97 protein-coding genes and 1 tRNA gene (2 of these 98 cut by a window edge) are annotated in these 115343 nt (G+C 45.6%); 32 read left to right on the top strand and 66 right to left on the bottom strand.

Annotated features, from left to right (window positions below):
- The 18 genes from ABR189_RS23195 to ABR189_RS23110 form a co-directional block, all read right to left on the bottom strand.
- Positions 1-629, bottom strand: partial view of an enolase C-terminal domain-like protein gene (locus ABR189_RS23195; protein WP_354662877.1) — the 5' portion only. The gene continues 745 nt to the left of window position 1, outside the view; only the first 629 of its 1374 coding nucleotides appear in the window; it begins with the start codon at positions 627-629; the stop codon falls past the left edge of the window.
- 7 nt (positions 630-636) lie between these two features.
- A complete protein-coding gene (locus ABR189_RS23190; protein ID WP_354662876.1) occupies positions 637-1998 on the bottom strand; it encodes a hypothetical protein in 1362 nt (453 codons plus the stop codon).
- Positions 1999-2020: 22 nt separating this feature from the next.
- The gene (locus ABR189_RS23185) at positions 2021-2389 is read right to left on the bottom strand and encodes a high-potential iron-sulfur protein (protein ID WP_354662875.1); all 369 of its coding nucleotides are present in this window, start codon (positions 2387-2389) and stop codon (positions 2021-2023) included.
- Between the two features lie 16 nt (positions 2390-2405).
- A complete protein-coding gene (locus ABR189_RS23180) occupies positions 2406-4538 on the bottom strand; it encodes a PVC-type heme-binding CxxCH protein (protein WP_354662874.1) in 2133 nt (710 codons plus the stop codon).
- A gap of 27 nt (positions 4539-4565) precedes the next feature.
- Positions 4566-6701: a glycoside hydrolase family 20 zincin-like fold domain-containing protein gene (locus ABR189_RS23175; protein WP_354662873.1), complete on the bottom strand. Its 2136-nt coding sequence runs from the start codon at positions 6699-6701 to the stop codon at positions 4566-4568.
- Entirely contained in the window at positions 6691-8769 is a 2079-nt protein-coding gene (locus ABR189_RS23170) for a family 20 glycosylhydrolase (protein ID WP_354662872.1), read from the bottom strand. The genes ABR189_RS23175 and ABR189_RS23170 overlap by 11 nt, the downstream gene beginning before the upstream one ends.
- Before the next feature lie 28 nt (positions 8770-8797).
- Positions 8798-9721: a dihydrodipicolinate synthase family protein gene (locus tag ABR189_RS23165; RefSeq protein WP_354662871.1), complete on the bottom strand. Its 924-nt coding sequence runs from the start codon at positions 9719-9721 to the stop codon at positions 8798-8800.
- Positions 9722-9730: 9 nt separating this feature from the next.
- Positions 9731-10654: a DMT family transporter gene (locus ABR189_RS23160; RefSeq protein ID WP_354662870.1), complete on the bottom strand. Its 924-nt coding sequence runs from the start codon at positions 10652-10654 to the stop codon at positions 9731-9733.
- Positions 10654-11640 carry a 3-hydroxyacyl-CoA dehydrogenase family protein gene (locus ABR189_RS23155; protein ID WP_354662869.1) on the bottom strand — a complete coding sequence of 329 codons (987 nt, stop codon included), beginning with the start codon at positions 11638-11640 and terminating at the stop codon, positions 10654-10656. The genes ABR189_RS23160 and ABR189_RS23155 overlap by 1 nt, the downstream gene beginning before the upstream one ends.
- A gap of 13 nt (positions 11641-11653) precedes the next feature.
- Positions 11654-12034, bottom strand: a complete 381-nt coding sequence (locus tag ABR189_RS23150; protein WP_354662868.1) for a RidA family protein — start codon at positions 12032-12034, stop codon at positions 11654-11656.
- A gap of 157 nt (positions 12035-12191) precedes the next feature.
- Positions 12192-13292 (bottom strand): dipeptidase, encoded by a 1101-nt coding sequence (locus ABR189_RS23145; RefSeq protein WP_354662867.1) that lies wholly within the window; start codon positions 13290-13292, stop codon positions 12192-12194.
- Between the two features lie 7 nt (positions 13293-13299).
- Positions 13300-14427, bottom strand: a complete 1128-nt coding sequence (locus tag ABR189_RS23140; RefSeq protein WP_354662866.1) for a D-TA family PLP-dependent enzyme — start codon at positions 14425-14427, stop codon at positions 13300-13302.
- A 14-nt stretch (positions 14428-14441) separates the two neighbouring features.
- The gene (locus ABR189_RS23135) at positions 14442-15605 is read right to left on the bottom strand and encodes a twin-arginine translocation signal domain-containing protein (RefSeq protein WP_354662865.1); all 1164 of its coding nucleotides are present in this window, start codon (positions 15603-15605) and stop codon (positions 14442-14444) included.
- A gap of 49 nt (positions 15606-15654) precedes the next feature.
- Positions 15655-17715 (bottom strand): alpha-galactosidase, encoded by a 2061-nt coding sequence (locus tag ABR189_RS23130; RefSeq protein WP_354662864.1) that lies wholly within the window; start codon positions 17713-17715, stop codon positions 15655-15657.
- Between the two features lie 25 nt (positions 17716-17740).
- Positions 17741-18253 (bottom strand): hypothetical protein, encoded by a 513-nt coding sequence (locus tag ABR189_RS23125; RefSeq protein ID WP_354662863.1) that lies wholly within the window; start codon positions 18251-18253, stop codon positions 17741-17743.
- A gap of 38 nt (positions 18254-18291) precedes the next feature.
- Entirely contained in the window at positions 18292-18837 is a 546-nt protein-coding gene (locus ABR189_RS23120) for a hypothetical protein (RefSeq protein WP_354662862.1), read from the bottom strand.
- A 14-nt stretch (positions 18838-18851) separates the two neighbouring features.
- Positions 18852-20474 (bottom strand): RagB/SusD family nutrient uptake outer membrane protein, encoded by a 1623-nt coding sequence (locus tag ABR189_RS23115; RefSeq protein ID WP_354662861.1) that lies wholly within the window; start codon positions 20472-20474, stop codon positions 18852-18854.
- An 18-nt stretch (positions 20475-20492) separates the two neighbouring features.
- On the bottom strand, positions 20493-23630 hold the full coding sequence (locus tag ABR189_RS23110) for a SusC/RagA family TonB-linked outer membrane protein (RefSeq protein WP_354662860.1): 3138 nt from the start codon (positions 23628-23630) through the stop codon (positions 20493-20495).
- Positions 23631-24262: 632 nt separating this feature from the next.
- Here ABR189_RS23110 and ABR189_RS23105 point away from each other — a divergent pair.
- The 5 genes from ABR189_RS23105 to ABR189_RS23085 are packed head-to-tail and all read left to right on the top strand — an operon-like array spanning position 24263 to position 30612.
- Positions 24263-25018: an SDR family NAD(P)-dependent oxidoreductase gene (locus tag ABR189_RS23105; protein ID WP_354662859.1), complete on the top strand. Its 756-nt coding sequence runs from the start codon at positions 24263-24265 to the stop codon at positions 25016-25018.
- Positions 25019-25060: 42 nt separating this feature from the next.
- Complete coding sequence (locus tag ABR189_RS23100; RefSeq protein WP_354662858.1) at positions 25061-26821, top strand: amidohydrolase family protein; 1761 nt, start codon at positions 25061-25063, stop codon at positions 26819-26821.
- A 60-nt stretch (positions 26822-26881) separates the two neighbouring features.
- Positions 26882-28711, top strand: coding sequence for a hypothetical protein (locus ABR189_RS23095; protein WP_354662857.1), 1830 nt, complete (start codon positions 26882-26884; stop codon positions 28709-28711).
- Between the two features lie 33 nt (positions 28712-28744).
- Positions 28745-30130, top strand: a complete 1386-nt coding sequence (locus tag ABR189_RS23090; protein ID WP_354662856.1) for a DegT/DnrJ/EryC1/StrS family aminotransferase — start codon at positions 28745-28747, stop codon at positions 30128-30130.
- A gap of 29 nt (positions 30131-30159) precedes the next feature.
- On the top strand, positions 30160-30612 hold the full coding sequence (locus ABR189_RS23085) for a hypothetical protein (RefSeq protein WP_354662855.1): 453 nt from the start codon (positions 30160-30162) through the stop codon (positions 30610-30612).
- A 164-nt stretch (positions 30613-30776) separates the two neighbouring features.
- Here ABR189_RS23085 and ABR189_RS23080 read toward each other — a convergent pair.
- Together ABR189_RS23080 and ABR189_RS23075 are read right to left on the bottom strand one after the other, a co-directional pair.
- A tRNA-Met gene (locus ABR189_RS23080) sits at positions 30777-30850 on the bottom strand.
- An 88-nt stretch (positions 30851-30938) separates the two neighbouring features.
- On the bottom strand, positions 30939-33068 hold the full coding sequence (locus ABR189_RS23075) for an alpha-ketoacid dehydrogenase subunit alpha/beta (RefSeq protein WP_354662854.1): 2130 nt from the start codon (positions 33066-33068) through the stop codon (positions 30939-30941).
- 77 nt (positions 33069-33145) lie between these two features.
- Here ABR189_RS23075 and ABR189_RS23070 point away from each other — a divergent pair, with 77 nt between their 5' ends.
- Entirely contained in the window at positions 33146-33580 is a 435-nt protein-coding gene (locus ABR189_RS23070) for a MarR family winged helix-turn-helix transcriptional regulator (protein WP_354662853.1), read from the top strand.
- Positions 33581-33647: 67 nt separating this feature from the next.
- Here ABR189_RS23070 and ABR189_RS23065 read toward each other — a convergent pair whose 3' ends face one another.
- From ABR189_RS23065 to ABR189_RS23045, 5 genes are all read right to left on the bottom strand, one after another.
- Positions 33648-34259, bottom strand: coding sequence for a fumarylacetoacetate hydrolase family protein (locus ABR189_RS23065; RefSeq protein ID WP_354662852.1), 612 nt, complete (start codon positions 34257-34259; stop codon positions 33648-33650).
- 56 nt (positions 34260-34315) lie between these two features.
- On the bottom strand, positions 34316-34897 hold the full coding sequence (gene pth, locus ABR189_RS23060; protein ID WP_354662851.1) for an aminoacyl-tRNA hydrolase: 582 nt from the start codon (positions 34895-34897) through the stop codon (positions 34316-34318).
- A 97-nt stretch (positions 34898-34994) separates the two neighbouring features.
- Positions 34995-35585, bottom strand: coding sequence for a 50S ribosomal protein L25 (locus ABR189_RS23055; protein ID WP_354662850.1), 591 nt, complete (start codon positions 35583-35585; stop codon positions 34995-34997).
- 41 nt (positions 35586-35626) lie between these two features.
- Positions 35627-36580 carry a ribose-phosphate pyrophosphokinase gene (locus ABR189_RS23050; protein WP_354662849.1) on the bottom strand — a complete coding sequence of 318 codons (954 nt, stop codon included), beginning with the start codon at positions 36578-36580 and terminating at the stop codon, positions 35627-35629.
- A 249-nt stretch (positions 36581-36829) separates the two neighbouring features.
- Complete coding sequence (locus ABR189_RS23045) at positions 36830-37069, bottom strand: helix-turn-helix transcriptional regulator (protein WP_354662848.1); 240 nt, start codon at positions 37067-37069, stop codon at positions 36830-36832.
- 235 nt (positions 37070-37304) lie between these two features.
- On the opposite strand from ABR189_RS23045, the gene ABR189_RS23040 reads away from it, so the two are divergent.
- Positions 37305-37574 (top strand): hypothetical protein, encoded by a 270-nt coding sequence (locus ABR189_RS23040; RefSeq protein WP_354662847.1) that lies wholly within the window; start codon positions 37305-37307, stop codon positions 37572-37574.
- A gap of 129 nt (positions 37575-37703) precedes the next feature.
- Positions 37704-38411 (top strand): RadC family protein, encoded by a 708-nt coding sequence (radC, locus tag ABR189_RS23035; RefSeq protein ID WP_354662846.1) that lies wholly within the window; start codon positions 37704-37706, stop codon positions 38409-38411.
- Between the two features lie 51 nt (positions 38412-38462).
- Here radC and ABR189_RS23030 read toward each other — a convergent pair whose 3' ends face one another.
- Complete coding sequence (locus ABR189_RS23030; RefSeq protein ID WP_354662845.1) at positions 38463-39080, bottom strand: COG3650 family protein; 618 nt, start codon at positions 39078-39080, stop codon at positions 38463-38465.
- A gap of 152 nt (positions 39081-39232) precedes the next feature.
- Between ABR189_RS23030 and ABR189_RS23025 the strand changes: the two genes are divergently transcribed.
- Entirely contained in the window at positions 39233-40192 is a 960-nt protein-coding gene (locus tag ABR189_RS23025) for a Gfo/Idh/MocA family protein (RefSeq protein ID WP_354662844.1), read from the top strand.
- Between the two features lie 122 nt (positions 40193-40314).
- Here ABR189_RS23025 and ABR189_RS23020 read toward each other — a convergent pair whose 3' ends face one another.
- On the bottom strand, positions 40315-40989 hold the full coding sequence (locus ABR189_RS23020; protein WP_354662843.1) for a 2-C-methyl-D-erythritol 4-phosphate cytidylyltransferase: 675 nt from the start codon (positions 40987-40989) through the stop codon (positions 40315-40317).
- 161 nt (positions 40990-41150) lie between these two features.
- Here ABR189_RS23020 and ABR189_RS23015 point away from each other — a divergent pair, with 161 nt between their 5' ends.
- Positions 41151-42038, top strand: coding sequence for an AadS family aminoglycoside 6-adenylyltransferase (locus tag ABR189_RS23015; RefSeq protein WP_354662842.1), 888 nt, complete (start codon positions 41151-41153; stop codon positions 42036-42038).
- Positions 42039-42095: 57 nt separating this feature from the next.
- On the opposite strand, the gene queA is transcribed toward ABR189_RS23015, so the two are convergent.
- The 3 genes from queA to ABR189_RS23000 form a co-directional block, all read right to left on the bottom strand.
- Complete coding sequence (gene queA / locus ABR189_RS23010; protein WP_354662841.1) at positions 42096-43145, bottom strand: tRNA preQ1(34) S-adenosylmethionine ribosyltransferase-isomerase QueA; 1050 nt, start codon at positions 43143-43145, stop codon at positions 42096-42098.
- A 95-nt stretch (positions 43146-43240) separates the two neighbouring features.
- Positions 43241-44992: an ABC transporter ATP-binding protein gene (locus ABR189_RS23005; RefSeq protein ID WP_354662840.1), complete on the bottom strand. Its 1752-nt coding sequence runs from the start codon at positions 44990-44992 to the stop codon at positions 43241-43243.
- Between the two features lie 125 nt (positions 44993-45117).
- A complete protein-coding gene (locus ABR189_RS23000) occupies positions 45118-45888 on the bottom strand; it encodes an AMP nucleosidase (protein ID WP_354662839.1) in 771 nt (256 codons plus the stop codon).
- A 48-nt stretch (positions 45889-45936) separates the two neighbouring features.
- On the opposite strand from ABR189_RS23000, the gene ABR189_RS22995 reads away from it, so the two are divergent.
- Positions 45937-46377, top strand: coding sequence for a type I restriction enzyme HsdR N-terminal domain-containing protein (locus tag ABR189_RS22995; RefSeq protein ID WP_354662838.1), 441 nt, complete (start codon positions 45937-45939; stop codon positions 46375-46377).
- Between the two features lie 413 nt (positions 46378-46790).
- Here the strand turns inward: ABR189_RS22995 and ABR189_RS22990 are convergent, their stop codons facing one another.
- From ABR189_RS22990 to ABR189_RS22975, 4 genes are all read right to left on the bottom strand, one after another.
- Positions 46791-48212 (bottom strand): Glu/Leu/Phe/Val family dehydrogenase, encoded by a 1422-nt coding sequence (locus ABR189_RS22990; RefSeq protein WP_354662837.1) that lies wholly within the window; start codon positions 48210-48212, stop codon positions 46791-46793.
- Between the two features lie 36 nt (positions 48213-48248).
- The gene (locus ABR189_RS22985) at positions 48249-48500 is read right to left on the bottom strand and encodes a CcmD family protein (RefSeq protein WP_354662836.1); all 252 of its coding nucleotides are present in this window, start codon (positions 48498-48500) and stop codon (positions 48249-48251) included.
- Positions 48497-49159: a cytochrome c biogenesis protein CcsA gene (gene ccsA, locus ABR189_RS22980; RefSeq protein ID WP_354662835.1), complete on the bottom strand. Its 663-nt coding sequence runs from the start codon at positions 49157-49159 to the stop codon at positions 48497-48499. Before ccsA ends, ABR189_RS22985 begins: the two co-directional genes overlap by 4 nt.
- Before the next feature lie 161 nt (positions 49160-49320).
- Positions 49321-49989: a heme exporter protein CcmB gene (locus tag ABR189_RS22975; protein WP_354662834.1), complete on the bottom strand. Its 669-nt coding sequence runs from the start codon at positions 49987-49989 to the stop codon at positions 49321-49323.
- A 172-nt stretch (positions 49990-50161) separates the two neighbouring features.
- On the opposite strand from ABR189_RS22975, the gene accC reads away from it, so the two are divergent.
- The 5 genes from accC to ABR189_RS22950 all read left to right on the top strand — a co-directional run bounded on the left by accC (position 50162) and on the right by ABR189_RS22950 (position 53681).
- Positions 50162-51664: an acetyl-CoA carboxylase biotin carboxylase subunit gene (gene accC, locus ABR189_RS22970; protein WP_354662833.1), complete on the top strand. Its 1503-nt coding sequence runs from the start codon at positions 50162-50164 to the stop codon at positions 51662-51664.
- A gap of 57 nt (positions 51665-51721) precedes the next feature.
- Positions 51722-52216, top strand: a complete 495-nt coding sequence (locus ABR189_RS22965; protein WP_354662832.1) for a GtrA family protein — start codon at positions 51722-51724, stop codon at positions 52214-52216.
- Positions 52217-52375: 159 nt separating this feature from the next.
- A complete protein-coding gene (locus ABR189_RS22960; protein ID WP_354662831.1) occupies positions 52376-52774 on the top strand; it encodes a hypothetical protein in 399 nt (132 codons plus the stop codon).
- 5 nt (positions 52775-52779) lie between these two features.
- Positions 52780-53232, top strand: a complete 453-nt coding sequence (locus tag ABR189_RS22955) for a helix-turn-helix domain-containing protein (protein WP_354662830.1) — start codon at positions 52780-52782, stop codon at positions 53230-53232.
- Positions 53229-53681, top strand: coding sequence for a hypothetical protein (locus ABR189_RS22950; protein WP_354662829.1), 453 nt, complete (start codon positions 53229-53231; stop codon positions 53679-53681). Before ABR189_RS22955 ends, ABR189_RS22950 begins: the two co-directional genes overlap by 4 nt.
- A gap of 28 nt (positions 53682-53709) precedes the next feature.
- Here ABR189_RS22950 and ABR189_RS22945 read toward each other — a convergent pair whose 3' ends face one another.
- Positions 53710-54279, bottom strand: a complete 570-nt coding sequence (locus ABR189_RS22945) for a thymidine kinase (RefSeq protein ID WP_354662828.1) — start codon at positions 54277-54279, stop codon at positions 53710-53712.
- A gap of 90 nt (positions 54280-54369) precedes the next feature.
- On the opposite strand from ABR189_RS22945, the gene ABR189_RS22940 reads away from it, so the two are divergent.
- Entirely contained in the window at positions 54370-55554 is a 1185-nt protein-coding gene (locus ABR189_RS22940) for a DUF8457 domain-containing protein (protein WP_354662827.1), read from the top strand.
- Here the strand turns inward: ABR189_RS22940 and ABR189_RS22935 are convergent.
- Positions 55524-56789: a 3-deoxy-D-manno-octulosonic acid transferase gene (locus tag ABR189_RS22935; RefSeq protein WP_354662826.1), complete on the bottom strand. Its 1266-nt coding sequence runs from the start codon at positions 56787-56789 to the stop codon at positions 55524-55526. The two genes, ABR189_RS22940 and ABR189_RS22935, sit on opposite strands and share 31 nt — an antisense overlap.
- Positions 56790-56894: 105 nt before the next feature.
- Between ABR189_RS22935 and ABR189_RS22930 the strand changes: the two genes are divergently transcribed.
- The 6 genes from ABR189_RS22930 to rfbD all read left to right on the top strand — a co-directional run bounded on the left by ABR189_RS22930 (position 56895) and on the right by rfbD (position 62925).
- Positions 56895-58022, top strand: coding sequence for a DegT/DnrJ/EryC1/StrS family aminotransferase (locus ABR189_RS22930; protein WP_354662825.1), 1128 nt, complete (start codon positions 56895-56897; stop codon positions 58020-58022).
- Between the two features lie 6 nt (positions 58023-58028).
- On the top strand, positions 58029-59342 hold the full coding sequence (locus ABR189_RS22925) for a UDP-glucose dehydrogenase family protein (protein ID WP_354662824.1): 1314 nt from the start codon (positions 58029-58031) through the stop codon (positions 59340-59342).
- 19 nt (positions 59343-59361) lie between these two features.
- Positions 59362-60306 (top strand): UDP-glucuronic acid decarboxylase family protein, encoded by a 945-nt coding sequence (locus ABR189_RS22920; RefSeq protein ID WP_354662823.1) that lies wholly within the window; start codon positions 59362-59364, stop codon positions 60304-60306.
- A 16-nt stretch (positions 60307-60322) separates the two neighbouring features.
- Positions 60323-61378, top strand: coding sequence for a dTDP-glucose 4,6-dehydratase (rfbB, locus tag ABR189_RS22915; RefSeq protein ID WP_354662822.1), 1056 nt, complete (start codon positions 60323-60325; stop codon positions 61376-61378).
- An 80-nt stretch (positions 61379-61458) separates the two neighbouring features.
- Entirely contained in the window at positions 61459-62013 is a 555-nt protein-coding gene (gene rfbC / locus ABR189_RS22910; protein WP_354662821.1) for a dTDP-4-dehydrorhamnose 3,5-epimerase, read from the top strand.
- Between the two features lie 45 nt (positions 62014-62058).
- The gene (rfbD, locus tag ABR189_RS22905; protein ID WP_354662820.1) at positions 62059-62925 is read left to right on the top strand and encodes a dTDP-4-dehydrorhamnose reductase; all 867 of its coding nucleotides are present in this window, start codon (positions 62059-62061) and stop codon (positions 62923-62925) included.
- On the opposite strand, the gene hscA is transcribed toward rfbD, so the two are convergent.
- Positions 62922-64775: a Fe-S protein assembly chaperone HscA gene (hscA, locus tag ABR189_RS22900; protein ID WP_354662819.1), complete on the bottom strand. Its 1854-nt coding sequence runs from the start codon at positions 64773-64775 to the stop codon at positions 62922-62924. The genes rfbD and hscA overlap by 4 nt on opposite strands.
- A gap of 184 nt (positions 64776-64959) precedes the next feature.
- Between hscA and tyrS the strand changes: the two genes are divergently transcribed.
- A complete protein-coding gene (gene tyrS / locus ABR189_RS22895) occupies positions 64960-66243 on the top strand; it encodes a tyrosine--tRNA ligase (protein ID WP_354662818.1) in 1284 nt (427 codons plus the stop codon).
- Positions 66244-66319: 76 nt separating this feature from the next.
- On the opposite strand, the gene ABR189_RS22890 is transcribed toward tyrS, so the two are convergent.
- The 12 genes from ABR189_RS22890 to ABR189_RS22835 form a co-directional block, all read right to left on the bottom strand.
- The gene (locus tag ABR189_RS22890; RefSeq protein WP_354662817.1) at positions 66320-67237 is read right to left on the bottom strand and encodes a DUF5007 domain-containing protein; all 918 of its coding nucleotides are present in this window, start codon (positions 67235-67237) and stop codon (positions 66320-66322) included.
- Between the two features lie 3 nt (positions 67238-67240).
- On the bottom strand, positions 67241-67879 hold the full coding sequence (locus tag ABR189_RS22885; RefSeq protein ID WP_354662816.1) for a hypothetical protein: 639 nt from the start codon (positions 67877-67879) through the stop codon (positions 67241-67243).
- A gap of 17 nt (positions 67880-67896) precedes the next feature.
- Positions 67897-69321: a RagB/SusD family nutrient uptake outer membrane protein gene (locus tag ABR189_RS22880; protein WP_354662815.1), complete on the bottom strand. Its 1425-nt coding sequence runs from the start codon at positions 69319-69321 to the stop codon at positions 67897-67899.
- Between the two features lie 11 nt (positions 69322-69332).
- The gene (locus ABR189_RS22875; protein ID WP_354662814.1) at positions 69333-72842 is read right to left on the bottom strand and encodes a SusC/RagA family TonB-linked outer membrane protein; all 3510 of its coding nucleotides are present in this window, start codon (positions 72840-72842) and stop codon (positions 69333-69335) included.
- A 76-nt stretch (positions 72843-72918) separates the two neighbouring features.
- Positions 72919-74106, bottom strand: a complete 1188-nt coding sequence (locus tag ABR189_RS22870; protein WP_354662813.1) for a FecR family protein — start codon at positions 74104-74106, stop codon at positions 72919-72921.
- 141 nt (positions 74107-74247) lie between these two features.
- Entirely contained in the window at positions 74248-74865 is a 618-nt protein-coding gene (locus ABR189_RS22865) for an RNA polymerase sigma factor (RefSeq protein WP_354662812.1), read from the bottom strand.
- Between the two features lie 79 nt (positions 74866-74944).
- Entirely contained in the window at positions 74945-75712 is a 768-nt protein-coding gene (locus ABR189_RS22860; protein WP_354662811.1) for a LytR/AlgR family response regulator transcription factor, read from the bottom strand.
- The gene (locus ABR189_RS22855; RefSeq protein WP_354662810.1) at positions 75709-76755 is read right to left on the bottom strand and encodes a sensor histidine kinase; all 1047 of its coding nucleotides are present in this window, start codon (positions 76753-76755) and stop codon (positions 75709-75711) included. Before ABR189_RS22855 ends, ABR189_RS22860 begins: the two co-directional genes overlap by 4 nt.
- A 5-nt stretch (positions 76756-76760) precedes the next feature.
- The gene (locus ABR189_RS22850) at positions 76761-79124 is read right to left on the bottom strand and encodes a TonB-dependent receptor (RefSeq protein ID WP_354662809.1); all 2364 of its coding nucleotides are present in this window, start codon (positions 79122-79124) and stop codon (positions 76761-76763) included.
- A gap of 171 nt (positions 79125-79295) precedes the next feature.
- Positions 79296-80813 (bottom strand): SusD/RagB family nutrient-binding outer membrane lipoprotein, encoded by a 1518-nt coding sequence (locus ABR189_RS22845; RefSeq protein WP_354662808.1) that lies wholly within the window; start codon positions 80811-80813, stop codon positions 79296-79298.
- A gap of 21 nt (positions 80814-80834) precedes the next feature.
- The gene (locus ABR189_RS22840) at positions 80835-84413 is read right to left on the bottom strand and encodes a SusC/RagA family TonB-linked outer membrane protein (protein WP_354662807.1); all 3579 of its coding nucleotides are present in this window, start codon (positions 84411-84413) and stop codon (positions 80835-80837) included.
- Positions 84414-84475: 62 nt separating this feature from the next.
- Positions 84476-85663, bottom strand: coding sequence for a FecR family protein (locus tag ABR189_RS22835; protein WP_354662806.1), 1188 nt, complete (start codon positions 85661-85663; stop codon positions 84476-84478).
- 253 nt (positions 85664-85916) lie between these two features.
- On the opposite strand from ABR189_RS22835, the gene ABR189_RS22830 reads away from it, so the two are divergent.
- Together ABR189_RS22830 and ABR189_RS22825 are read left to right on the top strand one after the other, a co-directional pair.
- Entirely contained in the window at positions 85917-86798 is an 882-nt protein-coding gene (locus tag ABR189_RS22830; protein ID WP_354662805.1) for a nucleotidyltransferase domain-containing protein, read from the top strand.
- A gap of 234 nt (positions 86799-87032) precedes the next feature.
- A complete protein-coding gene (locus ABR189_RS22825; RefSeq protein WP_354662804.1) occupies positions 87033-87863 on the top strand; it encodes an alpha/beta fold hydrolase in 831 nt (276 codons plus the stop codon).
- A gap of 121 nt (positions 87864-87984) precedes the next feature.
- Here the strand turns inward: ABR189_RS22825 and ABR189_RS22820 are convergent, their stop codons facing one another.
- Positions 87985-89454: a glycoside hydrolase family protein gene (locus ABR189_RS22820; protein WP_354662803.1), complete on the bottom strand. Its 1470-nt coding sequence runs from the start codon at positions 89452-89454 to the stop codon at positions 87985-87987.
- 277 nt (positions 89455-89731) lie between these two features.
- Between ABR189_RS22820 and ABR189_RS22815 the strand changes: the two genes are divergently transcribed.
- The gene (locus tag ABR189_RS22815; protein WP_354662802.1) at positions 89732-90430 is read left to right on the top strand and encodes a DUF4397 domain-containing protein; all 699 of its coding nucleotides are present in this window, start codon (positions 89732-89734) and stop codon (positions 90428-90430) included.
- Between the two features lie 101 nt (positions 90431-90531).
- Here the strand turns inward: ABR189_RS22815 and ABR189_RS22810 are convergent, their stop codons facing one another.
- The 15 genes from ABR189_RS22810 to ABR189_RS22740 all read right to left on the bottom strand — a co-directional run bounded on the left by ABR189_RS22810 (position 90532) and on the right by ABR189_RS22740 (position 110863).
- The gene (locus tag ABR189_RS22810) at positions 90532-91146 is read right to left on the bottom strand and encodes a nucleotidyl transferase AbiEii/AbiGii toxin family protein (protein WP_354662801.1); all 615 of its coding nucleotides are present in this window, start codon (positions 91144-91146) and stop codon (positions 90532-90534) included.
- A gap of 8 nt (positions 91147-91154) precedes the next feature.
- The gene (locus tag ABR189_RS22805) at positions 91155-91466 is read right to left on the bottom strand and encodes a DUF6922 domain-containing protein (protein ID WP_354662800.1); all 312 of its coding nucleotides are present in this window, start codon (positions 91464-91466) and stop codon (positions 91155-91157) included.
- Positions 91467-91502: 36 nt separating this feature from the next.
- The gene (locus ABR189_RS22800; protein WP_354662799.1) at positions 91503-92333 is read right to left on the bottom strand and encodes an amidohydrolase family protein; all 831 of its coding nucleotides are present in this window, start codon (positions 92331-92333) and stop codon (positions 91503-91505) included.
- Between the two features lie 11 nt (positions 92334-92344).
- Positions 92345-93553, bottom strand: a complete 1209-nt coding sequence (locus tag ABR189_RS22795) for a UxaA family hydrolase (protein WP_354662798.1) — start codon at positions 93551-93553, stop codon at positions 92345-92347.
- Positions 93531-93830 carry a UxaA family hydrolase gene (locus tag ABR189_RS22790; protein ID WP_354662797.1) on the bottom strand — a complete coding sequence of 100 codons (300 nt, stop codon included), beginning with the start codon at positions 93828-93830 and terminating at the stop codon, positions 93531-93533. Before ABR189_RS22790 ends, ABR189_RS22795 begins: the two co-directional genes overlap by 23 nt.
- A 10-nt stretch (positions 93831-93840) precedes the next feature.
- Positions 93841-95082, bottom strand: coding sequence for a glucose/galactose MFS transporter (gluP, locus tag ABR189_RS22785; RefSeq protein ID WP_354662796.1), 1242 nt, complete (start codon positions 95080-95082; stop codon positions 93841-93843).
- A 49-nt stretch (positions 95083-95131) separates the two neighbouring features.
- Positions 95132-95872, bottom strand: a complete 741-nt coding sequence (locus tag ABR189_RS22780) for a creatininase family protein (protein WP_354662795.1) — start codon at positions 95870-95872, stop codon at positions 95132-95134.
- Positions 95873-95911: 39 nt separating this feature from the next.
- A complete protein-coding gene (locus ABR189_RS22775) occupies positions 95912-98275 on the bottom strand; it encodes a hypothetical protein (RefSeq protein ID WP_354662794.1) in 2364 nt (787 codons plus the stop codon).
- A 34-nt stretch (positions 98276-98309) separates the two neighbouring features.
- Entirely contained in the window at positions 98310-99962 is a 1653-nt protein-coding gene (locus tag ABR189_RS22770) for a RagB/SusD family nutrient uptake outer membrane protein (RefSeq protein WP_354662793.1), read from the bottom strand.
- Between the two features lie 11 nt (positions 99963-99973).
- Positions 99974-103294, bottom strand: coding sequence for a TonB-dependent receptor (locus ABR189_RS22765; protein WP_354662792.1), 3321 nt, complete (start codon positions 103292-103294; stop codon positions 99974-99976).
- 255 nt (positions 103295-103549) lie between these two features.
- The gene (locus ABR189_RS22760) at positions 103550-104749 is read right to left on the bottom strand and encodes a FecR domain-containing protein (protein WP_354662791.1); all 1200 of its coding nucleotides are present in this window, start codon (positions 104747-104749) and stop codon (positions 103550-103552) included.
- Between the two features lie 150 nt (positions 104750-104899).
- Positions 104900-105505 (bottom strand): RNA polymerase sigma factor, encoded by a 606-nt coding sequence (locus ABR189_RS22755; RefSeq protein WP_354662790.1) that lies wholly within the window; start codon positions 105503-105505, stop codon positions 104900-104902.
- A 110-nt stretch (positions 105506-105615) separates the two neighbouring features.
- Positions 105616-106170, bottom strand: a complete 555-nt coding sequence (locus ABR189_RS22750; RefSeq protein ID WP_354662789.1) for an RNA polymerase sigma-70 factor — start codon at positions 106168-106170, stop codon at positions 105616-105618.
- Positions 106171-106319: 149 nt separating this feature from the next.
- Entirely contained in the window at positions 106320-107600 is a 1281-nt protein-coding gene (locus tag ABR189_RS22745; RefSeq protein ID WP_354662788.1) for an amidohydrolase family protein, read from the bottom strand.
- A 233-nt stretch (positions 107601-107833) separates the two neighbouring features.
- The gene (locus ABR189_RS22740) at positions 107834-110863 is read right to left on the bottom strand and encodes an amidohydrolase family protein (protein WP_354662787.1); all 3030 of its coding nucleotides are present in this window, start codon (positions 110861-110863) and stop codon (positions 107834-107836) included.
- Between the two features lie 144 nt (positions 110864-111007).
- Between ABR189_RS22740 and ABR189_RS22735 the strand changes: the two genes are divergently transcribed.
- The 5 genes from ABR189_RS22735 (at position 111008) to ABR189_RS22715 (ending at position 115245) form a co-directional block, all read left to right on the top strand.
- Positions 111008-111451 carry a DUF4890 domain-containing protein gene (locus tag ABR189_RS22735; RefSeq protein WP_354662786.1) on the top strand — a complete coding sequence of 148 codons (444 nt, stop codon included), beginning with the start codon at positions 111008-111010 and terminating at the stop codon, positions 111449-111451.
- Positions 111452-112783, top strand: coding sequence for a glycerate kinase type-2 family protein (locus ABR189_RS22730; RefSeq protein WP_354662785.1), 1332 nt, complete (start codon positions 111452-111454; stop codon positions 112781-112783). It begins immediately after the preceding gene.
- Between the two features lie 296 nt (positions 112784-113079).
- The gene (gene uxuA, locus ABR189_RS22725; protein WP_354662784.1) at positions 113080-114258 is read left to right on the top strand and encodes a mannonate dehydratase; all 1179 of its coding nucleotides are present in this window, start codon (positions 113080-113082) and stop codon (positions 114256-114258) included.
- Between the two features lie 214 nt (positions 114259-114472).
- The gene (locus ABR189_RS22720; RefSeq protein WP_354662783.1) at positions 114473-114754 is read left to right on the top strand and encodes a type II toxin-antitoxin system TacA family antitoxin; all 282 of its coding nucleotides are present in this window, start codon (positions 114473-114475) and stop codon (positions 114752-114754) included.
- Positions 114751-115245: a GNAT family N-acetyltransferase gene (locus ABR189_RS22715; protein WP_354662782.1), complete on the top strand. Its 495-nt coding sequence runs from the start codon at positions 114751-114753 to the stop codon at positions 115243-115245. The genes ABR189_RS22720 and ABR189_RS22715 overlap by 4 nt, the downstream gene beginning before the upstream one ends.
- 79 nt (positions 115246-115324) lie before the next feature.
- Here the strand turns inward: ABR189_RS22715 and ABR189_RS22710 are convergent, their stop codons facing one another.
- Positions 115325-115343: the end of a TolC family protein gene (locus tag ABR189_RS22710; RefSeq protein WP_354662781.1), read on the bottom strand. It continues 1391 nt past the right edge of the window; the window shows 19 of its 1410 coding nt (coding positions 1392-1410); its start codon lies off the right edge, out of view; the stop codon is at positions 115325-115327.

Genomic DNA, 115343 nt, shown 5'->3' with positions numbered 1-115343 from the left:
TCAATATCCTGTATAGGCATATTATAGGATACCTGGAACATCACACCAATTTTGCGATTATGCGTGCTTAGTGCCGGCCTGTATATTTCCGGGATCATCTGCTCATAACCAACACAACTGTTCTCAGCAGCATATATCAGCCAGGCGGCATTATCCAGGCTCACCAATGCATTCAGCACGAAGTTTGGATTGATATCTTTTTTGCCGGTTAATGATACTGCTTCCTGTGTAACAACCGGAAGCAATTTTTCAAATAGGTCCACAGGTGTACTAAAAGGGATACCCTTTGCCAGATGTAACGCTTTTTCAGTCAATGCAAACATTAGTGCGTTAGCAGCCGCTTCTGAATTGGCGGCAAAGAGATTCGCATCTCCGTATAACACACTCTGTGTGGCTAGCCCTACTCCGCTCATACGATCTGTTTTCAGCTGTACAGCAGTTTGCCATAGCTCTGTTAAGTAGCCCCCTTTAAATCCAAATGGTATCCGTAGCTTTTCTCTTTCAAAATTTGAACCTGTGCTGGTTAACCTGATCAATGAAGGCTTCTTCCCTACCATACCTAATGTTTTATGAATATTACCCCCAATAGTAAGGATGACCGAGTTTGACAGAAATCTTCTCCGGTTCATGTTTTCATTATTTTAATACTGCACGAATGGCATTTAATAGTACTGATTCCACGTCCGGAGAAACGCCTGAAACAATATCACTGGTTTCATACCCTCCCTGCTGAAAATAAGATGCTCTTGTTCCAATATAACCAGGGCCATATTCTTCATATGCGGCTGTACATATAATATCTTTCGGCCTCATTCTTTGTGCAGCCAACTGGTATTCTACAAACGCCTCTCCTGGGATGTTCAGCAACCAGATCTTCCCCAGTTTCAAAGAAGATATATTAACCTTATGCCCTGCAACGCTTCGCTGGTACCAGGCCAGCTTTTCTGCCGCTCTGAATTTCTCATGAATATTGAGGCTGGTATCAACCATACGCCGGCGCAGGTCTGTTTCAATCAAATTTTTGCCCAGTGGCAATTCCACTTCCATATTCTTCCAGGTAACGGAACTATTCCGTAGCGGGTATTTTTTTGTACTCTGCCAGGCTTTCATCATACCTTCCTCCACATGACGGGCAAGAACAATACGCTGTGGTTTAGAACCATCATTGTATTTTCCCGCTGTAATATTGCCACTTGCGCCGTTGAAATGAATGGAAGGGATCCTCAGCTGCCTTTCTATTGCATTCCTGGCGATACCTACAAATTCACAGGTAACATCACCTGAACCATAATAACTTTGCGGATGTGTTGTATAATAAGTTAACAGCGCAATGGGTTTATTCCCATTCCAGAAACTGATGCATTTCAGCCAGGGATCTATCAATCCTTCGGGAGCTGCGCGCATAGCAGCATCCGTTGTGCTGCTCCACCGTGTAGTAATGTTGCCTTCCGCGTCCATCAATCTGCGATTGGAGGCAACACTATCCACTTTAGCCTGCCCCCACCCGATTGCCGTTACCAGCGATGCGTTCTTAATGCCGTTTTTTACAGCCACGGATGTTCTTTGGATCACTTCTTCGGTGAAAGCATTATCAATGCTTCGTCCTCCTAATCCGTACTCCTCCATGATCCGTTCAATCGTAAAATCACAACGAGGGGCATCATGCTGATGCAATGTGTGCACAGAAACTCTGTCTATGGTTGTACCTGCAGCTGCTGCAAGTTGCTGGCGCCATTGGTCCTGCCCCTCATTGGAAATACCAATCCAGTCTACCGCACACAATACAACAGGTTTATCCGCCGATAACACTACAATACCGCGTGCGCTTAAGGAGTCTGTTACTGACCGTGTAGATGCATAAGCAACTGGACTGCCAATTGGCGGGGATGCATTTACTTCAAAAAAACCTACACGTATATTTTGTGCTATGCCAATCACCGAAAAGCACATGCACAATAACAGGCATTTGCTGCATTTTAATAAAATATGCTGATTCACATTAGATACTTTATGTTAAAGATCAAACACCTTTCGGGGCCCAGTAGGTACAATATCCTTTAGGCAAAACTGGTCCTTTGAATAAAGGACAGGTGGCACATGCCTTTTTATCTCCTGCAGGTATAAAAAGTTTACAGTTATCGCAACGCTTTTCTTTCATGGGCGTTTTATCTACATATCCCAATGCATTACGGGATTTTAGTTCATTAGCAGACAACGCTGCCATATCACAGGGGTCTTTACCATTCTCCCCTCCTTCCTTCTCTTTTACTTCCTCCCTTCCCTCTTTCTGGCCATTTCCACATCCCAATAAAAGTACCCCTCCTGTTAAAAAGCCAACTGAAAAGATCATCCCCTTTTTGATGAACTGCCTTCTTTCCATTTCATTCATGATGGTTCATTTTAGATTAGTTAGTAGGATTTGCCAGTTGTAATAGGTTCGACACGGTGCTTTTAATAGTAGCATCCGCTATGCTACCTTCATATTTCCTCAATGCGGACAGGGCTTCTGCTGATAATGTTTTTCCCTCAGAAGTAAGCCCATCCAACAATCCCGCAGTAATAGCACCTGCCCATTTAACATCTTTTGCTATCACAGGATCCTGCAAGAACCCTATAAGTGCCGCAATTTCTCCACCTTCATTTCTTGCACCATTCACATAGCCAAATGATCTTACAAACTCTAATTTGCACTTGCCTGTCGTTTCAAAATAGCTACCGCTATTCTTCAACGCCTGCAGGAATTTCAAGGAAGTGCAGGGCTTGGCAGTCAATACGGCAATATGCAATATTGAATCAGTAGTGTGTTTGGTGAGCACAAGGCTTAATGCTTGTATTGCTTTATCTGCCGGTGCATTTCCAACGCTCAGTGCTGCCTGAAATACAACATATGCAACACTATCCTCTGTCAGCTTCAACAGGTCTGGCAACAATGCTGGAAATCTTTCAGATAGTATAGCCCCATGCTCTCTCACACCAGGGTCCACATCATTCATAGCCAGCTTCACATCCGCCATTGTAAGTGCCTGAAGCCCTTCCAATGTGTATAAGGCCCGCAAACGAAACCGGGGATCTGTATTGGATACCAATATCTCTCTTACTGCAGGAATTACAGACAGATCTTTCCGGTCAATTAACAGCCGCTGCGCATTGGTACGCCACCAGGCACCAGGATGTACCAACAGCTGTACCAATTCTGCAGAACTCATAGCATTCATCTTCGGTTTCACTACTTTCTTTTTCCCTTTAGGAAAAATCAGATAGATTCTGCCTTTATCATTACCCGCATGAAAATCCATATCAGCTTTCAGATCGTCAGGAATAGAAACCGGCGTTTCAATATGCTGGCGGTACATATCAACCACATACAAGTTACCATCCGGGCCGGAATAAAATGAAGTGGGGCGAAACCAGGAATCTTTAGATGCCAGGAATTCCCTGCTTTTTTCAAGTGCTCCACGGCTGGCAGTATATAAGGACTTATCTGCTGTACGGGAAACAACGTCTCGATGCACAAGATTCCCGGCTACTTCTCCTGTAAAAATGGAACCGTAATACTCCTTGGGAAAATTCTCTCCACCGTAAAACGTAGCGCCGGAAGCACCAGTGAAATGCCCTGAGATCCATTCCACCTGGTTTAGTTTAAGGGAATCATACTGGTGCTGACGTCTTTCACTCCGTTCCTTCCGCCAGTAAGGGGGCGGCGTTAACTGAAACATTTCTAACTCATGATCAGATGGATTATAATCACCATTATAAGATGGCATATGGTCATGCCTGTGCAGATATCTCCAGGCTATTGGATTTGTTTGTATATGTAGTGTGTTCTGCGTATAAAAACGATGGTTCCAGTCATTGATGGCCAAACCATACTGTCCGGTTCCTGACTCTGCTTCAAATTGCTCTGTATCTAACCTGAATCTGAAATCATGGCCCCCCATTGGTAATACTGCCAGGTCCGGTCTTTTCAAAAACTTCACTTGTCCTGCCTGACCATGGTTATTGGCATAAATCCAGTTATCCACCCCGTAGGTGAGATTAGTGATCTGCGCTTCTGAATTCCCTGTAAAGAACCCAGTGAACAGTGTGTCAATAATATCCGCCGTATGATCACCATCGGTATCTTTCATGAATAGAATATTGGGGGCTGCCGTAACAAGAAGGCCTCTTTTATAGGGAAGCACTGAGGTTGCATCTGGAATCCCCTGTGCAAATACGAAGGTGGAATCAAAATTCCCATCTCCATTCACATCCAGCAGCATCTTAATATTGCCTTTTCCGGCTGCAGCATCCGCCACAAAAGGATAGTCCCCCATTTCTACCACATATGTATTACCATCTTCATCAATGGCCATCGAAACAGGCATAACCACCTGTGGTTCAGCAGCAACATTCTCAATATCAAATCCATCCTGTAAAACAAAATGCTGCATTTCATTTTCCACGGATTTCCCCTCGTCATAACGGTTTTGCTTACATCCGGCAAAAAGCAGACCGGCGGAGAAAATGAGCAGCAATGTACCTGACTTTAATTTATCCATTGTAATAAGACTGTTTTATGTGTATGGCTAAATGTTTCGCATGGTTTTGAGCCATGTCTGAATCTTCATATTCATTTTCAATTCAAAAAGATACATCCAGTCTGAACTTGTTTGCGTGGCATTCGCAATCATTGTATCGTAGTTATCATCCATGATGTACTCAGGTGGCCTTTCAAGAAATCTTGTTTCTGAAAACACCATTTCATATTCCCTTCTAAGATCGGCAAAGCTACACTCCAGCGCTCTGATCTTCAATGCCACTTTTTTCATCCCTTCCGATGTATCTTCCGAAGCATAATCATCCAGCAGGCCAAGTAATTTTGCATTATAAATCTGTAATTCATTCATCCTGTGAAAAAGGCGCAACGCATATTGATTCCGCCTTGCAGATCTTATGCTATTTTCAATAACAACACGTGTTCCTTCATATCTTTTTATTTCCCTTCGGGCAAGATCAACCCTATCCTTATAAACGGTCCGCCAGGCATCTGCAGACAACTCTGATCCAGGTAGCTCAATAAGGTCAATTTTTTTAGGTACGGTAATCCTTCCGCTATTTTTTACAAATGCCGTATCCCAGAAATTGAAGGCAAGTTCCAGGGAATCCTGAAACTCATATCGCTCATTGCTCAACGCAGGTCCGTAAAAACGATGCCGGAATATAGCATGCGCTTCTTTCGCCTGTATATCACTATACTTCCAACTGAGCAAAGCATAATCATAGATCCCCCGCCAGAATGTTTCAAAATGGGGAGATGAATCATCCCAGGCTGTCGCCAGCATACCTTCCAGCCCATGTTTCACCGCCACCCAGCTAAAGTCCTTTATGGGGTTAAAAAGTGACTGATTACGCGGTATCATGGGAGACATTTCCTGTACCGCGCTGGCACCCATTACTTTCAAATGATGGGATTTAAGCCAGGTCACGGCGTTCTGGTTACCCTGCAACCGGGGGTATGTATAATGCCAACGCATGTAAATACAATCTTTAGGAAAAAGGTGTAGGTACTCTGCTATCTTTGGTGCATTCTTCTCCCATATTAAATTGATGGAATCAGCTGGGGTATGGGTATCGTGCATGGACATATAGATGCCTGAAAGGGAAAAGATCATGTCATCCCAAAAAACAGGGATCCTGTTATGTTCCCGTGCATAAGCACAAACCTTGTTCAACCAGTACATTTGCAATTGAAAAGTACTCATCCCCGAATTCCTGCTGGCTGCCGATTGTCCAAGGTTATACACTTCATCTCCCCCTACATGCAGGTATTTTCCATTTGGCGTTGCAGCGATTGCGTCGTCATACAGTTTGAACTGTAATGCATAAGTACCTGTAGCCATTGGATCAAACACCCAGTCCTTCCGCGGATCATCCCTCAAACCTGCATATTCATCATGCTTCAAAATGAAAGCCGCATGGCCTAAGCCCTGTACCAGCGGGCTGATTTCAATGTGCCTGTCCCTGGCATACCTGCTGAGTGCTGCAAACTCATCTATTGAAATGGAATTTTCGGCACCGATTACCTTTGCTGAACGATATCTTAACTTATCTTCAAATTCAAGGATAACTGCATTTATTTTAATGGCCGCCAACCGGTCCATCATTCGGTAGTAATAATCAAGGTTATCCAGATGGTACTTCAGATCCAGATGCACAGCTCTGTAGGCGATTTCCGGAAAATCCGTTATTACACATGCTGGAATGACCAGCGACTGATCACTGGCATCTTCCAGCATCTGCAGTAATGTCTGACAACCGTAAAAGATACCAACCTCGCTTTTCGCTATTATTAAAACCTGCCCGGCAGTAATTTTCAGTATATACCCCTCCTCCGAAGGAGGTAATAGCGGGTCATCATTTATTTGCAACGTAAGCACTCCTTTCCCCGACCCTTCAGCCATCGGCAGCGTTGACAAGGGGGCTCGCAACACAGGCAGCTGCACTATGCCTTTCAGGAACACTCTTTCCAAACCATCACATGCAAGCCCGGCTCCTCCGGTGAATGCTACTTTTTGAGGGAACGGAAACAATCTGAATTGTTTGCGGAAAATTGCCGCATCCTTGCCCGGAGAATCCCCAGGCAAGGATGAAAATGCCTGAATGGGCATTATCAGCAAAACACCTAACCAACAAAATAGTGCTTCAACAATCCTACTTTTCATTCAACCATTTTAATAATTTATCATTAATAGCAAGCTCAAAAACATGCATCCAATCGCTGTTGTTCGTTCCATTTCCCAACATAGGATCGTTGTTCTGATCCAATATATATCCGGGAGGATTTGAAAGGAACCTTTCTTTAGAGAACACATCCTCATATTGCTTTCTGTATGCAGAGAAAGAATTTACCAGCCCGCTGATTTCTTTCTTCACCTTGTCTTTTTCAGTTGCCAGATCATAGGTATGTAACAACACCAATAATCGGGATGAATAGATCTGTAACTCGTTCATTACTGTTAATAGCTCCAATGAATACCTGTTCCTTCGAATCCTTTTCTTATTTTCTTCGATGACAGATCTGATATTGTCATATCGTTTCAGTTCCAGCTTCGCGCGCTCCACTTTAGCTGCATATTTTTCACTCCACACGCCTGTACTATCACTGTGAGGCAATGAAATCAGATCCATTTTATAGGGATAATGCCTTCTATGCCCCTGATTGATCAATGCCACGTCCCAGAAATCAAGCGCCCTTTCCAGGGAGTCCTGAAACTCGAATTGTAGTGCTGCCAATTCCGGCGCATAGAAACGATGACGAAATATCTTATGAGCCGCCGTCGCATCCATATCCTGATAATTCCAGGATAAACCGGCATAGTCATAAAAGCCACGCCAGAAAGTTTCTATATGCGGAGAGGAATCATCCCATGCGGTCAACAACATGCCAGGCAGTTTTTTCTCTACAGCAATTTCACAGAATTCTTTTGTTGGCTGATAAATAGAATTCTGCCTGGGTAGCATAGCCGCCATATCCTGCGCAGCCGGAGCACCCCATACCTGCATACCATTGGCCATAAACCAATCTATTGCTTTGGTGTTTCCCTGTATTTTTGGGAAATTATAATTCCAACGCATGTAAATACAATTCTTAGGGAATAGCGCCACATTCTCATCCAGCAAATGTTGTTTCTCTGCCCATTCTTTTTCTACATATGCAGAATCCAACATTCTGTCATTACGCATCGTGCCATACAGATTGGACAGTGAAAACACCATATCATCCCAGAAAATAGGCGTGCGGCCATGGTCTGTTACATATTTGCACACTTTATTCAGCCAATACATCTGCAATTCAAAGGGCTTCATGCCGGAACGTTTGCTTAATTCTGAAGCCCCAAGATTATACACTTCATCTCCCCCTATATGCAAATATTTACTACCAGGTGTTGCTGCCATGGCATCATCATACATTTTAAAATGCAGATCATATGTTTCTGGATTGAGCGGATCAATCACCCAGTCTATTTTCCGGTCGTCCCGCAAATGTGTATAAATATCATGTTTAAGAATAAATGATACATGCCCAAGGCCCTGTACCAGCGGACTGATCTCAATATGCCTTTCTTTTGCATAACGGCTCAATGCGGCAAACTCATCTATAGATACTGCATTTCCCGATCCTACTTTTTCCGCTTTCCTGTATCTGAGCTTATCTTCAAACTCAATGATCACCGCATTTACCTTGATGCCTGCCAACCGGTCCATCATCCTGTAATAGTATTCCATCTTTTCCAGATGGTATTTCAGATCCAGGTGCACTGCCCGGTAGGGGATATCCGGAAAATCAGTGATTGTGCATGCAGGTATGTCTATACGCTGGTCTGTTGCATCTTCCATCATTTGCAGCAAGGTCTGGCATCCATAAAATACACCTGCCGCATCTTTTCCCGAAACAGTCACTCCGCCGTTCCGTATCTGAAGAATATAAGATTCTTTAGAAGCAGGTAAAGCCCCACTGTTAGAAATTTCCAATGTAAGTATGCCTTTCCCAGGACCGTCTGCCAGTGGCAGATTATCCAATGGGTAAGCCAGTACCGGCAACTTCAGGTTTCCCTTTAAAAATATCGCCTTTAATTCATTCCGCTTTAAGCCAGCTCCTTTATTCCATTCCACTTTTTGTGGCGCCGGTAATAAGCGGAACTTGTCGGCATTTTTATTATCATTTGCCTGCACCGCACACCAACAAAGAACAAATATGCAAACAACCAGGATGGTGAAAATTCTTTTCATTATTCGTAATTATCTGAAGGCAAAAAAATTATTGCATTACTCCTTCCCCTACTAATTCCAGGATATTCTGATTCAGTTCCCTGATGTAACTTGCTGTAGCAGGATCCGGTGTATAAGATGCCTTGCGTACATAACTGTTATTAAGGATACCGCGTGCCATCAGTAATTCTTTTTCCGCATAGTGAAATAACTCCATATTCTGTAGAGAAAAGAATATCTGGGGCATTACTTTTTCAAAAAGCCGCATAGCTTTATCATTATCCCCAGCCTTTCTCAGACAGAAAACCTTCTGAAGTATATCAGACACACCTAATCCGGGCATTACTCCTGTAATACCAGTAGGTATCAGTTCCAGCATATACAAACCGCCCCAGCCTTCAAACAGCCCGATATTTCCTTTTGTAGCATCCATAATCTCTTTGAACTTTGGAGCACAGAGAGGCTCTTCCAGTTTAAGATATTTGAAGTTGGTATGTTTATTCATCAGGTTGCAGATCATTTCAACACTGATAGACTGGCCACCAGGGTTAAAATCCTGCAACAGAACAGGCGTATTGGGAATAGACTGCATAAACTCACCCAGGTATTCCTCTATAGAAGATTCCGGTAAGTTGAAAATACGCGGCACAGCCAATGAAATAACATCCGCGCCAGCTGCTACATTCGCCTGCGCTAAATTAATCGCCAATTTCAGCGATGCGTGATTGGATTGGCCAATGATCTCAATCCTTCCTGCCGCCTGGTCTACAGCAATCTTTACTACCCGCAGCTTTTCTTCATCTGTTAATTTATAGAATTCGCTGGCATAAGCAGGCAAACATGCAGCTTCAACACCCGCACTCACCGCAAAATCTACCAGATTCCGTAAACTTTCTTCATCTATCTCCTCTTCCTTTGTAAAAGGGGTTGGTATAATGGGTACTACTCCCTTCAAGGATCTAAAATTTTTCATTTTTCTTGTTTAATTTTTTATGATGGCTGTATGATGATTCATTCGATAATCCACTATAGTAATGATTAATGTACCCGCCAGTACCAGCAGGCCCCCGGCAATAGCATAACCGCTAAGTGCTTCCCCCAGCCAGATGGCTGCAATAGGTAATCCCATAAAGGTGATCATATAATTGGAAAGGGCCACCTGCATGGCATCCAGTGTTTTGAGCGCTTTGAAAAAGAGTACCATGGAAAGGAAATTATGAAACAGTGTTAGCAGCACTAATCCCGTCCAGGTTTGTGTAGTGAATCTCCCTATCCTTCCAAATACATCAGGTTCATAATATAGAACTAACGGCGTCAGGAAAATGATCATGGCAACATAGGTATAGAATACCATTTCAATTTCGGAATAGCGGGCTGCAATTGCTTTACAACCGGTATTGTAATAGGCATTCCCCACAATAGCCAGGAAAATAAGCAGGTTACCCCAGGTATAACCAGCAGTAAAACTAGCCTGTCTTATATCTCCAAATGTGCATAGCACCACACCAATAATAGCCACTGTAAAACTGATCCATCTCACCGGGTTCATTTTCTCTTTCAACACTAGAAAAGCAAAAAGTGTGGAGATCACCGGCAGACTGAGTGTTAATACAGCAGCATTTGTGGCTGTAGAATATTGCGTCCCCCAGGTCATCAGCACCTGCGCCGGGAAAGCTCCCAACAAACCAAGCCTCGCAAAAACAAGTAGATCTGATACTGATCTTTTCTGCTCGTTACGCTCACGCAGTATAAAAGGCAACAGTAACAATACGGCCATTGTCATAGGCGCCCATACCGTAAAGTAGGGCCCAACCTGATCCTGAACCAGTTTTATACAAGTAAACTGTAGAGACCACATCAAATTGCATAGCAGTAGCAGTCCCCATGATATAATGATCTTTTTCATTATTCTTTTGTAGCGTTATCTGCGTTATCAATCTGATCTCCAATATCCCCTGGATATTTCTCAGCGAGCTTACGGATATCGAAACTGAAGCGGGAAAAACATTTCTCCCACTCTTCCGCAGATGCTTTGGAGTAAGGATAAAAACCTTGTGCATTCCTCACTCCCTGCGCTCCGGCAGTTACTAATTGCTTCATAGATACAGGCACCCCCGCAGAATTGTCCAGTTCTGGAAATAACTCTTCCATGACAGTAGCATACGCCTGTATCCCTGTCAGGTCCATAAACCGGAAAGGCCCTGCAAAAGTGATCCAGGCACCAAGGTCATTGCGAAGAGAGCGGTCCACATCTTCATAAGTAGCATATCCCTTCTCTACTAGGTGAAATGCTTCTCTGATCATAGCATACATAATCCTGTTCGTAATGAAACCCCGGATATCTTTCCGTAGAACCGAAGGTTCTTTACCCCAGCTTTCGGCCAGTACTTTAACTTTCTCTGCATTTGCCAGTTTAGTTTTATCGCCGCAGATAATCTCCATGAAACGTGTAATATGAGCAGGTTCTGCCCAATGTACACCTAACAATCGTTCAGGATGTTTCAAATCTGCCTGCAATATGGAAACAGGTATCGCAGAAGTGTTGCTACCAATGATAGCATCCGGTTGCACATATCTTTCCAGTTCAGCATAAATCTGTTTCTTGGTAATCGGATCTTCATACACAGACTCAATGATCACCGGCATAGTGGATAAATCTTTCAGGGCGTCCGTGATAGTTAGGTCATTAACTAATTCAGCAGGGTCAGAAGATAATAATCCCTCCTCCTGCATTTCTTTCAGATAGCCCAATACCCGCTCTTTTGCCGGAGCCATCTCATCAAGGCTTTTCACAACGGAAGTGACCTTATGCCCTGCTGCAAGGATGCATGTAGCAATACTGCTGCCCATCAACCCCAACCCTATTGTACCTATCTCTATCTTTTCTTCCATTGGAAATATTTATTTAACCAATAAATGCTACAGCATCGATCTCAATCTTTATTCCGTCTGACAAAACGGATTGCACCGTTGTCCTGGCAGGTTTCATTGCCCCAAAAATAGCGGCATATGTTTTATCAAAACGGGCAAAATCGTTTATATCACTGAGATGAACTGTACATTTTACAATATTCTCCATTGTTCCACCCGCAGCTTTCACAATTTCACGTATATGTGACAGTGTTAAAATTGTCTCCTCTTCAATTGAGCCACTTATAACCGCACCACTTTTCAGATCAAGCGGCCCTTGACCACTGATATAAAGCCAGCCATTTACTAAAATGCCGGCAGAATATGCTCCTGTATCTGCTGTTTTTATAGTACTTTTTACTTCCACGAAGCTCATGAAACTTTATTTTGAAGATTGTATACAGAATTATTGGTTGAACTAACAGGGAATGTTACATCTATATACTCGTACATTACCTCTGGAAACAAAAGTAAACAAAATTTTCTTATTTTGTATACAATTTTAAACGTTTTTTGTAGATAATATTTATAACTCAAGGTAGACTTGCTTCCATAAAACGTATCCAATTACCATAAAATATATTATCTATGTCATCCTCACCATATCCACGCCGCTGTAACAAACCGCTTAACTTTTGCATATCAGCAATGGTATCAAGGTCGTACGGACTTTGCTCCGTTCCATACATACCATCCAGATCACTACCTATGGCACAATGCAAACTATTCCCTGCCAACTGACAGATATGATCATAATGATCTATCAATCTCTCCAGTCCAACATTACGCATAAACGGATCATCTACACCACGAATCCAGCTCTCTGCCAGCATCCAGTTATCCAGCGCTCCTCCAATTACAGCCTCTCTGTCTATTAATATCCGTAACTGATCGTCAGACAATTGCCGCTGACCACTGATAACAGTCCTGCAATTGTGATGGCTGGCCCAAATAGGGCCTTTATATAATGTAATAGCCTCTTTGAAACCCAGGTCTGTCAAATGCGTTACGTCAAGGATCATATCCAGATTATCCATTTCACGGAGTAATTCACGGCCTTTGGCTGTAAACCCTGATTCTGTTCCACTTCCACCAGCGTACCTCCCCTGGCCGTAATGAGAAACACCTATTGCGCGAAGGCCATAGGCGTATGCCTTTTCAAGGAAACCGATGTTCACTAAAGAATCTGCCCCTTCCAAGCTAAGGATATACCCCACCGGCTTACTGTTATCATCCGCAGCATCTTCTTTCAACCAGCATTCCACATGTTCCAGCAAATCATTCTTCCCGGTGATCTGTACCATTTCTCCCAGATCTTCCATCACCTTATAATAACTGCGTTGCGCCTGTGTGATACTCCAGCATATTTCAGGAGAATTCCAATAAGGATCTCCATCATCCGGGCGCCCCGAAGCAACATACCTCGCCAATTGAGTGGCTACCACCAACCCTACATTGCCCTCCCGCAAAGCGGGAAGAGATACCGTATTTCTCCCCCTGTCCAGCTTATCAACCATTCCACTTTCACGTTTACGGATCTCCTGCACAGGCAAACGGAGGTCACGATTCCATTCCACGGCATTCATGCCAAGGTCCAGATGCGCATCTACAATTAATTTACGTTTAGATTCCATACCCAGTTTAATAATTGATCATTCTGTCTCTGGCCACCACCTTCCAGGTAGCAACCACTTTTGCAGCGTTCACCACATACACACTTTCATAGAGTGCAAGTGTTGGGCAAATATGCCAGGGCACACCATATAAAGTGTCCCCTATTTCAAATTCATTTGTATCAGGAACAGAAACCACCAGATGTTCCTCACTCTGAGAAACTGCCACCATCTCTGGCATCCATGGAAATGCAACCCGCATATTTAGAGGGTTCTCAGCTGAAACAGCTTTATATCCCAGATCTATACACATCAGGCTACTATTGATAATGGAAACCACCCTGCAAAGCAATATCGCCGCATATTGAAATGGTAATTCCGGCAACAATCTGGCATACCCTGCATCCCATAAAGTAAATGTACCAGGGCTAACCTGTATGGTCTTATCATCTTTCTTCCTTGCTATTTCACTATACACTGAAAAAGTGGGAGAACCACCAATCACCAGTTGCAAAGTTTCCTTTTCTTTCCATTCAATATCCCCTTTCAATGTCATCACTTCTGCGAAGATCGCCTTCGCACGCTTTGCTCTTATTTTTTGATCTTCATCATCTACATGCCCATCATATACATGCAATCCTTCAATCTCAATACCCTGAAGTTTATCGATCTCCATATATAACTCAAAAGCTGCTGATACCAGAACACCAGTTCTGTTCATACCTACATTCAAGTCTATATAAACAGTTAGTTTCTTTTTTCCTGTCAGCGAGGAAAGCATTAATGCCGTCCTTATATTATCCACTATACATGAAAATTTCGTCCCGGGATATTCCTTTATCAATGCAAAAAACCTTTGCGCTTTCATGATAGTTGGCTGATAGGCCAGCAATACATCTTTAACCCCCATCATCCCTAGCATTTCTGCTTCGGCAATAGTTGCGCATTTGTATTTATTAATGCCTGCATTCCTCATTAATTGGACAATCTCAGACATCTTATCTGTCTTCACATGCGGCCGAATCCTATTTACATCTCCTATAAGTTCTATAATTGCTGAAATATTTCTGCTGATATACTCAGGATACACTAATAATGCAGGTGAATCTACCTTCCCTTCGTTTTCAATAACGAACTTCTCCTGTTGATCTTTCATGTCCATTTTACTTTCTAAATAATACATTCACTGATGAAACATGGGGTGTAATTATGTTGTTGTGCCCATTCAATAGCGGCCGTTAATTTCTCCCGATAATCTATTTGATAGTTTTTATAGAATGGATAAAAATACTGTTCGTGCACAAGGAGGTCCACATACGGTGGTGTAATATTATTCTCACCGTAACTATCCAGAAACTCTTTTATCAACGGCAACTTTACTGTATCAATGATAATACTGCTTTTCACAAAAATTATCTTTTCCCGGTTATCCCTCCAGATGAATCTTTTATTGATATGCCGCCTGTGAGGAACATCCAGGTAATAAGAACAGGGCGGCAAATTATTATCTACATTGAAATCACATACCTGTATCTTATATCCTTCATCTCTCAAAGCTCTACAAACCTCAACAGGTACCTGCCCCCAGTGAAGCGTGGTGGTATTGTCCATTACTTCCTTTCCTGCAAAACGCGCTATCTGGGTCCTGATCGCATGACAGTCACGATACATCTCTCCGTAATCTGCATGCATATAAGGATCATCCGGAAATTCAGCTTTTGCATGTACACTCAACCTTATCCAATCCGAATTATCTTTCCATTCCTTTTTGAACTTATCTGTCATTTGAGACAGATTAAAGTTATCCGTTTCATAAAACAGATTGATATGCACCTTTGTCCCGTATGTTTCATGCAGGCTGCGCAACAAGCCCATAAAGGAGTTCTCAAAAATAGATGAATAAACAGCTGCATTGAGATGAATATCCTTCAGGAACCAAATAGCATCATCAATAGACAACCTGTATTGATGATTAAGTTTACGCAGATAGAAAACAGTAATAGTGCTTTTCCGACCGGTAAGTGTATCCTTCACCCTGATCTTATTCTCAAAGTCCTTCAGTGTGATATCGGCGGAATAAACACCGTTTTCCTCTTTAGCGGGTATATTATTAATGGATAAATTCACTTTTTCTGCTGCAACTGGCGCAACTTTCACATTAACCACAACACCATCTCCTGCGTGCAACATATCACCATCGATCGGGGATATAAATTGCACAAAATCGCTACTTTCAGGTGTTTTCCATGAAACCAAAGGCAACATGCCTAATCCAGCTCCCAATATTGCACTTTGTTGGATAAAAGACCGCCTGCTCCAATTTTTGCTACGCATATTTTCATTTTTAATGATCTAAAAATAATCACCTGCTCCTATTATCTCATCACTGAATTTTGTACTCATATAAAGCATAGCTATTCAGCGACGGAAGGGAGAACCTTATCCGCCCATCATCTCCTGCCACTGCAACAAACGGCTTCCCTTTACCAATCAGCGGGCGGAAACTTACTTTTGTACCCATTGCAAAAAAAGTTTTGAGAAAAGCAGCACTACTATTATTATTTTCCCTATACACAATAATATAACCTCTTCCCTGCTGAATGGACTGAAATCCTGTCCAGGATTGCCCATCAGGCTCCTGCCCTATTGGAAAAATACTACCACTGTGAATGTCATGCTGATACTTCCTGTATGTGGTTACTACAGGAGCTATATTTAGCTGTTCAGATGATAGGCGGTGTGCTTCCAGCCAGGCAAGCGGTTGGGCCATCATCGTAATGGCAAAAGTATACTCAAATGGGATGTTCGCAGGCGCAAAAATGTCGCCAGGAGGATACTGATCCCTGTTCCTATCTGTATTCAGGAATTCCACCAATAGTTTCTGCAAGGGGAAATACTTCGAAAGGTTCCAGGTATTCCGCAACGTCTGATAGGGGTAATAATTGCCCCAGTCTGTATACCTGTTTTCAAGAAACAAATTACCGTATTCATTAAAATAATGATACCCATTCCTCCTTCCCGCGGTGATATCAATATTAAAGAACACTTTATTATCAGTGGCGTTTAGAACAGAATCGAGAAACTTCCGGAAATTGACCTCCCCTTCTTTTGAGATGATCTGCACACCATCTATCTTAAAGATCTTAATGCCATATTTATTATATATCCGGGTAAGAATTCCGGCATCTCTTTCCCAGTGAGCATAATCATTTTCCGGATCCGGCTCATACCAAAGGCTGATCTCTACATTGCTTTTACGACCATCGGCTATCAATGGAGCCAACCCATTGGGGAATTTCTCTTTATGAGGAAGCCAGAAAGAATCCATATTTTTTGTCCCTCCCTGGTACCAGCCGGCATCGAGCTGAAATACATTCACGCCCAGCTTTGAAGCAGTGCGGATCTCATTCAATGCAAAAGCCTCATTTAAATTTTCACCTTCTCCTCTTTCTCCCCATGTGTTCATCATCACCATATCATCTCTGGCGGGAATATATTTCCTGATACACTGCTGATACTCCCGTAACGCAATCACCTGACCATTTTCGGAACCATCACTCACACCAATTACAAAGCCATACCCTCTTACCCATCGGAACGGACTGATATCTTTTCTTTCAATACCGGCACCAGTCAATTGAAAGGAGCCGGTTTTTACGGAAAAATCAAACCCCGGATAAGCGTGCTGAACGGAAGGTGAGGGGGCCTCCTTTAACCAGAAGAGCCCTTCCTTACCTATTCCATTGTTTATCAATAAAAGATTGCCGACCAGCTGGTTCCCAAAAATATAGGCCATCTGGTCCGTGAATTTTACAGTAGTTGTATGCCGATCTGTTATATCAAAAAATTGTACTGCCCTTACTTTCCAATGGTTACCGGATAAACCCAGTCTGTCAAGACGCATTACTGGAAGCTGCTCCTTATTCACTTCTGAAATATTCTCAACATTCACCAGGTCTCCGGGGCTGGATATCCGAAGCTGAACAGAACTGTCCATTTCACCTTTGAAATAATAATCACATGCAATAGCAGGTATTCCCGGATAGATCCGGAATACCCTTTTAACTTCAAGAGCATTTACCTTTGTAAGAACTATCACATCTAACCTGCGCTGACTGAAATCTTCTTCCCTTCTGATCTTTGTTTCCAGCACACCTGCCCCTTCTTTAGTATGCATCTTACCTGGCAAAGAAAAATCAGTATTACTGTTCTCCAACACCGTTTTCTTCCCTGTTTGCCGGTTTGTAATGTCAAGGGAGATCAGATTGCCATTATTCCAGAGAAATCTTCTTTCAATCTTTGAATTGCCTATAGTTAATGTATCAGACACCAGCCATACGCCGCAATCTTCGAACTTTACATGATTCTGGGAAAATCCTTTATTCATGATAGGTTTAAAGAAAACAAGCAACAATAATGTCAAACTCTGGGTAATTGCTCTCATTATAAATTATTTTTCCTGGTTCTTTCTAACGCTCCTGCGTTTTGAGCGCACATTTTAAATCACCGGTTGGACTGGTCATCGAAATAATCTTGATGAGCCCCTTCTTTCCCAATCGGGTTTTAAATAACACAACATCATTCAACGCAAACCTGATGGAATCAGTTACCGCCTTTGGCTCCAGGAACCTGAAGTCCTTATCATTCACCATGGCATCAAATTGTGCAGTCGTAAAACTTGTAGGTGCAAACCTTGTTCCTACATCCGGCAATTCACTTCCATCTGCATCGTAACTAAAAAAGGCAGAACGATCGAAGAATATATCCACAAAACGACTCGCTCCCTTTAAAGAGCCATATCCGTACACCTGTCCATTATCCGTATCAAGGCCACTACCATTAGCACCATCCCATCCACCAAGCCATACTTCATCATATGAGTCCAGTAGGATCAGGTCTTCCACTTTATCCTTTTTACATCCCGGGAGTGCAAACCAGGCAAATACGGTAACGATAGCCAGCGTAAATACTTTCCTATTCATAATGAATAAATTAAAATGAAAATGTTTTTTAAAGTTTCTTACAGCACTGCCATCTTATAATCAAAGGTGACACTACCTGATGGCGGAAAGAGCGTTATGATCTTAACCAGGCAATTATATCCCTCTTTTGTACGAACGAATATCACTTTACCTGCTGTTAGCGGAACCGCATCCTCAGTAGCCTTGAACCCATATGCTTCCAATGCGGTTTTTGATTTGACTGCATCAAACTCTGCCGCTGTAAGATTGGTAAGCAAAAACTTACCTCCTGTAAACGCATTACCAGCAATGGGATCTGTATTCCAAAATTTACCCTGATCAAATATGAGATCAATACTGGATGATCCACCCACCAGATACCTGTATGCATAAGATACTGCAGCCGCCAAGCCCCGGCCCCGGCTAAGCAAAACACTATCACTCCCTCCCAGTTTAACATTGGTGTATGTGATGAGGGTAATATTATTAACACTATCCACTTTAGGCTGGATACTGCTGTTAATATCAGCAGACTTTTTACAGCTTGTGATGCATGCTGTGACAAGGATTACTGATGCTGATAATAGAAAACCTAATTTCTTCATCTCTTATAATTTTACTAGTTCCAGTTAGGATTTTGTACAAGATTGGGATTCATACTTAATTCCGTAAGTGGCAATGGCCATAGGTAGTCTCTTTGCGGAATGAAAGTTCGCATATCCCCGGATTCAGGCATGATAAAGTTTCCCGCATTCACATTCGGGTTCCATGCGTATCCTAAAGCCAGGTATTCCTCTTTAAAGAAATAAGCACCCAATACAGGTCTTGGAAGTTCAACCTCAGCCGTTTTCCAGCGTAAAAGATCCCAGTAACGAAAGCCTTCCATAGATAATTCCACTCTGCGCTCTCTTCTGATCTCTTCCCGCAGGTTCAGTGCATTTGCAGTGGCAAATGCATTTGTAAGGTGAGCCACTTCACCACGATCGCGCAACAGGTTGATTGTACGGTTCAGATCTGCATCTGAAATACCTCCGTCCAATTCATATTTAGCCTCAGCATAATTCAGCAACACTTCTGCATAGCGAATGATCGTATAATCTATATAAGATCTGGATTTACCCATATCCTCCTGAATTACAAATTTCCTGTAGGTATATCCTGTAGAATGGGTAGAAACAACAAACTTGGCAGTAAGGCTAAAGTTATCACCTCTTTTCATCACTGTTTCACTCAATCTCTTATCCCTGTTATCAAAAACCTGGATGATTGAATCCGGTGTTTTATAAAGTGGTGATTTATCAATGGGTAATCCATCTTTCATCAAATAAGCATCAACAAGGTATTTGGTTGGATTTATAACACCACCGGAAACCATTGCCATAGGTACATTGTGGTAGCTGATGATATCAGCATCGTTTGAACCATAACGCCTTACCATAACATTCTCCTTATTGTTCATTCCTTCCGCCTGGTATTGATACAGATTAAAATAACCACCGGTATAAAGTGAATGCTCACCAGATTGCATAATTTTTTCAGCTGCATTCTTTGATCGTTCCAGGTGTTTACGCCATTCACCCATGTTGTGAAACTTATTCCATGTTCCTGCAAAGAGCGCCGCCCTCGATTCAACTGCCCATACTGCCGTACGCGAAATCCTCCCATAGTTAGCAGCCCCCATAACAGTAGGCAATTGTAGATTGGTCGCAGCAAAATCAAGGTCTGCGTAGATAGTATCATATACTATTTCACGGTTTGTTCTGGCAGCTGTTAACTCTTTGGCGTCACTGGCAAGGGGTGTCGTAACCAGGATAACATCCCCATATCTTTTAACAAGATTGTAATATGCCCAGGCCCTGAAAAACTTCGCTTCAGCTACATATTTGTTAACAATCCCGGGATCAATACCCGCCGATACTGCCTTGGGCGCTTTGGCAATAATATTGCAGGCAGCCCTGATCAATTTGTAAGAGTTAGTATAATAATCATCCCAATTAGGTACCGTTCTCGTTCCATTACTGATCGAGTTAGGCTCAACCGCAAAACCATCTATAGACATATTGTCTTCATACAAAGGAATGGATGGAAGAAAAGTATACAGATAATTCGCTGCCGAATTCAGATCGTTTTCGCTCAACCAAAAAGTAGCATCACTTAACTGCGTTTCCGGAACACGATCTACTGAACAAGACACTGCGCCAAATAGCACAACTGCAAGGATCAGACATTTAATATATTTCATCTCTTGAATTTTACAGGATTAAAAAGAAACATTCACACCAAAGGAATAAGTACCAAATAAAGGATAATTATGCCCTACACTGTTCATACTTTCAGGGTTGAAAGTATTAGAGAAAATACCCAGCTTATCCCAGGTAAGAATATCCTGTCCGCTGAAAAATAAACGAAGACGATTAACATGTATTTTCTCCAGCAACTGCTTAGGCAGGCTATATCCTAACTGAATGTTCTTTAGACGCATATAAGCCCCGTTCATCATCCATTTATCAGATGTCAGATAACTGGCAGTACCGCCTCTTGGCCGGGGAAATGCTGCATCCCTGTTATCTTCCGTCCAATAATCAAGATGCATTTTCAAAGGGATTATCCAACTGCCGGTAGAAGGATGTATGGCATCAGTTTCAGCAAGGAAAGTATTCTGGAAAACACCTTGCAAAAATAACTGCAGATCAATCCCCTTCCAGGCAACAGAACCAGTCCAGCCAAAAGAATAACGGGGTTGATTAGTACCAAGATAAACCAGGTCTCCTCGTTTAGTAACAATTCCGCTTCCATTATTAAGCATGCCATTACGGTCCTGGTCTACATATTTAACATCCCCTATGCCTATCTGGCTGCTGTAAAAAGGTGAATTATCAAGATCTTTTTGGTTCTGAATATAGCCATCCGTCTTATATCCCCAGATGGTATTCAAAGGATAACCTTCCAATAATGAAACAGTTCCCAGCCAAACACTGTTATTATTGTTATACTTCAACAGCTTATTCTGATTGTCTGATAAATTAAATGAGACACTGTAATCAATACCAATCGCTGTTCTATCTGCATAACTCAATTGTATTTCCCAGCCCCAGGAACGGAGTTTACCTCCATTAACAACAGGCGCATTGATACCTAATATAACCGGCAATTGCTGAGGGATCAGCATGTTGTTATTATGCTTTACATAATAATCAAAGCTGATATTCAATTTATTTTTGAGTAACCCCAAATCTACTCCCAGGTTGGAAGTCTCCAGCGTTTCCCAGGTCAATGTAGCGGAAGGAATTGCACCATTATAGAAGTAAGAGGATTTTGTTTCCGTATTCCCTAAAACTACGTTTGATCCGGACCACAATTTATCAATATAATCATACTCCCCGATAATCCCGCCTTCAGCGCTTCCAAGACGACCCCAGGAACCCCTGATCTTAAATTCGGAGAACACAGGCCTTATCACTTCAAACCAGGGTTCATTCTGTAATTTCCAACCAGCCGACACTGCCGGGAATACTTTTGTTCTTCTTCCGGGAGATAGGCGGGAGCTTTCATCAGCCCGCAATGTAGCTTCCACCAGGTATTTATCTCTAAACACATAATTAAACCTACCAAATACAGACTGGAAAGCAGAAGTACCTACATTATCCCAGTTACCCCGTGTAAGATTATTCCCCAGGGCCAAAGCTCCTAGGTCATTACTCACTAGGCTGCCCACAGAAGCCCCAAGGTATTGATAACGGTTATCATTCCACTGATAGCCTCCCAACAGGTGAAAACTATGATCCTTTCCAAACGACCAATCGTAATCAGCTAAAAACTGTACATTACTGTTCCAGTTAGTAGAAACACTGCGTTCGAATGAATTTGGATCCTGGAGTTTTTCACCCGGCACTGATCTGAACCAGGTTTGTACAGTTCTATAGAAATTGGCATTTTCATTATTGTAATACTGACCACCATACTTTATGGTAAGATCTAACCCTTTTACCAGCAGATCTTTGGATTGCAGAGTGAAAACTCCATCCAGATTTCTGGACATAGATTTAATCTGACCACCTGCATCCAATATCGCATAGGAAGTAATACCAGCAGCAGAATTATCGTTGTAACGGCCTTCAGGTGTTCGTAAAGGATTACGGTTGCGAAACCGGTAAAGCACATTTAACAAGCTGGTACTCCAGGTGCCGTCAGGTGTAATTGTTGGCTGCACCATATCTGTGACATGAAAGCCTACCCTTGCATCAAAAGTTATTTTATCCGTGATCTGTGTACCCATGTTGATACGGGCATTATACCGCTTGTACTTATCGGGCCCTATTTTAAAAATGCCATTTTGATCAAACAAGCCCAGCGACAAGAGGTAATGTGTTTTTTCTGTACCTCCTTTTACGGAAAAATTATGCGTAGACATTGCGCTGTTATTGCGAAGTATCTCGGCTAGCTGGCTTTTTGAATTATAATTGACGTACCTGGTGGTGTCATTAGGATCCACATAATATTGCAGGCCTAAACGCACACGATTAATATCAGTGGCAGAATAGCCCGGATTTCCTCCTGAATTAGCTGCAGAAACATTCACATATAACATTTCTTCCAACAAGCTTAGCTTCTCGGGAACATTCAGTGGTTTTTGCGCAGAAAATAAATTGGAATATTCAAATACAGCCTTACCTGATTTACCCTTCTTTGTAGTAACGATCATCACCCCTCCTGCCGCCTGCGCGCCATATATAGAAGCCGCAGCAGCATCTTTTAGCATCGTAACGTTTTCAACATCGTTAGGATTCAATGTAAGCAATACAGTGGTCGATGCTGCCACACCATCTAATATTACCAGTGGACTAACCGCACCATTTGCCGAAGTAGCACCACGGATCTGAATACCAAAGTTTTCCGCACCAGGCTGACCAGATGTTCTGGTTATAACCAATCCTGCTGCAGCTCCCTGCAATGCACCAGCAAGGGTTGTAATAGGCCTGTCTTCAATAACTTTGGAGTTCACCGTTGATACAGCCCCCGTCATGTTAATCTTTTTCTGTGTGCCATACCCTACCACCACCACATCATTCAAAGTGGATTTGGATATGCCCAATTTAACAGCAATAAAATTCTGCTCCTTAACAGGAATCGTTACAACTTCGTATCCGATGGAGGTAAATTGCAGCACATCCGAAGACACTGCTTCAATAGAGAATAAACCTTCCTGACTGGTAGCAGTACCGGTGTTTTTATGTTGTATCCGAACAGTGGCGCCAATTACTGGCTGACCGGTTTCGGCATCTACAACTTTTCCCCGGATAGTACGTGAAGCATCCTGTGCCATTACATAACCTCCGGAAAATGGAAAGAATACAAGCAACGGCATAAACGCCAATAGGCGGAATAGATATTTTTTCATGATCTATTTATTTGAGTAAGTACCAGGCATCGAAGAAGATCGCTACCTGTAAATTTTGGCTTTTTTTTCTGCCGGGCATACTATTCCCACAGACCTGATTACCAGGTTTTAAAAATCATACATGAGATATTGGTTGTTATTGTACCCTACAAACGGATCGCGATCCTTTTTGCTGTGTATTCACCTATTGTCTACAAATATAATTTACTTTTGAATACATTTTTAGTTTTTTTTTAAATTGGCTACATTATTTTTTAACTAGTCCTTTGAGCCGTCCAGACCATCACCAAAAAACCAGCCAGACAAGCTACAATCCTAAGGTTTCCTTATTTAATAGCCATTCCAGCAAATACTCATATGCCATTAAAATACATTCCCCATTCACAAAAAAAAGGATTACCTCGTGTTTTAATATTAATTACATACATCCTAATGTTATTTTTGTATACATTTATACATAAATTTAGTGTACAATAAATGAATCTAAATTACAATTACAGCAAGCACCCTTAACCTATTAGCCATAATATTTTAATATGAAGCTCATTCGCTTTGGGAAAGCCGGAAATGTTGTTGAACTATAGGTGGAAGGGCTTGGATACCAGTAACAAATTTTAATTCAATCTTAATATATGAACAAACGATTCAACAACCGGGTAGCATTAATTACCGGCGCTGCAGATGGCATCGGCAAAGCAATCGCAGAACGTATAGCATCAGAAGGAGCCACAGTTGTACTGCTGGACATCAACCCTTCTCTGCTGGAAAGAACGGCCACTGAATTTCAGCGGGCTGGTTATGCTATAACTACACAACTCGCTGATATCTCCAACGAAGAAGAAGTGAAAGATGCGATTGACAAGATAATACAGGATCATGGAAAACTGGATATCATGGTGAATTCTGCCGGCATAGTAGGACCAACCTCCACCCCTATCGCAGATTATCCTGTAGATGCATTTGATAAGATCTATAAAATTAATCTCCGCGGCAGTTTCCTCATGACAAAATATGCAGTGCAGGCCATGGAAAAAAATGGATATGGCAGGATATTGTTAATGGCATCCATCGGCGGCAAGGATGGTAATCCTAACATGTGCGGCTATTCTTCCATGAAATCAGGTGTAATTGGCCTCGTAAAAGGCGTGGGGAAAGAATACGCCACCCGTAACATTACAGTGAACGGACTAGCGCCTGCAGTTATCAAAACCGCAATGAATGAAAACACTTCCCCGGAACAACTGGCTTATATGACAGCAAAAATACCGATGAACAGATTAGGTACAGTAGAAGAGGTAGCTGCCATTGCAGCATGGATCATTTCGGAGGAAGCTAGTTTCAACACCGGATTCATTTTCGATATTTCCGGAGGCAGAGCCACCTATTAGTCATATCTCGCTGAAACCGGGTCATCTTCAAAATGGGGAAATATGTCAGAAAAAAATTTATCAAGACGAGACTTTCTGCGGCTTACCTCTCTTGCAGGTATGGGATTAACACTCAGTCAGGCTGCACCATTTTCTGCATTCGCTAATAATCTGGAAATAAATGCAGGGCACAAACCAGTATGTTATTTTGATGCCTTTGCCTGCATTGGCCCACGTAAATATAAGCATCCCGCCGAGCCTTGGAAACTTTCCGAACTTATTTCGGAAATGGAACACTGCTCTGTATCCGGCGCGCTGGTGTCTTATACAATGAGCACTTATTATGATGCCATGTATTCCAATCTGGAACTGAGCAATATGCTGAAGCCATACCCGCATTTATTTGCTGTATGGAATGTTATGCCTGGTCTTACCAGTGAGTTTCCTCCCCCGGAAGAACTGGGACGCAAAATGCAGGCACATCATGTTCGTGCAGTTTCCCTTCACCCTGCAACGAATGGCTGGAACTGGAAAGCTCCATATCAACAGGATATCCTGCGCTGGCTGAATGAAAACCAGGTACTGACCATCATTCAACTATCTGAATTTGGTAACTGGCAAGACCTGGAGGAGCTGCTCACACAATACCCGCAACTACCCATACTGCTAACAAGTGTTTACTGGGACAGTCAGCGGAACCTCATTCCTATGATGGAAAATCATTCCAATCTGCATTGCACATTCGATAATCTTCAGAATATGTATGGCATTGAATACATGTATGGTAAAGGACTGGTAAACCAGATGATATTCGGCACCAATTCTCCAACCATGTCTGCCGGCGCCCATAGAACGTTTATTGATTATGCAGAAATTCCGGAAGATGCGAGAGCCAAAATTGCAGGAGGTAACCTTATTCGGCTACTGAAAGGCCAGCAGCCTCCTGAAGAATATGTGAACAAACACGAAGATGAACTGATGACTGCTGTAAGACATGGGAGACCATTACCGGTACCCATTATAGACATGCATATGCACATGCTTCACGAAGGACTGAATGGTGCGGGATGGAGTTACACGATGGAAAATGGCGGTCCTAAAGGGATCTTTGCCCTCGCTAAAAGACTGGGATATGCCGGAGGAGGATTTATGAGCTGGAATGGCGTAGTAAGCGTTAATACCGCAGCAGGAAACATCACCACCAGCCAGGCATTAGATGTAGCGCCGCCCGGATACTGGGGGCTGGCCAACTTTGATCCCGTTCATTATACACAGGATGAATTAAAAAAGATGATCCCCGGTCTATACGAAAGGGATCAACGTTTCATCGGCATGAAACCATATCACTATATCGGTGTGAGCTACGACGATCCCTCCTGGGAACAATGGTGGAAATATGGCAACGACCACCACTTCTATGCGCTGCTACATTCTCAAAGTGGAAACATGGCAGAATATGAAACCCTGGCTGCCAGATACAAGAACGTCAGGTGGCTGATCGCGCATGCAGGACAAAGTTATGATTACGCAGATAAGGTTATTGCTGTGATCAAAAAGTTCCCAAACATTTATGCAGAGATCACATTAACCGCCGTTCCTTGCGGCATCATCGATTACCTCGTTGCAGGTGCAGGAGAAAACAGAGTATTGTATGGCTCAGACCTCCCCATGAGAGATCCAAGACCGCAACTGGGATGGGTTGTTTTCTCCCGATCCTCAGTTGCCACCAAACGCAGGATCCTTGGCGAAAATGCCATGCAGGTGATCAAGCCCTGTATAGACAGGCTTCCGAAATACAACAGGCCAGTTATACACTACAAATAATCTTTCAATAATATGAATAGAAGAAAATTTTTAAACCAAACTGGAAAAGCAGGCCTATCCATGATGGTCCTATCCATAGCCAGCGAACTTGTATATGCTTCCGTACCAAAGGCTGGCAAACCTGTTTTGTCGGGTCAGCCATGCCGCAACTTCAATATCCTGGCCAGAACTTCTGTGATTGATCCAAAAGATAATCGTGAAAAATTCCTGCTTTCCAACTATGCAGATGGAGAAACAGGTAATATCATTCTCATTGATATTAAAACCGGCAAGGGTGAAAACTTCCCATTGCCTATAGGAGCAGGTGCCTGGGGACTTGTAAACTATCACAACAATAAAATTATTGTTGGTACCTGTACAGACCAGGCTTACCTGCATGTATTTGATCTGAAAAAAAGAAAATGGGCGGAGCCCATTGTTTCAAAAGGAGAATCCTATTTCTGGCAAATGGGGCTGGCCTCTGACAACAAAATATATGGTGGCACCTATCCAGGTTGCATTCTAACACAATATGATCCTGCCACCAATGAGCTCAAAAACCTTGGCAAAGTATCTGACAATCCGGAGAACCAGTACAGCCGGCCAGTGTATTGTCAGGCGCCTGGATATGTATTTGTATGGTATGGCTTCAACACAAAGGGCATAAAAGTGTATCACCTTGATTCCGGAAAACTGGAAGATTTTGGCCAACCGGATGATGTCATCAAAGAAGTGAATACAGAATTCATCGCCGTTCAAACAAAAACTGGCTTGGCATTTTATGATGCTAAAACGCTGAAGCCCTTACCAACAGAAGGGTATGAAGCAAAAATGGAAAAAACACATATCAAGATCCAAAACGGCGAATGGTGCTCTTTTATCACATTGAAAAATGGACAGCTGGCTGGCGTACGCGGGCAGGATTATTTTATTACAGACGCACCTGAAAACTATTCCGCAACAGTTAATGTATCATTAAAACGCATACCAGTAGAAGCCCCTCCTACCACTATCATGTCCATCACACATGATGATGAAGGTAAGATATGGGGCTCCTGTGGTTTTGGTCAAACTATTTTTTCTTTTGACCCTAAAACAAAGGAGTACTGGAATTCAGCCGCCGTATGCAAAAACGGCGGAGAAGTATACGGAATGGTTTTCGTAAATAAACAATTACACCTGTCCGCCTATGTAGGAGGAGACCTGATGATCTACGACCCAAAGAAACCCTGGAATCAGCTGGAAAATAAAAATCCTAAACTGGTTGGAACGGTAGGACCAGACCTGATAAGGCCTGAAGCCAAAAGTGTACTAGGGCCGGATGGAAACGTATGGACCGGATGGTCCGCCAAATATGGTATTTATGGAGGCGGCCTGTCCAGCGTAAATCCGCTTACACAGGAAGTCAAGTCATGGTACGATCCTATTCCGGAACAACAGCTCACCGGCATCACTGCTGATCATGAATATATCTATTTCACTACGAACGGACATGCTAGCGGGTTACCTTATAACAATGACATACAATGCCATTTCGTAGTATGGAAACCAGGTATCGGCGTAGTCAAGGCTATCCCTTTTGAAAAAGGAATAGCCTTAAACAGAGCGCTGCTGGCTATGGATGGATTAGTAATCTTTTCGCATAAAAAGGAACTGAGTATTTATGATCCTATGAAAAAAGAGATCACCCAAACAATTCAGATTAGTGATTATACCAACGTGCTGGTCAGGTTAAAAGAAAATACACTTGGCTTTTTCACAAACGATGTACTGACATCTTTAAATCTGAAGACGGGCAAAATGACTGAAGTATGTAAAGTTCCTGGTGAAATAGGTGCTGCTACTGTATTACCGGATGGAACCGTTTACTATACATGTAAATCAAAGTTGTACTGCCTCAGGCAAGCATAAAGAAATCAATCTGTTTATTCAAAAAAAACTTGTATGAAACATATAACTGGCAGAAGAGATTTTATTAGAAAAGTTTCCGCTGGCACGCTGGCTTACCTGGCAGCATATAATATCCCTTCCTTTGCGCGCACCTCCAACGATCCGGATAAACTGGCCATACTGGGGGGCACACCCGTAAGGGATAAAATGACATGGCCGCAATGGCCATACCGGAACCAGAAAATGATAGATAACCTTTCAGATGCCACCAATAGTGGCATCTGGAGCCGCATTGATGCAGAAAAAACAAAGGTTTCCCAATGGGAATTGGATTTTGCCACTATGACCGGCGCAAAATATGCTGTTGCCACCGGCTCTGGCACTCAATCTCTCAATACCTGTCTGTTTGCATTAGGCATAGGGCCGGGTGATGAGGTGATCACTTCTCCCTATACAGATATGGGTACCGTTTCAGCTATTATAACCTGTCATGCCCTACCTGTATTTGCAGATCTTGATCCATATTCTTATCAGTTGAATGCAGAAGATGTGGAAAGTAAAATAAATATCCGCACCAAAGCAATTATACCGGTACATATGTTAGGCGCTCCCTGTGAAATGGATAGGATCATAGCCATTGCAAAAAAACACAACTTGTACGTAGTGGAAGATGCTGCGCAGGCACATCTTGCGTCCTACAAAGGTACAAAGCTGGGTAACATCGGTAACCTTGGCTGCTTCAGTTTCCAGGGAAGCAAACAGGTGTCCTGCGGTGAAGGCGGAGCAGTTATTGGTAGTGATGAGCAACTGATAGATAAAGTATATTCTGTAATGAACCACGGCACCGCCAGAACACCAATGGTCGACCAGCATGGGAAAATCATCGGTGATCACGTTCGCATTGGTCCAAAGTACAGGATGAATGAATTTCAGGCTGCTATATTGAATGGCCAGCAGGACACTATTCAGCAGCGCTTTGATCTGAGGAATAATAATGCGGCTTACCTCCGTGAGCAGTTGAAAGATTTTCCTGGTTTAAAAGTGCAAAAAATGTATGAAGGCACGGACAGCGCCGCCTATTATCTGTTTGGTATGAGTTACCAGAAAGAACATTTTAATAATGCAGACCGGAGCATCTTTCTGAAAGCCATCCAGGCAGAAGGAGTTGGTCTGTCCGGCTACATTTCACAGGGGCTACACAAAGAACCATGGACAAACTATATCTTAAGCCTTCAGGGATACAAATCCATATTTGGAAAAAACAGGCTACAGCAATGGAAAAAAGATCTTCATAAACCTGAATGCGATAAAGCCTGTGCGCATATGGCAGGTCTTTATGCAGTTGGTACATTACTGGGCACGAAAGAAGATATGGACTCAGTTGTTGAAGCGATCATGAAGGTATATAAAAATCGCGATCAGCTGGCTAAACTCGTTTAATAAATCAAGAAGACACTTAGGTAAAAGCATTGCAAAAAGGGCTGCAGGGCAAGAATGGCAACTGGCGATCGCAGAAAACAGGCTGGCATTTCAGAAAGATTTACTCCGGCAATTCAGTCAGTATGCCTGCCATTTTCATTATCAAAAATTTATTGGAAAAATATTTGAAGGAATCTGCTATCGATGGGAAAACTTTTAAAGTATCATATACACATGCAGTCTTTACAAAGTTCCTTTGTAGCGGGAACGGGCAACCATTTAAAATTTTCGCGGGTATCTACTTATTTAAGCCTTTACGAATGAATATGCCTGCCAAGAAAAATTTAAGACTTACTGAGGAGGAACTACTTAACCTGGCTCCGCAATTTAAAGATCTCACACCTGAAAAGAAGGCTGAACTAATTGAATTTGTCTATCAAATGAGCCTCGTATTTTACAACGGTTCTGTAAATAGTCAGAATTTTAAAGATAACGAAGCATAAACGTTTTACCAGAACAGGAGTTGAACCTTACTATTATTGAAAATTAGCGACCTGTACTTTCCTGTGGGTAAAACTAATCAAAATATCTAACTTATTGATTAGCTCTTAAAGAGTTGATTTAGAATAAAAAAGGCCGCATTTAATGCGACCTTTTTTATTCCTTGTAGCGAGATCGGGAGTTGAACCCGAGACCTTTGGGTTATGAATCCAACGCTCTAACCACCTGAGCTACCTCGCCTTATTGTTCCCATCCTTAAAACGGGAGTGCAAAGATAGCCGCAAATATTTAAAAGTCAAAATAAAATCGGTTAAACTTTTCCGGCATTTTAATAAGCTAATAATTCTTTAATCGCGGCCTGTACTTTTTCCGGGTTGGGCAGCATGGCGCGTTCCAGTTCGGTGTTGAGCGGTACTGCCGGCAGGTCTAATGCACCGAGGGTAAACACCGGTGCATCCAGTAATTGGAAACAGGCGCGTTGAATCCTGCCTGCCAGTGCCTGTGCAAAAGAGTTGTTGAGTTGTTCTTCTGTGAGGATAAGGCATTTACCGTGTTTCTTCACGGTGGTGTAGATCAGTTCTTCATCTAAGGGAAATAAAGAACGGAGGTCAATGATCTCTATGTTGCCCGGGAAAGCTTTGGCGGCGGCCTGTGCCCAGTATACCCCCATGCCGTAGGTGATGATGCAAAGGGTATTCCCGCGTTGGGTGTCTTTGGGATGTGCGGGCAGTACTACCCTACCTTTTCCCAGGGGAAGGATATAATCCGCCGCAGGCTCTATGGTCATGGCATCCTGTGTGCCGGGTACTTTGCTCCAATAGAGGCCTTTATGTTCCAGCATTACTACCGGGTTAGGATCCAGGAAGGCGGCTTTCAGCAGGCCTTTCATATCAGCAGCATTGGAAGGATATACTACTTTAATGCCTTTGATACTGAGCAGGGTGGATTCTATGCTGCCGGAGTGGTAGGGACCACCACCACCGTAGGCGCCTATAGGCACGCGGATGAGGGTTTGCACGGGGAATTTCCCTTCGCTGAGGTAACAGGATTTTGAGATCTCTGTCACCAGCTGATTGAATCCGGGATAGATATAATCGGCAAACTGTACCTCTACGATGGGTTTCACGCCTACTGCCGAAAGTCCGGCGGTAGCGCCGATGATATACGCCTCCTGAATGGCGGTATTATATACCCGGTGATCCCCGAATTTATCCGCCAGGGTAGCGGCTTCGCGAAATACCCCGCCCAGCCTGCGTCCTACGTCCTGACCAAAAAATATCGCTTCCGGATATTGCTGCATAATTTCTTCCACCGCATGCAGGGCAGCATCTACCATCACTACTTTTTTACCATCGGCTGGTGTGCGTGTGCCCTTTTCCGTTACTACGGGTGTAGGTGCAAAAACATGGTCACTTACGGTGGCTACAGATGGCTCTGCCGCACGGGTAGCATTCTCAAAATCTACAGCTACCTCTTCCTGTGTGGCAGCTTCAATAGCCACCAGTGTACTTTCTTCTACTTTGAGCGATAACAACAGCTGCCGTAGTTTAATAATAGGATCATCTTGTGCATGTTTGGCCAGATCTGCTGCAGGCCGGTACCATTCTTTCCGTACACCGGAAGTATGATGCCCCAGCAAAGGTACTTTGGCATGTACCAGGATAGGTTTCCTTTCTGTTCTTACATATTCCATCGCATGGGCCATCGCCTCATAACTCTCTTCAAAGTCGCTGCCATCTACCCGCATCCGCTCCAGCCCTTTAAAGCCGGCTGCATATTCATAGGCATCCATCGTCCTCGCTTCTGCGGCAGTTACCGAGATACCCCAGTCGTTGTCCTGCACCAGGTAAATGATGGGTAACTGTTTAAGTACGGCAAACTGCAGCGCTTCACTCACCTCTCCTTCCGTAACACTACCATCTCCCAGGGAACAAAGCACCACCGGCAGCTCCCCATCCGGTCCATGTGGCAGCAGGTCGGCCTGTATGGTTTCCAGGTACTGGATGCCCTGCGCCATGCCGGTAGTAGGGATCACCTGCATCCCGGTAGCGCTGCTCTGATGCGGAATAACGGGACGGTCTGTACGCCGGCTGTTAGGATGACTGTAGTAAGACCTGCCGCCGGAGAAAGCGTCCTCCCCTTTGGCCAGCAACTGCAACATCAGCTCATAAGGCGTAAATGCCATAGCTAGTAGCATACTGTCATCCCGGTAATAAGGACTTACATAATCCCAGGGATGCAATTGCAGTCCTGTAGCTATTTGTATGGCCTCATGCCCCCGGGCGGTAGAATGTACATACTTACATACGGAGCGGTTGGCTTCGTATATTTCAGACATATTTTTGGCGAGGCACATCAGGCGGTAAGCCTGTAGCAATAAGGTTTTCCTTCCTGCTTTCCGCTCATTATTTGAATCGGCGGCTATAAAATGCGGAGCGCTTACATTATCTTTAAACACGTAAGACTGTTTTGGTGTGATGGTTTCTGATTACAATTAGTTGTATCACCAACTATTGCTACTGCAAATTAAAGAATATGACTGATACTTTCGTCAGCAATCCATCTTTTTTTAAACTGGATGCTACCCTGAAAAAACTGCGTAATTACTGGCAAAAGACCTTTGATGCCCAACAGAAGGACATCACCGTGGACCAATGGCTGCTAATTGAAAATCTGCACAAACACAAGAAAACCACCCATAACGAGCTGGCTAAGAATACTTCCAAGGATATTACCACCATCTCCCGGATTATAGAATTATTGGTAAAAAAGGGGCTGGTAAAACGGGAAACCGATACCATCGACCGTAGAAAAGTATTCCTGCAACTAACCCCCAAAGGGGTGGAAAAGTATAAGGATGTAAGGCCCCTGGTCATGGAAATGCGGAAAACAGGCTGGCACAACCTGACTGAAACGGATTATAACGAGCTTACCCGCATTCTGGATGAGATCTATAACAATATCCCCTAAAAAAATTACGAATTACCAAGGCGGATCATCCGCTCAGTAATTCGTAATACACTATTTTATCAATCTTTTATTTTATATCAAACTCCAGCAAACTGTCGTCTTCAATAAATGCTTCCATCTTATCCCCAATTTCAACCGGCCCCACTCCTGCAGGTGTACCCGTAAATATCAGATCCCCAATATTCAGCGTAAAGAACTTCGAGATATAAGACACCAGGAAATCAAAGGAAAACAACAAATCCTTGGTATTCCCGGCCTGCGCCAGCTGCTTGTTTTTATACAGGCAGAAGTTAATATCAGCTTTGTCCATCTCCGGGGTGATCGGGATAAATTTTCCCACTACGGCAGAGTTGTCAAATGCCTTGGCGATCTCCCAGGGCAGCCCTTTGGCTTTCTGCTTTTCCTGCAGATCACGGGCCGTAAAATCTATCCCCACAGAAATATGATCATAGTATTTGTCGGCAAACTTCTCCTGGATATGTTTCCCGTTTTTACACACCCTTAATACCAGCTCACATTCAAAATGCAGGTTGGTCGTAAACTCCGGGTGATAAAAAGGATGATTATTCTGCAGCAATGCATTTTTGGGTTTCATAAAAAGCACTGGCTCTGAGGGCACTTCATTCTGTAGTTCTTTCGCATGGTCGGCGTAATTCCTTCCTACGCAAATTATTTTCATAATGCGTTCGTTTTTTAATAGGTTAAATAAAACGGATAGTAGTTAGATTCACAAATTTACTTGACAGGTGGAAACGTAAGACTATTATAGGTATTCATGGCACGTGCCATCCCCACAGTGGCTACCGCTTCAATGAGTTCTGTACATTTTTCTATTTTCATCAGCACAATCTTCCATTCTTCAGCCTCCCATTTGCCCAATACAAAATCTACCTGCCGGCCTTTGGGATAATTATTACCGATACCAAAACGTAAACGGGGATATTGGTTGGTACCCAGCAGCTCCTGGATGCTCTTTAATCCATTATGACCGGCATCACTACCCCCGGCTCTCAGCCGGATCACGTCCAATGGCAATGCCAGCTCATCCACTATGACCAGTACATTTTCCAGCGCGATCTTCTCTTTGTCCATCCAGTATTTCACCGCCTTGCCACTCAGGTTCATATAAGTGGTGGGCTTGATAATAATAAACGTTCTTCCCTTCCACTTACATTCCGCCACATCCGCCAGGCGATCGCTCTTAAACACCGCGTTATGTTTGGCAACAAAAGCATCTGCTACATCAAAACCTATGTTATGACGGGTATGCGCATATTCTGCACCAATATTTCCCAGACCTACAATTAAATATTTCATGATGTTGTTACTGTCTTAACCTTGCAAGACTCCAAAAATACAAAAAAAGCCCCGCCGTAGTGGCAGGGCTTCCGTTGAAAATATACTTTCAAAAAGATTATTTCTTTTTAGCATCTTTTTCAGCACTTGCTTCTTCCTGACGCAGCTGACGGGTCATTACCACAGATGCAATCGGAATACGCGGAGAGTTCATGATCTCCAGGTTACCAGCTTGTACATCTTCTACGCGGATGTTGCCGTTCAGTTCCAAGTTTTCTACACTCACTTCAATGTTTTCAACCAGGTCTTTAGGGAATGCTTTTACTTTTAATGCTTTCAGCTTTACTACCAGCTTACCACCAGCTTTTACACCTACTGACTGACCTACCAGTTTAATAGGAATAGTTACCAGTACTTTTTTGTCTTCTACCAGTTCCAGAAGATCGATGTGAGCCAGTTCATCGGTCACTACATCAAACTGCATATCTTTCAATACGCAACGGTAAACTTTTCCGTCCAGTTTAATTTCGGCCAACTGAAAATCAGGTGTGTACACCAGGTTTTTGAAGGCTTTAATTGGCGCTGAAAAACTTACGGTTTCTGCACCCCCGTAAATAACGCAAGGCACTTGCTCCTCAGAACGGATTTGGCGGGTGGCTTTTTTGCCGTATTCGCTCCTGAGTTGTCCTTCGATGGTTATTGTTTTCATTGTTTAAACATTTATATAATTACAAAAAATACACTTGTTAATTATGCTTTGCGATGGCTGTGTACAAACAAGCTGGTAATAGACTTGTTTTCATGCATATTGCGGATAGCCACTGCAAAAAGTTCTGCTACACTGATCACCTTTATCTTAGATGCTCCCTCTGCTTTCCTGATGGGAATGGTATCACATACCACCATCTCTTCCAACACAGAATTTTCAATATTTTCATATGCCGCACCACTGAAAACAGGGTGTGTACAAAATGCCCTTACGCTTCTTGCTCCTTTCTCCAACAACAGGTTGGCAGCTTTGGTAAGTGTACCGGCAGTATCACAGATATCATCTATTAATACGATGTTTCTGTCTGTTACGTCACCTATTACCACCATGGAAGCTATTTCATTGGCACGCTTACGGTGTTTATCACAAATCACCATTTCGGCATTAAAATAGGCTGCCACCTCACGTACCCTATTGGTACTTCCTACGTCAGGGGACGCAAAGGTAAGGTTTTCCAGCTTTAAATTCTCTATATAAGGGATGAAAATTGCGGAACTATCCAGATGATCTACCGGGATATCAAAGAATCCCTGGATCTGTGGCGCGTGTAAGTCCATGGTTATTACCCTGTTAGCTCCTGCAGAAGTAAGCAGATTAGCTACCAGTTTAGACGCAATAGCCACACGGGGCTTATCTTTCCTGTCCTGCCGTGCAAATCCGAAATACGGGATCACGGCAGTAATATATCCTGCGGAAGCACGTTTTGCCGCATCTATCATCATCAATAATTCCATCAGATTATCTGACGGCGCATTGGTGCTCTGGATGAGAAAAACATAATCTCCACGGATACTTTCAAGAAAAATAGGCTGAAACTCGCCATCACTGAACTTTTGAATAGTCACTTTTCCCAGGCCATTGCCATACTTCTTTGCAATTTTGCTGGCCAACTCGGGATTGCTGTTACCGGTAAAGATTTTAACTGCTGGTTGCATGTGTATATTGAATAGAAAGAGGTGGCAAAACTATGATTTTTTGTTGCGCCGTCCGCCATTTTTTTCCGCACTTTCTTCCCCATTACCCACTTATAAAATATTAACAATAAGTAACTCACTAATAATTAATAGATTCTGGCAACAGTATTCCTATAAAAACTTTCGTGCTAAACGTGGAATGTTTTAGCAACCTCTATTGTTTCATAACGAGTCAACTAATATAATTCAATTTCTATTCAATAATTACCATCAAATTTTAGAGGATGATTCATCTGCTCCAGGTTGTTCCGGCTCTAGTAATTCGCGGGGAGGAATATTTAAATAAGCTGCGATTTGATACAGTTGTACTATCGAAGGTTGTCGGGTATTTGTACACCACTTTGAAATTGTAAATGTAGAAACTTCTAAATGTTTAGCAAGCTCGCCATTTTCTTTGCCCTTTAATGCAAGCATTGCTTTGATTCTATTATATTTTGTTCTATTTCTCACTCGAACAAATATAATAAAGGGCATTATAACATTAAACGGGTCAAAATAGGCGTATTATGTCAATTTAATGTCAAAATACGACTCATACTAGGCGATATATGACCATATTGATTATATTTACATTGAGCTTATTTTTACATTAAATAGACATAATATGACACTTTATATACGTAATACGTCAATGAATTAGCATTTTATAAAACACTCTTTTATTAACCTCTAAACCCTAAACACGATGCATACCATTGAAAAACCACTTTTATTCTCCGACTTGCATATGAGAATGCGTGAACTATCTCAAAACTTCAAAGGCTTTGTCCAAAGTGAATGCAATATGACGACCACCCGGTATTATTTTTTGGTACGAAATCCTGAGTATTGTAGCGCGGAAGAATTGGAGATCATCACAAAAGTGGCCATTGATTTATCAGAAGATCTACAAGCATTATTAAAACGATATCCAACACCTTCAATTGGAAACAGATCAGTGAATGAAGAAGAATGAGTGAAGCTGAAATATCCACCACTGCACACCATATCAACTTTTAATCATATCAGACAGGAAAAATGTTGACAAAAATATTTCCAGGACTGCAAAGAAATCTTTAACTTAATTTAAAGATCAAATAGAATTATGTCTGTGAACGTTAACCCCACCCCGCACACGGCCATTAAAGATTGGGCCGTCGATGATAAGCCCCGCGAAAAGCTCATGCACAAAGGCGCTACCACCCTTAGCACAGCAGAGTTGCTGGCTATTTTATTAAACAATGGACATAAAAACAAATCTGCCCTGGATCTGGCCCAGGAAGTACTCCGCAAAGCCAAAGACAACCTGGGAGAACTGGGTAAGCTCAATGTAAATCAGCTTAAGAAAATACGTGGTATTGGCGATGCTAAAGCAGTCGCTATTGTAGCCGCCCTCGAGCTGGCCCGGCGTAAACAGGCCGGATACATGGAAAAAAAACAACTCATCCGGAAAGGCTCCGATGCGGCCCTCTTCTTCAAGCCCTTATTAGGTGATCAAAGCCATGAAACCTTTCATGTGCTATACCTCACCCGCGCCAGCAGGGTTATCAACTATCGCTGCGTAAGCTCCGGCGGGGTAGCCTTTACCATTGCAGATCCTAAAATCATATTCCGGGAGGCCCTGGAGCTAAATGCCGGCAGGCTGCTGCTGTGCCATAATCATCCCTCCGGTACCCTCCATCCCAGCCACTCCGATATCCGGCTCACCCAAAAGCTAAAAGAAGCAGGCAGCCTGTTTGATATCGATGTAATGGATCATATCATCGTATCCGAAGGTGGCTACTACAGTATGGTGGAAGAAGGCATCATGTAATACCCACCAAGCGGGCTGCCCCCATCTGCAACCAACGCCCCCACTGCCACATTAAAACGCATATTCCGGCCCTCCATCTGGCAATAATGCCGGTGCAGCAGGATCAGGCGTTTGCACATACTCCGGCTCCACAGATGGATTGGAAGGATAGGCCGTGCCATTAAAAATAATATGATGCCATTTACCGGCACTGGTGATCAACAAATCATTATATCCCTTGGTGGTAGTTTTTTGCACCATCACCGGTGTATCAGATACTGTAAACTCATTGATACGCTGCCCGTCATTACTCAACAACAAAAAAGTACATCCGCCCGAACCACAGAAATAAGTATTCTGAAACCCTACCAGGTACTCATCCTTGCCATCATTGTTCAGATCATATGCACTATACCTGAACTTCCGGTCTGCCTTTTTCAAAGAGGCCAGGTCATCTTTCAATACCACTTTCAGATACTTTGCAATCACCGCGGCCGTTTTACTGTCGGATGGCTTTACGGCCTTATATTCCACCGTAGTAGCTATCTCATCCACAACATCATTCGATTTTACCATCAGACTTTCTTCTACACTAGGCATGCTGTCCTTAGCTACCTCTTTTTTTGTTCCGCTGTTACAGGCAGTGAACCCTCCGATTACTACCACAGCGGTAAATATGATATGTTTCATAAGTAATATGTTTATTTCAATTTGGTATAACTATCTGCTAATTATTGCCTTAACGCTCACAACAACTGTACCGTAAACACTTTTCAAATTATATAACTTTTCGATATAAATGTGAATTTCATTACTTTCGCACCTAATTTATTCATTTTCATATGTTGAAAATAGGAATCTTCGGGGTAGGACATTTAGGAAAGATTCATCTTTCACAGCTGGCCAGCATGAAAGATGTAGAGGTGGTAGGCTTTTATGACCCCAGCAATGCCAACGCAGCAGGGGTGACCGAACAATACCAGATTCCGAGGTTTACCATGGCGGAAGAGCTGATACAATCGGTAGATGCAATAGATATCGTTGCACCTACTACCATGCACTTCAAACTATGTGAACTGGCCATCAGAAATGGCAAACATATTTTTGTGGAAAAACCCATGACCAACACCATCGAAGAAGGCAAAACCCTCGTAAAACTCGTGGATGAAGCCAATATCAAATTCCAGGTGGGGCATGTGGAACGCTTTAACCCCGCCTTCCTGGCGCTGAAAGGCTATGATCTCAAACCCATGTTCATTGAAGTACACCGCCTGGCAGAATTTAATCCCAGAGGTACCGACGTAAGCGTGATCCTGGACCTGATGATCCATGATATTGATATCGTACTCAGTATTGTAAAATCAAGTATCAGCCGTATCTCCGCCAGTGGCGTAGCCGTGATGAGCGATACCCCCGATATTGCCAACGTGCGGATAGAATTTCATAATGGCTGCGTAGCTAACCTTACCTCCAGCCGTATCTCCTTAAAAAAGATGCGCAAAATGCGCCTCTTCCAGAAAGATGCCTACATCGGTATCGATTTCCTCGACAAAAAAACAGAAATCATCAAGCTCAAAACACCTGCTGATGAAGGGCTGTTTACCCTTGATATCGATACCAACAGCGGCAAAAAAACCATCGCCATCGACAACCCGGAAATCAAACAGGTAAATGCCATCCGCATGGAACTGGAACTCTTCCGGGATAGCATCCTCCACAATAAACCCGTAGCCGTCAACGTCATCGATGGCTTCCAGGCGCTGGAAGTTGCCCATCAGATATTGCAGAAGATAGCTAAATAAGCTGTTAGCTGTTGGCTATTAGCTTTTAGCTACGCTGACCTTGAGGCTATTACTAACAGCTAATAACACTACCAACAATATACAATCACCGCTGCATTGAGCTAAAAGCTAATAGCCAACAGCTAACAGCTTAAAAGCGCTCCCGCTATCACCAGATCCAGCGGTTTCGTAATCTTAATATTGGCTTCGTCGCCGGGTACCAGGTGTATCTGATGCCCCAGCCGCTCTACTACCGTAGCTTCGTCGGTAAATAGTGGGTCGTGTGGTAAATCAAATGCGGGTAAGATCAGTTCAGAGAGAAAGGTCTGGGGAGTTTGGATGATCTTAAAGTGTTCCCGGTTCACAGCAGTATTACTTGTAGCACTCACCTCACGGATACTGTCTTTCATATCTATTACAGGAATCGCACTACCGTGCACTAAGGCCGCTTCATAACAGCGGTGGATCAACGCAGGTGATACCAGCGGACGCACCCCATCGTGTACAAATACCACCGCATCACCGGATACTGCCTGCAAACCGTTCTTTACGGAATGAAAGCGGGTTTCCCCTCCGGTTACCAGGGTTATTTTGTGCAGGGTATCAAAGGCTTGCAGGATCATTTCTGCATAACTGAAATGCGCCTCCGGCAATACCAGCACAATTTCCATATCCGCATACGCCTCCGCAAAAGCAGCAATGCTGTGATGCAAAACAGGCTTGCCCTGCAAATCCAGGAACTGCTTGGGAGTGGCATTTCCCATTCTCAGGCCCGATCCTCCTGCTACAATGATGGCTACTTTTTTCCGTTGGTGCATATATTATTAATTCCCTGATGCAGGGCAAAAGTAGAAATAAATCGGAATAAGCGGATTTAAAGCTCAAAACTACCAGCCCCAAAAGAAACCAAATTGTTCAATCAGCCTTTTTTACTTATACTTGACAGGAAGCAATCTCCTTTTCCTAAAACGAATTACCCATGCAGGCAAGAGATGAAAAACTCCAGCAGATAATCAACTGGGCTACAAACAATAACGATATCCGGCTAGTGATGCTCACCAGCTCATTGGTAAATCCGCTGGCGCCCGTAGATGATTTCAGCGACCTGGACGTAGAACTGGTTTTTGAAAACATGGATGCCTATCAGTACGATCATCAATGGACCTCTCTTTTTGGAAAAGCCATTGCCATGGTAGAAGAAGATGAAACTTTTTTTGATCATAAACACGCCATGAAAATGGTGCTGTATGACGACCACGTAAAAGTTGACTTCAAACTATACCAAAAAGCAGCGTTTATCAACGAGGCGGAGAAAGATACCCTGCCGGAAGATTGGGATATTGGCTATAAAGTACTGGTCGATAAAGATCATATCGCCACAAAACTTAAAACGCCCACCTATCAGTCCATCATCATCGGACGACCTTCGGAAAAGAAATTCAGCCAGGTGTTGAATGATTGCTGGTGGGATATGACCTACGTGGCTAAATGCCTGGCACGTGATAATATCTTCTATGCCAAATTTATGACGGAGAACGTGATCCGGACCGATTACCTGGTGCCAATCATAGAATGGTATATCGCCAGTGAAAATAACTGGAACATAACGACCAACAAACACGGTAGGCTTTTTAAAAAGTATCTATCTCCCGGTATGTGGCAACAGATCGAAACCACCTTTTCCGGCAGCGATATAACAGACAACTGGAACGCATTATTTGCATATGCCGATGTCGTTCATCAACTAGGCACAACACTGTCTGAAAAACTGGGATATAGTTATCCCACCGAACTGGAACATAACGTCAGAAAGTATCTCAGCGACATCAGATCCACGCCGGTATCCCGGATACCCACGGGTGGATAACCATAAAAAAAGTCCTGCCAGCTGGCAGGACTTTTTTATTCATCGATATCAATATCATTATACAATCAGCATGGCATCACCATAACTGAAGAAACGGTATTTTTCTTTGATGGCCTGTTGGTATGCTTCCATGATCAGATCGTAACCGGCAAAGGCGCAGGTCATGATCAGCAGGCTGGTCTTAGGCAGGTGGAAGTTAGTTACCAATGCATTGGGAATAGCAAAATCATAAGGTGGGTGGATGAAGGTGTTTGTCCATCCTTCAGCAGCCTTCAGATGATTTTGTGCAGTTACGGAAGATTCTACCGCTCTAACGGTAGTAGTACCGATCGCACAGATCTTGCGATTCTCTTCTTTTGCCTTGTTCACTATTTTCACCGCATATTCATCGATGTGGAAATATTCCGCATCCATTTTATGCTTGCTCAGGTCTTCCACTTCAATAGGGCGGAAAGTACCTAAACCGGTGTGCAAAGTAACTTCTGCAAACTTGATACCTTTAATTTCCAAACGCTTGATCAGCTCACGGCTAAAGTGCAAACCAGCAGTAGGTGCTGCTACAGCGCCTTCAAACTTGGCATACACAGTCTGATAACGCTCCTTATCTTCATCTTCCGGCTTACGTTTGATGTATTTAGGCAGTGGCGTTTCTCCTAATTGGTCCAACACCTGCTTAAACTCCTCTTCGTTGCCTTCAAACAAAAAGCGGATCGTACGGCCACGGGAAGTAGTATTGTCTATTACTTCTGCTACCAGCGACTCATCATCACCAAAATACAGTTTGTTACCTACCCTGATTTTACGTGCAGGGTCCACAATTACATCCCATAAGCGGTTTTGCTTATTCAGTTCGCGCAGCAGGAACACTTCAATTTTTGCGCCCGTTTTTTCCTTACGGCCATACAGTCTTGCAGGGAAAACTTTGGTGTTGTTCACCATCATCACATCCTTATCGCCGAAGTAATTAATTACATCTTTGAAAACTTTGTGCTCTATTTTTCCGGTAGCGCGGTGTACAACCATTAAACGGGACTCATCTCTTGACTTGGACGGGTGCTGTGCAATCAGATTTAAGGGAAGATCGAATTTGAACTGAGATAGTTTCATATTACGGTATGAATGAATGATTTTTAAGCTCGCGAAGGTATTGAAAATAATCAACTTAATCAAAAAATGATTATTACCAGCTATTTATCAACCAATTACACATACATACCTTTAGGTATAGCAGCAATCAGCTTTTGGGTATAGGCACTTTGGGGATGATTGTATACCTGGTCGGCCGGTCCCATTTCTACGATCTCTCCCTTGCTCATTACCATCATCCGGTCGCTCATAAACCGCACTACCGACAAGTCGTGCGAAATAAAAATACAGGTAAATCCCATCTCCTCCCGCAGCTGCATCAGCAGGTTGAGCACCTGAGCCTGTATACTTACATCCAGTGCGGCCACTGACTCGTCGCAGATAATAAAGGAAGGAGCTACTGCCAATGCCCGTGCTATCACAATGCGCTGGCGCTGCCCACCGGAAAACTCATGGGGATAACGATGGTAATGTTCCGGCCGCAGGTTTACCTTTTCCAGCAGCTCCAATACCTTTTCCCTGCGCTGGCGCTCATTACCGTTCAAACCATGCACCTGCATCGGCTCTGCTATCGCTGAGCCAATGGTGAGCCTTGGGTTAAGTGAGGAATATGGGTCCTGGAAAATGAGCTGCAGCTCTTTTCGTATATGCCGCATGGCAGTGGGCGATAAGTCGGCCAGGTCCTGCCCTTTATATAAAACCGTGCCCGAAGTGGGTGGTATCAGCCGGAGCAGCGTACGGCCCAGCGTACTTTTGCCACAGCCCGATTCTCCTACCAGCCCCAGCGTTTCGCCGGTTATAACGTTAAAGCTTACATTATTTACCGCCTTCACCCAGCTTTGTACTTTGCCTAAAAAGCTGCGTTTGGCAGGAAACCAGGTACACAGGTTGTGTACTTCCAGCAAAGGCGGATTGGCGGCCAATACCTGCTCCCGCGCTGCTTGTGCGGCGGCAGTTACCACCAGGCTGTCTACCAGCGCTTTTACCGCTGCCGGCTTTTCCTGTATCCGGCCCTGTTCATCCACTTCCATAAAGTCGCGGGTAACGGGCAGCCGGTACAAACGCTTATCCAGCGGTGGGCGGCAGGCCAGCAGCCCTTTGGTATACGGATGCTGCGGTGCCAGCAATACTTCCTTTACCGGCCCCTGCTCTACAATATTCCCCTTATACATCACGATCACACGGTCGGCAATTTCTGCTACCACACCCAGGTCATGGGTAATAAATATGACGCTCATATCCATTTGCTGCTGCAATTCCCGCAACAGTTGCAGGATGGCCTGCTGTACGGTCACGTCCAGCGCAGTAGTAGGCTCATCGGCGATCAGTAAACGCGGGTTGCACGAAATCGCCATCGCGATCATCACCCGCTGCTTCTGCCCACCGGATAATTCATGTGGATAACGTTGCAGGAGCTGTTCCGGATCGGGCAGCTTTACTTTTTGAAAGAGGGCGATGGTTTGCTGCCGGGCTTCGGCGGAAGATACCCTTTTGTGGAGCCGTATGGCTTCCATTACCTGGCTACCGCAGGTGTGCAGGGGATTGAGAGAGGTCATCGGTTCCTGGAAGATCATGGCAATATCATTGCCACGGTAGGCCCGCATATCTCCGGGAGATAATGCCAGCAGGTTCACAGCGTCCTGGCCGGATGTATAGAGGATCTTTCCTCCCGAAATGGTACCCGGTGACTGGATCAGCTGCATCAGCGCCAGGGCCGTAACAGATTTCCCTGAACCGGATTCTCCTACTACCCCCAGGATCTCCCCCTTCTTAATATCGAGGGAAACGCCATTTACCGCTTTGATTGTTTCGTGTTCTGCCCGGAAAGTTACTTCCAGTTGATCGATTGCTACCAGCATGGATCCCATTCCTACCTGCTTTTGCCAGTAAGATACAAAAGATTGCGGAGCCCCGGGCTGAAGATGGCCGCAGGATGTTTTCAGCCAATGGCACACATCGGCTCATTAAATAGGAAGTTGTACAAACAGCCGCTTTAAAACCGCAGGTGTTTCACGGTCTGGTGACTGTTGATCAGGTTTTTCAGGGAGTCTATCCCTATTTTCAGGTGACGGTCTACAAACTGGTTGGTTACTTTTTTGTCACTCTCTGCCGTTTTCACTCCTTCAGGCACCATCGGCTGATCGGACACCAGCAGCAGGGCACCGGTAGGTATTTTGTTGTAAAAGCCTACGGAAAAAATGGTGGCCGTTTCCATATCTACTGCCATGGCACGGATCCGTTCCAGGTATTTCTTAAACTCCACATCATGTTCCCATACCCGGCGGTTGGTGCTGTAGCAGGTGCCTGTCCAGTAATCACAGCCATATTCGCGTATACTGGTGGAGATGGCTTTCTGCAAGGCAAAGGCCGGCAACGCGGGTACTTCGGGCGGGAAATAATCGTTGGAAGTTCCCTCTCCCCGGATGGCAGCAATAGGCAGGATCAGATCACCAATACTATTCTTCTTTTTAAGCCCGCCACATTTTCCCAGGAACAACACCGCCTTCGGAGAAATGGCGCTCAGCAGGTCCATCACGGTAGCGGCGCTGGGGCTGCCCATACCAAAATTGATAATGCTGATCTCTCCGGCTGTAACACATTGCATAGGTTTGCCTACGCCTACAATTTTGACTTTGTGCCATTCTGCAAAGGAGGTCAGGTAATTACTGAAATTGGTGAGGAGGATATGGGTTCCAAAGTTTTCCAGCTTTTCGCCAGTATAGCGGGGGAGCCAGTTAGCTACTATCTCTTCTTTTGTCTTCATAGCTTTTTGACAAACGAATATAAGGTTTTTTGGCGAGCTTTGCCCCCTATGATCGCCATCACCTTCCCCGATCCGGATTTTAAAATCGTTCAGGACGCCGGCAAAGACCTCATCTTTGACCGGTTCCGCAAAAGGTATGTGGTACTCACACCGGAAGAGTGGGTAAGGCAGAATTTTATGAACTACCTGGTAAAAAACCTGGATTATCCACCTTCCCTTATCGGGATAGAAAAGGAAATATACCTGGGAGAGTTAAAAAAGCGCTGTGATATTGTGGTATACAACCGGAATACCCAGCCCTGGATGATCGTGGAATGCAAAGAAATGGGCGTACCACTTACACAAAGTACCCTGGAACAGATCACCCGGTACCACATGGTACTCCCCACCGATTACCTGGTTATCACCAATGGCCTCCATACTTATTGCTGTGTATACCGGCCGGAACAACAGCAATGGCAGTTCTTACCCGCTTTGCCAGCCTACTAGCCTGTTTAAAACATCTTAATTATCAACTACTTAGGAGATAATTTATAGGTAATCCTGCCATAGCAGCAGGTTTCCTTATAGATATCCTACCTATATCCTACCCTTTACCTACCTATAAGCTACCTATATCCTACCCTAAAAGAGGGGTAGGATATAGGTAGGATATCTACAGCTCACGGATAGGTAACCCCTGCCATGAGTCAGGGTTTCCATAGGGATGTTCCATATATGTCCCACTGTTGTCCCACTGTTGTCCCACTGTTGTTCCACCCTAAAGCGCAGTGGAACAACTATAGGATCACCATGGCTAAAGGCACTAAGAAAGGCTGTTTTAACCAGGGGCATAAAGCAGTCAGCCCCGGCATAATACCGGGGCTGACTGCCACTTGATTGATTACGTGATATAGATTAGATTATGGGAATATGCCCAGTTGTTCGTAAGCAGCGCCTACTTTATTGATGGCACATACATAGGCCGCAGTGCGCATATCATGTACATCGCTGCTGGCTACCATTACATCGCGCACTTCGTGCAGGGCCGCGTGCATGGTTTCTTCCAGGCCGGAATATACCAGGTCTACTTCATCCGCACCATGAGCAATGAACTTTCTTTCTTTTTCAGATACCTTTTTGCCGGTCAGGTCTTCGATCACGCTCATGATATGGATATTCATGTTTTCGTCGAAGCGTTTGCCCAGGCGGCCATAACGCACATGGCTGAGATTTTTCAGCCATTCGAAGTAAGACACGGTCACCCCGCCGGCGTTCAGGAACATATCCGGTACAATGATGACACCTTTTTTATTCAGGATCTCATCTGCATCCGGTGTTAACGGGCCATTGGCCGCTTCACCAATGATCTTGGCTTTTACGTTGGGAGCATTTCCTTTATGGATCACACTTTCCAGCGCGGCAGGGATAAGGATATCACATGCCAGTTCCAGTCCATCGGTATTTTTCTTCAGGTTTTGTGCACCCGGGAAGTTGACGATAGAACCGGTTTCTTTTTTGAATTTCAGCACTTCATCCGGATTGAATCCTTTTTCGTTGTAGATGGCGCCGTCCCACTCGATCAGGCAAATTACCTTAGCACCTGCTTCGTGGAAATATTTTGCAGCATGGTAACCTACGTTACCCATACCCTGAACAATCACAGTTTTGCCTTCAATACCAGGTTCCAGGCCAACGCGGGCCATGTCTTCCTTGATATTGCACAGTTCACGCAGGCCATAGAATACACCTAAGCCGGTAGCTTCTGTACGGCCTCGCACCCCACCCTGGGAAACGGGCTTACCGGTTACACAACCGTAGCCATCCACTTCTCCCGGACGGAGGCTCATATAGGTATCCAGGATCCAGCTCATTTCTCTTTCACCGGTACCATAATCCGGCGCAGGTACATCCACACCTGGTCCTATAAAATTCTTTTTCACCAGTTCCGCAGTATAACGGCGGGTAATATTCTCTAACTGGTAAGGGGTATAATTGCGGGGATTGATTTTGATACCGCCTTTAGCGCCACCAAACGGAACGTTTACGATGGCACATTTGTAGGTCATGAGGGAAGCCAGCGCCATTACTTCGTCCTGGTTTACCTCATCGCTGAAGCGGATACCACCTTTACAAGGCAGTTTGTGGTGGGAATGCTGTACGCGGTAAGCTTCAATTACTTCAATGGTATCGCCTACACGTACGGGGAATTTAATGCGGTAAACAGCGTTACAGGCTTTGATCTGCTCCAGGATACCTTTATCCCATTTTGTAAACACTGCGGCTTTGTCAAAGCTTCTTTCAACACTCTGAAAGAAGCTGTAATTCTCTTGTTCTTGCGACATAATAAACTGTTTTGGTATAATTGTTTTGGTACGATGCTATGAATTGGAATGATCCCGTTGTTCCAACTTGCTGATCTTTCGGTCCAGCCGGATGAGGTAGCCCACGATGCCGATAAAGATGATCACCAGTACCGTTACTACCACATATATTTTGTCGTTACTACGGAGAAATTCATTGATGGGTCCTTTTTCAGTATTCTGCTGCTGCGCCTGTTCCTGCGCATGGGCCAGCACTGATAAAAACATAAAAGCCAGTGTGATAAAAAAAGAATATGCCCTGTTGATCATTTAATAATATTTTTTAACTCCAGTTTTTTATACCGCACCCGCAGGTCTAAGATCCACAGGCTCAAAAGTATCCATCCTATAAAAGCAGGCCGCAGCACATTTTTGATGTTATCATCAGCATCAGCCGACTGAAAACCGGCGGTAGTAGCACTACCCGGATGCAAGGAGTCGATCATTCTGGGGATGATATAAGTAAATGGAATTAACAGTGCAAAAGCAAAAATGTTGAACACGGCCGACAATCTCGCCCGCTTATCAATATCTGAAACAGACATCCGCAATACCAGGTAAGCCAGGTAAATCAGTAATGCCACTGCTGTTAATATCTGCTTGGGATCTTCTGTAAACGTACTGCCCCAGGTATAGGTAGCCCAGGTAGTACCGGTAATAAAGCCTAATATGCCAAACAGCACGCCTACATTGGCAGCAGCGCTGGCAATGATATCTTTTTTAAGGTCGTATTTGGAAAGGTACATCAGAGAGTATACCAGGGAAATAGTAAAGAGAGTATACATGCACATCCACATAGGTACGTGGAAAAATATGCCCCGGCTAGATTGCCCATTTGTTCCTATGATAGGAATCTTCGTTGTAAATCCGGCTATAATTGTATATAAAATAATCAATACCGCTAATGCCTTCCACCAATGTTTTGCCATTTTTTAACAGCTATATATTGTGAGCAAACCTACAGGTTTTATCCCTAATCACAAAGCTTTTTAGGGATTTTAACTTTATTCAATGATAGCAAATTACATTAAAGATCCTATACATAAAAGGGCTTTTTGTTGGATGAACCGGGCAGGTAAGGGGCCGTGTTTTAATCCTTCCAGAGAAAAGGAAACAGGATCATTGCCAGGGCAATGATCAATAAGTCCAGCCCTCCCAGGAGGAAGAACATTTTGGGCAGTCCGGGCTGATACACCGTAATAAAGGCCGAACGGGAGATATTGGCCAGCAGCATCAGCAGGGGCATGATCAGCGGAAATCCCATGATAGCCATCAATGCCGCATTCTGGTTGGCCTGGGCGGCGATGGCCGCCAGCATGGTAAACAGGATAGACAAACTCACGCCTCCCAGCAACACTACACCAAAGAAATACCCCATACTGATAATAGGGTTTCCCAGGAATATCACACTGCACACCAATGCAATCACACTCATGAGCGACATGAGCAGGATATTATAAATCAGCTTGGCTGCTATGAAGCAACGCGGATGTACCAACGAATAAAAATTGAGCAACCGCCCCCTGTTTTCCTGCAAAAAACTCTTGGCTACCGCATTTACGCACACAAAAAGCAGGATCACCCAGAACATGGCATTCCACATCTTCTCCTCCGGCCGGTCAATCATCAGGTTAATCACAAATACCGTGGAAACAATGTACAGCAATACCCCATAAAATGCATATTTCTGGCGTAATTCCAGTACCAGGTCTTTCTTCACCAGGGTCAGTGTTTGCTGTATCGGATTGAATTGTTTCATATTGCGGGGGCAAGATACGGAAATTAGCGGTTAGCTATTAGCCATCGAAGCGGAACATAAATGCATTAAACAACAAAACATAATAGCCAAGCACTAACAGCTAAAAGAATAAACAACAAAACACAATAGCTAAAAGCTAACTGCTAAAAGCTAAAAGCTTATCTTAGCTCCCATGAAAAAAATCCTGGTTGCCAATCGTGGTGAAATAGCCTTACGGGTGATGCGTTCTGCCCGCGAAATGGGTATTCAAACAGTAGCTGTTTATTCTGAAGCCGACCGTACGATGCCTTTTGTACAATATGCCGATGAAGCCGTTTGTATAGGGCCTGCACCTTCTAATCAGTCTTATTTGCTGGGCGACAAGATCATCGCGACTGCCCTGCAAATGGGTGCTGATGCGATTCATCCGGGATATGGTTTTTTAAGTGAAAACGCCGGTTTTGCCCGGCAGGTAGCTGCGGCAGGACTTACCTTTATCGGCCCTGATGCCAATTCCATCGAAGTAATGGGTAGCAAGCTGGCCGCCAAACAGGCAGCCCAGCAATTTGGCGTACCGATGGTGCCCGGCACGGAAACGCCCTTACGCAGTGTGGAAGAGGCCCGGGAAGTGGTTAAAAAAACAGGCTTCCCTATTCTCATCAAAGCCTCTGCCGGTGGTGGTGGTAAAGGGATGCGGATCGTTAATTCCGAAAGTGAACTGGACGAACAGATAGGCATGGCTAAACGCGAAGCCATGAGCGCCTTTGGAGATGATGCCGTATTTATCGAAAAATATGTGACCGCCCCCCGCCATATTGAAATACAGATCCTGGGCGACCAGCACGGTAATTATGTATATCTTTTTGAACGGGAATGCTCTATTCAACGCCGTCACCAGAAGCTGATAGAAGAAGCGCCCTCCTCCGTGCTCACCCCCAATATCCGGGAAGCGATGGGCAAATGTGCACTGGATGTGGCACGGGCCTGCAACTACTACGGTGCTGGTACCGTTGAGTTCCTGGTAGATGAACAACTGAACTTCTATTTCCTCGAAATGAATACCCGCCTGCAGGTAGAACATCCCGTAACGGAAATGATCACCGGGCTGGATCTGGTGAAGGAACAGATCAAAATTGCCCGGGGCGAAACCCTTTCTTTTACACAGGAAAGCCTGCATATCAACGGGCATGCCATCGAACTGAGAGTCTGTACAGAAGATCCTACCAATAATTTCCTGCCCGATACCGGCAAACTGGAAACCTACATCCGCCCGCAAGGATATGGTATCCGGGTAGACGACGGCTACGAACAAGGTATGGATATTCCTATCTATTATGATCCGATGATCGCCAAACTGATTGCCTGGGGCAATAACCGGGAAGAAGCACGGGAAAGATTACTGCGGGCGATTGCAGAATACCAGGTGAAAGGCATCCATACCACCCTCGCCTTTGGCGCATGGGCTTTACAACAACCGGCTTTCATTGAAGGGAAATTTGACACTAACTTTATAGCCAGATACTTTACGCCCCAATCCTTACAGGAATACCGGGAAGACGCTACACAGCTGGCGGCTATTCTGGCCACTCAGATATGGCAGGCCAATGCAAAGGCTACACAAAATGCACAGCATAACGGCGCCGGTACCACTGCATCCGCTCCTTCTAAATGGCAAAAACGTAAAACGTTAAGATAAAGCAAAGACAACGGAAGGGAAACATAAAACGGCTACCTTTGCGGACGATTTTTTAGCATGAGGACTTTCATTCTTCAGATTATTGATTTCTTTTATAAACCGTTTGCCAGGGTAATGCCCCTGCAAACCTTCCGCTACCTGGCTTGCGGAGGCGGTAATACCATGCTGGATATCTTCCTCTATTTTATATGCTATAATTTCATTCTGCAAAAACAAATGGTACACCTGCCTTTTGTAGAAATGACCCCGCATATTGCCGCCCTGTTCATGTCATTAGCAGTCACCTTCCCTACCGGCTTTCTGCTCAGCAAATACATCGTTTTTTCAGAATCCAACCTCCGCGGAAGGATTCAGCTGATCCGGTATTTTCTGCTCGTAGGGGTATGTATTATACTCAATTACGTGTTTATGAAGCTGTTTGTAGATCATTTCCACTTCTATCCTACCATTGGCAAAATATGTACTACCGCCATTGTAGTATGCTTCAGCTACCTCACCCAAAAGAAATTCACCTTCAAAGTTAAGCAGGTAGAAACGTTGAAGAAAAACTGAGTTTTTTTAGTAGAAAAACTGTAAGTTTGTGCTTAACTTATAAGTTAAGTGAAGGCTACGTTTGTTGTAATAAGCTCTTTAAGCACCCCACTAGTCCGGTTTTATAGTATAAAGCTGGGAAGTCGTACGGTGTCCGAGTTTTACAATTTTCAGGAAAGCATGAGCCTTGAGGATAAAAATAAGCAGGAATTAGGTGAAATAAACAGTTATATTAAAGAGATTGCCACAAAATATGGTGCACAGGAATGGTGTTTCCGTTCTGAAGATAGTGCCGAAGCCTTGCCACCAAAGACACCAAGATTTATTGAAGTAAATGTACAGGATGATTATGGGATACGGCTGTATTGCATTCGTTTAGGACCAGGAATTGTTGTATTGTTAAATGGCAACAGAAAAACAACTCAAAAAGTAAATGATTGTCCTTTATGTAGCCCTCACTTTAAAATAGCCAGGCGTCTCTCAACAAAAATCAATTATGCAATAGCTGAACAACAAATTGCACTTAATCATATCTCTAACGAGATAACAATAGAAGATGATTTTGAACTTTCTATATAAATAACATGGCTAAGAAACGTATTACAGCAACAGAAGAGGTTCCCGTATTTCATGAAATACTGGCAGGCACTCCTGATGAAAGTAAGCTTTTTGTATCATTGGCAATGGCTATACAGGCACGTATACATGAGATGCTTGCACAAAGAGGTTGGCAACAGAAAGATCTTGCAGAGAAAATGCATAAAAGTGAAGCAGAGATTTCCAAGCTCCTGTCCGGAACTCATAATCACACCATCCGCTCCCTGGCTAAACTACATGCTGCATTTGGAGCACCTGTTATAAACACTAGCTCAAACGGGCAAAAAAATGAGCAACAAACTACCGTAACTTATATACAAAAGCATCCTGCTTACTCAACAAAAATATATAAACCTGTCGCAGCTTTATCAAAAGCACGTACTTCTCCTAAAGTCATTTATATGAATAATGATCCGGGAGACAAAATAACAGCAGTATGAACAAGCATTCAAAAGTAGATGCAGCCAAGATATCACTGCTTGATATTATCACTTTAAAAGGAAGTATTGATCTTGCTGATGAAACTATGGCAATTGTCAAACCAGCAGGATATAGTTTTGAATTTAAAACGGATAGTCATATCCAACCTGATGATAAATTAATCCGGTTCTACCTGCATTCCAGCATTAAGTGCTTTAACGAGACGGAACAACTAAACGGTGTTACCGCGGATTATACCCTTGAATTTATCTTCGAAGTCAGTAATCTATTAGAATTCATTATGTTAGACGATGTAAAACAAACTATCAAAGTAGATAACCAATTAGGGGTTACCATTGCAAGCATTGCCTATTCCACTGCCCGGGGAGTTATTTTTGACAAAACACAAGGCACGCCTTTAGATGGGGTAATACTCCCTGTTATCAATCCATTGAATCTGATTAAATAATCCACTCCCTGAAGAAAACTAACCACCATCACGGTTCTTCATAATAACAGTGCCTGCACCTGGGTTCATACACATCCCTTTCGCCCAGCAGTACGGTATCTTGTGCCGCTGATTTCCGGAAAGAGTAATTGGCGATATTCCCGCATTTTACGCAAATGGCATGTAGTTTTGTGATATAGTCGGCTTTAGCCAGCAAAAAGGGCATCTGCCCAAAGGGCTTGCCCTGGAAGTCCATATCCAGCCCTGCTATAATGACCCTTATCCCTCTTAACGCCAGCTGATCGCATACATTGGGTAATTCTGCATCAAAAAACTGGGCCTCATCAATCCCCACTACATCCACCTCCTGTGCCAGCAACAAGATTTGCTGGGAGTTTTCCAATGGGGTGGATATAATCCTGTTTTCGTCATGTGAAACAATATTATGCTCATCATACCGGGTGTCTACCCCGGGTTTGAAGATCTCCACTTTCAGGTTGGCAATCCTCGCACGCTTTAGTCTGCGGATCAGTTCTTCTGTTTTACCAGAGAACATAGCACCACAGATCACCTCTATCCAGCCCCGCCGTCCTCCTGCAAGAGAAGGTTCAATAAACATATTATAGTATTTTGATTATTAAATGGTTAAAAAAGTCTTACTTTTATGCAAGTAAAATAATTTCTCTCACAAAGCGTTAACAATTAAGGCATGGAGAAAATAAATGCATTAATTGAAAAATTACAGGAATTAAAGAATTCCAACGCCGGGCTGCAAACCATATCGTACTATGTACAGTTATTGCAGGCCGAGGTGTTACATACCCGTAACGCACAGCTTCAGCAGAAAAATACACAAACAAATATAGCGGTAATTCTGCCGTCCGACAGGATGGCGGCTCATAATACTTTACCTCCATCTGAAGTACCGGCTCCTGTAGCGCAAGCTGCGGCCCCTGCACCTCCTGTGGCAGAACATGTACCCGCACCGGCTGCGCCTGTTGCGCCGGAAAATATCCCGGCGCCAGCCATGCCCGCTCCGGCGGCAAGCGCGGACAATATTCCCGCTCCTCCTCCGGCCGCTCAACAGCCTAAAGAGGAAGCAAAGCCGGTTATACTACATATACCCAAACTGGTAGCGGCATATACCCCACCAGTTATAAAACATCCGCCTCCGCCAGCACCGGAAGCACCTGTACATACAACACCAACGCCTGCCGCGGAAGCAGCTGTGCCTACACCTGAGCCCCCGGCACCGGAAGCGCCTGTACATACAGCACCGGCGCCAGCAGCAGCTGTGCCCACACCTGCCCAGGTACCTCCGCCAGCGGAACACATACCGGCGGCTACTTATACACCACCTGCGGCAGCAGTGCCTGCAGCTAACCATACAGTGCCAACGGCTCCTCCAGTGGCGGTACCAGCACCGGCGGCCACCGCCCAGCCAGCACCTCAGGTACCCAAACCTACGCCTGCTACCCTTTTTGATACTACCGCTGCTCCTGCCCATCACAATGGACATCGCCAGGAACAACCTGCCGAAAACCACAATATCCGTAAAGAGTTAAACGAACTGGTAGGACAAACCCAATCCGGTACCTCCCTGAACGAACGCCTGAGAACTGCAAATGTGGAAGTAGCGGAAAAACTGCGGGAAATGGGAGTAAAAGACCTGCGCGACGCGATCGGTATTAATGACAAGTTCCAGTTTATCCAGGAACTGTTCCGTGGCGACCGCGACATGTACGACCGCTCCGTTAAAACCATCAATGAATGTACTTCTCTGCAGGAAGCTGAATATTGGATACAGCGGGAACTAAAGATCTACCAGGGCTGGCAGGATGAGGATACTCTGGTTAAACATTTCTATTCCCTGGTTAAAAAACGCTTTTCCTGAATAAAGGCCAGTATTTTACTGGTAGCCCCTTTATTATCCATCACATATTTACCAGCAATATCGCCGGCCTCCCGGCATACGTCCGCTTCATGCAGCAACCGTTGCAACTGCTGCTCCAGCTCCGCTTCCGTATGTACGGTAAAGGCACCGCCCAGATCCAATAGTTCCTGTGCTTCCGGAAATTTATCGAAGATAGGCCCGAATACCACCGGCTTGCTATAGGTAGCCGGTTCGAGAATATTATGGATCCCTTCCCGGTCAAACCCACCGCCTACATAAGTTACGGTAGCATACCGGTACAGCGCTGAAAGCATCCCCACATTATCCACAATCAATACCGCTTTATCGGCGGCTGGCAATATACCAGCGGCCAGTTCCGTATATCTTACAGCGCCGGGAAACAGCGTCATGATCGTCTGAATATGTGCCTCATGTATTTCATGGGGGGCAATGATCAACCGGCAGTTCCGCTGTTGCTGCTGCCACCAGGCGGCCAGCAGCTTTTCATCTGCTTCCCAGGTACTGCCGGCTACCAATACCTGCTGATGGCCGCAGAAGGTAGTTACCAGCGGGATATCCACAATTTCCTGCTGTAAGGCCCATACCCGGTCAAAACGGGTATCCCCCGCCATCGTTACCTGCCGGATATTGATCTCCTCCAGGTATTGCCGGGATACCTGATTCTGCACAAAAATGTGGGTCAGCTGCTGCAGCAGTTGCCGGAACATCCCTCCCCATGGCTTAAAGAAAGGCTGGCTTTTCCGGAAAATCCCTGAAATAAGTAAAGTAGGTATCTGACGCGCATGTAATGCTGTCAGAAAATGATACCAGAACTCATATTTGATAAAGATGGCCAGTTGCGGGCGCACAATATTTAAGAATTCCTGTGCATTCCGGCGGGTATCCAACGGTAAATAATAAACGTAATCGGCATTTTTATAGCCCTTTCTCACCTCGTAGCCGGAGGGGGAAAAGAAAGTTAACAAAATTTTATAATGGGGATATTGCTGGCGGATAGCTTCCAATACGGGCCTTCCCTGCTCAAATTCGCCCAGAGAAGCAGCATGGATCCATACTACCGGCGCGTTCCCCAGGTTGGCCGCACGCAGGTGGTCCAACAGGCCTTTACGCCCTGCCAGCCAGCGTCTGGCTTTCTCATTACCAGTCCCTGCCGCGAGCAGTACGGCCGCTTTGTACAACTGTATCACGCCATTATAAATCCCTGTAGCTATCATCCGGTTACGTACTTTTACTCAATTTTCGTTGTGGAGCAAAGATAATCCACACCCAACGTCATTTTTTGTAAATTTGCACACTTTTAATCAAAATATTGATCCTACATGGTGCCTATTCAAATGGTGGATTTAAAACGCCAGTATGCCAAGATAAAACCGCAGGTAGACGCTGCTATTCTGGATGTGCTTGAGAGTACTGCTTTTATCAATGGCGGCCCGGTGCAGTCATTTGCACAAGAGCTGCAACAATATCTGGGTGTGAAGCATGTAATTCCATGTGCCAATGGTACCGATGCCCTGCAAATAGCGCTGATGGCATTAGGCCTGCAACCCGGAGATGAAATCATTACCCCTTCCTTTACTTTTATAGCTACTGCCGAAGTAATTGCCATGCTGCAATTAAAACCGGTATTTGTGGATGTAAACCCGCAAACGTTTTGTCTGGATGTGGCACAGGTAGAAAAAGCGATCACCTCCAGGACCAAAGCTATCGTACCCGTACATCTGTACGGCCACAGCACTGATATGGAACCCCTGATGGCTATCGCAGCGCAGCACGGTATCTATGTGATAGAAGATAATGCACAGGCAATAGGAGGCACTTACACCTATAAAGACGGCACGGTGAAAAAAAACGGGGCCATGGGGCATATTGGCTGTACCTCCTTTTTCCCGTCCAAAAACCTGGGATGCTATGGTGATGGTGGGGCTATCTTCACCAATGATGATGCGCTGGCCAATCAGCTCAAAATGGTAGCTAATCATGGCCAGTCGGCCCGTTACTACCATGATGTGGTAGGTTGTAACTCCCGGCTGGATACGGTGCAGGCAGCGATATTACGTATCAAGCTTCCGCTGCTGGATGAATATATCAAGGCCCGCCGTGCGGTAGCAGATGCCTATGATGCCGGATTTGCCGGTATCCCGCAGATCACCACGCCGTACCGTGCTCCTTACAGTTATCATGTATTTCACCAATATACCCTGCAATTAAATGGTATTGACAGAAATGCCTTGCAACAATACCTGCAGGAAAAACAGGTGCCCGCCATGATCTATTATCCTGTGCCGGCGCACCAGCAAAAAATGTTTGCCAACTTTGGAGGGGCCGCATTCCATTTACCGAATACGGATGCACTCACGACTAAAGTCATCTCTTTACCAATACACACTGAAATGGATCGTGATCAGCTGGATCACATTATTGCTTCTGTTAAATCTTTTATAAAATAATCCCCCATGAAAATTACAGTTGTAGGCACCGGTTACGTAGGACTGGTTACCGGCACTTGCTTTGCCGAAACAGGTAATGAAGTTACCTGTGTAGATATTGATGTAAATAAAGTCAATAAACTATCCAATGGCCAGGTCACTATTTACGAACCGGGTCTGGAAAAATTATTTGAACGGAACCTCAAAGAAGGTCGTTTGCATTTTACCACCAATCTGGCAGAAGGTATCAAAGATGCCCAGGTGATCTTCCTGGCACTGCCTACACCTCCTGGTGCCGATGGCGCTGCTGACCTCTCTTTTGTACTGAAAGTGGCGGAACAGCTGGGTAAAATAATGACGGATTACAAAGTAATTGTAGATAAAAGCACCGTTCCCGTAGGCACTGCCGATAAGGTACGGGCCGCCATTGCGCAAAACTGCAAAACTGAATTTGATGTGGTATCTAACCCCGAGTTCCTCAGGGAAGGGGTGGCCGTAGATGATTTCATGAAGCCCGACCGCGTAGTGATTGGTACAGGCTCTGAAAGGGCGCGTAAAGTAATGGGAGAATTATATGCACCCTATGTAAGGCAGGGTAACCCTATTCTTTACATGGATGAAAAATCAGCAGAGCTGACCAAGTATGCGGCCAACTCTTTCCTGGCTACCAAAATTTCGTTCATGAATGAGATCGCCATTTTATGTGAGAAATTAGGCGCCGATGTGGATATGGTACGCCGGGGTATTGGTAGTGATGACCGTATTGGAAAAAGGTTCCTGTTCCCGGGCATTGGTTATGGTGGCAGCTGTTTTCCTAAAGATGTACAGGCATTGGTGAAATCTTCTGCGGATGCAGCCTATGATTTTAAGATCCTGAATGCAGTAATGGATGTGAATGAAAAACAGAAACTGTTCCTGCTGCCTAAAATAAAATCGTACTTTAAAGATGGATTAAAAGGCAAACACTTCGCCCTGTGGGGACTGGCCTTTAAACCTAATACAGATGATATCCGCGAAGCACCGGCGTTGTATATCATCGATGCTTTAGTTGCAGAAGGGGCTACCGTAAGTGTTTTTGATCCGGAAGCCATGGCGCCCGTTCGCCAGGTAGTAGGCGATAAAGTAACTTATGCAGAGCATCAGTATACCTGCCTGGATAATGCAGACGCGCTGATCATCGCTACAGAATGGAGCGTGTTCAGAACACCTGATTTCGATAAAATTGCCCATACGTTAAAGAACAAAGCTATTTTTGATGGCAGAAACCTCTTTGAAGTAGAACGTATGCAGGAACTAGGATTTCATTACGAAAGCGTAGGCCGTACTGCATCTAAATTATAAACCCTTCACCTTACAGATTATGGAAAAGAAACGCGTTTTAATAGCTGGTGCAGCCGGGTTCCTGGGATCCCACCTTTGCGACCGCTTTATAAAAGAAGGTTATCATGTAATTGGTATGGATAACCTGCTTACCGGCAATATCAAGAATATAGAACACCTGTTCCCGTCGCCCGACTTTGAATACTATCATCATGATGTAACCAAGTTTGTGCACGTACCAGGCAAACTGGATTATATCCTGCACTTTGCCTCTCCTGCAAGTCCGATCGACTACCTGAAGATGCCTATTCAAACCTTAAAAGTAGGCTCACTGGGTACACACAATCTGCTGGGACTGGCCAAAGAAAAGAATGCACGCATCCTGGTAGCTTCTACCTCTGAAGTATATGGTGATCCTAACGTACATCCGCAACCGGAAGAATATTGGGGTAATGTGAACCCTGTAGGGCCACGTGGCGTGTATGATGAAGCCAAACGCTTTATGGAATCCATAACGATGGCTTACCACAATTTCCATGGAGTAGAAACCCGTATCATCCGCATATTCAACACCTATGGTCCACGTATGCGCCTGGATGATGGCCGTGCACTGCCTGCGTTTATGGGTCAGGCATTAACCGGTCAGGATCTCACCGTTTTTGGTGACGGCTCTCAAACCCGGTCCTTTTGCTATGTAGATGACCTGGTAGAAGGTATCTACCGTCTGTTACTCAGCGATTACCACCTGCCTGTAAATATTGGTAACCCGGCAGAAATTACCCTCCTGCAGTTTGCAGAAGAGATCATTGCACTGACCGGTACCAAACAAAAAATTATTTACCAGCCTTTGCCTAAGGACGATCCGAAACAAAGGAAGCCAGATATTACCAAGGCTAAACAGCTATTAGGCTGGGAGCCAAAAGTAGGCAGGGCCGAAGGTTTGAAGATCACTTATGAATATTTCAAACAGGCTTTACATAAATAAAATACTATCCGCTATTATGAAACGTAAAATACTGATTACCGGTGGTGCAGGCTTTATAGGCTCTCATGTGGTGCGGTTATTTGTAAATAAATATCCGGAATACCAGGTGATTAACCTGGATGCACTTACCTATGCCGGTAATCTTGAAAACCTGCTGGATGTAAAAGATAAACCTAACTATACCTTTGAAAAAGGAGATATTACGGATGAAGCTTTTATAGACCAGCTGTTTGAACAATATCAGTTCGACGGTGTGATCCACCTGGCGGCAGAAAGCCATGTAGACCGCTCTATCATGGACCCGCTGGCATTTATCAAAACCAATGTGCTGGGCACAGCGGTGTTACTGAATGCCTGCAAAAGACTATGGAAGGATAATACAGAAGGGAAACGGTTCTATCATGTATCTACGGATGAAGTGTATGGATCATTGGGAGAAGAAGGTTTATTTACGGAAAAAACAGCGTATGATCCCCGCTCTCCTTACTCTGCTTCCAAAGCCAGTTCTGATCATTTTGTAATGGCGTACTATCATACGTACCATCTGCCAGTGGTCATGTCTAATTGCTCCAACAATTATGGCTCCCATCACTTCCCTGAAAAACTGATACCACTCGCGATTTATAATATCAGGAATAATAAACCCGTACCGGTATACGGCAAAGGGGAAAACATACGCGACTGGCTATGGGTAGACGATCATGCCCGGGCTATCGATACCATATTTCACCAGGGACGCACCGGAGAAACCTACAATATCGGTGGCATCAATGAATGGAAAAACATTGACCTGATCCGGTTGTTATGTACCATCATGGATAAAAAACTGGGCCGTACACCAGGCACCTCCGCACAACTGATCACCTTCGTGAAAGACCGTGCCGGACACGACCTCCGCTATGCTATTGATGCTACCAAACTCAATCAGGAACTGGGCTGGCAACCTTCCCTTCAATTTGAAGAAGGACTGGAAAAAACAGTAGACTGGTACCTGGCCAATGAAGAATGGCTGCAACATGTTACCAGCGGAGCTTATCAGCATTATTACGAACAACAATATCAAACAAGATAGCTATTTTAAGCTGTTAGCTTTTAGCCGTTAGCTGAATGCAGCGGATAAAAGCTAATAGCTAATAGCTAAAAGCTAGAAAGATGCCTTTTACACCTACAGGAATTGCAGGATTATTGATTTATGAGCCAAAGGTCTTAACGGATGCCCGTGGATACTTTTTTGAAAGTTATAATGCACAAACTTTTCAACAGGAAGGATTAAGTTTTCCTTTTGTACAGGACAACCAGGCAAGGTCTACTTATGGCGTATTACGTGGGCTGCATTATCAGTTGGAGCCTTATGCGCAAACCAAACTGATCAGGGTACTCGAAGGCAGCATTATAGATGTAGTGGTAGATATCCGCAAAGGCTCTCCTACCTATGGCCAGTCTTATGAAATTGAGCTGAGTGCTGCCAATAAGTTGCAGTTGCTTGTGCCCAAAGGATTTGCACATGGCTATGCCGTGATCAGTGAAACCGCCGAAGTAATGTATAAATGTGATGCTTTTTATAATAAAGCCTGCGAAGGAGGTATCATTTATAATGATCCTGCCTTGCAGATCAACTGGGGTATTGACCTCAAAGATGCTATTATCTCTGAAAAAGATCAGACATTGCCTACTTTGGAAAATGCTGCAAATAATTTTACCTACTAAAAGACAGGCAGCCGTCAATGCGGATAGCTGATTAAAACATTTCTTATGAAGAATATTCTTGTTACAGGCGCAAAAGGACAACTGGGACAGGCACTGAAAACAGTAGCTGCCCCATATAGCCAATACAATTTTATTTATGCAGGTACCCAGGACCTGGATATTACCAATGCGGAGGTGCTAGCTAACTACTTCGGGTTGCAGCATATAGATGCCTGTATTAACTGTGCAGCCTATACGGCGGTAGACAACGCTGAAACGGATGAAGATGCTGCTTTCCTGCTCAATTTCCAGGCCGTATTAAACCTGTCCGAAATATGCCAGCAGCACGGCACCCAACTTATTCATATTTCTACGGATTATGTGTTTGACGGTAAACAGAACCGCCCGTATTCAGAAGAAGATGAACCCAACCCGCAAAGTATTTATGGCAGCTCTAAACTGAGAGGGGAAGCTTCCGCATTAGGATATAATCCTGATACTATTGTTATCCGTACTTCCTGGTTATATTCCAATACCGGTGTCAACTTTCTGAAACGGATGCAGGAGCTCATGAAAGAAAAATCCAGCCTGAACGTAGTATTTGATCAAACGGGTACGCCTACCTACGCCAATGATCTGGCGCAGGTGATCCTGGATATTCTTACGCACAAGTTTGAGCATGCCGGTACCATTGCAGGTGGTGTATATCATTACAGTAATGAAGGTGTAGCCAGCTGGTATGATTTTGCCATAGCTATCAAAGCGATTACCGGTACTGCCTGCGAAGTGCTGCCGGTTACTTCAGATCAATATCCTACTGCAGCCCAAAGGCCTGCTTACAGTGTACTGAACAAACAAAAAATCAAGGATACTTTCCAGGTAAAAATACCTTACTGGAAGGATAGCCTGGCTGCTTGTATAGCTAGTATTTAGTCCTTTTTTCTCGTAACGGCATCTTTTATAGCATTGCTCATCAGCCTTTCCGCATAAGGGCGGGACATGTCATTCAGGGCTACAATACCGCTGCGGATCGCATCTTTATCATTCGTCATCACGGCAGCCTGCAATGTTTCCATGGCTGCTTTCACAGCTTCCTGTTCTGTTGGAGTCAGGAGGCTGCTATTTTTTTCCAGAAATGCCGTCGTTGCATCAAGTAGTTGCTGAGCTTCCGTTTGCGCTTCCAGGACTCCCCTTGCCTGCATATCTTCCTGTGCATGCATTACAGATTGTGCCAGCATATGGGATACCTCTTCTTCCGTAAGTCCGTATTGCGGTTTTACTTCAATATGCTGCTCCACGCCACTGCGCATTTCTTTGGCACGCACTACCAGGATACCATCTGCATCGAGTAAAAAAGATACCTGTACCTTAGGCATGCCTGCCGGCATACCCGGAATACCTGTCAGGTTAAAAGCAGCCAGTTTGCGGTTGTCTTTTACGAGGTCCCGCTCTCCCTGGAATACCGCTATTTTCATCCCGCTCTGGCTATCTTTCTGGGTAGTATAATTACGCCCTACACTGGCCGGTATTTTTGTATTGCGGGGAATCAGTACATCCATTAATCCGCCCATGGTCTCTATCCCTAAAGACAAAGGAGTTACGTCCAGCAGCAACAGCTCCCGGTTATTGCCTGCCAGTATATCTGCCTGAATGGCTGCACCCAATGCTACTACTTCATCCGGATGCAGGGTATCATTAACCGGCTTTCCAAAGAATGCCCCTACTAATGCTTTTACCAACGGCACCCGGGTAGCACCTCCTACCATTACCACGGCTTCAATATCTGAGATGGCCAGCTGTGCATCTCCCAACGCATTGCGGCAGCATTGAATGGTACGCTCCAGGAGTGGCTGTACCAGCTCTTCAAATTGTTCCCGGGTAAGCTGTAATTCGTAGTTATTGAGCCGCGTATGAAAATAAGGAGCCTCCGACAGGTGTTTCTTGGCTGCTTCCGCCTTCAGGCGTAATGCCTGTGCCAGGGATTTATTACTGCCAAGCGCTTCTTCTGAGATTTCATGCAATTCGGTCCAGTGTGCTACAATAGCCCGGTCCATATCATCTCCGCCCAGGTAGGTATCCCCATTGGTGGCCAACACCTCAAAGATCCCATTGGAGATCCGCAGGAGGGAAATATCAAAGGTGCCACCGCCCAGATCGTAAACGGCTATTGTGCGTTCTTCCTCCCGGTTCAGCCCCAGCCCATAAGCCAGGCTGGCTGCCGTAGGTTCATTGACAATACGTAATACATCCAGCCCTGCCAGTTTGCCGGCATCCCGGGTAGCCTGGCGCTGGGCATCATTGAAATAAGCAGGCACCGTAATCACCGCTTTACTTACTTCACTGCCTAAAATCTGCTCTGCCCTGGCCTTCAGTTCCCGCAGGATATAGGAAGAAAGCTCGATAGGTGAATAAAACCGTTGGCCTACCTGTACCTTTACCAGGCTATCTGTATCATCGTCCAGTATCTTGTAGGAAAACAGGCCCGCCTTATCCTTCACATCCTTGTAAGACTTGCCCATCAAGCGTTTGGCCGAATAAATCGTTTGATAAGGATGGGTGATCAACGCTTCCAGCGCGGCATCTCCTATTACTACTTCCTCACTGCCTGTAAAATGTACCACAGAAGGTACCAACGCGCTGGTATGATCCACTTTTAAAGTAACAGGCTGCCTGGTTAAAGGGTCAATAACAGCTACCAGGCTATTGGTAGTACCCAGGTCAATCCCTACAATGGTCCCTGATTGCCGGGCTGCTTTCTCCAGATGGTTACCGGTCTTTGCCATAAGCAATATTTTGAGTAGTAAAGGTAGCTATTAGCTGTTAGCTTTTAGCTAAATGCAGCGAATGATGATGCTTTGATTAAAGCACAAGGATAATGCCAGCGTGGCGGAGGGCAAGGCTAAAAGCTAATGGCTAACAGCTAATAGCTCTTTTTTTACTAGCTTTGCACAAATTTTTAAATAGATCATGAACCTGATAGAAGAACTACGCTGGCGTGGGATGGTGCAGGATATGATGCCTGGAACGGAAGAGCAGTTATTGAAAGAAATGACTACAGCCTATGTAGGATTTGATCCTACTGCAGACTCACTGCATATAGGACACCTGGTACCGGTATTACTGTTGGTACACCTGCAAAAAGCCGGGCACAAGCCATTGGCGCTGGTAGGTGGTGCTACCGGTATGGTAGGCGATCCTTCCTTTAAGGCAGATGAAAGAAAAATGCTGGACCTCGACACCATACAACGCAACCTGGATGGGATGAAAGCACAGCTGCAACGTTTCCTGGACTTTGACACCACCAAACCCAATGCGGCAGAAATGGTGAACAATATCGACTGGTTCCGCAACATTTCTTTCCTGGACTTCATCCGCGAAACCGGCAAACATATTACCGTTAACTACATGATGTCGAAAGACTCTGTACGCAAACGTCTGGAAGGGGATAACGGTATGTCTTTTACAGAATTTACCTATCAGCTGATTCAGGGATACGATTTCTTCCATTTATATACTGCCAAAAACTGTAAGCTGCAAATGGGTGGCTCCGACCAGTGGGGCAATATTGTAACTGGTACCGAATTGATCCGCCGTAAAGCCGGTGGAGAAGCATTTGCCTTTACCTGCCCGCTGATCAAAAAAGCGGATGGTACCAAATTTGGTAAAACAGAAGCCGGTGCAGTATGGCTGGATCCTAAACGTACTTCGCCTTACGCATTCTACCAGTTCTGGCTCAACACTTCCGATATCGATGCAGAGAGTTATATCAAGATCTTCACCTTCCTGGAGGAGACTACGATCAGCGAACTGATTACACAACACCGTGCTGCACCGGAACAACGCCTATTGCAGAAACGCCTGGCTAAAGAATTAACCTGCTTTATCCACAGCGAAAAAGATTACGAGTTTGCAGTGAAAGCTTCTGAACTGCTGTTCAGAAATGATACGGCAGAAGTATTACAATCGCTTACAGAAGCACAGCTGCTGGACGTTATGGAAGGAGTGCCACAGGTAGAAATTTCTATGAGTGAGCTGGAAACCGGCAAAGATGTAGTGAGCTTCCTGGCAGAACACGGGATTTTCCCCAGCAAAAGTGAAGCCCGCAAAAATGTACAGGGTGGTGGTGTAAGTATCAATAAGAACAAAGTTGGCAGCATTGAACAACTGGTGGATACCAGCCTGCTGCTGAATGGTAAATACATCCTGTTCCAGAAAGGAAAAAAGAATTACTACCTGGTAAAAACCATCTGAGCCAGCGTAAACTGATATAAAAAAGGTGTACCCTCAACCGGTACACCTTTTTTCATCTGTATTACTGATAAAGCCGTTATTTTTTATCAATAATATATTTTATCTCCCAGGTTCCACCTACGTAGATGCCCCAACGCATTCCTATTTCCAGGTACTTGCCGTCGATTTCTCCTGCCATGATGGAAGTAATACGATATACATCCCGTTTATTACCCGAAGCAGGTATAGGATAATACACGTCCATTTCCACCCGGTCGTTCAGCTGTTCTTTCTTTAAAGGATTACCACCAGGCAGCTTATACAAGGAAGGGAATGGCTCATATTGCGTGGGAGGAACCGGCTGAAAAATGGCAGGGTCATAAGGTTCATCCTTGCTGTTTACATAGCGTACAATCAGCTTATTGCCATCTCCCAGGCGTTTAAATTTCGCCTCCAGCTTAAAGTCGGCATCTCCTTCGTTCAAATAGGCCTGACTGATAAACGATTCTTTATTATCCGTAAAGGTAAGCGCAGCAGCATTTTTCACGATCCTTTGTCCTCCCCCGTTCGTTACAGCTACATCCACATAAAAGGTTTTGCCGGTGGGGATATTCAGGCCAGCTGCTTCGGGGTATACTACCAGACTGCCGCTGAGCGTATCAATATCCAGTACCCGTCTTTTCACCGCTATGGTTTTAGCCTGCATTTCTGCCAGGGTTTCTTCTGTGCCAGTATAAGGCAGTGCCCATATTTTGGTGTCTACTTCTTTGGATAGAAGCGCCACCGGATTCCTGTCGGCATCATATATCCCGGCAATCGAAAATTCCAGCGGCCGGGTAGAGCCGTCTACCTGCATAGGATCGCTGACAAATGTTTCGCCCAGGTTGGCCGTAAGATTGATAGACGGGTATTCTACCAGATCGCTGAGATAACCATCATTTCCCTTGTATTTATAACAGGCAGACAATAAAAAGCCGGCGCACAGTACAATCATGATATATTTCCTATTCCGCATGTCTTATTTTTTTATGCCGTTAAAGAAAGAAGCGCTGGTATGCAATACATGAATCATCGCATTGCGGGTTACCAGGTTGTGTGTTTGCATTTGGATCCGGTAGGCTACCGTGTCCCGTACGGTTTTAGGATGTTCATAAAACAGCAGTGGCGCCCCCATGCCCTGTACCCCTTCAAAAGCCTGTTTTTCGGCCGACAGGAATACACTGTCGCCCCCCAGGCTGAAATAGGATTTTTCACCTTCTTTGAGTGCCTGTTCCAGGGAGATCTTATTGGCCGGGATGATGAGGCGCTGCACCAACCAGCGCAGGGTATCCTTACTGATCTCTTCCAGTGGTTTCGGATTACTGAGGGAAGTGCTGATCCTTCCTGTTCTTACATAGGTTTGATAGCGCATCACGGCAGCATTGGTAACAGCAAAGAGCGTAATCCCATCTTTCTCTACTTCTGCTTTCATCCCGGTGAGGTCAATGATCTTTACCAAGGAGTCAAACAGTTTGTCGCCGTTGCCCTGCATAAATTCATAAGCGCTTTGTTTTGTTTGCCATTCAGGTTGTCCGCTGTGGCCGCCGTCCACATAATATTCCTTACGACAGCAGATGCAGCCAAGTGCCAGCAGGCATATAATGAGTATCTTTTTCATACCAGGTTGTTTTAAGTTTATTTCCAGAATTCGTTCTGCACAATGGTACCATTGCTGTTGGCCACTATTTCGGGTTTTATAGGCAGCAGCCAGGCGCCTTTTTGAAAATCAGCCGCACTGATATTAGGCTGGAACTTAGGCAACTGTCCGGTGCGTACCAGGTCAAAGAAACGATGTCCTTCTCCAGTCAGTTCTATCCTCCGCTCTGCCAGGATCGTATCTTTAATACTGCCATTACCGTTATACAGTGGCGCAGCCGCACGCTTGCGTACCTTATTCACTTCCACTACAGCATCTGCATTCCTGCCCAGGGCTGCCAATGCTTCTGCATGCAGCAGCACCACATCTGCCAGGCGGGTAATGATGATATTGGATTCATTGATCTTGCCGCTGGCAGTATCCTGCCCTGCTGCCAGGGTACGGTACTTACCCAGGGAAGTATTAGTAGTATTCCAGGTAGATGCTACAAACCAGTAGTCTTTGCGTCTGTCGGGTTTACCTTCGGGAAACAAGGCCGCTTTTACGCCCTCAGGCGGGCAAGCCAGCATATAACCATAATTGTTACGGTAATACGGATCTGGCAGGGTGATCTTTCCGATAGAGCCCAGTGGGTCCAGTTCTTTTTCAGCAAAGCTGTAGTTCAGCTCAAAGATACCTTCTTCTGATTTGCCGATAAAGATGCTCATGAATTTGGCAGTGTCCTGCACCAGCTTGTAGGGACCTTCATTGATCACTTTGGCACAGGCGGCTTCACAGGCAGCATAATCTTTAAACCAGGCTTTTGCATGCGCAGTGATCGTGAGCGCAGCGCCTTTGGTAGCACGGATACCCCGCTCTGCCACACTATATTCCCATTGCAGGTGTTCTGCTGCATACTGCAGATCTTCAAAGATCACGGTGGCTACTTTTTCTACTTTTTCCCCGGAAATAAACTCCGTATTAAAAGCCTGCAACTGTAAGGGAACATCTCCCCACAGCCGTATCATCAGGAAATAAGAGAAGGCCCGGATAAAATGGGTTTCCCCTGCATACCGATCCTTTAAATTACCTGACCATTTACTTTGATCAATCCCTTCTATCTTTTCAAGGATCAGGTTGCATTGGCTGATCACTTTATAGAAGTTAGACCAGTCGGACATGGCAGAAGAATACAATAAAAGACTTTTGTCATTATAATAAGCCCACAAGCTGCCAAAGGAGCCATTCAGGTAATCATAGGCACGGATATCGCCTGCTTTAAAAAGCAGGTAATCATTAGATACAGCCGTACGCAGCAGATCATATGCCGCAGCTACTTCTTTCTCTGCATCAGCAGGATTTTCCCAGGCATTTATGGATACCGGGTTCTGGATGATCTCCTGATCCAGGATCTTACTACAGGAATAACTGATCATGCATATCCCTGCGAGTATCCCTATTTTGATTTGTTTTAGTAAGCGCATTTTCCAGTTTTTTAAAATTCAACATTAAAACCAGCACTAAAATTCCGGGGTGTAGGATAACCGCTACCACGGTCAAAACCCAGTGCATCCACAATCTCCGCGTCTACTCCGGAATACTTCTGCAGCATAAACACATTTTCCAGGGTTATATAAGCACGGATACGGCGCATTTTAATTTTGCGGAGCCAGTCATTATTGAAGTCGTACGAAAGGGTAACTGTTTTGAGGCGTAAAAAACTGCCATCTTCCAGAAACAGGTCCGAATCCGCAGCGCCATAGTTGCCGGGAGAGGCGCCATTAATATCGTAATCAAAATTATTGGAGCGGCGGGGGTTCAGGATGGGATAAGTACCATTGGGATTCTCCGGGCTCCAGAAATCTATATTATTGACAATAGGTGTATTCCGCGGTGCTGTGCCGGTAGCTGTTTTCCAGTCTATGCTGGCAATACGGTTCCGCAATACATCATTATACACTTTACGGTTAAGCATATACGTGAAGAAAGTATAAAAGGTAAACCCGCCATAACGGAATGTATTGGAAAACCCACCATACAGTTGAGGATAAGGATTGCCTTTGTATACCCGGTCGTACAATGGGTCCAGTACATAGTCGTGATCCTGGTCTACCAGCCAGATATCTCCTGTCTGGTACAAGGCGCTGTTGGCCAATTGTTCGAGTGCTTCCCCGTTAAAAGGATTTACCGGCACATCGCCAGGCTTACGGTATACTCCTCTTGATTCATACAGGTAAAAACCATTTAAGGGGCGGCCCACCTGCAATACGTTCCCATTGGCAAAGCGCATGTTATCAGGTGTTTTGGTACGCACAATATTGCGGCCATTATCAGGTAGCCGGAGTAGGACATTTTTATTGAAGGAAGCATTGGCGCTGATGTTCCACTGGAACTTACGCTCTGCAGGCATCAGGAAAAGGTTGACGGCCCATTCCATACCATAGTTCAGTAAACTGCCGCCATTGATTTTCGTCATGGCATAGCCGGCAGAAGCTGGCAAAGGATTATCGAAGAGGAAGTTGTCTGAACGTTTCCAGTAATAATCATAGCTGAAAGTAGCCCTGCCGTTAAACAACTCTAAGTCCAGCCCAAGGTTGTAATCTGTAGTCTGTTCCCAGCCCAGGTTGGGCAGTGGGATACCATTAGCCCCTTCGTAATTGGGGCGGATAATAGGAACGCCACCATAAGTAGTACCTGTGGGAGAACTACCCACATTATACTGGCCTACTGCCAGGTAATAATCATCATATTGCTTACCTGCTTTACCCCATCCTGCCCGCAGCTTACCAAAGTTGAGCCACTTGCCGAAGGCATGTTCCATAAAATGTTCCTTGGTAAACAGCCAGGCACCGGATATTGCAGGAAAATACCCCCAGCGGTTCTGTGCACCGAATTTGGAAGAACCATCTGCACGCCAGGAAAGGTTCATGATATATTTAGCATCGTAATCATAGGTAAGACGGCTGTAGTAGGAAAGCAGTCCAAAAGAATTGTAGGTGCCCTTTAAGGAGATATTATTTTGCGGATATCCATCGATCACCTGTACTACATCGGAAGGACCGTTTTTCCCCATTCCATTCAGTGCTTCCGTCTTTTCAGTATTCACGGTATTACCTGCTACCAGGTTAAAGGTATGTTGCCCGCCAAAGGTGTGATGCAAACGGATAAAGTTTTCATTCAGCAGATTCAGCCTTTCTTCAAAATAGGAAGATGCGGATGCCCCTTTGTTATTGTTCAGTGCAGAAGGCGTAAAAGTGCGGCGTTTCGCCATGAGATAATTGACGGACACCTGAGAATTAAGGGTCAGAAAGGAAGTTATATCATAGGCACCTCCCAGCATTACCTGTGCAGAACGTTTCAGGTTCTGATCGGTGCGGTTTTTATACGTATCGGTAAATGGGGTAAAGAAAGAGGAAGAAGGGGATGGCAGCAGGGAAGAATAATAATCTTTCCCTACACCCAGATCATCGATAGCACTCCCCTTTCCCCGGCTTTGATCGGTTTGGCTTAACAGGATATTGGAATTGATATTTAGTCCGCGTATGGGCAAGTAGCTGCCGGTAAAGTTGAGGGAATAACGTTTAAAACCGGTTCCCACAATAATACCTTGTGAATTGGAATAACCTGCCCCCAGGCGGTAGGTATTTTTATCATTACCACCGCTTACAGACATATTCACTTCATTGGTGATCCCGTTACGATACAACAGTTTCTGCCAGTCGGTAGAATTATTATAAAAGCTGTTCAGGCTGTCTGACAATTCCATTGGCAGGCCCTGCGCATTTCTATTGGCTTCAGATTCATACTTGCGCCACAGATCTATCTTCATCCGGCGTTCTGCTGCCCCACCCAATGTTTCTATCAGGGAAGGGTAGGTAGAGATATATGTTTTAGCATCAATGCTTACGATAGGTTTTCCTACCCGTCCTCTTTTGGTGTTGATAAAGATCACGCCATTGGCTGCACGGGAACCATAAATAGCACCGGCGGATGCATCTTTCATGATATCGATGGATTCAATATCATACGGGTTTAATCCGGCCAGGAGGCTGTTCAATGGGCCTGGTACTTCTCCGGAAGGGTATACTTCCTGGATCATAGGCACCCCGTCTATTACAAACAGCGGCGGACTTACCACGTTGCTGTTCACTTCCCTCGCCACTGCTGCAATCCCTCTCACCATAAACATATTGGCCACACCGGTGGCACCGGTATTATTGATGATCATCAGCCCCGGCACCTTGCCCTGCAGCATGGTTTCAATACTAACCGCAGCACGGTTCTGCAGCTCTTTACCGGAAACAGTACTGATCGCTGAGGTGATCTTCTCTCTTTTTTCTGTACCGTATCCTACTACCACTACATCTTTCAGGGAGGTTTTGGAGCCTTCCAGGATAATGTCCATGCGTGTATCGACAGTACCTGCACGGAGCATTTTTCTTTCGTAGCCCAGGTAGCTGAATTCCAATGCTGCATCAGGTGCAACATGGAGATGATAAGCCCCTTTAGCATCCGTAATGGCGCCATTTCTGGTACCTTTTTCCCCTACAGACACCCCTATCAGCGGCGTACCATCGCTGCCTGTAACAATGCCGGCTACTGTAATTGTGACTGCTTCTCCATCAGCGATATGGGTATTATCTCCCCTGCTTTTTTTACGTTGTAGGATCACCTGTTTGCCCATGATGGAAAAGGTATCTGCCGACTGGCTGAACAGTTGCTGCAATATCTCCCGGATATTCGTGGCAGTTGTTTCCAAAGACACTTTCCTGCCCAGGTCTACTCTGGAATCGGAATAGATAAAAACATAACCGGAACGTTCTTCAATGGCGGCTATTACTTTTTTCAACGGTGCGTTGCGGAAGGAGAGGGCAGGCTGTTTTACCTGTGCCCAGGCGCTCATCAAGAGCAACATCAAAAAACTGGTGAGTGCTGCTTTTTTAAAAATGGTTGGTTTTGATTCCCTTCTACGCAGAAGGGCGAGCACGAAAATTCTTTCGTCCATAGATCGCGTTTTAAATTTTGGTTTTTGTTGCTACTGGTATGCTGATGTTAAAATGTTCCTGCTGATAAAAGTGTGATTAATAAATACGGATGACGTCGTCGGCTATAGTAAATTGGACCTCTGCTACAGTTGCTACTACTTTCATTACTTCCTGAATATCTGTGGTGAGTGTCAGTTTCCCGGAGATAGGCAATGCTGCCAGTGCCGGGTCCTGAATATCAAATCTTACGTGATAATAATCCCGCAGGTCTTCCATTACTTCCTGCAGACTTTTATGTTCAAACAACAATAATCCGGAACGCCAAGAGGTGTACAACGCAGTATTTACAGCTGTAATTTCCAGGGCAGTACCTGCGGGATTCAATGCGGCCCGTTGTCCGGGTTTCAGTATGATGGGGGTACTGTTTTCCTGCAATCCGGTAATGGCAATCTTTCCGGTTTCGAGAATGGCTTCAAAGGCTGTTTTTGATTTGGCAGTGGCTACATTGAAACCTGTGCCCAGTACATCTATACGGTAGTTGTTGGTACTTACCGCAAAAGGTTGTGTGCTGTTTTGCGCTACTTCAAAATAGGCTTCTCCCTGCAGGCTCACCTCCCGCTTGCCGGCAGCAAATGTTTCCGGCCAGCGGAGCCGGCTGCGGGCTTTTACCCAAACGGAAGTACCATCTGGCAGTTCCAGTTGCTGGATCCTGCCATCCGGCACTATCAGTTCATTCATTGCCATCGCAGCCGTGCTGGCTGTTGTGCCTACTTTAATGGTATCCTGGTTTATAACTACTTTATTACCGAGGTAATGGATGATATGGTCGGTGCTATCCAGGGCAATTTTCTTTCCATTGCCCAGCACCAGGAAAGCACTGTCTTGCTTCCCGGCTTTCCAGGCGGCTGCCCCGGTGGGTATTTTACCAGGACCCAGAAAATAATAACAAACGCCTGTTGCAGCTATCAATAATAATACGGCTGCAGCATACTTACGGATGAAAGGCACTATTAACGGCTGCTTGCGGGCACTTTCCCATATGCGGGCGCTCAGGGCTGCTACGGCAGTGTCTGACAGGAAACGGTCCTGTATCCGCAGCTGCATTAAAAAATGACGGGCAGCACGGAAATTGGGTTCCTGGGCAGGATACAGGTGCATCACCTGCTGCCAATACGCCTCCCCTGCTTCATCGGGCATAATAACCCATTGAATGAATCTGTCATCTTCCAGATAACTTTCCACACTGTAGCTGGCATACTTATCCATACTGGTTGGTTGCTCCATATTCATACACCGTTAATGGCTGGCTGGTTGACCGGGTACTTTCCCGCTTTCTCCTTAATAAGGATGCCATCGCCTTTTTGTAGACAACAATTACAAAGAATTTTAAAAAAAAGTTTTGACAGGATGGATAACAAAGAGAGATCAGGTATTCCTGATAATATATAACAAGTTGAATATAAATAGAGAAACAGGCAGTATACGGTTTCCATCCGCCTCTTCCCTCATTTTTTTGATGGTCCGGGATACCAGGGCACGGGCCGACTGATTGTCGATTTCCATTAAAGCCGAAATCTCCTCATATCCCAGCCCCTTATTAAATCGCAGGTAAATTGCCTCCAGCTGCCGGGCAGAAAGCCTTTGCAGCAACTGTTGTAGCACCGCCGCCTGTTGGTGATAATGTTCTGCATCTTCCGGTCCTTGTCCGGCTGGCAACACCGGTACGGTAGTAGTGGTGAAATCAATAGAGAACTCCGCTGCTGTTTTCTTTTCTTTCTTTACTGCCCTGAATATTTCATGCCGGAGCATTTTGAAGAGATACAGCTTTACGTTATTGGTGGCTGAGAGATGTCGGTGTCTTCTGATTAAAATGACAAACACATCATGAATACAATCTTTCAGTAATGCGTCATCTTTGGTATAATGACTCCCGTAAGAAAAAAGCTCCTGTACATATTGCGCGTAGAGTCTTTCAAGGGCTTCCATATCCCCCGCCCTCATCTGATTCCACCAATGGACATCCTCCTGATGGACTTCCGTCATAAATGGTATTTTAAAGCCTGCAGGAAATAATTTCCACCACAATATAATATACTTCCCCTAAATCCTGCTGTTACTTCCTTTATGCCCCCAGCCATTCCTTGAATTTACTTACCCGGTCCCGGCTTACCTCCGCTTCTACCATCGTTTGCGGCGAAATCTCCAGCTTCAGGCGCCCGCTAAACCAGGGTATCACACTTTTTATGCTGCGGATATTAACGATCAGGTGACGATTCACCCGGTAAAAATCTTTGGCCGACAACTGCGGTTCCAGCTCTGTAAGACTCCCATCCAGCATATGTTTCTTTCCCTCAAAATCTGTGGCATAGATCAGCTTCCCTTCTACATACAGGTTGGCAATATCCGTGGCATTCAGGTAATAGATCTGCTGTCCCTTCTTCACCATAAAACGTTCTTTGAAGGTAGTACGGGCAAAGGATTCCAGGATAGCCGCTACTTTTTGATGCAGCACCTCTCCCGACTGCGGATGATGACAGAACATCTTAAACTTTTCCATAGCAGCACTCAACACAGACAGGTTAAACGGTTTGAGAAGATATTCTATTCCGTTGTGCTTGAATGCTTTCAACATATACTGATCATAAGCCGTGGTAAAGATCACCGGCGATTGCAGCGATAGCTGTTGAAAAATCTCAAAGCTCACGCCATCAGCCAGCTGTATATCCATAAACACCAGATCCGGATGAGGAAAGGTGTTAAACCATTTTACACTTTCTTCCACACTGTCCAGCGTAGCTTGTACTACCACCTCCATCTTTAATTCTTCCAGCAAGCTTTTCAGCTTTCTGGCAGCAGGCAACTCATCTTCTATGATAACCACTTTAATCATATGGCAGCAGGTATTAAAGGTACCGTTACAATAAACTGATCCGTAGTAGTAATATACTGTATATCCTGGTTTTGCAGCAATCTGGAACGGATACTGATATTGCGTAATCCCATTTTGGTAGATGGAATATGTGTTTGCTTCTTTTGCAGGTTATTGCTTACTACTATTTTATCATCCTGCACGCCAATGTTTATGGTTAATGGTTTGGCGGTAGAGGCAACGTTGTGCTTGATGGCATTTTCAATCAGGATCTGCAGCGCAAAAGGGACAATCTTCTTTTCCAGGTAATGAGTTGGTATCGTAATATTGATATGAAAATTATCTCCGAAACGTGTTTTCAGTAAAAATGTATAGGCCGATAGCAGGTCCAGCTCCGCTCTTAAATCTACCAGGGTAGATTCCGGCATTTCAAGGATATACCGGTATAACTTGGACAACTGCTGGATAAAGGCTTCTGCTTGTGCGGGATCATCTCTGACAATGGCGCTTAACGTATTTAAATTGTTAAACAGAAAATGAGGATCCACCTGATTTTTCAGGGCAGCGATCTGTGCCAGCAAACTTTCCTGTTTCAGCTTTTCCTGTTCATGCACGGATATACGGAATTGCCCCATGTAATAAATTACCTCATAGATCACCACGATGATCAGGGTGTTCATGATAGACATGAGATTGGTATCAATAGCATCAAAGTGCAGGACAGGCCGGTATTCGTGAGGTGGTGCCGTGATTTCCAGGATATTGGACAGGAAAAGGTTATACCCAAACATGACCATTGCCGTAATAAAGATTCTTTTGCGTGACTGCGAAAAGGCAGGAAATTTTTTACGGAAAAGGATCAATACCCACCGGTTGCCAAACCAGAACAGCGTAGTGAACAGCAGACACCAAAAAAAGGCGTCTGCCGGATAATAAGGTGCTTTCCAGAACCGGAAATGTAAATAGATGATGGGGGATAGAAAGGCCACCAGTGGAATACCCACGATCATCAGCCGCGTATCATCAAACCCCAGGGTATCCTTTATGGCCTTTTTAGCAAGCATCTTTATCAGAATGTAATTTGATAATTAAAATTGGGGAAGAAGCCTATTTGATTTACGTTCTTGATTTCTCCCGTTTTCACATTGATATCTTTCATGTACAGGTTCTTACGGAATGTGAGATTTTGTAAATCTACAAAGAATTTCTGTGTCATTCTGGGCTGGTCCCACTTGAAAGACAATTTGAGATCCCACCGGAAATATGCTGGGTTACGCTGTGCAAAGGCATCCTGGTTTTGATACACGATATAACCTTTGTCAATGGTCGCAGGCACATCATACGCCGTATACCATTGTCCGCCGGCATAAGATAATTTACTATCTGCTCCTATGCTGAAAGTGCTGCTGAGGGGCCATTCCTTTCCGATCAGAAAATTGGTAACATACTGTGTATTAAAAGCGGTATTGCGCCAGATAAGATCACTGCCCCGGTATTCGGAATTAAAAACCGATTGTGTGAAGAGGAAATAAAAACCCTGCTGTAAATATTTCTCCAATGTTAATTCCACACCATAGTTCCGGCCAATACCTTTGTTCACAAAATCGGATTGTTCGGAGAATCCAAATACAGCACCGGTGTTCAGCATACTGAAAGAAGAAGGTGTTATTTCCACCGGCACATCATACAAATGCTGGTAGTACGTTTCCAGTTTCAGGTGCAGGTGGCGGCCCAGCATCGCATCATATCCCAGCACAGTGTGAATGCTGCGTGTAAAGTCCAGGGCCTTATTGGGCAACCAGGATTTATTATTGGCATCTTTCCCTTCATAAAAATAAACCACCAATGGTTGCAGCTGGCTATGCATCCCCGCACCTGCTGTCAACGCATGACCATTGCCCAGGCGGAATTTCATGTTCCACCGTGGTTCTACGGCATAAGTATTATTCAATCCGAAATATTGTGCATATACCCCTGTATTCATGGTGATGTCATCATTAAAAAAATGTTGCCAGTTGGCCGATGCTTTATAGAGGATGGCCTTTTGATCCGTGTTCACCAGTTCGCTGATCAATGCATCTCCTTTTTTGATTGTGCGCTGGTGCAGATTCAGCTGGAGCAGGTCGGCACTGACACTGGTAGTGAGTTGATTACTGGCAGAAAACTTATGGTTCAGCAAATAACCTGCGCTATACTTCAACTGTTTAAAATCCAGATCTGCTGCCTGTTGGGGCTCCTTACCTTCCGCGATGATCTTTTCATCCGCCGTATTTTGTGCCAGTGAAAAGGCAGCAAATGCGCGGCCATAGGTAGCGGCATTAAAAGTATACGTATGGGTTAGTCCAAGGATACCGGTATTGGATCTGTACTTTCTATCCCGGTCATTTGCACCGTACAGGATATCCGTATTATCCGGGTCTGCCTTGAAATTGATGCTGCTTAATCCTCCCAGCCCGATTATACTAAACGTACCACTGCGTTGGGTGGGCAGGTCCAGCTTAAAATTCAGGTCCTGGTAGTTGGGGATATTACTGCCTGTACCTACTTTCAGCCCCAGGGCCTGCACTACGGCAATGAGGGAAAAACGGTAATCAATCAGAAAAGAAGAGCCGTTCTTTTTGCTGATGGGGCCTTCTGCAGCACCTTCAAAACCATTAAAGCCCACCTGTGCAAGGTATTCATACTTATCCCGGTTGCCATTACGCAGGCGCAGGTCAAATACGCCTGCCAGGGCATTCCCATAGGTAGCCGGAAAAGCGCTGGTCAGGAAGTCGGAGTTCTTCAGGGTATTGGAATTGAGCATACTTACGGGGCCACCTGTAGCACTCAGGCTACTGAAGTGGTTAGGGTTAGGAATATCTATACCTTCCAGCCGCCATAATACGCCATAGGGCGAGTTGCCACGGATAATGATATCATTGGAAGCATCATTACTGCCTACTACGCCTGCGAAGTTCTGTGCCATCCTGGACGGATCATTCCGGGTGCCGGCATAGCGTACACCCTCTTCTATATTCATCTGGCGGGCACTCACCTGTGCCAGTTCGTTGATGGGGTCATTTTTACTGGGGGCCGCAACCACTACCGTATTCAGTTTTTGCACATTTTCTTTCAGGGTAATATCCAGCACCACTTCCTTACCGGCGGTTACTTCAAAATTGCTGATCAGCACCGGTTCATAACCCAGGAGGGTGGCTTTCAGGGTATGCCTGCCCACCGGGATATCTGTAAGAATGAATCGGCCGTTATGATCAGCCGCAGTACCTTTTTGAGGGGTCATACTGGTAATGACAATAGTAACGCCGGACAGTGGGGCATTACTTTGCACATCGGTTACACTTCCCTTTACGGTTTGTCCGGGTGGGGCATTCTTTTGGGCGTTGACATCATGATAACACCAAAATGCCAACAGGCAACATACAATTGCTTTCATCTTTTTAGCACAAAAATCAGGACTACGCTACGTACAAGTAAGTCAATCGGCGTGACTGGTAATAAAACCTGCCTGACTTGTAAAAAACGGGGCTTTATCTGCTTTGCGGCAAAATAACAACGGCCACCCGGATAGGGCAGCCGCTGTAATGGTGTCTATATGGTTTAACAATTATGGTTTCTTATCCCACCATACTTTGGACACATAAGCATCTCCCTGCGATAGTCCATCTACCGCCACTTTGTAATTGGCGGCATTCAGCAATGCTTCCTGAGAAGAGTACACCGCCCTGCGGGGAATAGTACCATTGGTAGCCCCCTTATTGGGTCCGGGTGTAAGCACCGGATAGCCAGTACGGCGCCATTCAGCAAAGGCCTCATAATTACGGCCAAAGAGCTGGATCCATTTCTGGGTCATGATCTTTTCCAGTTGCTTTTCCTGCGGCAGTCCGGCTAAAGCAAACTCCGCATCAATATATGCCTGCGGAATAGTGGTAATGTTATAAGGGGCCATGGCCATAGCAGCCCGGATACCATCCTGGTAGAAGGTTTCTGCCGCCGCCGGAGCAGCGCCCCATCCCAGCAATGCTGCTTCTGCTTTAAAGAAACATACATCTGCATAGGTAAAGACATAACAAGGAATTGGAGTGGAAAGTGATTTATTAAAATACGTGCTCATGGATGCCGTAGAATAATTGTCTTTTATGATCCCTGCCAGCAGGTCGTCCGTCAGGGCCACGCCCATACCCACATAAGCAGGAGTCCCTGCATTTTTAGATGTTACAGTGGCTTCCGCAATCAACGGCAGCCGGGGATCCTTTTTTGCATTGAGGGTGCCCACAAATGCAGCTGCCAGATAACGCAGGTCGGGGCTGCCATTGGTAAACTGATTCAGGATAGGATGAAAGCTGGAGGCCTGTGCATCATTAAAAGTAGGGATGGCCGCATTGTCCTGATTGCTGGCAAAAAGTGGCTGGGCCATCGCTTCCCGCACTGTTTTCTCTGCCAGTTGCGGATTGGCATAACGGATACGCATACCTAAACGCAGCTTCAGTGAATTGGCAAACTTTATCCAGCTGGCAGTGGCTCCCTTGTAATAAAAATCCGCATTGCCATAAGAGTCATCCGTAGCCGTGATGCGTGTCATCGCGGTATCCAGGTCTTCTATCAAACGGGTATAAATAGCTTCCTGCTTATCAAATACCGGTTTGTTATTGACCTGGCTGGCATCCTCCGTAGTAGATGTAAAAGGAACATCGCCAAACAGGTCTGTGAGCCGCTGCCATACAAATACTTCCTGGATACGGGCAATGGCCAGCTTGGTTCTGCCGGCTGGGTCCTGCTCCTTCCCTTTCAATACCTGGTTGCGGATCTGCCCCAGGTTCCGGAGCAAGGTATAGTGGGCATCCCAGGCGCCATTGTCCGGCTGCTGAATATAACGGGAAGTAGGTACTACCAGGCCGCCAGACCAATATTGCACCCACGACCCAAACTGGATATTAGCCCGCTCATTCCCTTCTGTAAAGGCGGCATCTTTCTGCACTTTGGATAATAACAATCCCGGATCGATATTCGTCACCGAGGTAGGCGGCGTATTCAGCTCGGTAAAATTTTTGGTACACCCGGCAAATAGCATGCTGGCTGTAAGGAGCAGGGCGGCGGCGTATATGGTACTTTTATTTTGTTGCATGTTGATTCGTTTTTATAAGCACTAAAACTCCAGGTTAAGGTTGACGCCAAAATTCCTCATCATAGGAAGCGCGGTAGATTCCAGCCCTAAAGAGGAATTATTCACGTTAAATGCCGAGGCTTCCGGCGAGAAGCCATCTGTTTTGCGCTGGAAATAAAACAGGTTCCTGCCGTATATGCCAACGCCCATACGCCGGATCATTTTTCCGGTGAACAGCCGGGAGGGCAGCTGATAACTGAGGCTGATTTCCCGCATGGCTACATAACTGGCATCATTCATCATCTCTTCAGATACCACATTTTCCTTATCGCTGGCTACCACATTCCAGTAGTCCTGCGCTTTTACTGCTTTCGTATTGGCCTTGCCGGTACTTACCCAGTTTCCGTTATTATCCTTTTCAGCAATCATTCCGCTGGCTACATAAGTACCATCCCTGCCGGCCAGCGTTTTTTTGGTAGTGCCATAGATCAGCTCTTCCCGGTTGCTTTGTGAGTATACCAGTCCACCCTGGCGGATATCTACCAATGCAGACAGAACCAGTCCTTTGTATTTAAAGCTGTTGAAAAAACCGCCTGTCCAATCCGGCATTGCATTGCCCAGCTCTGTCAGTTCACGGCCCAGCGTGCGAAGCGGTAAGCCGGTAGCAGGATCAATCAAACGGTTACCTTCCGCATCCTTGAGCCAGGCAAAGCCTGTACCGATCAAGGTGCCAAAGGGTTTGCCCGGTGCTGCAATCACATTAATACCCCGGTCGCTGCCCAGCAAAAATGTTTCCACCCCTTCGGTCAGCGATACCACCTCATTCCTGTTGCGTGATACATTAAAGGAACTTTCCCAGGTAAAACCATTATCCAGCTGTATAGGTGTACCCGTTAGTGCCAGCTCAATTCCCTTGTTGCGGATCTCTCCGGCATTGATGCGGCGGGCAGCAAATTTGCTGGAAGGTGGCAACGGCACATCCAGGATCTGGTTTTTGGTAGAGGCATTGTACCAGGTAAAGCTCACCCCTAAACGATTTTTGAACATCCGGATATCTGTACCAAATTCTATGGAAGTGGTCAGCTCATTCTTCAGGTTAGGGTCCGGGATAACGGAGGTAAAAGAAGCCATTGGCCTGCCTCCGTGAGTAAATTCATCCAGGCTGTAAGAACCGGTGAGCTGATAAGGATTACCTGAACTCCCGGCTTGTGCCAGCGATCCTCTCAGCTTCACATAATCCAGCACATCACTCTGTAAGCCCAGCATTTCTGTCAGGATCAAACTGGTACTCACAGAAGGGTAAAAGAAGGAATTGTTTTCGGGCGACAAAGTAGAAGACCAGTCATTCCTGGCAGAGAAATCGACGAACCAGTAATTGCGAAAGGCGATTTGTCCGGAAGCATATACTGAGTTGATCTCGGATTCCTGCAGGTCAAACAGGTAGGAATTGGTCAGGGTATTATTGATGACATGCAAATTAGGAACGATAAATTCTTTTCCGGTGTTCCCTGTCAGGCGATAGAATTTTTTCTGGTGGCTGGTACCTGCATTATATCCCAGGGAAAAATCCTTGTTCAGGTCTACCATACCGTTGAGCAACAGGTCGTAGTTATCTTCCCTTACACGGATCACCTGCTCTTCAATATCTCCGTTCCTGTTCTGGCTCTGGTAAGTCCCTTTAGCGCGGAAGCGCAGCCTTTGTTCTGTATAAAAATCAGTACCACCGCGGGCGGTCAGTTTAAGCCAGGGAGCAAAGTCGTACGACAGGCGCAGCATGCCCAGTACGCGGTCGCGCTGGTCTTTATTGGTGGTATTATTAATCGTCCAGTAGGGGTTAGCGGTGGAGCTATTGGTGGCATATGTTTTTTCCAGGCCAGGGAACACACCGCTATACCCAAATTGTTTTGCCACATCGGCGGCAGTCCAGGCGTAGTTGGCCAGGATATCCAGTGGCATACTCCTGGGCTGGCTGATAAACAGGTAGGCCGGATTATCAGAAGCATCCGACAAGGTAGGCCGGTTCTTGCCTTTCTGTGAAATGTAGTTCACTTTGGCATCCAGTTGCAGCTTAGACGTGATATTGGCCTGTGTACGCAGGTTAAAGGTGTTCCTGTCCAGCGTATTGGAAGGCACATAACCATCCACATGTGTGTTGGAATATGAAAAGCGGTAGTTTACCTTATCATTACCTCCATCTGCACTGATATTATTTACAAATTGTTTTTCGGTGTTAAAAAACTTTTTGTAGGTATCCGGTTGCGGGTTAAGGCGGAGTATATTTCCCCATTGGTCTTCATATTCCTGTCCTTCCATTTTAGGTCCCCAGCTGCTGCGGGCAATCCTGTCGCGGCCGGCGCTCATCTTGGGCATTCCCTGCAATCCCTGTGCTTTGGCATCTGCCATGGTATATACTTTACCATCGGTAGCGCGGAAGTGGGTAAAATCGCCATTCAATCCCTGCCCGTACACATCCTGAAAGTCCGGTGTTACCAATGCAGTTCCGATAGAATAGTCACTGCTAAACTTAACGCCTATACCCTTACGGGCACTACCAGATTTTGTGGTGATCAGGATGACCCCGTTACTACCACGCTGCCCGTATAAGGCGGCAGCATTGGGACCTTTCAGTACAGAAATGCTCTCTATATCATCCTGGTTGATGTTAGAAATCCCATCTCCATAATCCATGCCACCAGTGCTGGAAGCAGCGCGGATATTCTGGTTGTCCAGCGGCACCCCATCTACTACATACAGCGGCTGACTATTACCCTGCAGGGAGTTATTACCACGGATAAGGATTTTGGAAGCACCTCCCGCACCGGAAGCAGGGCGGCTTACCTGCACCCCTGCTACTTTACCGGATAAGGCATTGGCCACATTCACTTCCTTTCCTTCCGACAAATCAGCCCCTTTCAGCTCTGCTACCGTATAGCCCAGTGCTTTTTTGTCCCGCTTGATACCCAATGCGGTAACCACCACTTCTGAAAGCCCTTTGGAGGCTTCTTCCAGTTTAATATTTACCTGGGTATTACCCGCTATTTCCACCCGTTGTTTGGTATAACCGATAAAGGAATATACCAGGGCTTTCCCACCAGCAGGCAGTTTAAGACTATAATTACCCTCCCCATCCGTCACTGTTCCACGGGAAGAGCCTTCTACAGTAACGCTTACACCCGGTATGCCATTACCTTTATCATCGGTCACTTTCCCGGTGATGACAGTATCAGCCACTATCTGGGGAGCGGCCTGTTTTACGGGTACTTCTTTCAGCGTCACGGTTTTATCAATGATCTTGTAGGCAATATGCTGTCCTGCCATACATAATTTCAGGACGGTTTCAATATCGGCGTCTTTCACGTTCAGCGTCACTCTGGCTGCCCGGCTCATCATATCTTCATTATATAAAAAGAAATAACCGGTTTGTTTTTTAATAGCAGCAAACACTTCTTCCAGTGGTGCATGCTGTACCGACAGGGTAATTTTCTGTGCATATCCGGATGCCGTAACACTGAGTGTTGCAAACAACAGGAGCACAGTAGTAAGCCGTAGTACCGTTTTACACTTTGACAACAAAGGAATGACCGAGTTCCGCCCCGGAGCGGAAATAGCGTTTTTCATCATTGTTTAATTTTTAAGTGAAGAGCAATTTGGTTGACCTTTCGGGTATAGATATTGGTTGATGATTAAAATACGGCTGTTACTTTTTTGCCATCGATGCTGAAGGTGGCGCCACTTACAAAATTGAGCATCTCTAATACCTGCGACAATCGCGCTTCCCGGTTGATGTTTCCGCTGATCCGTTTACCGGGTATTTTTCCTTTTATTTGAATATCCAGATCATACCAGCGCGCTATCTGTTCCATGATATCCTCAAAATCATCGTCTTTGAAATAGAACACGCCTTCTTTCCAGGCAATCGCTTTTTCAACATCAGCATAAGCCACCTGTACGGCATCCTGCTTCACTACTGCCTGTTGGCCAGGCGCCAGCTGCCAGCTGCGCTTGTCGGCCAGCCTGATCTTCACCGCTCCTTCTGTAAGCGTGGTTTTTGTCACGCCGTTATAAGCAGTGATGTTGAAGTGTGTACCCAATACGGCTACTTCCATTCCATTGACCATTACCCGGAATGGAGCACTATTTTTAGCTACTTCGAAATAGCCTTCGCCGGTTAGTTCCACCAACCGCTCCTTACTACTGAAACGTAAGGGAAACCTGATCGCGGAAGAAGCATTGAGCCATACCTTTGTGCCATCCGGTAAAGTAAGCTGGTACTGCCCTGCCCGCGGGGTAGACAACGTATTGAACAGCATTTCCTCTCCATCCTTATCTGCTGCACCGTTGTTGTATACCAGCTGCCCGGTTTGCTGGGCTATTTTGGTTCCATCTTCTTCTGTAATAGGATTTGTACTGCTATCGTTCAAACTCATCGTTTGCCCGTTGGCCAGCTGTAAAACCGCTTTATTACTGCCTGGCAGTACATCATTTTTAAACTTCGCTGTGCCGGATACCACCATCTCTGGGGTTACTTCCTTACTGCCCTGCTGCCAACGGTACAGCAGCACGATCCCTGCCAGCAATGCTGCTGCCACACTCCATCTGGCAATACGTTTCCAGGCCACCACCCTTGCAGCTGGCTTAAACCGAGTACGGGCTGCCACAGCCTCCCAGTCGGCTGCCACGTCTATCCCGTCAAAGAAAGCAATCTCCTTGCTGATCACCTCCTTGTTGTGCAATGATGCCAGCAACTCCTGGTTGCGGATATCCTCCTCCAGCCAGCTATCCAGCTCCTGCTGCTCTTCAGCAGTGATGGCTCCCTTCAGCTGTTTAAAAATTAAAGCAGCATAATATTGTGCGTCTTTTTCCTGTTCCATAAGCGTATTACTCAATAAAGAAACGCGAGCGGAAAAAAGGGGTGAAAGGAGGGGGAAAATTTTTTTTGAGCTGTTAGCTATGAGCTTCGAGCCACGAGCTGATGGTGTTATGCTAAAGAATTGTATGTCATCGATTAATCAGCAAATATCCAAACAAAACATAAGTAGCTCGAAGCTCATGGCTCACAGCTCGCAGCTATTTACGTAAATTTGCTTCCAACTAAGACAGGTATTGACCCAAATACAAAAGGAAATGGAAATGCATTTACAGGAAAAGCATGCCATGCTGAACGATCTCACATCAGCATTCAAAGAAGTACCCGGGATAGCTGCTATTGTGCTGGGCGGCTCTCATGCAGCAGGATATGCGAATGAACAATCCGACCTGGATATCGGGCTATACTACTTTGAGAAAACCCCTTTTGATATTGAACGTATCCGGGACATAGCCAACCGTTTTTCCAAAGACGGATTACCACTGGTAACAGGCTACTACGAGTGGGGACCCTGGGTAAATGGCGGCGCCTGGATCCATACCGCAATAGGGAAAGTAGACTTTATCTATCGCAATATTGACCAGGTACAACAAACCATTACGGATGCCCTCAATGGTAGCTGGCATCACCATTTTGATCAGCAACCTCCATATGGGTTCAGGTCAGTGATTTATTTAGGAGAAACACAGGTATGTAAACCACTATTTGATCCGGTCAACGTTATACAACAACTTAAAGCACAGGTTACGCCCTATCCGGCTAAATTAAAGGCCACCATTCTATCCGACTGCCTGTGGCTGTCAGAATTTACATTTATGCAATGCTATGCTTTTGCCAATGTTGCGGATACTTATAATACGCTTGGTTGTTTTACCAGGATCGCACATTATCTGACCCATGCGTTGTTTGCCATCAATGAAGCCTATCCCTTAGGTGATAAAAGAGCGATGCAACACATTGCTGCATTTAAACAGGCACCCCTTCATATGACAACCAGGCTAAACAACATATTAGGGCATGCCGGCACACAAGCGCATGAATTAATTGCAAGCACAGATTTGCTGAAAACAATATGGCAGGAAATAGTGGCTTTAACCGAAGGCCGGTATCAACCAAGATTCCAACCTGGCACCGTATAAATTACGCTGCCACAAACAACAAAACACAAAAGCTGAGAGCTCACAACACTTAACAACACCACACAATAGCTCGTGGCTAGCAGCTAGTAGCTCGCAGCTTTGTTCACAATTGAACATCCACTGTATTATAAACGGTCAATAAACACTTGACAACTTCCCACAAATAGCTGATTATCATATAAATGCAAACATGGCATTGCCTTGGCATCTTCCTGTTCATTAAATACAAATCATATGAACACGATCATTAAAACAATGTGCAGTTGCCTGATGCTGTTATTAAGTATCACTACCTCCGCCCAAAAAGTATCTTATGGCAACAACCCCGAAGCGGGTCATTATATCAATGTTGGAGACGCTAAGCTCTATTACGAGGTTTATGGCAAGGGCGAGCCAATTGTACTTTTACATGGAGGTGTATTTGGCTACATCGACGAATTTGAAAATCTTATTCCCAAGCTGGCGGATAAATACCAGGTGATCTGTATTGCCACCCGTGGTCACGGAAAATCTGAAATCGGCCATTCCCCTTTTACATATAAACAACGTGCGGAAGATGCTTACAAAGTGATCCGCAGTATTACGCAGGACAGCGTAACCGTGATTGGCTTCAGCGACGGGGGATTTAGTGGACTTAAACTGGCGGCACTTTATCCTAACCTGGTAAAAAAGCTCGTAGCGATGGGAGTAACCGATCGTTCCAGAGCGGTTGTTGAGAGCAGCTTTAACTATAGTGCTGCCGGATTAGTGAGAGATGATCCGGATTTCTTAACCAAGCGCCTGCAACTCATGCCGGATGCAGAACGCTGGAACGAATGCCAGGCCAAACTTACCAAGTTGTATAATACTGATTATATGAGCACAGAAACTTTCCGCAAGATCAAATGCCCGGTACTGATTGTGAGCGGTGATAAAGACACCAGGAACCCGATGGAAGGTGTGATGAAATGTGCACAAGCTATCCCGGATCATCAGCTGTCTATCATTCCTGATGCCGGACACACGGTATTGAATGATAACTTTCCTTTGGTATGGGAAACAGTTGCTCCTTTCCTGAATAAATAAAAACAGCTAAGCAAAGGCTGGCTAAAAAATAATAGCCTGCCCTTGCTTAGCCTGGTATTTAATAGCTATCCGTTTTTATTCCAGGTAAAGTACAACGCTTTTGTGCCGTTTTTAGCCAGTATCATGGCGTAAAGTCCAATGGGTGCCAGCGTGTATTCCAGGCTCCCCAATTGGGTCCGTAAGCATAAGAAATATATTGCGGGGTAGACGGATCCAGATGTCCTGATGCATTGCCACTCCAGCCACAATTATGCAGATATGGCCGCAGGGTGCTGTCGCGCAGCTCCGCAATCTTCTGGAAAGTAATGCCATCAGCAGATTCCCACAGCACCATATAACTATTGGGCGACAAACGCGAAGCGGTATGTACCGCCTGAAACATTTGCAGATCATCCCGGTATTTTACATCACTGTGATCTGCGCCGCCAATGCTGGTTTTATTCATTGCCGTGCCCCGGAGAGTAAGACTGCCGGGCCAGTTGGCATCTGTAGCACTGGCAGTAGCCACCCGCGTGGTCACATCTTCTGTTCCACCGGCATTCCAGGAATAATAAAAGAACACCGTATCATTTTTTACTACCATTGAAGGCTCTCCTGCTCCAAAATAATCCGGACTGCCTGTATAGGTGATCACCGGTTGCGGCGCACCTCCCCAGCCTGTTCCGTTCCATTTCTCCCAGGGTCCGGTAGGCGACAGGGAGCGGCAAACATATACATGATTATCCGTACCACGGGTGTCTTCGGTAGACGTATAACCCAGATAATAATAACTACCCCACTTAGCTACACCCGGATCACAGATAGACAACTCATCACGGGTATGTGCAGTAGGTTTCAGCACCATCTGGTCTGCTGTCCAGGTAACACCGCCATCGGTAGAATGCCGGTAGGCTACCTGATCCCAATAACCACTCACTGTAGCAGAGGGATAAATAGCTGCTTCATAGCTGCCACTTACCACGGCGCCATTGAAATAGTTGGTAACCCCGCTTACGGCAGCAGGATATTTCCATACCCCCGGTGTGCCGGAAGGACTGCTTAATACCCACAGATAATTGCCGGCAGGAAGCCCAACGGTACTGGTTAAACTAAGCCGTGCATTGTCCGAAAAATGAACAAACGCCTGCGAAAGCAAAGGCGTTCCGGCTACCGTAGTACTATAACTGCTATTCCATTTGTACAGGCTCAGGGTGAGGTTGCTGGTAGTAGAGCCCCAGTTGGGACATACTACCCCCAGTAAACGGAAGGTGTCTGTGGCAGTGAATTTCTGCGCTGCCGTATTAGTACCGGAAAGCGCTATTGGTGCGTGGCTGTTCGGATCCCCGCCATCATTATATTGCAGGATACCATAAGCACCGCCAGGTGCGGCAAACCAGGCATCTATCGAACCATCGCCGTTAATGATAATTGAAGGGCCATAACGGTAAGCACCCGCCAGGTAAATATCCCAGCCGGATGGTATGGCAGGAACCGTATCATAACTACTGGTCCCTGTCTTTTTTTTCAGCTGTTCAACAGCAGGTTTCAAAACAATGGGCGCTGTACAGGCACACAGCAGCCAAACTAATAATACCATTGATCCATTTTTCATAATAGTTCATTTTACGGTGTTATTTAATGAATGACTACCATTCCGGATGCGGCTTCCTCAGGGTACAAACAGGTAGCGAGTATCTTAATTTATGCTAAAATAACAGCATGCGTGTCCTACGCTCTCCTATTGCTGCTGGTTATAAACAAGTTGCCGTACCAACTATTCTTGTACAATAAAAATATTCCTTCCATAGGGGACTCCCCGGTTGCCATGCGTCATTAGGTCAAACTACCGCCCGGCGGTATGATTTTTTTATTAAACCATGATTGCTTACATGAGCTCCATTCAACGTACCCTGGTTATTGTGATGGCCGCCTGCAGTCTCTTTGCCTGCAGAAAAAAGAAAGACGAAATTGACCCGAATGCATTATCCCAGATCACGGTCATGCAAGGCATCACCGGTGTCGGAAAATTTGATGTATACCTGTCCGATAGTATCCTCCTGGCAGAGAACCTGGCCTACGGACAATCTATCAACTACCGCGCGGTAAAAACAGCCAACTATAAAATACAATTATATCCTGCGGGCAATAAACAAACCCGCCTGATAGAAACCGCTATTTCTCTCTACCCGAACCGCTCTTACAGCGTTTTCCTGACCGTAGATGATAAAAAGAATGCGGTGATCCTCAGTACATCAGATAACCTGGCTGTTCCAGCTCCCGGAAAGAGCAAGGTAAGACTGGCCATATTATCCGACCTCCGTAAAAATGCGACCTCCAATCCTTTTGCAGTAGATGTGGTAATAGATAAGAAAACGGTATACAGTAATGTAAAATACCGGGACCTCCTTTCTTTTATTGAAGTGGAAGCAGGAGAGCGTATCGTGGATATACAACTGGCGGGTACCGGGGTGAGCTTGCTGAACGGAAACCCTTACAAATTAGATGCCCGTAACGGACAGATCATTACCATCGGCTTAAGTGGGGCGGTAGATAATATCGGATTTACCATCTACCAAAATAAACTATAACGGGAACCATGCGACCATGAGCAAAGACAAGGAAACACTTTGCTTAAGTACAAACAGCGCGCCGGCTAAAAACATCTTTCCTATGCTCTCAGGAAACTGCTTTAGCCGGCACTGTTTTTAGCTGCTACCTGCTCCATCTCTGCTTTTATCTCCTCCCAATTTTTATTCTTGAAGCATACAGGATCGGGCATCATATCAGCTACAGAAAAGTCCGTTAATCCCGCAATAACATCTTTTATTTCAAACCAAGGGTATTTCTTCTCATAGACATTTAGCAATGCCGCCATTGTATGTGTCTCCAGTATCTCTGACAAATCCCAAAAGTCCTTTTTTCGTCCACCACGTGAAATGGTGTCGAGTTTCATCGCTGCTATATCTTCAATAGTTGCCAGCCTGATACCCAATTCCTCAATTGCCGGATATAAAAACGGAGCGTCCCAATAAAGGATATCTGTTTTGATACTTTGTACCTCATCTTTTCCGAGAAAGAGGTAAAGTCCCTGGTTATTGATTTGATTAGCAGGGCCGGTGATAGCATTGATCTCTTCTACATAAGGAAAATTTAACCTGATCACCTCTAAAATATGATCAAATGGGATTTGCCCATAAGGGCCATCGCAAAACATGTCGATATCAACAGATTCCCGATGTCCTCTCAACAAGCTTAATGCAGTACCTCCGACCAACCTAAAGTCGGACAGATCCACTATACCCATTAATTTGGTTAAAACTTCGAAAAGTTCATCGCTCGTAGTTTCCCGGTAGAGCATTTGAAATCACTATTGCGAAGATGAAAAAGTCGGCGAGAGATGACCTGTGCTCTTGGCAGCAAACGCTCAGAGTTAGTTACAATATTACGTATCCTGTCTTTTCCATAATAACGAAATATCTCTCTGATATCATTGGATGTACCCCTCTCCATAGCTCTGATAACAGTAAACTCCGGATAACGGTCAAAATCCAGCTTTCGCAGGTCAATATCCCAGAATGCACGACGGGATAATGCAGGTTTCGTTATGTCAGGATTCGTTTGCACTTACCAAATATACGAAAAAGATGGGGTTAATCTGCCCTACTGGCAATTATACACCCGGGCGCAATTGCCGCCCCATAACTTTTCCTTTTCCTCCCCACTCAGATGTGTGGTATTTTTTTCCAGGATTTCACATGTTTGTGTATAAGATGCTCCGGTGAGGCATACCGGCCAGTCGCTCCCAAAGATCACCCGGTCGGTTCCAAAAATATCCAGTACGGCATTCACATAAGGTTTAAAGTCCGTCATCTTCCAGTTGGCCCAGTCCCCTTCTGTTACCAGCCCCGCCATCTTACAGCTCACCTGTTCCAGCTTTGCAAATGGGCGGATATCCTCCAGCCACCTGCTGATATGCTGTGCTTTGATCAACGGCTTTGCCAGGTGATCGATAATAAACTGCTGCTCTGGAAAACGTTTTACAAATGTGAGCGCATGTGGCAGATGTTTAGGATAAATCAGGATATCGTAGGTAAACCCATACTTTGATAACAGGGCGATGCCCTGGCAAAAATCTTCTCTCAGCAAAAAATCATCCTGCGGTTCTGCCTGTACAATATGCCGGAACCCTTTCAATGTTTTCCACTGTGAAAAGTAAGCGAGCCTTTCGGCGATATTCGCTGCGCGAAAATCTACCCAGCCCACTACACCACGGATAAAATCATGTTGCTCCGCCAGCTCCAGTAAAAAATGGGTTTCTGCCTCACTTTGATCTGCCTGTACAGCAATGCAGCCGGTTATGCCATTGGTCTGCATCAGCGGATATACATCTTCCGGCATAAAATCATTTTTTATGACCGCCATCTCATCTGTGATCCAGGCATCTTTAACAGGATCATACTTCCAGAAATGCTGGTGACTATCTATTCTCATCGTTCAGATTATTAAGGTAAACAAGCTGGGCCTACCGGCTCAAAGGTTTTATATCCCAGCACAAATTCCTGGTGCCCCAGTTTTTCGGAGCAGGTCCGCCCGCCTGCTGCCAGACTGACGATCTTATCAAAGATTTCCTTTCCTACCTCATCCAGGGAAGCCTCGTTGTATAATATTTTACCGGCGTTGATGTCCATATCTTCTTCCATCCGCTGGAAGGTTTCCGGGTTGGCACATACTTTTATCACCGGCGAAATAGCAGATCCTACTACAGAACCTCTGCCAGTGGTAAACAATACACAATGCGCTCCGGAGGCAATCAGCTCGGCAATTTCTGAGCTGTCGTTCGGATTGGGGAATCCAAAACGGGGATCTCCGTCCGGCACAATATCCATTAAGATCAGCCCTCGCCGGTGAGGTAGGTCGGCAGGTTTGATCATGCCCGAAATAGGGGCAGATCCTGTTTTGCAATACGCCCCCATCGACTTTTCTTCCAGTGTCGTTAATCCTCCGGCAGCATTGCCTGGCGCAAAACTACCATGCCCCATGATGGTATAATATCTCGCTGCTTTGTCTACCGCCCGCTTCAGCTCCACCGCCAGCTCCGGCGTAATGGCCCTGCGGCTCATAATCGCTTCCAGACCGATCATCTCGCCTGTATTTTCAAAAATGGCGGTGCCTCCACTTTCCACAATCATATCAAATGCTTTTCCTACGGCAGGGTTGGCGGTAATACCACTGGTGGCATCACTGCCTCCGCACACTACGCCTACTACCAACTCTGAAGGATCAAAGTCCACCACAGGTACTGCCTGAAGGGTTTCCAGTGCGGTGGTCACAAAAGCAATACCATCGTCGATGGATTTTTTTGTGCCGCCGGTTGTTTGTATGCCTATCAGTTTCACCGGGCGGCCACTGGCAGCTACATGCGCTTCCAGCCTTACCCGGTTAAAGCTCTCACATCCCAGCGATACCAGCAACACTGCTCCTACATTGGGATGGGTGCACAATGCGCTCATCATCTTATCAGCATAAGCGTTGGGATAACAGCCGCCAAAACCGATCAGCTGCACGGGCTGGTCCCGGAAACGGGTAGTGATCTCACGTGCCACATGATGCGCACACTCTACCAGGTAGGCCACTACCACTACATTGCGGATCCCTTTCCGCCCATCAGGGCGCAGGTAGGCCTGCAATTTATTTGGATGTAATGAATTCATGATCTAACGTATAAGTGGATATGTAATCACTTTTCACATTATGCAGATGCACATGGGCTCCCACCGGAATATCTTCCGTGGCAGCACCTATAGGCACACCGAACTTGATGATCTTCTCTCCCTTGCCAATATCGCGGAGGGCAATTTTATGCCCTAACCCCAACGGCTGTTCAAAAACGATCGTTTGTCCGGCGATTACTTCTTGATCTCCCGGGAGGATACTGCTGCAAATCACCAGTACATTATCTGCCGGATTGATCTGGATCAGTTTTTTCATGCAGAAAAATTTATAGTGGTGTAATAATTTCCGGTGATGCTACCTCCGTTCTGGTCCTGATCTTACTGCCGGATGCAGCAAACCACAGGATAAACAGATACGATGGTAAACATACCAGGTAAGCCATCTGGTGAGAAGTAAGTCCGGCTACATACCCGAATAAAAGCGGTAAGATAGCCCCCCCAACAATGCCCATTACCAGAATAGAAGAACCTGTTTTGGTAAACTTCCCCAGGTCGGCCAGCGCGAGCGGAAAGATTGCCGGCCACAATAATGAATTGGACAATCCCAGCACGGCCACAAAATAGATGGACGTGGCGGGTGGCAAAAACACGATGGCAACCGTAATCAGGATCCCCAGCGAAGTACAGGCGATCAACGCGGTATGCTGACTTAACACCCGCGGAATAAAAGTAACGCCCAGCAGATATCCTACTACCATGCCGCCGGAGGTATACCACACGTAATGTTCCGGAGAGGGCAGGTTCAGGATCGTTGCATAGTCGTTGATAGACCCTAATGCAATGATCTCCACCCCTACATCAAAAAAGATGGCAATCACGCCCAGCAACAAATGCGGAAACTGCAGGATACTGGTTTTAGAATTGGCATATGCGGAAACAACGGAATCTTCATCCAGATCATCTTCTCCAATGGCTTTAATCTCAGGAAGCGGGGAGAAAAAGGCCAGTACGCCAATCAATACCAGCAATCCTGTAATTACATAAAACGGGATGATCACATCCTGCAACCTGATGTTGGTCAGGTCCATGAACACAGCCAGGATAAAGGAAGCACCGGCAAAAGCCAGCTTATCAGAAATGCCCATGATACAAATCCTGCTGGCAGCACTCTCCGGCGGCCCCAGGATAGTTACATAGGAATTGATCGCGCCGGTGAGCAATGTTTGTCCGATCCCTACGATAAACAAAGCGATCAGAAACAAGGCAAAACTCACGATCTCCGCGGCATAGCCGATGATAAAAAATCCGGCGGCAATGAGCAGAAAGGCGACGGTAATCCCTCCTTTATAACCTATCTTTTTAATGATCGCACCTGATGGTACACCAAATACCACATAGGCGGAAAAGGTGGCCGTCATAATCAGATAGGACATCGCCGTGGAAATATTAAACGCCCCCTGCACAAAAGGAATAAAAAAGGCGTTGATCCCGATAGAGAAGCCCAGCACAGCATACATGGCGCCAATGATAAACATGGGGATCACCAAAGTCTTTTGATTATTATTCATAACAGACCTGTCTAAATTTTAGGTAAACCGTTTGATCTAACGGGAATGCTTATTGGCCGAGGGCCTTTCTCATATCCTGGAGGATGATATCCCTGGCGCGGTTGCCATAATCTACAGAGGCGGTTTTAGCGCCCTGCGCATACCAGTTATCCGTTGTAAAACGGCTCATATCCACTCCCTCCGGACAGAACGTCATCATCAGGGAAGTTTCCTGTTCTCCGGCATGGTCAATCGGGAATTGTTCCTGTGCCACCGTGCTCACCAACGGATGGATACGGATCCAGTTGAAGGGATTATCTCCTGCCGCGTGACTGTCATAATAATCCGCGGAGGTATTGTTTCCCCACCAGCCTTCTCCCCGTTGTTTTTCCAGGAAGGCAAATGTTTCCTGGCGGGCGGCCAGCTTAAAGGCCAGATCGGTAGGCATACCTGCGGTAAAGTTTTCCGACTGGTGATGTACAAACACGTTGATATTGCGAAAGCCTATACGCAGTAAATTGTAAAACAGCTGGCGGGCAAAAGGCTGCAATACCTGCGCATCTACATGTACGGTACCATTGCGCTCCGGTTGCTCTACCGCAAAGCTGCTGGCGCCATAATAAAATGGCGGCATGATCACCAGCGGCATTTCTTTTTCCAGCATTTCAAAAGCACGCACTATCAGGAGGGTATCCACACCGGTACACAGGTGTTCACTGTGGTATTCCAATACGCCCAGCGCCATTACTACCGGGGTATTATTATCTATTGCTTCCCTGATCTGGTCAGGGAACATCATTTCATAACGCATTACTGAAGTATTTTATGATCACGGAATAATACACCGGTGTTATGCCAGTGATTTTTTCATAGCAGGCAGCCAGCGGTCCAGCAAATCCCGGCAATTGATTACCTTTTCTACCAGGTCTGCCGGCACATAGAAATAGTGGTTGGTCGCTTCAAAGCCTAATCTTGCATCCCTGCCCTGTAATACGCACATGCGTTTGGCCAGCGTAATCTCTTCCCGCAATACCTGCTCCAGCTTGCCTACTGCTGCCAGTGCTTCCGCTTTGTCTGGCTTTGCCAGCAGCTGATCACGCAGGGTGATAAATTGTATCTGATGTACAATACTGCTGTAATGAATCGCAATTGCTTCTGCGATATTACATTCGTCTGCCAGCGCTTTCCGTTCGGCCTTGGAGAGCTTCATAGCCCTCGTTTGCTTACGCAGGGTAGCGAGTGCGGCATTAAATCCATCTACGATCTTATTCAGCTGGCTGGAGAATACCGGTACCGGGTAATTACTCACCCAACTCCTTACGTCATCATATGGAATACCTACCATGGTAGCAGTGTAGCCGGTAGGTTTTTCCCACAGCAGATTGGAAGGACCTGTTTGTAACGGCGCCATATATACGACACTGCCATTATACGGGAATTCGCTGAAGGCGGTACTGAATTGCCTCCAGGCTGCTACTACTGCCGGGCCTGCCGGGCCATAACGGCGTTTGGCTACCAGCTCCATAGCTTGCAGTGCCGAGAGGGAAGGATTACTGCCAATGGCAGCTACCACTTCCAGGTTGGGCGACGGATGCCCGCCCAATGTCCAGCCCAGCATCAGCCCATCCACCTTGGCCTCCCGGAGGTTGGCCGCATGGGTAGCTACATTTTCCAAAGCGGGGATATAAGGTACGGCACCAATTTCCCAGGTGGTACCTGCCTGTATCTTGGCAATGATTTTAAGTCCGTGCTGGCGGGCAATCCCCCAATGACGTAATGCTCTTGGCCCTGGCCCTACCGCGGAAATAGAATATTCACCCACCGTGTTTTTAACACCTCCCCTGTTCAGCGGAAGGTCCCACTCGCTTACACTCATCAATGCCAGTTCCGGCGGTAGGGCGGGTACGATCTCCTCTGCCCAGCCATTTGCCCAGCCCCAGTCCCACGCAATCAACTGCGGCGTGGTAGCGGCTTTTTTGCCGGATTGCTGCTCATATTGACGGATCCCCTGCTGGATGCCTTTCAGGTAAAGGCCATTCAGTTCTGCGATAACGGCAGCGGGTCCACGTTTTCCACAACGCGGACAATTACCACCCAGCCCGTGCGACCAGCAATTGGTATGATTCTCTGAGGCGGTGATAGAAAAGAATCCTGCCAGGTCCGGTACCCGGGAGGTAATGGTGGCTAATGCGTCTACCAGGTACTCCTGTACTTCCGGATGACTGGTACACAGCGCTGCCTGGTCTCCTATCGTCACGCCTTTCAGGTCAGGATATTTTTCGAAAAAGGACAAAGGCAGGAACCTCGGTTCATTCAGATAGAGGTAAATGCCGATGCCATGTTTTCTGGCCCGCACTACCAGCTTGTTCAGGTTTTCCAGGCGCTGTTCCCAATGCTCGCTCAAAGCCGGATCCCAGGGAAACGGGGTGAGCTTGCTGAGTACAATATGCATCCAGGTGCCTCCCATGCCCGATGCAGCCATCCTATCCAGGTAACCATCCGGATAAGGATCTATTTCAGGCTCCAGTAAAGGATCCCCAAAGAGGGCGAAGTAAGCATATCCAAAGCGGGGAGAAAAACCCGATTCCACGGGAGCTACTTTGGCCGGAGGAGTAGATAACTCCTTTACGAAATGAAATAAAGGTTGCTCCGGTTTAGGAAAACCACCGGGAAATTCTTCTTTCATCACCCTGGCCATCCAGGCTTCCCGTGCCTTCGTAGTCGCATCAGAAGGTTGATACCGGATGGGATCACAATCGGGTTTTATACTGCCCAGTTTTATATAGAAGAAATCATCTTCCTGTAAAGTAAACGTAAGTTTTTCGTCGGTCCATTCCAGTAATTCCAGCAGTTGCTGCCGGGGTAGCAGGTGCCAGTTACGCCGTATCACGGAAAGGTAGCTACGTTGCTGCAACTCTGCCGTAACGGGTATGATAGCAGGCAGGCCTATTTCCTTACCCAGGCGCAGCAGCTCCGCAGCAGAAGTACCGGCTACTTTGGCCATCCGGTCCAGCGGTACCAGGTTCCAGTTGCGCCATAAAAAGGCATGCATCTTATCCGGAAAATGAGGTAAAGCAACCGCCGGTTTCCCGGCGGTTTTCTTTGTAATAGCTGCAATACCGGGATATCTTGCCAATAGCAATCCGGCAGTAAAAAGGGTGCCCGAAACCAGAAATCTCCGGCGGGATAGCGCATTCATAACGTTGTTCTCCATAAATTCAGCTAGTTGCGAAACAGATTAATTATTGCTAATTCCAACCCGGATTCTGGGTCAGGTTTTTATTCTTTGATCGCTCTCCCTGTGGAATGGGCATCCAGTACATGCGCTCTGTAAATACGTTAGGCTGCGGATCTATCGGCAAATATTCATAGGTAAACGTATTATTAGCATGCTTGGTGATATAGGCGCCATGACCATACTTTCCATTTAATACCGTGGTGGCCAGCTTCCATCTTCTCAGATCCCAATATCTTTTCTGCTCAAAGCAAAGCTCAATATAACGTTCATTCCTTATTAATTCACGCATTTTTTGCTTGTCCAGGCTACCTGCTACCAGATCAGTAGTGATACCTGCTCTCTTCCGCACCAGATTCAACGCACTGTAAATACTTGCATCCGGTGTGCTCAGGAATTCATTCTGCGCTTCTGCATAGTTCAGCAATACTTCTGCATACCGGAATTCTATCCACGGCTGTGAGCTGCCGGCATTACCTGCATAGATGGTATTTTCAGGGTCGGTGGCTTTTCGTGTATAGTAGCTCGTTTTAGTATTGTAGATAATATTTTCCGGCGCGGCATCGTAATCCCGGCCACCTTTGTAGGTTTCCAGGGTGATTTCCTTTACCGGAGGACCACTGCTGGTGCCTTTTACCTTAGAGCCGTTGAAGGCGATAAAGGCATAGAAACGATCGTCCCGGCCCACATAAGGATTGTTTTCATCATAGCCGGAAGTAGGATCGGTAATGGCTTTTCCGTTTTTCATCGGAAAGGCGTCTACCAGCTCCTGCAACGGAGAGAGCTGTCCGGCATTGTTATTGGCCAGGATCAATGGTCGCAGTCCTGCATCCCAGCTATGTTGCTTTTCGGGCAACCGGTACTGTATTTCAAACAGTGCTTCGGGATTAGCGCCCTTTTCCAGCCATAAGGTGTTGAGGTTGCTGAACAAACTGTACTTATTCAGGTCAATGATGGCCTTGTTGGCTTTGGCGGCATCTTCCCAACGACTGGCTGTACCGCCTGCATTATATAGCGGGCTGGCAAAATAAAGTAAAGCCCTTCCTTTCAAAGCCATCGCAGCAACTTTACCGGCGCGGCCTCTTGGCGCATTATCCGGCAGCTCGCCTATGGCGATATCCAGCTCTTTCACAATAAAATCAAAACACTCTTCCAGGCTATTACGCTTTACCAGCAGGTCATCATCCAGGGTCTGGGGTTTGTCAATGATAGGTACGCCACCATATCTTTTCACCATATCAAAGTAAAGAAAAGCACGCAGAAAACGGACTTCTCCTTTCAGGCGGGTCCTGGTTTCTTCCGTTACATTGGCTTTGTCTGCATTGGCCATGAACTCATTTGTTTTCCGCACTGCATCATATTTCCAGAATTCAATAGGATTATAACTTTCATCCCATTGCCCTGCCAGCATCTGGTTGGGCCGGTCGCCAGGATAATTACACCTGCCCTCATCTGTAATATTGTCCTGTGTATTGGAATAATCATACCCTGGCCGGTCATTATACAACCCGTTTACAAACATTTCCACCAGGTTAGGATCTTTCCATACCTCATCAGCAGTGATGCCGGTAGGGTTGGCAGGATCCAGGAAGTTGCCGCTGCAGGATGCCAGGCAAAAGGCCACCAGCATCCAGGTATATCTCTTGATAATATTATAGTTCATCATTGTTTTTCAATTTAGAATGACACGTTAACGCCTACATTAATAGTCCGCTGCTGAGGGTAATAATTACCGTTCGGACTTTCTATCTCGGGATCAAATTCTTTCAGCTGGCTCCAGGTAAGCAGGTTGTATCCGGCTACGTATACCCGTAACTGCTGAATATTTTTCCGCTTCAACCATTCCTTGTTGATATTATATCCTATGTCTACTGATTTCAAACGGGCGTAACCCGCTTTTCTCATCCAGAAGTCGGATGCCCGGTTGTTGGTCAGCCTTTGGTCTACCCAGGCAATCGGATATTTTGCATCCGGATTTTCGGGCGACCAGGAGTCTGTGAGGTACGCGAAGTTGTTGCTGGAACCACCATTCTGGTACATGATCCTGGCTGCGCCGTCCATCATAATATTCCGCTGTGCAGCGCCCTGGATCAGGAAATTGAAATCAATATTTTTCCAGTTAAATCCGCCGGAGATACCATACATAATCCTGGGCGTTTGTCCATAGTTGGCCAATACTTTCTGGTCATTCAAGGTGATTTCCCCATTACCATCTACATCCGCATATTTGATATCTCCTGCCATATTTTTCTGTCCAAACTGTGTGCCACCATACCACTTATCTGCTTCATCCTGGCTTCTGAACAAGCCCAGGGCTTCATATCCGTAACGGTATCCCATCGGGCGGCCCAGCTGTTTCTGAAAGTCCAGTGCACTGGAAGGATCATCGATCTGTGTTACCTCATTAACCGCATAACTTCCGATGAGGCGCAGGTTATAACTGAAGTCATTGAGCTGCTGCTGGTGGCTGAGTGTAAATTCAAATCCTTTACTCTTTACCTGTGCGTAGTTTTCATTCGGCAGCACTCTTCCAAAAGTACCAGGCACGGAACGTTCGCGCGACCACAGGATATCTCTTGTCGTGCGGAAGAAATAATCAAACTCCAATCCGAACAGGGAATTAAAGAAATAAGCGTCCAGTCCCAAGTTGGTATTATCCTGCTTTTCCCAGGTAATATTCGGATTGGGATATACCCCATACTGTACATAGGGCAATGCCTGTCCGTTCACTACCGGACCAGATCCTGCCACAATGGTGTATGAATCGGTAAACTGGAAGGCTCTCACCTTTTCACTACCGATACGGTCGTTACCGATCAACCCTTTGGATGCCCTGAGTTTTAAGCTATTCATAAACCGCATCGCGGATGAATTTTTATAGAAGTTTTCCTCCGAGATTCTCCATCCGGCAGAGAATGCCGGGAAAAGGCCAAAACGGGAAGCTTTGGGGAAGAGGAAAGAACCATCATACCGGAAGGTAGCTTCCAGCAGATACCGGCTGTCATAGGCATAGTTAAACCTGCCCACCAGGCTTCTTCTGGCATCATTCAGGATACCACTTCCATCCAGGGTTTGATTGGCAGGTCCGCTGGCAAAAAATTCATCTTTTACATTCGTCGCAAAGTCTTCTTTCCGGCCGTTAAAGGTACCTCCCTTAGCACTGAACTGTTCAAACAGTAACAGGCCACTTACCTCATGCAGGTTGAACTTTCTGTTATAGTTCAGGGAAGCATTCAGTGTAATGTTCTCAATACCTTCATACTTCTGTGATAAAGAAGTTCTGCCACCTACCACTTTGGTATTAGTAACATTTCCGTTGGCATCTTCATCATACATGGTGTAAGGTGTGATAAAGGATTTGTTGGTCAGATGCTGTTTATAGTAAGAACCTGTTCCACGTACAGAAAGCCCTTTCAGGAAAGTGAGCTGCTGTTCAAAAAACAGGGTACCCTGAAATACATCATACTGGTTCCTGCCATAGCCGGAATTGTAGATCATTTCAATGGGATGAGAGCCGGTAGTATTATAAGGTTTTCCATCGGGATGATATGCCGGACGAACCGGGTTTACATTGATCACCCTGTTGAAAATATCATTGGCATCCCATCCAGGTGTGTTGGACCTTTCCTGGCGTCCTTCCAGGTTCAGTCCTACCGTAAGCGTTTGTGTTACCTTGGCATCTATATTGGCACGCAGGTTATATCTTTTGAAATTGATATTGTCATACATCCCGTTCTGGTCCAGGTATCCCAAAGACATAAAGTAACGGATGCTTTCGGTACCCCCATTCACAGAAAGGTTATGCTGTGTTTGTGTGCTGTTGCTCTTGAAGGTTTCTTTGTACCAGTCGGTACCGCCGGTACGGAATTTTTCCAGATCGCCATCGGAAAAGAATAACCCGGTATGTGCCGGATTAGTTGGATCATATCCCTGGTTCTTTAATGCCTGATTCCTCACAGAAGCATATTCAAAAGCAGACATCAGCTTAGGATATTGGGTAGCATTCTGGATGCCCACCATACCAGTATACGTAATAGTAGGTTTTCCTGTTTTCCCTCTTTTGGTAGTGATCAGGAATACCCCGTTAGCAGCCCTGGCACCATACACGGCAGCAGCAGAAGCATCCTTCAGGATGGAAATACTTTCCACTTCATTCGGATCAATCTGCCCGAAGCCATCGGTACGTACAATACCATCCACTACGATCAGCGGATCATTGACATTCAAGGTACTCTGTCCACGGATCAGCATGGAAGAACCGCTACCCGGACGGCCGTTGCCGTTAGTAGCAATTACACCTGGTAATCTTCCTGCAATAGCATTGGTCAGGTTACCGGTGGGTGTTTTCTTTATTTCTGCACCGGAAATAGTGGCAACGGACCCGGTGAGGTTTACTTTCTTTTGGGTACCATATCCTACTACCACTACAGCTTCCTGGTATTTTACTTCAATGTCCAGCACCACTTTCAGCACCGTTTCATTACCGACAGGTACTTCTTTTGTCACATATCCTACAGAGCTGAATACCAGTATATCTTTGGTAGAGGTAACGTTTAAACTGAACTTACCGTTAGCATCCGTGCTGGTACCATAGGTATGTCCTTTTCCCCGGATGGTAACACCGGGTATGGGGTTGCCCTTGTCATCCGTTACGGTACCGGAGATAGCAATCTGTGGCGCCGCAGCAGCTGGCATGGATGCTGCTGCTTTGGGTTTTATCACCACCGTTTTGTCAATAATCGTATAGGTAACAGGCTGGTCCTTCAGGCAATACGCCAGTGCTTCCTCCAGCGTAGCATCTTTTAAATCCACATCGATTTTAAATGTCCGCTGCAGGGTTTCGTTGGTGTACAGGAACTCATATCCCTGTTGTTTTTTCAGTTCGTTGAACACTTCCTTCAACGACACATTTTTCTGTGACAGATGGATCTTCTGGGAGAATCCTGCCGCACTTACCTGCAAAAAAGTTACGGTTAATAAAATAGCAGTCAATTTCATGACAAGCATCATTTTGGTTGACAAAACCCCTCGCCTGGGAGAGATTTTTACATGATAGTCCAATTGCATAGATTTGCAGTGTTTGGGTTTGCGTGATCAATAGTTTTTTACCAGAACGTGTTGATTGACGAATAGGCCCGGATATCTTTCCAGGAGCGTTTCGACCCGCTCCTGGTTTTTTTATGGGCACCAGAGATCTGACTATGGTCCTTTTTTCATAACGAGGTATTAGGTTTTAGTAGGTTGATATTATAATTATGGCTGCACAATCACCTGCCCGTTTTCTACCGAGCAATGTACTGCCCCGGTAGCTTCCAGCATTTTAAATACCTTAGACAATGGCACATCCCTGGAGATGCCTCCGTTAAAATGTTGCTGTATCGTAGCCCCGCGGTATACCACATCTACATTATACCAGCGGGAGATCTGCCGCATTACCTGTGCGATAGGCGTGCCGTCAAACTGGAAGCGGCCATTTTTCCAGGCCAGTATCGCATCCATATCTGTTCTGTCAGACACCTCCCAATCCCCCTGTGCGGTAAGCTGCGCCTGCTGTCCGGGGCGTAACATCCGGGTAGCCGCTCCTTTGATCACATTTACACTGCCCGATACCAGCGTAGTGTTAATGGTGGCTTCATCATCATAGGCGTTTACATTAAACTGCGTGCCCAATACCGCTATTTTCATGTCTTTTACCTTTACCTGGAAAGGCTGTTGGACGGCCTGTGCTACTTCAAAATAGGCTTCCCCCGTCAGCTCCACTTCCCGCAACTTGCCTGTAAAAGCAGACGGAAAACGCAGAGAAGAAGCGGCATTCAGCCATACTTTGGTACCGTCCGGCAAGGTAATCTGGTACTGGCCCCCACGGGGAATGCTGATCTTATTATATACCACCTCTTTAGTGGCCGTATGGCCACCTGTATAAGCCAGCTGCCCATTGGCCAGCTTGGCCACCTGGGTGCCGCCCTGCAGGGCAAGGGCGCCATTTTGCGCACTGTCCAGCGTAATAGCAGTACCATCCGCCAGGGTAAGCACTGCTTTATTGCCGCCGGGCAATAATTCCTGCTGCACCTGCGCCATATTTTTACCAGGTACTTTTACCGGCAACTGGGAAAGCCAGAAATAGATCCCGCCACCAGCCAGCAACAGGATCACCGCTGCGGCCCTCCACAGGGGCCAGCGATTCATTTTTCGCACCGGTGCAGCGGGTGTTACCACCGGTGCTGCTTCTTCCCCGGCGGCAGTCTGAAACACCCTGGCCAGCACCGCTGCGCTGGTGGCGTCAGGCATCACCGTATCCGGCTCATATTGCTCCCACGCCCGCTCCAGCACCTCCCGGAGTGCGGCATCACTGGCCGACTGATCTATCCACCTGGCCAGCTCCGCTTTTTCCTCCTCCGTGCAGGATTGGTGGAAAAATCTTTCCACCAGATAATGTATTCTTTCTTCAGGCATAACTTTCATGGGTTTAAAAACAGGACAAACAACAACAGCTGCGTTTTTTTACTAAAAACAAACCGGCAGACCATCGCGGAGGACGCTTTCCTCTATAGGTAGACAACCGGCAGAAAAAACATGTCTAGTCTCCGGCAAAAAAAATTTCAACTATTTTTCAAAAGTGCTCACCACGGCCAGCAGGATATAAAATCCGGTGAGCGTATCAGGGTGGTTCCGGAATTGTTCCCGGATAGTGCGGAGTGCCTGGATCATGTGTTTGTTGACCGTAGAAAGGGAGATATTCAGGTGTTGGGCTATTTCTTCATGTTTCAGCCCCTGTTCCCGGCTCAGGGTATATACCAGCTTTTGCTGGGGAGGTAATTTAGAGACTGCCTGACTCAGTACCTGCTGCACCTCTTTCAGCTCCAGTACGGCTTCCACCTCTGTAGCGACGGCTTCAGGATGCAGGGTATTATTGGCTACCAGCAGGGCTTCCCTGGCCATACGTTTAAAAGCATTAATAGCGTGGTGCTGTGCCATCCTGAATACATATCCACGTAAATGCGCAATCTCCGTGAGCCCGCTCCGGTGCTTCCACAATTTCAGAAAAACATCCTGCACCACATCTTCAGCCATTTCCGGAGAACCGGTCAGCCGTAAAATATAACTATACAATCTGTCCTTATACAAATAGAAAAGTGTGGTAAAAGCAGCTTCACTTCCCCCTGCGGCCAGTTGCAACAGTTCATGTTCATTATGTAAATGGCTACTCATCCCCATATGCTTACCCCCTTCTGAAGAATTTTGTGTTTAACAGCGATCCGGCAGCCCTGATTACCGGTGGTGTATCCATAACGTGTAAAATAATAAATTATACGCCCCTTTCAGAGTAACATGGTAAACAGCGTATAAATTTCAGGATCCAGCCGCAACCGCAGCAATTGTAATCCCCGCTTCTTATGTGTTTTCACTGTATTGACGCTCACCCCAAGTTGTTCGGCGATCTTTTGGTTTTTAAGTCCGTCTACATACCCCATTCTTATAATACGCTGGCATACTTCCGGTAGTGTTTGCAAAGCACGGTGTATCTCTCCCAATACTTCCGACCGGATCATCGCCAGGATCACACTTCCCTCATCAGTCACTTCTCCTGTTTGTGCGGCGGCAAATTTTTCCACTACCTTTTCATGACGTAGTTTATTCAAACAGGCATTCCGTACCGTGGTATACAAAAAGTTCTTTACTGCTACCGGATGCGTACTCACCTCCTGCTGTTGCTGGAGATAGGTCACAAATGCTTCCTGCGCAATATCCCTGGCCTGGTCTTTATCGCCCGTAAACCGGAAGGCAAAATAACACAGCCTGGCATAATGCGCTTCAAAAAGCGATGCTGCCAGTGCCCTGTCTGGTTGTATAAAATGGTTTGCCTGCCCTTTCATAATTCACATTCGTGAGATACCGTGCTTATATAAGGATGCTTTATTACAATAAATGTAAGCGAAAAAGCAGGTAAAACAAACTCTCCCGCTAAAAAGGGCTGCCTTCCTGACGGATAAACAGCCCTGGTTATTTTCAAGGAAAAGCAAACCTACTTTAACCCATACTTGTATTTATACCGCTCATACAGCTGGTGCTGCTTATTGTCCAGATTGATCGTACGCCCCTGAATAAAGGCATGTGTGATAATACTGGATTTCATGTCCATGATATCGCCGGTGCTCACCACGATATTGGCATCTTTTCCGGTTTCCAGTGATCCGGTGGTTTTATCAATCCCTAATATTTTAGCCGCATTCAGGGTCACCGCACGCAGGGCTTCTTCTTTTGTCATCCCGTAAGCAGCGGCAGTACCTGCTTCAAACATCAGATTCCGCTGCTGCCAGAAACCTTCATTGCTCAAACAAAATAATACACCAGCCTGCTGCAGCTGAGCGGCTGTTTTATAAGGCTGGGCCACATCATCATCCTGTATCATCGGCAAGCTATGCGGCTGGGCCAGCACAACGGCGATATTATTTTGCTGCAACTGATCTGCTATCCGCCACGCATCTGTGCCGCCTACAATCACCACCCCGATGTTAAACTCCCGGGCAAAATCTATTGCCAGCAACAGTTCCTTCACCAGGTTACAATGCACAAACAATTTTTGCTCCTTATTAAATAAGGGACGCAATGCTTCAAATTTAAGATTCGTATTGGCATGCTGATCTTCCTGCAGATATGCTTTCGCTTCTCTGAAAAAAGAACGTACCTGCTCAATACGCTCCATCGCCGCTTTTAACCGGTTACTACCCGCTGCAGCATTACTGCCTGCGGGCAACAGGCTGGGCATGTAAAAATGCTGGGCATTATCTGTTTTATACGCAGCATCTTCCCAATTCCAGGCATCCAGCTGTACTATGGAAGAAGTGCCGGACAACAACCCTCCCTCCGGCGTAACACCCGCCAGCAAAATACCATTGGAACGCAGGGTATTGATCACTTTGGAATCCGTATTATACGACACGATCGACCGCACCGATGGATTCAACTCCCCTACCTCCCGCACATCATTGGTGGCGCGTACACTGGCCACTTCTGTCAGCCCCAGTGAAGTTTCCGGTGCTATAATCCCCGGATAGATATGCTGCCCTTTCATATCCATTACCGTCACATCCCCGGCAGGTACCGTTACATTTCCCACTGCGGTAATCTTCCCCTGCGCAAATGCCAGCGTACCATTTTCAATCACCTGCCCATTACCAGTATGAATAACCGCATTGGTGAGATAAACAGCTTTTTCCTGCGCCGGTGCAGGATACACGTTCTCCTGTGCCCATAACTGGCTACAGCAGATCAAAGCGGCGGCGAGACAAAAGAATGATTTCATGATTGTTTTTTATTTAAGAGCTGTTAGCTTTTAGCCTTTAGCTTTTAGCTCAATGCAGCGGGTAAATTGTGTTATGTTTAAGAGCTATTAGCTGTTGGCTGTTAGCTTTTAGCTCAATGCAGCGGTTGAAAAGAACTGTGAGCTGTTAGCATTATGTTTTGTTGTTTAACTTTTTGCCTTTCATCGCAACAATTGCATTACGCAAAAAAGCTAAAAGCTAAAAGATGACGGCCCTACAGGCCGTCATCACAGTGCCAAAGTACTTCCGGTACATAGGCTGCTTTTTGTGTGGGCTTACCGCCTTTTTTTTCTGCCAGCATTTTTTGGATGAGCCGGTTGCGCTCTGCGGCAATACGCTGATGCAGGGCAGCATCCCTTTCCCGGTCAAAGTAGACGATTCCGTCTACGATCGTTTTCTCCGCTTTGGCATAGATGCTGAGGGGATGATCACTCCACAGCACCAGATCTGCATCCTTACCTACTTTTATACTGCCGGTTTTATCTCCCACATGTAATAAGGTAGCGGGGTTGATTGTCACCATTTTCAAGGCATCCTCTTCTTTCATGCCGCCATATTTTACGCTTTTGGCCGCTTCCTGGTTCAGGCGGCGTGCCATTTCCGCATCGTCGGAGTTGATCGCTACCGTAAGTCCTACATCCTGCATAATACTGGCATTATAGGGAATAGCATCCTGCACCTCCATTTTATAAGCCCACCAGTCGGCAAAGGTGGAAGCGCCGGCGCCATGCTTTTTCATTTTATCCGCTACCTTATAACCTTCCAGTATATGCGTAAACGTATTTACCCGAAAGCCATAACGCTCCGCTACTTTCATCAGCATATTGATTTCACTCTGCACATAAGAATGACAGGTAATAAAACGTTTGCTGTGCATAATTTCTACCAGCGCATCCAGTTTCAGATCACGGCGCTTGCCTGCTCCTGCCTTTTCATAATCCCGCGCCCGGGTAAAAGCATCATCCAGCACCTGCTCTACGCCCATACGTGTTTGTGGAAAACGTACAGTTTGCGAAGCGCCCCAGTTGGATTGTTTTACATTCTCTCCCAAAGCAAACTTGATAAAGGGAGGCGCCCCTGAAAATTTCAGGTCTTCCGCATTGGCGCCGTAGCGCAGCTTGATCAGCTGGCTCTGCCCGCCAATAGTATTGGCACTGCCGTGCAGCAAATGAGAGGCAGTGACACCCCCGCTCAGCTGACGGTAGATATTGATATCATCCGGATTCAGCACATCGGCGATACGCACTTCAGAAGTGGCCGACTGTGTGCCTTCATTGACCCCTCTGGAAATAGCGATATGGGAGTGCTCATCAATAATACCGGCAGAAAGATGTTTGCCCGTACCATCAATCACCTTTGCATTGCCCGCAGCTAAGTTTTTACCTATCCGGGCGATTTTTCCGTTGTGCAGTAATACATCCGTATTTTCCAGCTTACCTTCTTTTTCGCTGGTCCACACCGTCGCATTTTTTATCAGCAGGTCTTCCTGCACCGGCTTACTTTCCCAGCCATAGGCATTAAAAGGATAGTACACTTTCCCTACGCTTTCACCAGCTTCTTTAGCAGCCGTATCCGGTTTGGGAACAAAGGCACTGACCAGGGAGGCCTTCCACTTTACTGTATTACCACTGGTATCCAGTCCGGTACCATCCCAGTGCTGTTCTCCTATTACCCCACTCAGGCGTATCGTTTTGGTATTGTTTTTAACCGGGGAGAATTGTAAGGTCACCAGTTTATCATCCACCTCCATCTTGCCGGCAATCGTATCTTTTTGCAGCAAGGATAATGCAGGCGCTACCGGTGTGCCCTTTACCGCAATCTGATAAGTAATATTGCCAGGCTGCAGGGTAAGCTGGTAAGTACCACGCACATCCCGCCATCCATTTTCTTTCAGCAGGTAACGGCCACCTTGTACCCAGTTCTGGTAAAAAATAGTGTTATCATCAAACAACGGTCCGGAAGTAATGAGGAAGTTGGCAATTTTTCCTGCTTCCAGGCTCCCTACCTGGTCGTATACTTTCAACGTGGTAGCCGGTGTTTGGGTCAATGCTTCCAGTGCTTTCCGCTCGCTCAGCCCTGCCTGTATGGCTTTGCGCACTTTGGCCAGGAACTGTTTGGGATCTTTCAGATTCGCTGCGGTAAGACAAAAAGGAATATTTGCTTTTTCAAAAGCAGCAGGTTCTGTAGGGGCCAGCTCCCAGTGTTTCATCTCACTTACCGAAACAAAGCGGGCATCATCCGGATCTTCCACATCTATTGCATCCGGGAAGTTGACCGACAATATAAATGTAGCCTTGGTAGCAGCCATTTCAGGAATACGCTGGTACTCATCTCCACCCGCTTTAATGATATACTGCCCCCCAAATTCATGGGCGATGCCGGTAGCCCGCAGGGCATCCCATTTATCGATCGTTTCAAATATCTGGGGAAGCTGTTGCAGATTATTCCAGGCGGCCAGACTTACATTGATCCCTTCCCTGGCAGGCTGTGTTTTATACCATTGTGCATCCAGGTAAGTTTGTCGTAACAGCGCTACCGCTCCCATGAGAGAGCTGGGATAATTCTGGGTAGAGCTGCCTTTGTCAAAAGAATAATGTGCCGAAGCTTTCTCTTTCAGGATCACTTTATTTTCCCTTTCGTTGGCCAGCGTTACCAGTGCGCCGGTACCCCGTGCAATCCCGTCGGCCTGATGCGTGAGTACCGTACCAAAGCCCAGCTCCCGCAGGGTCTGTGCCTTCGCATCATCTGTTACAAACAGGGAGGCAGCATTCACTTCACTTTTAATAGCCTGGTTCCAGCCCGTAGCTCCTTTGGTATTGGAAAGAAACTGGGGAGGCGCCGCAAAGCTATTGCCCGCGCTTCTCACGGCCGGCACACCATAGTTGCTGTAAATATCCACGAAGGATGGGTAGATATATTTCCCCTTGCAATCTACGATCACCGCATCTTTGGGAATGGCTATCCCTGTTCCTGCACCGATGATCTTTCCTGCCCGGATCACCAGGGTGGCATTTTGAATGGTAGTGCGCGCATCTTTTACCAGGGTGGCCTGTGTAAAGGCAAAACATCCTTCCCGGGGGCTGGCCACCCCATTTTCAGGGAAAGTGACCTGGGCCTGCGCATAAAAACCAGGTATCAGCAAACAAAACAACCAACTTAATTTAAGGCAGGCGCTGGCAGCTTTACCAACCCACCTGGCAGGCAAAAGGGCTGCCCGCTCCGGGTGCGGCAATACTTTATTCATTTTAACTAATTTGCGGTTTAGATGGTGTTGAAGTCTTAAATTTAACAAATGATTGATGTGTCATACCATAAATTAGTATAATTTTTATGAATGGTACTAAACTTGCAGTAATACCATCGATCATATACCAGAACACCTAACTTTATGATGATGAAAACAATGCTGAAACAAACCCATTTATGGTTGTTATGCCTGCTGATAGGATTTACGATCTCCGGTCATGCACAGGCAAAAGACAGTACAGACAAAAGAGCCCGCTGGAGTGCTGCCGACCGTGCTGATAAAATGGGGGATAAACTCAACCGCCAGCTGAGCCTCAACCAACAGCAAAACCAGGACATCTATAAAATCAATAAAGATATCATCGAACGCATGGATGCGGCCAGAAATAACAAAAGCCTGGACAACAAAGGTCGCATGCGCCAGATCAAACAACTCAATGAAGAACGCAGCCAGCGGTTCAAAAGTGTATTAACCGCCTCCCAGTATAAGAAATGGAACGACTGGGAAATGAAAAAGAAAGAACACCTGGAACAGAAGATGGACAAAAAACATGAGCGGAAGGAAGCTAAAAAGAATGCCGAATAAATGTCTGATGTAACAGGTGCCGCTACCGCCCATGCCACTGCCATTTTCCTGGAAGGAGTGTCAGCCGTTCACCCGGCTGCGCTGATGCATAAAAATGTACAGCCTGTTCCGGGAGGCATTCAGATAGCCGGTACCTTCTTCCCCCTGGCTCCCGGTGCCAAAATAGGTATTATCGGTGCCGGCAAAGCCGTGGCTGCCATGGCACAAGCACTCGAAAATATCCTGTCGGATTATCCGTTATATGGCCTGGTTATCACCAAATATGACCATACTTTACCTTTACAACATATTGAGATCATCGCTGCAGCCCACCCGGTACCGGATGCCCAGGGAGTAGCTGCTACCCGGCGATTGCTCCACCTGGCAGATAACCGTGCTCCGCAGGACCTGCTGCTCTTCCTCTTATCCGGCGGTGCTTCGGCCCTGCTGGCAGACTATCCGGAAGGCTCCAGCCTGGAAGAAGTACAACGCCTGTTTGAACTGCTGCTGAAAAGTGGTGCAGACATCCACGAGATGAATACCGTACGCAAGCATGTATCAGGTATCAAAGGTGGCCAGCTGGCAAAAAAAATCTATCCGGCTACACTATGTACCCTGATATTAAGCGACGTACCTGGGAATGACCCGCATGTGATCGGCTCCGGCCCTACTGTTCCCGACCCATCCACCTTTGCAGATACCCTGACGATACTGGAACGCTATGCACTGGTACCACAAATCCCCCCGGCTTTGCTGGAACATCTCCGGAAAGGACTGGCAGGCGCCATCCCCGAAACACCTAAACCCGGAGATCCGCATTTTTCCCATACACATAATTACCTTACCGGCACCAATACCCTGTCCCTGGAAGCTGCGGCCCATAAAGCCCGCCAACTGGGCTATCATACCGAAATACTCACGGATACGGCTACCGGCGATGCCGCCACACTGGGGCGACAGCTGGCACAACAGGCGATTGACTGGCAAGGCCCTACACCGGCCTGCCTGCTTATTGGCGGGGAAAGTACCGTGCAGGTAACCGGCACCGGCCTGGGTGGTCGCAACCAGCAACTGGCCCTGGCAGCAGGCCCTCTGTTACAGGCCTACCCTCATATTACCCTGCTAAGCGGAGGCACAGATGGTACCGACGGCCCCACAGATGCTGCCGGCGCCGTGGTAAATGCTGCTATCATGCAACAGGCAACTGCCCTACACCTCGATGCGCAAGCTTATCTCCGGAACAATGATGCCTACCACTTCTTCGAAGCTGCCGGCGGCCTGCTGAAAACCGGTCCCACCCAAACAAATGTGATGGATATTGTGGTGGTAATAATAGAAGCTGTTAGCTTTTAGCTTTTAGCTCAATGCAGCGGGTAAAAAAAGCTGCTGGCTTCGAGCTATCATGTTTTCTTGTTTTGACCAGTGATGGGTTTCCATCTGCTTATACACTACTATATTCCCCTTCTTATAACAAAACACAATGGCTAACTGCTAACTGCTAATAGCCAATAGCTCTCAAACAAAACACAATGGCTAAAAGCTAATAGCTAATAGCTAATAGCTCAAAAATATTATTTGTATATGTGAGAAGAGATTCTATTTTTGGGGTTTGGAAGCAGACAAAATTCAGATCTAAAAGCAATCAGAGTATGTTGAGAATGGAACAAACATGGCGTTGGTTTGGCCCCAAGGATCCGGTAAGCCTGCAGGATATCAGACAAGCAGGTGCCACGGGTATTGTAACGGCACTACACCATATAGCCAATGGCGTGGTATGGACGAAAGAAGAGATTTTAAAACGCAAGGCTGTCATTGAAGCAGCCGGACTTACCTGGTCAGTCGTAGAAAGCGTACCCGTACACGAAGATATCAAAACACAAAGCGGCCGCTTTAAAGAATATATCCAGCATTACCAGCAAAGTATCCGCAACCTGGGCGCCTGTGGTATCCGTACGGTTACATACAACTTTATGCCGGTGCTCGACTGGACCCGTACCGACCTGGCCTATACCCTGGAAGATGGTTCCAAAGCGCTGCGATTTGAAAAAGCAGCTTTCATGGCATTTGACCTCTTTATGCTGGAAAGACCCGGTGCCGAAAATGATTACGATCCTATCGATATTGCGAGGGCAAAAGAGCATTTTGACAGCATGACGGCGGCTGAGAAAATGCAACTCCAGCAAAATATCATTGCCGGCCTGCCCGGCTCCGAAGAAAGCTTTACCCTGCAACAATTCCAGGCTGCCCTGGATAAATATAAAGGCATTGATGCTACCCAGCTCAAATTACACCTGTTCTATTTCCTCCAGCAGATAGCTCCGGTAGCGGAAGAGGCAGGTGTTAAACTGGCGATCCATCCGGATGATCCTCCGTTTCCTATCCTGGGCCTGCCCAGGGTGGTGAGTACAGAACAGGATGCACGCGAACTGCTTGCAGCTGCACCCTATGCGTCCAATGGCCTGTGCTTTTGCACCGGCTCCTATGGCGCACGTGCGGATAACGACCTGCCCGGCATGATTGAACGCCTGGGTGATCATATTCATTTTTTGCACCTGCGCAGCACACAACGCGACAACCTCGGCAATTTCCATGAGGCGGCGCACCTGGAAGGTGATGTAGATATGTATGCAGTAGTCAAAAATATCCTGGGCGTAATGGCTAAACGCGGTGCGTCCATTCCTATGCGGCCGGATCATGGCCACCAGATGCTGGACGACCTCCACAAAAAAACAAACCCCGGATACAGTGCTATCGGACGCCTGCGCGGACTGGCAGAATTACGCGGACTCGAAATGGGGATTGTGAGGGCCTCCCATACCGGTAAATGAAAGTCAAGCTTTAAAGCTACTCCTTCGAGAGTCTTTAAGGTGGGAATCAGAAACACGCGCTTACTGGAAAGCAAAGTCCAGCACTTTTCCGAAAAATAAATTAACAACGGGCTGACCATACGGTCAGCCCGTTTTGTTCTCAAAAGTGCCTCATTATTATATTTGTACGGAAAATTTCCGTACATTTGCAGTATCACTTTAAAACTTTAATACTATGAAAGCAGCAACCATGACAAGGTTTGATACCAGGTTGTCGGCTGAAATGAAAGGATTCCTGGAGCAGGCAGCCGCATTAGGTGGATTTAAAACCTTATCCGAATTTGTTATCTATTCCGCAAAGCTCCAGGCTGAAAAAATTGTCGATAAACATAATGCCATCATTGCTTCAACAAAAGATCAGGAAATTTTCTTTGATGCAATTACCAATCCGGGCAAACCTAATAAGAAATTAAAAAGTGCCGCAGAACGCTATAACAAAATGATTAAAGGGGCATGAGTTATTTAACCGTTCAGCTAAACACCAACCATAAAAAGAAAGATTTTGATTGTGGGAAACCCCTTCTCAATAGTTATTTATACTATCAGGCCAAACAGGATGTAAAGAAAAGATTATCTGCCTGTTTCATTCTGGAAGATAAGGACAACTATATTAAAGGGTACTACACCTTATCCAGCTCATCCATAAATAAAGCATTAGTTCCCGGGGATATTCTGAAAAAAATGCCCCCTGCCTACCACCATCTTCCTGTTACCTTATTGGGCCGGCTGGCGGTTGACAACTCTTATAAAGGGCAGGGGCTGGGCGAATTGATATTATTAGACGCCCTTAAAAGAAGCTTTGAAAATTCATTAACTATTGGCTCAATTGCAGTAGTCGTTAATCCATTAGATGAGGATGCCATAAAATTCTATGCAAAGTATGGCTTCATTCTTTTACCAGATAGCGGTAAAATGTTTATCCCAATGGAAACTATTGCTGCTTTATAATATTTCAGCTCATAAAAAAATGATCCCCGGCTATACACACTTGCCGGGGATCTCCACACACACTACGAAAACAAAAAGCCTATTTCCAAAACTGGTTG

Source organism: Chitinophaga sp. H8 (genome assembly GCF_040567655.1).
GTDB lineage: Bacteria > Bacteroidota > Bacteroidia > Chitinophagales > Chitinophagaceae > Chitinophaga > Chitinophaga defluvii.
This window is presented reverse-complemented; position numbering and strand designations above follow the sequence as displayed.

Excerpts from the sequence above, each read along its gene's own strand:
- ABR189_RS22955 (WP_354662830.1), top strand. The coding sequence starts at position 52,780 with ATGGCTAAGAAACGTATTACAGCAACAGAAGAGGTTCCCGTATTTCAT.
- ABR189_RS23090 (WP_354662856.1), top strand. The coding sequence starts at position 28,745 with ATGAAACATATAACTGGCAGAAGAGATTTTATTAGAAAAGTTTCCGCT.
- ABR189_RS22750 (WP_354662789.1), bottom strand. The coding sequence starts at position 106,170 with ATGAAAGGGCAGGCAAACCATTTTATACAACCAGACAGGGCACTGGCA.
- hscA (WP_354662819.1), bottom strand. The coding sequence starts at position 64,775 with ATGGCAAAGACCGGTAACCATCTGGAGAAAGCAGCCCGGCAATCAGGG.
- ABR189_RS22945 (WP_354662828.1), bottom strand. The coding sequence starts at position 54,279 with ATGTTTATTGAACCTTCTCTTGCAGGAGGACGGCGGGGCTGGATAGAG.
- ABR189_RS23030 (WP_354662845.1), bottom strand. The coding sequence starts at position 39,080 with ATGAAACATATCATATTTACCGCTGTGGTAGTAATCGGAGGGTTCACT.
- ABR189_RS23170 (WP_354662872.1), bottom strand. The coding sequence starts at position 8,769 with ATGAAAAGAATTTTCACCATCCTGGTTGTTTGCATATTTGTTCTTTGT.
- ABR189_RS22925 (WP_354662824.1), top strand. The coding sequence starts at position 58,029 with ATGAAAATTACAGTTGTAGGCACCGGTTACGTAGGACTGGTTACCGGC.
- ABR189_RS22960 (WP_354662831.1), top strand. The coding sequence starts at position 52,376 with ATGAGCCTTGAGGATAAAAATAAGCAGGAATTAGGTGAAATAAACAGT.
- ABR189_RS22835 (WP_354662806.1), bottom strand. The coding sequence starts at position 85,663 with ATGGAACAGGAAAAAGACGCACAATATTATGCTGCTTTAATTTTTAAA.
- ABR189_RS23105 (WP_354662859.1), top strand. The coding sequence starts at position 24,263 with ATGAACAAACGATTCAACAACCGGGTAGCATTAATTACCGGCGCTGCA.
- ABR189_RS22985 (WP_354662836.1), bottom strand. The coding sequence starts at position 48,500 with ATGATCAACAGGGCATATTCTTTTTTTATCACACTGGCTTTTATGTTT.
- ABR189_RS22820 (WP_354662803.1), bottom strand. The coding sequence starts at position 89,454 with ATGAAAAATGGATCAATGGTATTATTAGTTTGGCTGCTGTGTGCCTGT.
- ABR189_RS23040 (WP_354662847.1), top strand. The coding sequence starts at position 37,305 with ATGCATACCATTGAAAAACCACTTTTATTCTCCGACTTGCATATGAGA.
- ABR189_RS22890 (WP_354662817.1), bottom strand. The coding sequence starts at position 67,237 with ATGCGGAATAGGAAATATATCATGATTGTACTGTGCGCCGGCTTTTTA.
- ABR189_RS22840 (WP_354662807.1), bottom strand. The coding sequence starts at position 84,413 with ATGATGAAAAACGCTATTTCCGCTCCGGGGCGGAACTCGGTCATTCCT.
- ABR189_RS23165 (WP_354662871.1), bottom strand. The coding sequence starts at position 9,721 with ATGAAAAATTTTAGATCCTTGAAGGGAGTAGTACCCATTATACCAACC.
- ABR189_RS23110 (WP_354662860.1), bottom strand. The coding sequence starts at position 23,630 with ATGAAAAAATATCTATTCCGCCTATTGGCGTTTATGCCGTTGCTTGTA.
- rfbC (WP_354662821.1), top strand. The coding sequence starts at position 61,459 with ATGCCTTTTACACCTACAGGAATTGCAGGATTATTGATTTATGAGCCA.
- ABR189_RS22870 (WP_354662813.1), bottom strand. The coding sequence starts at position 74,106 with ATGGAGCAACCAACCAGTATGGATAAGTATGCCAGCTACAGTGTGGAA.
- ABR189_RS22920 (WP_354662823.1), top strand. The coding sequence starts at position 59,362 with ATGGAAAAGAAACGCGTTTTAATAGCTGGTGCAGCCGGGTTCCTGGGA.
- ABR189_RS22995 (WP_354662838.1), top strand. The coding sequence starts at position 45,937 with ATGATCGCCATCACCTTCCCCGATCCGGATTTTAAAATCGTTCAGGAC.
- ABR189_RS23025 (WP_354662844.1), top strand. The coding sequence starts at position 39,233 with ATGTTGAAAATAGGAATCTTCGGGGTAGGACATTTAGGAAAGATTCAT.
- ABR189_RS22795 (WP_354662798.1), bottom strand. The coding sequence starts at position 93,553 with ATGAATTCATTACATCCAAATAAATTGCAGGCCTACCTGCGCCCTGAT.
- ABR189_RS23130 (WP_354662864.1), bottom strand. The coding sequence starts at position 17,715 with ATGAGAGCAATTACCCAGAGTTTGACATTATTGTTGCTTGTTTTCTTT.
- ABR189_RS22940 (WP_354662827.1), top strand. The coding sequence starts at position 54,370 with ATGGAGAAAATAAATGCATTAATTGAAAAATTACAGGAATTAAAGAAT.
- gluP (WP_354662796.1), bottom strand. The coding sequence starts at position 95,082 with ATGAATAATAATCAAAAGACTTTGGTGATCCCCATGTTTATCATTGGC.
- ABR189_RS22880 (WP_354662815.1), bottom strand. The coding sequence starts at position 69,321 with ATGCGCTTACTAAAACAAATCAAAATAGGGATACTCGCAGGGATATGC.
- ABR189_RS23185 (WP_354662875.1), bottom strand. The coding sequence starts at position 2,389 with ATGAATGAAATGGAAAGAAGGCAGTTCATCAAAAAGGGGATGATCTTT.
- ABR189_RS23175 (WP_354662873.1), bottom strand. The coding sequence starts at position 6,701 with ATGAAAAGTAGGATTGTTGAAGCACTATTTTGTTGGTTAGGTGTTTTG.
- ABR189_RS22720 (WP_354662783.1), top strand. The coding sequence starts at position 114,473 with ATGAAAGCAGCAACCATGACAAGGTTTGATACCAGGTTGTCGGCTGAA.
- ABR189_RS22790 (WP_354662797.1), bottom strand. The coding sequence starts at position 93,830 with ATGAAAAAACTGATCCAGATCAATCCGGCAGATAATGTACTGGTGATT.
- ABR189_RS22845 (WP_354662808.1), bottom strand. The coding sequence starts at position 80,813 with ATGCAACAAAATAAAAGTACCATATACGCCGCCGCCCTGCTCCTTACA.
- ABR189_RS23100 (WP_354662858.1), top strand. The coding sequence starts at position 25,061 with ATGTCAGAAAAAAATTTATCAAGACGAGACTTTCTGCGGCTTACCTCT.
- ABR189_RS22745 (WP_354662788.1), bottom strand. The coding sequence starts at position 107,600 with ATGAAATCATTCTTTTGTCTCGCCGCCGCTTTGATCTGCTGTAGCCAG.
- ABR189_RS22935 (WP_354662826.1), bottom strand. The coding sequence starts at position 56,789 with ATGATAGCTACAGGGATTTATAATGGCGTGATACAGTTGTACAAAGCG.
- ABR189_RS22760 (WP_354662791.1), bottom strand. The coding sequence starts at position 104,749 with ATGCCTGAAGAAAGAATACATTATCTGGTGGAAAGATTTTTCCACCAA.
- ABR189_RS22850 (WP_354662809.1), bottom strand. The coding sequence starts at position 79,124 with ATGAAAGCAATTGTATGTTGCCTGTTGGCATTTTGGTGTTATCATGAT.
- rfbD (WP_354662820.1), top strand. The coding sequence starts at position 62,059 with ATGAAGAATATTCTTGTTACAGGCGCAAAAGGACAACTGGGACAGGCA.
- ABR189_RS22715 (WP_354662782.1), top strand. The coding sequence starts at position 114,751 with ATGAGTTATTTAACCGTTCAGCTAAACACCAACCATAAAAAGAAAGAT.
- ABR189_RS23125 (WP_354662863.1), bottom strand. The coding sequence starts at position 18,253 with ATGAATAGGAAAGTATTTACGCTGGCTATCGTTACCGTATTTGCCTGG.
- ABR189_RS22860 (WP_354662811.1), bottom strand. The coding sequence starts at position 75,712 with ATGATTAAAGTGGTTATCATAGAAGATGAGTTGCCTGCTGCCAGAAAG.
- ABR189_RS23145 (WP_354662867.1), bottom strand. The coding sequence starts at position 13,292 with ATGGAATCTAAACGTAAATTAATTGTAGATGCGCATCTGGACCTTGGC.
- ABR189_RS22730 (WP_354662785.1), top strand. The coding sequence starts at position 111,452 with ATGTCTGATGTAACAGGTGCCGCTACCGCCCATGCCACTGCCATTTTC.
- ABR189_RS22975 (WP_354662834.1), bottom strand. The coding sequence starts at position 49,989 with ATGAAACAATTCAATCCGATACAGCAAACACTGACCCTGGTGAAGAAA.
- ABR189_RS23000 (WP_354662839.1), bottom strand. The coding sequence starts at position 45,888 with ATGAAGACAAAAGAAGAGATAGTAGCTAACTGGCTCCCCCGCTATACT.
- ABR189_RS23015 (WP_354662842.1), top strand. The coding sequence starts at position 41,151 with ATGCAGGCAAGAGATGAAAAACTCCAGCAGATAATCAACTGGGCTACA.
- ABR189_RS22875 (WP_354662814.1), bottom strand. The coding sequence starts at position 72,842 with ATGGACGAAAGAATTTTCGTGCTCGCCCTTCTGCGTAGAAGGGAATCA.
- ABR189_RS23120 (WP_354662862.1), bottom strand. The coding sequence starts at position 18,837 with ATGAAGAAATTAGGTTTTCTATTATCAGCATCAGTAATCCTTGTCACA.
- ABR189_RS23160 (WP_354662870.1), bottom strand. The coding sequence starts at position 10,654 with ATGAAAAAGATCATTATATCATGGGGACTGCTACTGCTATGCAATTTG.
- radC (WP_354662846.1), top strand. The coding sequence starts at position 37,704 with ATGTCTGTGAACGTTAACCCCACCCCGCACACGGCCATTAAAGATTGG.
- ABR189_RS22770 (WP_354662793.1), bottom strand. The coding sequence starts at position 99,962 with ATGATGAACTATAATATTATCAAGAGATATACCTGGATGCTGGTGGCC.
- ABR189_RS23115 (WP_354662861.1), bottom strand. The coding sequence starts at position 20,474 with ATGAAATATATTAAATGTCTGATCCTTGCAGTTGTGCTATTTGGCGCA.
- ABR189_RS23140 (WP_354662866.1), bottom strand. The coding sequence starts at position 14,427 with ATGAAAGATCAACAGGAGAAGTTCGTTATTGAAAACGAAGGGAAGGTA.
- ABR189_RS22800 (WP_354662799.1), bottom strand. The coding sequence starts at position 92,333 with ATGAGAATAGATAGTCACCAGCATTTCTGGAAGTATGATCCTGTTAAA.
- ABR189_RS22865 (WP_354662812.1), bottom strand. The coding sequence starts at position 74,865 with ATGACGGAAGTCCATCAGGAGGATGTCCATTGGTGGAATCAGATGAGG.
- ABR189_RS22885 (WP_354662816.1), bottom strand. The coding sequence starts at position 67,879 with ATGAAAAAGATACTCATTATATGCCTGCTGGCACTTGGCTGCATCTGC.
- ABR189_RS22965 (WP_354662832.1), top strand. The coding sequence starts at position 51,722 with ATGAGGACTTTCATTCTTCAGATTATTGATTTCTTTTATAAACCGTTT.
- ABR189_RS22855 (WP_354662810.1), bottom strand. The coding sequence starts at position 76,755 with ATGCTTGCTAAAAAGGCCATAAAGGATACCCTGGGGTTTGATGATACG.
- ABR189_RS22990 (WP_354662837.1), bottom strand. The coding sequence starts at position 48,212 with ATGTCGCAAGAACAAGAGAATTACAGCTTCTTTCAGAGTGTTGAAAGA.
- ABR189_RS22950 (WP_354662829.1), top strand. The coding sequence starts at position 53,229 with ATGAACAAGCATTCAAAAGTAGATGCAGCCAAGATATCACTGCTTGAT.
- ABR189_RS22740 (WP_354662787.1), bottom strand. The coding sequence starts at position 110,863 with ATGAATAAAGTATTGCCGCACCCGGAGCGGGCAGCCCTTTTGCCTGCC.
- ABR189_RS23150 (WP_354662868.1), bottom strand. The coding sequence starts at position 12,034 with ATGAGCTTCGTGGAAGTAAAAAGTACTATAAAAACAGCAGATACAGGA.
- ABR189_RS23065 (WP_354662852.1), bottom strand. The coding sequence starts at position 34,259 with ATGAAAATAATTTGCGTAGGAAGGAATTACGCCGACCATGCGAAAGAA.
- ABR189_RS22780 (WP_354662795.1), bottom strand. The coding sequence starts at position 95,872 with ATGCGTTATGAAATGATGTTCCCTGACCAGATCAGGGAAGCAATAGAT.
- ABR189_RS22830 (WP_354662805.1), top strand. The coding sequence starts at position 85,917 with ATGGAAATGCATTTACAGGAAAAGCATGCCATGCTGAACGATCTCACA.
- ABR189_RS23050 (WP_354662849.1), bottom strand. The coding sequence starts at position 36,580 with ATGCAACCAGCAGTTAAAATCTTTACCGGTAACAGCAATCCCGAGTTG.
- ABR189_RS22765 (WP_354662792.1), bottom strand. The coding sequence starts at position 103,294 with ATGAAATTGACTGCTATTTTATTAACCGTAACTTTTTTGCAGGTAAGT.
- ABR189_RS22775 (WP_354662794.1), bottom strand. The coding sequence starts at position 98,275 with ATGGAGAACAACGTTATGAATGCGCTATCCCGCCGGAGATTTCTGGTT.
- ABR189_RS23005 (WP_354662840.1), bottom strand. The coding sequence starts at position 44,992 with ATGGGATCCATGCTGGTAGCAATCGATCAACTGGAAGTAACTTTCCGG.
- ABR189_RS23020 (WP_354662843.1), bottom strand. The coding sequence starts at position 40,989 with ATGCACCAACGGAAAAAAGTAGCCATCATTGTAGCAGGAGGATCGGGC.
- ABR189_RS22735 (WP_354662786.1), top strand. The coding sequence starts at position 111,008 with ATGATGATGAAAACAATGCTGAAACAAACCCATTTATGGTTGTTATGC.
- ABR189_RS22930 (WP_354662825.1), top strand. The coding sequence starts at position 56,895 with ATGGTGCCTATTCAAATGGTGGATTTAAAACGCCAGTATGCCAAGATA.
- accC (WP_354662833.1), top strand. The coding sequence starts at position 50,162 with ATGAAAAAAATCCTGGTTGCCAATCGTGGTGAAATAGCCTTACGGGTG.
- ABR189_RS23055 (WP_354662850.1), bottom strand. The coding sequence starts at position 35,585 with ATGAAAACAATAACCATCGAAGGACAACTCAGGAGCGAATACGGCAAA.
- rfbB (WP_354662822.1), top strand. The coding sequence starts at position 60,323 with ATGAAACGTAAAATACTGATTACCGGTGGTGCAGGCTTTATAGGCTCT.
- ABR189_RS23135 (WP_354662865.1), bottom strand. The coding sequence starts at position 15,605 with ATGCGTAGCAAAAATTGGAGCAGGCGGTCTTTTATCCAACAAAGTGCA.
- ABR189_RS23070 (WP_354662853.1), top strand. The coding sequence starts at position 33,146 with ATGACTGATACTTTCGTCAGCAATCCATCTTTTTTTAAACTGGATGCT.
- ABR189_RS22825 (WP_354662804.1), top strand. The coding sequence starts at position 87,033 with ATGAACACGATCATTAAAACAATGTGCAGTTGCCTGATGCTGTTATTA.
- uxuA (WP_354662784.1), top strand. The coding sequence starts at position 113,080 with ATGTTGAGAATGGAACAAACATGGCGTTGGTTTGGCCCCAAGGATCCG.
- ABR189_RS22815 (WP_354662802.1), top strand. The coding sequence starts at position 89,732 with ATGAGCTCCATTCAACGTACCCTGGTTATTGTGATGGCCGCCTGCAGT.
- ABR189_RS23180 (WP_354662874.1), bottom strand. The coding sequence starts at position 4,538 with ATGGATAAATTAAAGTCAGGTACATTGCTGCTCATTTTCTCCGCCGGT.
- ABR189_RS23095 (WP_354662857.1), top strand. The coding sequence starts at position 26,882 with ATGATGGTCCTATCCATAGCCAGCGAACTTGTATATGCTTCCGTACCA.
- pth (WP_354662851.1), bottom strand. The coding sequence starts at position 34,897 with ATGAAATATTTAATTGTAGGTCTGGGAAATATTGGTGCAGAATATGCG.
- tyrS (WP_354662818.1), top strand. The coding sequence starts at position 64,960 with ATGAACCTGATAGAAGAACTACGCTGGCGTGGGATGGTGCAGGATATG.
- ABR189_RS22810 (WP_354662801.1), bottom strand. The coding sequence starts at position 91,146 with ATGGGTATAGTGGATCTGTCCGACTTTAGGTTGGTCGGAGGTACTGCA.
- ABR189_RS22755 (WP_354662790.1), bottom strand. The coding sequence starts at position 105,505 with ATGAGTAGCCATTTACATAATGAACATGAACTGTTGCAACTGGCCGCA.
- queA (WP_354662841.1), bottom strand. The coding sequence starts at position 43,145 with ATGAAACTATCTCAGTTCAAATTCGATCTTCCCTTAAATCTGATTGCA.
- ccsA (WP_354662835.1), bottom strand. The coding sequence starts at position 49,159 with ATGGCAAAACATTGGTGGAAGGCATTAGCGGTATTGATTATTTTATAT.
- ABR189_RS23155 (WP_354662869.1), bottom strand. The coding sequence starts at position 11,640 with ATGGAAGAAAAGATAGAGATAGGTACAATAGGGTTGGGGTTGATGGGC.